A 115,343-nucleotide genomic window follows, 5' to 3' on the forward strand; every position below is an offset into this window, starting at 1 on the left:
TGGCTGGCTTCAAGGGCAAGCCGCTGGTGCTGGTGTTCAACCGCTATGTCGGTTGCCCGGTATGTCAGATGACCACGGTGGAACTGACCCGGGCCGCGCCGGAGTTCGAACGCGCGGGCGTGGCGCTGGCCATCGTATTCCAGTCCAGCCCGGAACGGCTGGCGGCCTTCGCCCAGCGTCAAGGCCAGGGCGCGGCCCTGCTGGGCGATCCCGAAGGCCGGTCCTATGCCGCTTACGGTGTGGAAGCCAGTCTGGCCGGGTATCTGGCACCCGGCAATCTGCCGGTCCTGTTCCGCGCCGTCCGCCAGGGTTATGGCCATGGCGCGTTCGAGGGCCGCGAAACCCAGCAGCCGGCTGCTTTCGTGATCGATGGCAATGGCCAGATCCGCCAAGCCCACTATGGCCGCAACATCACCGACCTACCCGACCCGAATGTGCTGCTATCCGAGGCTCGGGCGCTGGGCGCGTCGCAAGCCGCTTGAAATCCGCTCAAACCACCTCCGGCAGACAGGCTGGCAAGCCCTGCCGGAGGGTCGGATAGCGTAACCGCACCCCCAATTCCTTGAGCATGCGGCGATTGTCCAATCGCTTCGATTCATTGAGAAAAGACAGCAAGGCCGGACTGAGCATGGCCTGGGCTTCGTCCATGCTGATGATGGGCGGCGCCTCCAGACCGAGCAGATCGGCGATCTGCAACATGTAGTCGGTCATGCTGGTGGGATGGCCATCGCTGACGTTGTAGATGCGGTTGTCCGGCGCGCGCTCGGCCGCCGCGAGGCAGACCTCGACCAGATCATCCACGTGGATGCGGTTGCTGTAGGCGGACTCTCGTTCATCCACCAGCGGTCCACCGCTCCGCAGCCGCTTGACCGGCAATCGGCCTGGCCCATAGATGCCGGGAACGCGCAGGGTGACGAACGAAACATCCTGGTTTTCACACCACGACTGCAGCATCTGTTCGGCCGCCAGACGGCGCCGCCCGCGGTCGGTATCGGGTGCGGGGGGGGTTTCTTCGGTGACCCATTCGCCATTGCGATCACCATAAACGGCGCTGGTGCTGATGTAGATCATGCGCCGGGGGCGCCGGTCAGCCGGTATGGCGCCGAGAAACCGCTGCAGCCGGGGATCGGACTGACCTTCTCGTGGCGGCGGGATCAGATAGTACAGCAGCGAGTCACTCATCCACTCCGGCCATGAAAGGGCACCGCTCCGATCGAGATCGATCTGAACCGCTTCCATGGACAGCTCACGGAGATAGGCCAGACTCATCGAGGTCTGCACAAAGCCCCATAGCGGCATATGACGTTCTGCGAAGCGAACGGCAAGACGTCGCCCGACATCGCCGCAACCCGCGATGATCACTCCCGTCATTGACGGCCCCTCCCACATTTTGATGTTTCTGCCCTTATAGCGAGGCCAGGGGCGCGCTGACAAGCCCGTTGTCATGACGCCTTCATCGGCAGAAGCCTGGCGCACGACCTCCCGAACCCCAAGCGCGCACCTTGCTGGACCCCTGCTGCGGGGGCGAGTAACCTGCCTAGACGCGTTCTCAGAGAAAGCACCCTTGCCTGCCGGGTCGACCGGCTCTGCCGGCCAAGCGCCGTCTGCCTTGCGAATGATGAGCCCGTATGGCACGGACTTTGCGCGCTGCAAAGAGCGGCAAACCAAATCCGCGGCGATCACGGCTGCACCCGCAAGCACCCAGTCACTACAGCATCCCGAGGAATCCAGTCCATGCCCATGAAGATGGAAATCTGGCCCGGAAGACCGTACCCCCTTGGGGCGACCTGGGACGGACAAGGCGTCAATTTCAGTCTGTTTTCGGAAAATGCCACCCGAGTCGATCTATGCCTGTTCGATGGTCAGACCGGGCGCCAGAGCGCCTGCATCACATTGAGCGAACGGACCGACCAATGCTGGCACTGTTACCTCCCGTCGGTGCGGCCGGGACAGCGCTACGGCTATCGCGTCTATGGCCCCTACGATCCGGCACAGGGGCATCGTTTCAATCCCCACAAGCTGCTGCTCGATCCCTACGCCAAGCAGATTACCGGCCAGATGCTCTGGCACGATCACCACTTCGGCTACACCATCGGCCACCCGGACGAGGATCTGTCCTTCGACACCCGCGACAGCATGGCCGGCACCCCCTTGTGCCAAGTGGCCGATCCGGCCTTTGTCTGGGGGGACGATCGCCGGCCCAACATACCGTGGGACAAGACCGTTCTCTACGAACTCCATGTCAAAGGCTTCACCCGCAACCACCCCAAGGTACCGGAACACCTGCGCGGAACCTACGCCGGGCTGGCGACCCAGCCGGTGATCGAATATCTGCAGCGACTGGGCGTGACCAGCGTTGAGCTGATGCCGATCCACGAATTTCTGGACGATCGCCACCTGTTGGATCGCAATCTCACCAACTACTGGGGCTATAACACCATCGGCTTCTTCGCCCCCACAGTGCGCTACAGCGCGACCGGCGAGCTCTCCGAATTCAAGACCATGGTCAAAACCCTCCACAGCGCCGGGATCGAGGTGATCCTGGATGTGGTCTACAACCACACCGCCGAGGGAAACGAGCGCGGTCCGACCCTGTGCTTTCGCGGCATCGACAACGCGTCCTACTATCGCCAGAGCCCGATCGATCCGCGTTACTACATGGATTTCACCGGCTGCGGCAACACGCTCAACATGCTTCATCCGCGCGTGTTGCAGCTGATCATGGACAGCCTGCGCTATTGGGTGACCGAGATGCACGTGGACGGCTTCCGCTTCGATCTCGCCGCGGCGCTGGCACGGGAACTCTATGAAGTGGACCGGCTCTCGGCCTTTTTCGAAATCATCGGTCAGGACCCCATCCTTTCCCAGGTCAAGCTGATCGCCGAGCCCTGGGATGTCGGCGAAGGCGGTTATCAGGTCGGCAATTTCCCGGTCGGCTGGACGGAATGGAACGCCGAATACCGGGATGTCATGCGCGCCTACTGGAAGGGCGATGGCGGCCGCACCGGCCATCTGGCCTACCGGCTGACCGGATCGTCCGATCTGTACGAGAGCTCAGGGCGGCGCCCCTACGCCAGCATCAACTTCATCACCGCCCACGACGGCTTCACGCTCGAAGACCTCGTCAGCTACAACGAGAAATACAACGAGGCCAACGGCGAGGACAACCGCGACGGGCACAACCATAACCTGAGCTGGAACTGCGGCATCGAGGGCCCGACCGACGATCCCGAAGTCAACGCGCTGCGCCGGCGCCAGAAGCGGAACCTGCTGGCCAGCCTGCTGCTGGCGCAGGGTGTGCCCATGCTGCTGGCCGGCGATGAAATCGGGCGAACCCAACAGGGCAACAACAATGCCTATTGCCAGGACAACGAACTGAGCTGGCTCGACTGGCATCTGGATGAAGATCGGCAGCGGCTGTTTCATTACGTTCGCCGCCTCATCGCGCTGCGTCAGGAACACCCGGTGTTTCGCCGCAAGCATTTTTTCCAGGGGCGCAGCATCGCCGGCGCGGATGTCAAGGACATCATGTGGCTCAACCCCGATGGCCGCGAAATGACCACGCAGGATTGGGATCAGGAACACCGCCGCTCGCTGGCCGTGTTCCTCGGCGGCGAAGTCCTGGGAGAACTCGACGCCCATGGCAAGCAGATGACAGACGACAATTTTCTGCTGCTGCTCAACGCCGACCATGAACCGATGACCTTCACACTGCTCAAACTCAACGGTCGCACCCGCTGGCAAATCGTGCTGGATACCACGACCGAAGACGGCATCGGCCGTCCGCGGCACCTGCGCGGCGGGAGTCGGCTGACACTTGGACCACGTTCCCTGGTCCTGTTGCGCGAGCATTCGAATCATCAGGAGGTCGACGATGAGTGGTCCCTGCTTTCCCCTTGAGCACGAGATGCCGTTCGGCCCCTTGCGCTTGGATGATGGCCGCATCCGCTTCCGCCTGTGGGCACCGGCCCAGCGGGCACCCAAGCTGCAGATCTCCGACGACCGGGCCGAATACGTGCTGCCCATGGACCCATGCGGCGACGGCTGGTTCGAATGCGTGACCAATCGGGCCCGCACTGGTCAAACCTACTGTTTTCGGCTCGATAGCGGCCTGGCCGTCCCGGATCCGGCGTCGCGCTTTCAACCGCGCGATGCCCATGGGCCGAGCGAGCTGATCGACCCGCACGCCTACCGGTGGCGCCACGAGGACTGGCGCGGACGCCCCTGGCGCGAAGCGGTCATCTACGAACTGCATGTCGGCAGCTTCAGTCCCGAGGGAACCTATCAGGGCGTCATCAAGCGTCTCGATCATCTGGTGGAGTTAGGCATCACGGCAATCGAATTGATGCCGGTGGCGGACTTCCCGGGCCGGCGCAACTGGGGTTATGACGGGGTCTTGCCGTTCGCGCCCGACAGTGCTTATGGCCGGCCCGAAGATCTGAAGGCCCTGATCGATGCCGCACATGCGCACGGACTGATGCTGTTTCTGGACGTGGTCTATAACCACTTTGGGCCAGACGGCAACTATCTGAACGCCTATGCCCCGTCTTTCTTTACGCCCCGTCACCATACGCCTTGGGGCGAGGCCATCAATTTCGATGACGACGACAGCGCCACGGTGCGTGCTTATTTCATTCACAATGCACTGTATTGGCTGGAGGAGTATCGCTTCGACGGGCTGCGGCTCGATGCCGTGCACGCCATTCGCGACGACTCGGAGCCGCATGTGCTCACGGCGCTGGCCGAAGCCGTACGGGGACGCTTCGGCGAGGATCGCCACATTCACCTGGTTCTGGAAAACGATGCCAACCAGGCCCGTTTCCTGACGCGCGCCGCCGCTGGCCAGCCGGTGCACTACACGGCCCAATGGAACGATGACTTCCATCATGCGGCCCATGTCTTGGCGACCGGAGATGGAGCAGGCTATTACCGAGATTTCGTCGATCAGCCGTTACACCAGCTGACCCGCTGCCTGAGCGAAGGATTTGCCTATCAGGGAGATCCCTCCCCGTTCCGGAATGGCGAACGTCGCGGCGAACCCAGCGCTCACCTCCCTCCGCTGTGCTTCGTCAACTTTCTCCAGAATCACGATCAAATCGGCAACCGTGCCCTGGGCGAGCGACTGACGCAGCTCGCGCCGCCCCACCGCGTGCGCGCCCTGACCGAAATCCTGCTGCTGGCGCCTAGCCCGCCATTGCTGTTCATGGGACAGGAATGGGGCAGTGTCCGGCCATTCCTCTTCTTTTGCGGATTTGAAGGTGAGCTGGGCGACGCGGTGCGTGAAGGACGACGCAAGGAGTTCGCAGCCTTTCCGGAGTTCGCCGACCCCCAGGCCCGCGCCCGCATCCCGGACCCCACGCATCCCGATACCTTCGCCCAAAGCTGCCTGCATTGGGGCGAGATCGACGAGGCCATCCATCGGGACTGGCTGGCGCTGCACCAGCGGCTTCTGACGCTGCGCGCCACCCATGTCGTTCCCCTGCTCGGCGCGTCCACACCCAGGACCGACGTCGACATCAGCGGATCACGGCTCCAGCTCCGCTGGCACTGGCCCGATACCGGCAGCCTGAGCTTGATCGCCAACCTGGGCGACACAGCGGTAGCCGCGCCGGCTGCGGCTGGAGCCTCGGTCATCTATCGCAGCGATTCGGCGGCTGCCGCCGCGGATGACTTGCCGGGATGGAGTGTGATGTGGTCGATCATGGCGGGAGAGGAATAATCCATGCGTGCACGCTATCGGCCCACGGCCACCTACCGCCTGCAGCTGCATGCGGGCTTTACCTTTGCCGATGCCGCCGCAACGGTGCCCTATCTGGCTGCCCTGGGGATATCCCACGTCTATCTCTCCCCGGTTCTGCAGGCCAGACCGGGCAGCACGCACGGCTACGATGTGGTCAACCATTGCGCGCTCAACCCGGAACTGGGGGGAACGAAGGGATTCGAGTCCTTGAGCCAGACACTCGAAGCGCATGACATGGGACAGATCTGGGATATCGTGCCCAACCACATGGGGGTGATGGGGGACGACAATCCCTGGTGGCTGTCCGTTCTCGAAAATGGTCCGGCGTCGCCCTGGGCGGACTTTTTCGACATCGACTGGCATCCGCTCAAACGCGAGCTCCATGGCAAGGTACTCGTCCCCATCCTCGGGGCCCCCTATGGCGAGACCCTGGCGGGTGGCGAACTGGTATTGCGCTTTGACCCCGAGGTCGGCAGCTTTTCCCTGCACTACTACGAACACCGATTTCCGCTCGATCCGTCCACCTATCCACGAATCCTGAATCTCGAACTCGATGCATTGCGCCAGCGGCTGGGGGGGAGCCATCCGGATCTGCTGGAGTTCGAAAGCCTCATCACCGCATTCGGCCATCTGCCGTTGCGTTCCAAAAGCGATGGCGAGGCCCTGCGCGAACGCGAGCGGGACAAGGAAATCCACAAGCGCGCCCTCGCCGCCCTCAGCGCCCGCAATCCGGCAATCGATGCCCATATCGCGCATCAGGTGGCCACCATCAATGCTCATCATGGCGATTTTTCCCGAGACGACAGCCTGCATGGCCTGCTCGAGCAGCAGCCTTGGCGGCTCTCGTTCTGGCGGGTGGCCGTCGACGAGATCAACTATCGGCGCTTTTTTGATATCAACGATCTGGCCGGACTGCGCATGGAACGGCCGGAAGTGTTCGAGGCCACCCACGCGCTGATCCTGGAACAGGTCCGGCTCGGCCGTGTCCACGGTCTGCGCATCGACCATCCCGACGGACTCTATGATCCCCTGGCCTACTTCACTCAGCTGGCTGCCGCCACCCGGACCGCCCTGGGACAGCCGCCCGGAACGGAACCAGCGGTCTATACCGTGGTGGAAAAAATCCTGGCCGATCACGAATCGCTGCGGGGATCCTGGCCGGTCCATGGAACGACCGGCTATGAGTTCATCCGGCTCATGAACGGACTGCAGGTCGATGGCAACGGACTGACCGCCCTGCGGGACAGCTTCAGTGCATTCACTGGACGAACTGGATCCATGGCCGAGGTGGTGTATGCGGCCAAGCGAACATTGATGCGCAATACCCTGGCCAGTGAGCTCAACGTGCTCGCCAACCGGCTGGGGCGACTGGCGGAGGGGGACCCATTCACGCGTGATTTCACGGTCAACGCCTTGCGCGCAGCGCTGGGTGAGATCGTGGCAGCGTTTCCGGTTTACCGGACCTATGTCGACCGCCAAGGCGCTCAGGAAGAGGACCGCCGCGATCTCGATTGGGCGGTAGCCCAAGCCAAGAAGCGCCGTGCCCGCGAGGAAACCACCATCTATGATTTCATCCATCGCGTGCTGGCTTTGGACGTGGCTGACGACGTTCCCCGCTTGCAGCGGCTGGCGATGCAGGATTTCGCCATGCGTTTTGCCCAATATACGGGCCCTGTGATGGCGAAATCGGTGGAGGACACCGCGTTTTATCGCATGTTCCCCCTGGCTTCGCTGAACGAGGTGGGCAGCAATCCAGCGCGCGCGGAAATCAGCATCGCCGCCTTTCACCATCACAACCAACGGCGCGCTCAACTGTTTCCTCACCAGATGCTTGCCAGCACGACTCATGACACTAAGCGCAGTGAAGATGTCCGGGCGCGAATCAATGTGCTGTCCGAGTGCCCGCAGGCGTTTGCCGACGCACTGCAACGCTGGGCGCGGATCAATCGCCGCCACCTGACCGAGATGGATGGCGAACGGCTACCGAGTTCCCATCACGAATACCTGCTCTACCAGACGCTCATCGGCACCTGGCCCGAGCGCGTCGTCGCCGCAACCGAGCCCGACTACGCCGATCGCATCGTGGCCTACATGCAAAAGGCGGCTCGCGAAGGCAAGGAGCAGAGCTCCTGGTTCAGCCCCGACATGGCCTACGAGGGCGCACTGGAGCGTTTCATCCGCGGTATCCTCGAAGCGGGCGCCAACAATCCGTTTCCCGATGACCTGACCCGATTCGTCACCCAGTTGATCCCCTTCGGCCGTTGGAACAGTCTGGTTCAGAGCCTGCTGCAGACCACAGTGCCCGGCATGCCGGATATCTATCAGGGGATCGAACTCGAAGCCCTGAGCCTCGTCGACCCGGATAACCGCCGCCCCGTGGACTACGCGAAACGGCGCGAACTCCTCGATCGCCTGCTCAAGCACCCCGCGCCGGCCGACCGATGGGAAACCGCATGGGCCGCACGCGATGAGGGGACACTCAAGCTGCACCTGCTGGTCACGATCCTGACCTGGCGCCGGGAAGACCCGGCCCTGTTCCAGCGCGGCAGCTATCTGCCCCTGACCGTCAGCGGTCCACGGGCGGATCATCTGTGCGCCTTTGCTCGGATCTTCGAAGATCGCGCAATGATCGTTCTGGCGCCGCGCCTGCTGCATACCGCCTGCCAAGGGGATCCGGAGCAACTGAACGCAACGCTTTGGACAGGGACGCGCCTGCAACTCGATGCCGACCTTCCAGCAGGACCGTGGCAGAACTTGCTGACTGGCGCGCCCTGTCCGCCTGACGCGTGGGACGATCTGTCGGTTGCCCTGTCCGCCGCCCCCATGGCCGTGCTGCGCGCCGGATCGTAGAACACCGGTTCTGCCGCACCCATTTAGCGCAAAAGACGCACCAACTCAAAGAGGCTGCATCAAAGATGGTGCATGATGCCTCTGACGAGCGATATCGGGGGCCTCAGAGTGCCCCTCAACCGTGCACTCCGCCGGCGGGATGCGCCAGACCGGTGGTCGCGTGTCGCTCCCAACGCACTGAATAGCCGACGATGTCGTCGAATGACGCGGACGGTGCGCCGTTTGCATCGGGACGCTGCACCCGATGGCGCCAACTGGCGCGCATATTGCTTGTCTCCGGCCATCACTTCCTTTTCAGGCCGGGATCGCCATGTCGGAGAAACTCAACCTATTATCCTTCAAAGGAAACATGCGCATCCTGCACTTAAGTTGGATCGCCTTTTTCATCTCTTTCGCTGTCTGGTTCAACCACGCCCCGCTCATGGCTGCGCTGCGGCAGAACTTTGGCCTGAACGAACAGGAAGTTGGCATCCTGCTGATCCTGAACGTGGCGCTGACCATTCCCGCACGCATCGTGGTTGGCATGCTGGTGGACCGCTTCGGCCCGCGGCGGATGTTTACCATCATTCTCATCAGCTCTGGGCTGATGTGCTTTGCCTTCGCCTTGGCGCAGAATTTCGAGCAGCTGGCCGTGACCCGATTCCTACTTGGCTTTGTCGGTGCGGGATTCGTGGTCGGCATCCGCATGATCGGCGAGTGGTTTCCGGCGCGACAGACGGGGATCGCACAGGGAATTTATGGCGGCTGGGGCAATTTCGGTTCGGCCGCCTCCGCCATGTTGCTGCCCACCTTGGCCTTATGGTTCGGCGGCGCCAACGGCTGGCGCTATGCCATCGCGGCGACCGGCGTAGTCGCCATCGCCTACGGGGTGGTGTACTACCGGTCGGTCACCGATACCCCCAAGGGCTCGACCTATTTCAAGCCCAAGAAGATGGGCGCGATGGAAGTCACCAGCCGCGGCGATCTCGCGCTTTACCTGCTGATGAGCCTGCCCATCTACGGCGCACTGGCGTTGCTGGTCTGGAAGCTTTCTCCCGCCGGGCTCGCCTGGTTTTCTCCGGCCACCAGCAACATCCTCTATCTGGGCATCGCCACCGTCTGCGGCTATCAGGGCTGGAAGATCTACCAGGTAAATCGAGAGGTCCTGTCCAAACCCGTACCGGAGCTCTTCCGCTATCGATTCCGACAGGTCGCGATTCTGGATCTGGCCTATCTTGTCACCTTCGGCTCCGAATTGGCGCTGGTTTCCATGCTGCCGCTGTTCTATCTCGATGAGTTCAAGCTTTCTCCGGTCACAGCTGGGATTCTGGCGGGTACCTATCCTGTGATGAATCTCATCGCCCGTCCGGCTGGCGGCATCCTGAGCGACCGCATCGGTCGGCGGCTGAGCCTCCTGATGCTGTTCTCCGGCATCACCGGGAGCTTTCTGCTGCTGGGACAGGTCACGCAGGAATGGCCGGTCGCGCTGGTTGTCGCCAACACACTGCTGTGCGGCCTGTTCGCCAAAGGCGGATCGGGCGCAGTATTCGCCATGGTGCCCTTGATTCAGCGTCGCATGACTGGCCAGATTGCGGGCATGGCGGGGGCCTACGGCAACGTCGGCGGACTCGTTTTCCTGACCGTGCTGTCGCTGGTATCACCTCAGGTGTTTTTCATGGTCATCGGCGGTACTGGATTGGTGGTCCTGGTCCTGATCGCGTTGCTCCTGGCCGAACCGCGCGGCGAAACCGCTGAAGTTCTGCCCGATGGCACCGTCCAGATGATCAAGATCGGTTGATCGCCGCGCGGGATGCGCGTGGCCGTGCTCGGCCGGCGAGTTGGAGACTCAGGATGACGCTCGAGGCCCGCGCAATGGTGACGGTCGGACAGTATTCCGACCGGGGCGCCAAAACCGAGAACCAAGACAGTTACGGCGTCCTGATTCCGGAATCGCCACTGCTGGAGAGCAAGGGCATCGTCGCCGTGCTGGCCGATGGCGTGAGTGGCAGCGCCGCCGGACGCGTCGCCAGCGAAACCAGCGTCAAAAGTCTGCTCCACGATTATTTCTGCACCGCCGAATCCTGGACGGTGAAAACCTCCGTGGAAAAGGTGCTGCTTGCCACCAACCGCTGGCTATGCGGTCAGGGCGCCGACAGTACGCGGCGCAGTTGCGCGACGACACTAAGCGCGCTAGTGGTGAAGTCCACCACGGCGCATCTATTCCACGTCGGCGACACCCGTATTTACCGGCTGCGCCGCGGTGAGCTCACCCAGCTCACCCAGGACCACCGCATCTGGGTGTCGGAGGACCGGAACTTCCTCACGCGCGCGCTGGGTATCGACCTGCATCTGGACATCGACTACCACCATTTTCCGGTCGAAGTCGGTGACCTCTTCCTGTTCACCACCGACGGCGTGCATGAGTATGTCAGCGATCAAGCACTGATCGCCGCGATTCAGGCCCACCCCGATCACCTGGACCGAGCAGCGCGGGAAATCGCTACCCGTGCCTTACATGCCGGCAGTCCGGACAACGTGAGTTGTCAGATTATGCGTTTCGACGCGCTCCCCCAGACCGATGCGCAAGGCTGGTTCGACCAGCTCACCGAGAAGCCGTTTCCCCCGGAGCTCGATCCCGGGATGCGGATCGACGGCTACCGGATCATCCGCGCCCTGTACGCCAGCGCACGCAGCCAGGTCTATCTCGCCGTGGATGAGGACAGCGGCGTCCAGGTCGTGATCAAGACCCCCTCGGTCAACTATCAGGACGATCCGGTCTATCTCGACCTGTTTACGCACGAGGAGTGGGTCGGCAAGCGTTTGCACAGTCCGCATGTGCTGCGCGTGATCGAGCCCAGCCGCCCCCGGCAGTTTCTCTATACGGTTTCGGAGTACATCGCGGGTGAGACGCTGCGGCAGTGGATGCATGGGCATCCGCAGCCGGACCTGCATCGTGTCCGTGACCTGGTCGGCCAGATCGCCCGCGGCCTCATGGCCTTTCATCGCCTGGAGATGATTCATCAGGATCTGAAGCCCGAAAACATTCTCATCGATGCGGACGGAACGGCCCGGATCATCGACTTCGGTTCGACCAAGATCGCCGGGGTGGAAGAGATTACCTCCCCCATCCAGCGCCTGACGCTGCTCGGCACGCGACTCTATACGGCACCGGAATATCTGCTCGGCGAGCCCTGCAGTTCACGCTCGGATCTCTTTTCGCTCGCGGTCATCACCTATGAGCTGCTCACCGGCCATCTGCCTTACGGCGAGCACTACGATGAAACCACCATCCGCCGCCTTACCTACACCCCGGCGCGCCAGTGGGTGCCGGACCTGCCACTGTGGGTCGACTGGGCACTGGAGAAGGCCCTGAAGCGCAATCCCGAGTTGCGTCAGGCAGAGCTTTCCGAGTTTCTTCACGATCTCACCGAGCCCAACCCCGCTTTCGTCACGGCGCGCCGCCCGCCCATCCTCGCCCGCGATCCGGTCGCCACCTGGCGCGGCTTGTTCATCATCAGTGCCTTGGGAAATCTGGCCCTTCTGTTCCTGATCAGCCGACTGTGATAGCGTCAAGCCGGTCTTCCCGTGCATCCACGCGGCAGAGGACGGTTAGGCCAAGTTGACGCCAATTTTGCGGCTCTTATCCGGGCAAAGGCTGCCTCAGAGCCGCTACAACCGTTGACGGGCCGGCGAACGCCTTGGCGCCACGACACCAGCACGGCATGCAGAGCCTAAGTTGCCGGATGTCAGCCTTTATCGCCGATGTGCGAGGTGGGTTCGTCGATATGCGCCTTGGCCAAGTGGCTCTTGTCCAGGAATTTGTCAAAGTGGATGTGTTCACCAGGGATGCCAGCACCCTTCAACACCTCAATGGCGGCATCGAGCATCGGCGGGGGGCCGCACATATAGGCATGGCAGGTCGCAAGCTCAGGCACCTCACGAGTGAGGAACTCCGTCACCAGACCGCGCGGGCCGGTCCAGTCGCTGTCCTCAGGCTCCTCGGAAAGGATCGGAATGTAGCGGAACCGACCCTTCCATTGGGCGGCGATCCGATCCATGTCATCCTGACAATACAGATCTTTCTGCGACCGTGCGCCAAATAGGTAGGTACAGTCCCGTTGCACACCATCGACGAGCGCCTGCTCAAGCAGGGCCTTGATCGGTGCCATGCCGCTGCCGCCCGCCACACAGACCATCGGCGCTGCCGCAGAACGCAGGCGGAAGTCGCCAAACGGCCCGCGCAGCTCCACTCGGGCGCCGATGCGGTCGGCTTGGTGCAGCCATTCGGTAAATTTTCCACCCGGAACTTTGCGGATGTGGAAGATCACCCGATTGGCCTGTGCAGGATCAGGACGGGCCGCGAAGGAATAAGAGCGGAACTCATCCAGTACGCCCGGCACGCGCATATCGGCGTACTCGCCCGCCGTATACGCCATCGGGCCGTCCAGCTCGATGCGCACTTCCACGATGTCGTGGGTGAGGTGATTGAGCGCCTTGATCAGCCCCGTCCGGTTGACGACCTCATGGACGGACGCCTGGGCCTCGGCCGACAGATCCAGTCCATCGACCTGAATCCGGACATCGGAGCGGGGCTGGCACTGACAGGACAGGATATAGTTGGCACGCAGTTCCTCCTGACTCAACAGGTAGGTCTTGTCGGTGAATTCCTTCACCTTGCCTTCCAGAAGCCGAACCTTGCAGGTACCGCAGCCACCCACACGGCAGCTATAGGGAATCGCGATGCCATCACGCAGCGCAGCCGACAGGATGAAGGTCTTTTCGTCACACTCCACCGGCTTGTCGACACCTTCGATGTGGACGAGATGAGGACCGACCTTTTTCTTCCCGAATAGCTTGCCGAACATGTCTCTTCCTGTCAGCGGGGCCGGGTGCAATCCCCGGGATCATGATGAGCCGGTAGAAAATGGGCGGGCTCGCCACCAGCTGGGGGCGAGCCGGGCGGTCCACTATAGAAACCGCTGCGCGGGGGTGTCAAGAAATTGGGGCTGGTACCCCGCTCGCCAGCGTTTCGTACCCCAGCTCCGCTGGTGGTTTGGCACCGCAGGCAAGAAAGAACCCTAATGCGAGGCGGTGCACCGCATCAGCTGTCTGCTCGGCTGTATCAGAGCGCGCCTGAACAAGACACCCTTCTAATACGATGAACAGTGCCCGCGCGACTGGCAAGGCATCCCCAAGAAAACGGAAGTGCTTGAATTGTCGGCCGTTTTCGAGAATGCTTGCGAGAAACTGTTCCGCATCCCGGCGCGCACGCACCCGGAACTCCTTGATCAGATCCCGATCAACGCGCCCCACGCCGATCAGCAGGCCCGAAACACTTTCGAGATTCTCTGAATCCTTGAGGATGCTCTCGATTCCCTGAAAGAACTTCAACATCTGCTCGCAGGGATTATCAGCACCGGCCATCGGACCGTAGATATGGGCCACGAACAGCTTGCGCAGCCGCTTGACACACTCGACGAACAGAGCTTCCTTATTCCGGAAGTACCAGTACATCGCGCCCTTGCTCAGGCCGCAGGCTTTGGAGATCTGGTCGATGGAAACACCGTCGTAGCCATAACGACCAAACATCTCGAAAGCGGTTTGCAGAATTCGCTCACGCGTCTCGAGGTCGATCACGGCTGGCTTGGGAGGTTGAGTCATGGCTGTCAAGAGAGGTACCGTATTTTAATTGAACAATTTAATACATAAATCCGATAGATGGCAATATCTTGAATATAGAGCAGTCGCCAGTATCCATGCGACAATTGATCATTTGAATCACGCGTTGTTATCCCGTCATGCCATTATCCCATGCTGCATCCCCATCGGCGTTGATCCAGCGCCGCCTGCTGTTGATTTGCGTCCTAGCTGGCGTGGTCTTGCTGTTCATGGGCGTTCAGCGACTGGTCTTCCAGATCCGGCAAGTGGAGGGATTCCGCGCGATCCCGGCCGCCGTCGTGGATCGCGGAATCCGTTCCGTCGAGGACGATCGCTTCGTTCCCTACGTCGCCTACCGTTTCAGTGTGGGCCAAGAAGTCTTGCGCACCGATCAGTTGTTTTCCCGGCGCATTCCACTGTCACGCCAAGCGGCCGAAGCGGCCCTTGAACCGTACGCGATCGGCCAGACGGTAACGGCATACTTCAATCCAGCCATACCGGAACGGACTTTCCTCCGCCTCAATCTGGCCTTTGGGCCCTATGTACTCTGCCTCATGGGCGTGGCCTTGTTGGCAACCGGATTGGCGCTGTCGCGCTGGCAGGGTCGCTACGGCGTCCGGGCCGAACCACCCCCGCGAACACGGGCCATCGCCGCACTGGCGTGCGCCGTGATCTGGCAGCTTGGCGGCGCATTGGTCTGGAGCCATTACCTGCATCACCAGCCGCCCCCCTACCCCTGGACCGTCTGGGTGGTGCTCCCGCTCTACGGGTTGGGCGGTCTGGTACCGCTCGCCATCGCCCTGCGTTTTGCCCGCTTACATCGCGCGCAGCGCCGCACGGAGCCCACCTGATGGATCTGTTCGATATCGGCGCCAACCTGACCCACGATGCCTTCGATGCCGACCGCGAGTCGGTCCTGGATCGCGCGATAGCTGCCGGCGTCTCCGGGATGATGGTCACAGGCAGCTCGCTCACCTGCAGCCGGAAAGCGCTGGCGCTCGCCCAGTCGCACCCTGCACTTCTGCGCTGCACGGCCGGGGTTCATCCGCACCATGCAGCCGAGCATGATTCCGCGCAGCTCCATGACCTGGCGACGCTGTGGGACGCGCCCGAAGTGCTGGCCATCGGAGAAACGGGCCTGGATTTCTTCCGGGATTTCTCGCCTCGTCCGGCGCAGGAGCGCGTTTTCGAGTGGCACCTGGAACAGGCCGCACATCTCGGTTTGCCGCTTTTCCTTCACGAACGCGATGCCCACGAGCGCTTCTTGGCGATGATCCGGGCCGCGCGCGATGCCATCGGCGATGCCGTGGTGCATTGCTTCACAGGCGATCGGACCGCGCTGTATGCCTACCTCGACCTAGACCTGTACGTCGGCATTACCGGCTGGATCTGCGATGAACGCCGGGGACGGCATCTGCTGGAACTGGTACGCGACATTCCCGCCGATCGACTGATGATTGAGACCGACTGCCCCTACCTGCTGCCGCGGGATCTGCGTCCGCGTCCGCGCGATGGACGCAATGAGCCTGCCTTTCTGCCCCATGTGCACGCAGCAGTGGCACGCGCCCGGGGTGATGATCCCGTCGAGCTGGCCCGGCGCACGACCGCCAACGCCCGGCGCTTCTTCCGCTGGCCGGCCGCAGCAGAGGGACCAAGTGAGGAGGCTGCAGCCCGCATGCGGCTCCATTGATTGACCGCCTCTGCCGAGCCCGCACAAGGGGAGTGCCCCCCACTCAGACGCTCGAGCCTTCGCGAACCGATTTTCTGACTTCCCATGTGGAGGACTGTCGATGAACCAGTTGGAACAATTGCGTGCCTATACCACGGTGGTCGCCGATACCGGCGATATCGAGGCGATCGGGCGCTACCGGCCCACCGATGCGACCACCAATCCGTCCCTGATCCTCGCGGCAGCCGGCCAGCCGGCTTACCGGCATCTCATGGAAGAAGCGGTACGGTTCGGACAGGCCCAGAGTGGCACCGCTGAGCAGCGCCTGGACGCCGCCATGGACAAGCTGGCCGTCAACTTCGGCATGGAGATCCTGCGGATCGTACCGGGGCGCGTCTCGACCGAAGTCGATGCCCGCCTGTCCTTTGACGTTCCGGCCAGCCTCGCCAAGGCACGTCGGCTGATTGCACTCTATGAAGCGGCCGGGATCGACCGCCAGCGCGTGCTGATCAAACTGGCCAGCACCTGGGAGGGGATCGAAACGGCTCGTGTGCTGGAACGCGAAGGCATCCGCTGCAACATGACACTGCTGTTCTGCCTAGCCCAGGCAGTGGCCTGTGCTGAGGCCGGGGTTCGGCTGATTTCGCCCTTCGTGGGTCGGATCACCGACTGGTACCGCCAACGCGACGGGGTGGAAGCCTACCTGCCCGAGAATGACCCCGGTGTCGGATCGGTCAGCGCCATCTTCAACTACTTCAAGAAGTTCGGCCATGACACCGAGATCATGGGGGCCAGTTTCCGCAACGTCGGCCAGGTGACCGCGCTGGCAGGCTGCGACCTGCTCACCATTTCTCCTGTCCTGCTGTCAGAGCTTGAGTCTCGGCAGGATCCCCTGCCGCGCCGGCTCGATCCGGCCACGGCCCGCACCGCAGACCTGGCACGTCTCGACCTGTCCGAAAGCCGGTTTCGCTGGCTGTTGAACGAGGACGCCATGGCCACGGAAAAACTGGCCGAGGGGATCCGGCGCTTCGCCGTCGATGCCGTTCAGCTCGAAAAGCTCATCGCCGGCCTGTCCTGACCCAGGCGTGCGCGGCTTGGGCACGGACCGGGTTCCGATCACTGGAGGCCGGCAACGTGCACCCCGGTCACGCCGGCAGCCGGACGATGATGCGATTGCGTCCCTGATTCTTGGCTTGATAGAGGGCCTGATCGGCCATTCCCAAGAAAGCCGCCACCTCAAGATGCGGCGCCTCACCCAGGTGCGCGATCCCGATGCTCACGGTGACGATCGAAGCCACCGGGGAATCCTCGTGCGGAATGTTCAGCTCCTCGATGTTCGCCATGACGCGCAAGGCCACATTCTCGGTACCCTCCAGCGTGGTCTCGGGCAGCAGCACCGCAAACTCCTCGCCGCCATAGCGAGCGGCAAGATCGCCCAAGCGCAGCGTCGCACGGCGGATGGCCCCGGCCACCCGGCACAGACAATCGTCACCCGCCATATGGCCATACCGATCGTTGTAGGCCTTGAAGGCATCGATATCCACCAGCAGCAAACCGAGCCCGGGGCGCTCGGCTGAATCACTGACGCGCTGCTGCCCACTCCGCGCGGTTCCGCGTGTGTGACGAAACCACTCCCGGTGCAGGCTCTCATCAAAGCAGCGCCGGTTGGCGACGCCCGTCAATCCGTCGGAAAGCGAAACCTGCCGCAGGTTTTCATTGGCCTCAAGCAGCGCTCTCGACCGCAGGTCCAGCGCCTGGCGCTGCCGCCGGATCAGACGGGTCTGCTCGGCCTGTTGCTTGTAGAGATGAGCGAGGCCATCCCGGCGCCCCCGCTGAAAGCTGTTAGCCATGGCCATCACACTGCAAATGGCCAGCGCACTCCCGACACAGAGAAACTCTTCCTCAGGCTGAAACAGGCTGCTTTCAGTGCGGCCCACCAGATAGAGGCTGTGTAGGACAAGTGTGAGCGCAACGCCGACCAGAAAGCTGATGCGCCCACCATATTGAATTCCCAGATAGCACTGCAGCGTCACCAAACCCAGCAAGCTGCCGAAGGCACTCAGGTATCCGTACTCGTCGATCCGGATCAGCTGCATCAGCACGAGAAACTGCAGGCCGATCGCCACAGGTGTGATCAGCGGCAAAAGCACGGGTTGACGGCTCATCAGGCGGGGCTTGAAGAATGTCTGCATCGATAGCGCCAGGAGGACCCCCAAGCCAATCAGCGGCATGATGTCCCAGAGACCGAGGCGGGTCAGTCCCAGATCGATCGCCAACACCGCCAATAAACCCAGCAAGAGCCAGAACAGGGCGCTTGCCCGCGTCACCCGGCGGCCAAGGTGTAGTTTTCGTTCCAAACTGGCAGGTGACACAACCGGAGCCAGCGATCCGAAAGACAATGGACCGCCGGTAAGGCGGACAAATCGATCGGCGATTGGACAAAGCGGCATTGTCGCCTCCATCCCTGAAAAAGCGCTCAAGCCTGCGATTCTGGACTCGAATATCGGACGCCCCACGGAAAACTTGAGCGCCTCTTTTTCTCGAAAAAGCGCATAAAAAAACCCTGGCTGGAAAACCAGCCAGGGCATTTCGATCAAGCATGGCAGATGCGCGGCGCATCTGCCAGCCTGGGGATCAGCGCAGTTCCTTGGAGCTCTTGCCCAACACCTGACGGGCAACGATGAGCTGCTGAATCTGCTGGGTGCCTTCGAAGATATCCAGAATCTTCTGGTCGCGCGCCCATTTCTCCAGCAGATGCACTTCGCTGTAGCCCAGATTACGGGTCAGTTCGACGCAGCGCAGGACGATGTAGTTGCCCACGCGCCCGGCCTTGGCCTTGCACATGGAAGCTTCCTTGGAATTGGGCTGACCGTTGTCAGCCATCCAGGCCGCGCGCATGGTCAGGAGATAGGCCGATTCCCACTCGGACTCCATCCACTCGATCTCGGCGCGCAGCGCATCATTGGTCCAACGGGACTTCTGGTACTCCAGAACGACGCCTTCCTTCGCCAGGAGCTCCTTGGTCAGATCCAGAGAAGCGCGGGACACGCCCAACGACATCGCGGCCACTGGTGGACGCGTGTTGTCGAAGGTCTGCATGACCCCACCGAAGCCTTCCTTCTTGTCCTTGATTTCCTCGGAACCGAGCAGGTTGTCCTTGGGAACGCGGACGTTGGTGAAGGTGATGGCAGCAGTATCCGACGCGCGGATCCCCATCTTCTTCTCCAGGCGCACCAGCTCGACACCGGGCAGATCTTTCGGCACCACGAACGACTTGATGCCCGCTTTGCCCTTGGTGGGGTCGATGTTGGCCCACACCACCACGTGACTGGCACGGCCACCCGCGGTGATATAGATCTTTTCGCCGTTGATGATGTAGTCGTCACCATCTTTCTTGGCGGTGGTCTTGATGTTGCCGGCATCCGAACCAGTGCCCGGTTCGGTGATGGCCATGGCAGCCCAGCACTTACCGAACTTTTCCTTCTGCTCGGGTGTTCCGGCCGCCATGATGGCCGCGTTGCCCAGGCCCTGACCGGGGATGGCGAGGGCCAGACCCGCATCACCCCAGCACATTTCGGTCATGGCGGCGATGGCGATCATGTTGCCGCCATTCTTGACGCCGGGCTTGGCTTCCTTGTCCTTGCCGCCACCGCCCAGGCCACCCATGCCGCCGCCACCGCCGCCCAGCATCGACTTCAGCGCATCGAGCTCCTTCGGGGGCGTGTGCTCGGCCTTGTCGTACTTGCGGGAAATGGGGCGGAACATGGACTTGGCCAGACCGTTGGCCATCTTCTGCATGTTCGCGACATTCGGCGGAAGTTCCAGATAAATCATTGCGTCATCCTCAAAATCGGCATGTCGGGATCAGATGTTGAAGCAGCCTTCCAGCACGGCCAGACCGCGCAGGTTGCGATACCACATCTCCTCGGAGTACTCGCGCAGGAAACCGGCGCCGCCGAGGATCTGCACCCCGTCGGTCCCCACCTGCATCATGCGCTCGGCGCAGTTGATGTAGGCAAGATGGGCCTGACGATGAAAATCCAGGCCGTTCTCGGCCTGGGCCGCAGCGCGCCAGACCATCAGACGCATGCCGTCCAGTTCGATCGCGATGTTGGCCACCATGAACGCCACCGCCTGGCGATGGGAAATGGGCTCGCCGAACGCGATACGCTCGTTGGCGTATTCGGTCACATGCTCCAGTAATGCCTGAGCGGTACCCACCGCGGCAGCACATGCGCCCAGACGCGACAGGTCGATCAGCCGCTGGTAATCGAAGGTTTTTTCGCCTTCGCCCAATTTGGCCGCGGCTTCGACGCGGACATTCTCGAGCGTCACCACGCCCAGCCCCAGGCCATGCAGACCCAGATAGCCCTGCGCCTGCACACTCAGACCTTGCGCACCTTTCTCGACCAGGAAGACCTGCGGGCCTTCTCCGTCGACGTCGGCCACGATCGCGAAGTGTTCGGCTGTGGTGGCCAGCGGAACCATCCCCTTGGTGCCGTTCAGGACATAGGCGCCGCCTTCGGCCACAGCCTTGGTCTGCAAGGCGTGCACGTCCGAGGTGGCGCGCGGCTCGCTGATGGCAATCGTCGCGGGCACAAACGCTTCACCCGCAAATATGGGCAGATACTTGGCCTGTTGTGCGGCCGAACCCTGATCGATCAGCAGATTCACGAAGCCGAGCGGTGCCAGAATGTGCAAGGCCAATCCCATGTCGCCCTTGCCCAGGTCTTCGGCGATCAGCACGTTCGAAACGGGGGAGCGGGGCGAGCCGGCGCCGCCATGATCTTCCGGCACGGGCAGCAGGGTAATGCCCAGTTCATGGGCCTGTTGCAGCATCTCGGCCGGGATTTCGTTGGATTCATCGATTGAGCGCGCTTGGGGCTTGATGACGGTTTCGGCGAAACGCTGCATGGTTTCGCGCGTGATGCGCTGTTCGTCCGTGAGGGTCAGATCGAACGGAAGCGCTGGTTTGGCGCCGGGCTGGGTCATGGGTGAGTCCTCTTCATCAGACAAGGCTTAGGAACAAAGGGGGAAGATGTGCCTCTCTCTAGAGACCGGACAGATTAAACCCCTAATGGTCGCCAATACTGAATGAAAAGGCAATTGACACACCCACAGCCCATGCTAGATGACACTCAGACGGCGCCCGAATTCGGATTCGGTGTGGGTGGTGAGCACCAGTGTATAAATGGCACGGGTCATGGCCACGTACAGCAGCTTGGCCTCGCTGGCCATGTTATCGGCATCGAGCGTGATCGTGCCCACATCGGGGATGACGACCATCGGAAATTCGAGCCCCTTGATGCTGTGCATGGTCATGATCTTCACGGAATCCGCGGTCGGGTCGAAGGCTTTCTTTCCGCACCGATCTGCGAGAGTCTGGACCGGGATACCACGCCGGCCCAGACCGGCGGCCATCTTGTCGATCAGCCAGCGGGCCCGACAGGCAATCGCTACATCCCGCCATCCAAGACCATCCTTGCGCGCCTTGCTCAGCGTCTCGGCGGCAAACGCGATTTCCTCCTCCAGCGAGCCGCAATGCTTGAAGCACACCGGCGGTCCATGTCGCCCGGCCGCTTCCGGCGCCACCAGTGGGACATGATCCTCGTCGGTTTCTCCCGGAGTCAGGTAGTGCCGCGCGAATCGATACGAAAAATCGAGAATTTCCCGCGTATTGCGGTAGTTGATGCGCAGGATACTGGTTCGGCCACGGGCTTGAATCCCGACACTGGACAACGCGAAGTCGAGCGTTCCTTTCGGCCGATAGATCGACTGGGCGTCGTCATAGAGCAGGAGCAGCGAACCGTCGTCGGGATCGAGCATCTGGACAATCAATCGCAGCCAGTCTGCATCAAAGTCCTGGCCTTCATCGATCATCACGGCGCCATATTGTGCCCGCGGGATCTGCCCTTTATCGACGGCTGCGATGACGGCACGCACCAGCGCATCGATGTAGTCACCCGGACCGATCGGCGAAGTCACGTGATAACGGCGCAGTTGCTCGCCGCACCAGTCATGGAAGTGATAGACGTGAACCTGATCCTCCACACCCTCGCTCTGCATGATCCGGCGCAGATGCGTCGCCAATACGATGTTGAAGCAGGTCACCAGAATCGGTTTGCGCAACTGGCGGGCCAGATGCAGACAGCGGTAACCGAGGATCATGGTCTTGCCCGAACCAGCCACCCCATGGATGACCCGATGGCCCGCCCCGAGGCTCCGGGCAAGCTGCTCCTGCTGCAGATCCATCAGACGGATCACGTCCGGAATCTCGGGCGGCGATGCGGCCTCTGAAGACGACGCATCGAACAACCCGTCCTGCAGGCCGGCGACGCGGACTTCGGGGAACAGGTGCCATCGCACCCGATCGATCTGCGGCAGCGTCATCTGCACTGGAAACGGGGCATTGAACATATCCCAGAGGCGCTTTTGGAACGCCTCGGCCTCTACCGATTCGGTCATCTCATCGGCGCACAGAACCTGATGCGCCGGCATCACCTGATCCAGGCCATGCGCTTCGAACTGGCGGCGGGTCATGCGGCTGAGCACTACGCCATACCCATAGGGAAACGCCAGCTTGCCGCGCCGCGCCCCATCGGGCTGGATCAGTTGCGGATCGCGATCGAGGACCTTGAGCAGGCGATAGGCACATTGCCGCACCTGCTCGATCGGATTGGGCACGATCTTGAGCCCGCTACCGGTGAGCAGCGTGACCGTCGCACGGTCCAGTGCTCTGATCGTGTCGAGCTTCCAGTCCTTCACTTCCAGCAACAGCAAGCCGCGCCCGGGATGAAGAACGATGAAATCGGTGTATCGCGCGCGCTTGCCGACGGGAATCTCATACCAGCAGAGGTAATCGTCTTCCAGATGACTTTGCAGGCGCTCGGCCACTCGCCGCTCGCCCGCCTGCATACGCCCGACGCAACTGTTGAGCGAAGGAATCAGACTCGCCATCGAACGCCTCGAGAGACAATCGGCCCACTTCTCCGGATCGGCCGAATGTTGTCGGAATTGAGGTATACGGGTGCGCGAACGACGCGCTGCGGCAAGCGGGCCCCGCAAGACCGCCCGTCGAATCTTTCACAGCCTCCTGAAAGCCCGATAAAATCAGCCTCCCATCGCGCCCGAGGCCAGATCCCCATGAGCACACAGGTTCGCAAAGTCGGCTTCGTCAGCCTCGGCTGCCCCAAGGCGCTGGTCGATTCCGAACGCATCCTCACCGAGCTGCGCCGTGAGGGCTATGCGGTTTCGCCCAGCTACGACGATGCCGATCTGGTGGTGGTGAACACCTGCGGCTTCATCGATGCCGCCAAGACCGAATCACTGGAAGCGATCGGCGAAGCGCTGGCCGAGAACGGCCGGGTCATCGTCACCGGTTGCATGGGCGCGAAGCCCGAAGACATCCGTGCGGTGCACCCCGCTGTCCTCGCGGTGACCGGCCCACACGCCTATGAGCAGGTCATGGAAGCGGTGCATGCTCACCTTCCGCCCATGCCCCACGATCCGCACATCGATCTGGTCCCACCCCAGGGCATCAAGCTCACCCCACGCCACTACGCCTATCTGAAGATTTCCGAGGGCTGCAACCACCGCTGCAGCTTCTGCATCATCCCCGCCATGCGCGGCGACCTGGTCAGCCGTCCCGCCGGCAGCGTACTGGGCGAAGCCGAACGGCTGGTGGCAGCCGGCGTGCGCGAGCTCCTGGTGATCTCACAGGACACCAGCGCCTATGGCGTGGATCTCCGGTACCGTACCGATTTCTGGAACGGCCAGCCCGTACGCACCCGCCTGACCGAGCTGGCCCGCGCCTTGGGCAGCCTGGGCGCCTGGGTGCGCCTGCACTACGTCTATCCCTATCCGCACGTCGATGAGCTGATCCCGCTCATGGCTGAGGGGGCGATCCTGCCCTATCTCGACGTGCCGCTGCAGCACGGCAGCCCGCGTATCCTGAAGCGCATGAAACGCCCGGCCGCCGCCGAGAATACCCTTGAACGCCTGCAGGCGTGGCGTCGCATCTGCCCCGAGCTGACCCTGCGCAGCACCTTCATCGTCGGCTTTCCGGGCGAAACCGACGCGGATTTCGAGGCGCTGCTCGATTTCCTGACCGCCGCGCAGCTCGATCGCGTCGGCGCCTTCACCTATTCTCCGGTGGACGGCGCGGCTGCCAACGCCCTGCCCGACGCGGTGCCTGAGCCGCTCAAGCAGGAGCGCCTCGAGCGACTCATGGCGCATCAGGCGGCCATCAGCGCCGCGCGTCTGCAGCAGAAGATCGGGCGCACGCTGGAGGTGCTCGTCGATGCGGTGGACATGGACGGCCCCATCGCCCGCAGCGCCGGGGAGGCGCCGGAAATCGATGGAGTGATCTATCTCGACGCGGCACCGGACGTCAAACCTGGGGACAAGCTGCGCGTTGTAGTGACCGATGCCGACGAACACGATCTCTATGCCGAGCCGTGCGACTGACCGGGCAGCCACGCGAATCCGGAGACGCATCATCGCTCAGTACGCCGGTGCGCCCAGGACAATCCGCGCCAGATGTGCCATGTCGCCATCGAAATGGTGCCCGCCCGGCAGCGCCATGACCGGCAACGTCCCCGCCAGACGCGGACAGATCGATTCCTCGGCTTCATCCTGACCATAAACGCACAGCGTGCGCTCACCCGGCAACCGGCGCGCCGCGGGCAGGACGTCGTAATTGCCCGTATCTTTGCGCCACCACTGACTCACCTGAAACGCGAAGGCCGCCCGCTCGCCGGGCCCGAGCAAGACGAGTCGGGCCACACGTGCCTGCAACTCGGCCGGCAAGCGCTGGTAGGCAAACGGCAGGACGTTGGCGCCTTGCGAGTAGCCGATCAGGATCACCGCTCTGTCAGGCCAGCGCGTCTGGTAGCGTGTCAGGATGCGCCTGAGATCCTGGGCCAGACCCTCCGGCGTGCGTGGCTGCCAGAAATAGCGTAGGGAATCGAAGCCCACCACGGCGACCCCCTGGGCCGCCAGCAACCTGGAAAGATCTCGGTCCAGACCTGCCCAGCCACCGTCCCCGCTCATCAACAGTGCCCAGACCGGCGCATTCGCGCCCATGGCGGGAACCTCGATGAGCGGGAGCTGCCCGGCGTCGAGTCTGGTGATCGGCGGCTGTTGGGGAAGCCGGCTGCGCAGCGCCCGATCGGCGCGCTGCAGTGTTTCGCGCAAGTGAGGCAAGGGATCGGACACAGGCGGGAGTTCAGCGACCACGGCCACCGCGTCGGGCGCGTGATTCACAAACCGTCGAACGAATGCCGGGTCACGTGACATTGGCGAGACCACCCAGGGTGCCACGGGCTGCGCGTCCGGCTGCAGACTGCTTCGGCCTTGCCGGGCGTCGAAATTCGCCCGCAGGCCCCGGCCCGGACAGAAGGGGACTGCGGAGGCCAGGGTCGCATCGAAGTCCAACGACAACCCCCCGGCGAAACCGCCGGTCGGCGCCTGGGCCAGCGCCGCGTATGCCAGGGCAGCGCCGCCCCCCCGCCCCGCCAGCACCGGCGGCACATAGCGATCCAATCCCACCTGGGCCTGGGTTTCCCGCGCCAGATTGTCCAGATCGCCGGCCGGCAGCAGACATTCATCGCCATCCTCGGCCATGCGTGCGAGCAGGCCCGGGGCGCTCACGCTGATCACCAATGCGCCCTTGTTCACCAGCAGCTCACCCAGGCGCCGGTCGATGGCGGTGCGGCTGCGTCCGGGCATCAGCCAGATCACCACGCTGTGCACCGGTCCGCTGGGGACACCCAACCACACGCGCTCGAACCGGCCATGGGGGGTCGGCGATTCGTGCCGCTGACAGGCGGTCAGCAACACGCCCAGCACCAACAGCCATACCAGGCGACTCACTTGGTGATGACACCGCGCAAGCCGCCACCGATCAGGGTAGCCACGTCGGCCAGCGCCAACAGCGGCGCCATCCCGCCCGGCGCCGCCAGATAGCGCGGCTCCCAGACCGGGTTGAACTTTTCCTTGAACCGGCGAACGCCCTGGAAGTTGTAATATCGTTCACCGTGCTCGTACACCAACCGACCCGCCTGCTGCCACGCCGGTGCGCGCTCATGCTGGGCCATTCCGGCAAGCGGCGCCATCCCGAGCCCGAATCGCGCCATCCCCTCCGCTTGGTAGTGACGCATCAGCTCGATGAGCAGAAAATCCATCGTACTCGGCGGTGCGTCGGGGAGCGCACGCATCAGGTCGATCCGCACTTCCCGCTGCATTCCGGTTCGCAGCACGTTGGCAAACGCGATGATCTGGCCATCGCGGCGCACGATGGCCACCGGCAAGCGCTCGAGATAAGCGGGATCGAACGTCCCTAGCGAGTAGCCCTTCTCACGGACGCGCTGGTTGGCGAGCCAGGTGTCGGAGATCACGCGAAGCGTCTCGATCACCGCCCCAACCGATCCCGGTGGCAGGATTTCCAGGCTCAACCCTTCGCGCCGGGCGCGGTTGTATGCATGCCGAAGCGGTGCACGCTGAGGCCCCTCCAGCCCGAAGTCGGTGAGCGGAATATGTGCCGCTTCGCCGAGCTTGAACGCCCGCAGTCCGGCGTCCAGATACCATGGCAGTGCCGCCGGTGTGACTTGATAGAACACCGCGCGGCCGCCATGGGCGCTGGCAGTCTCAACGAATCGCCACACCAGATTCGGGGCTCTGGACGGATCGCCGACCGGATCACCCAGGGCGATCCATGAACGACCACTTTGTCCGTACATGATGAACGCCGTCTCGTCGATGGAAAACAGGAGGGATTTGTCGCCCATCAAGACCAGACAGGCTTCCGCCGAATCCTGGCGGTGCGTGATGTCAGCGGCCAACGCCAGCTTCTCGGTCGTGGGCGGCAAGGCCGCACTCCCCGCGGGTCGAAACAGCTGCCACAAGCCGATACCACCGGCCACGACCGCGACCACACTCGTTGCGCGCAGCGACCTCGACACGTGCGCATCGAACGCGAATTGCCACCACAGGTCATGGCGATAGGTGATGTCGCGGTAGCTCAGAAACAACAGCCAGATCATGGCGGCCACCACCAGGCCAATCGCGACCAGCCACTCCGGCTCCAAAGTCTGCGACCGCAAGGTCGAATGGCGGCCGAACTCGGCCCGGAATACCCATAACAGCGTGCCGAGAATCACGAGCCCGGTTGCTTCGGTCCAGGCGATCCCTTTCGGCAAGGCCAGCACTGCGGCAAGGAACGTCAGAATCAGCGCCGCCCACCAAGCCGCATCCAGACGATGCAACAAGCCGCGCGCGACAAACAGCAGCGTCAAACCGGTCAATCCACCGAGCATATGGGCGATTTCGACCAGCGACAAGGGAACATGCAAGGCCAGAATATCGGTCGTTTCAATCGTCGTGGGCGTCACGCCCGAGGCGAGCAGCCAGATGCCGGCGATGAAGACGAGAATGGCGAGGAGCACCGGCGAAAGCCGCGCCGCCGCGCGCCCGACCGGCGTATCGGTCGCGCGATGCAGTTCATGGCCCACCAGCAGCAATGTCGCCAGTGTCAATGGCAGCAGGAAATACACGCCGCGGAACAGGATCAAGGCACCGAGAATCGCCTCGGTCGGTGCATGCGGACCGTAGGCCAGCAGCATGACGGCTTCGAAAACGCCGAGACCACCCGGAACATGGCTCAATACCCCCAGGCTGATCGCGATCGCGAAGTAGACCAGGAAGCCCGCGAAAGAAACCGCCGTTTCGGGCATCAGGCACCACAATGCCGCTGCGCAGGCCGCCAGATCGATGACCGAAATGACCACCTGTTGCACGAGCAACCTCGCGGGCGGCAGGTTGAACGTCGTCCAATGACCGATGCGCAGTCGCGCCCGCATCCCGCACAATGCGATGAATCCGCCGATAGCCAGCAAGGTCGCCCCAGCAGCGCCCTGGAGAACCAGCGGCGGCAACGGCAGCAGAGTGCCGACGTTTTCGGCGCCCGCGACCATGCCGGCCGCGCCGAACACCGTTACGCCCAGCCCGAACGCGCCGGCATTGAAACCGATGACGCGGAAAATCTGACTGGTTTCAAGTCCGGCCGCGGTGTAAAGCCGCATGCGCACCGCGCCACCGGTCATCACGCCCAATCCAACGGAATTTCCCACCGCGTAAGCAATAAAGGCCGTCAGCATGACCGTAGCCGGCCGCATCCTGGCGCCCAGGTACCGAAGCGCGGAGAAATCGTAGCCGGTCAGTGCCAGGTAGCTGAACAGGGTGGCCAGAACCGCCATGACGAGACGATCCCCCGGCGTCGCCTTCATGGCGCGCGTGAGCGCCTCGTAGTCCAGGCTCTGGACCAGATGCCGCAGTCCCCCCAGCACCGCCACGCCGAGCACGATGGCCGCGAGCATGAGCAGCGGGAAGCGCCAGCGCGCAATGAAGTCCTTCAAGCCTTGCAAACGCTGCGACATGGGGTGCTTGGCTGGTGAGTCACGGGAGGCCGGAGGATAGCGCATCGACCATCCTCATGACCGGGTTGAGACCGGATCGTGCGTGGTCCACGCCAGATTGGCCGATGCGCTCAGCCATATGACGACCACAACCCGCGGATGGCCGCAATGCCCTGTCCCCCAAAGCGGCGGACCGTATTGAGATCCGCCACTTGCATGCCGCCCAAGGCATACACCGGCAGACGCGCATCGCGAACCCAACGTGCCCAGGTTCGCCAGCCAAGCGGCGGAACGTTCGCATGACCAGGTGTCGACCGCACGGGGGAAAGCACCGCAAAATCCACTTCCAGCGCCGTCGCGCGCGCCAGATCGCCCGGATTGTGGCAGGACGCTGCGACCCAGCTCAGTCCTGCTGGCTTGCCCGGGAATGAAGCCAGACGCTGGCCGGTCAGATGCACGCCGTCGTACCCCCAGGCCAAGGCCTGCTCGGGCGAACCGTTCAGCAGCGCGATGAGCCCATGGCTTTCACGCATGGGGCGCAGGAGGTCCGCCAGTGCCGCCAGCTCGTCGGGGACTGCGCCCGGCCGGCGAATCTGAATCAACCGGATCCCCCGGTGGACGGCTTGCTGCAGGCCTGCCGCCAATGCGGACAGTGGCATCGGGTCGGGCGGCGTGATGAGGTAGCGGTCGGGAAGGTGACAGGCACGGCGAATCACCCGGTTGGCCGGCGGCATCGCCAGCGCATCCAGCTCTTTCGCCGCCACCCAGCTCAGCGCCTGACCCTCCCGGCCGACCGGCTTGCCTTCATAGGACGCCACCTGCCAGACATCGAGCAGCACCGCCGACGCAGGACCCGGCTCGGCCATCAGGCGAATCAGCGGCACCCCTTGGCGTGCTTCGATGCCCAGTTCCTCGTGCAACTCACGCACCAGGGCCTGCCAACGGGTTTCGCCGGGCTCGCGCTTGCCGCCCGGGAATTCCCAATAACCCCCCCAGGGCTTGCCAAGCGCCCGGCGGGCCACCAGGAACCGGCCTTGCGCATCGGTCAGCACGCCCACGGCCACCGGCACAGCGGAGAATTTCATATCGGGTCAGGTACGGTATTCCGCATTGATCCGCACATAGTCGTGCCCCAGGTCGCAGGTCCAGATACGGACTGCAGCGTCGCCACGCGCCAAACGCACCGTGATGGTGATGTCCGTACGATCCATGACCCGCTGCCCATCGGTCTCACGATAGGCCGAGGCAAGGCCACCGGCGCGCACCACGCCGATCTCATCCAGATCGACCTCCACCCCGTCCAAGGCAAGATCGTCGACACCGGCGCGCCCGATCGCGGCGAGGATACGCCCCCAGTTCGGATCGCTGGCGAAAAACGCGGTCTTGACCAGCGGTGAATGGGCGATGGCATCGGCCACCCGGCGCGCTTCCGCGACGTCACGAGCCTGTTCGATCCGTATCGTGATGAACTTCGAGGCGCCTTCACCGTCGCGCACGATGGCTTGGGCCAGGGACAGACAGGTTTCATTCAGCGCTGCCTGGAAAGCCGGCCAGCCCGGATCAGCCGGTGCAAGCCGTGGCCCTTCGCCGGTTGCAACCAGACAACAGGCGTCATTGGTGGAGGTATCCCCGTCGACCGTGATGCAGTTGAAGCTGTCCGCGACCGCTTGCGCGAGCGTGCGCTGCAGATCATCCGGCTCGATGGCCGCATCGACCGCCACGAACGCCAGCATGGTCGCCATGTCGGGCCGAATCATGCCCGCACCCTTGGCGATGCCGTTCACGGTCACCTTCTGCCCCGCCACCTCGAAGGTGCGGGTGACGGCCTTGGGTTGCGTGTCGGTGGTCATGATGCCCCACGCGGCATCCGGCCAGCCATCCGGCGTGAGCGAAGCCACTGCCGCAGGCAGCGCGGCGATGATGCGGTCCACCGGCAGTCGCTCGCCGATCACGCCGGTCGAAAACGGCAGGACCGTCTCGGACGCGCAGTTCAGCAGTGCAGCCAGCGACGCGCAGCACCGCCGTGCGTCACTCTCGCCGGTCGAACCGGTTCCGGCATTGGCGTTCCCAGTATTGATCAGCAACGCGCGAGGGCGCGCCGCCTGCAAGTGGCGACGGGCCAGAATGACCGGCGCAGCACAGAACGCATTGCGGGTGAATACGGCGGCCGTGGTGGCCTGCTCGCCGAACTCGAACAGCACCAGATCCCGCCGACCTGCCTTGCGAATTCCGGCCATGACGGTGCCCACACGAAGGCCGCGCACAGGCGGCAACGTGTCGAAGGGAATCGATCCAGCCGCCATGAATTCAGCTCAGTCGCCCGTGGCAGTGCTTGAACTTCTTGCCGGAGCCACACGGACAGGGTTCGTTACGGCCAACCTTGCGATCGACTCGAACCGGCGTTTGTGACCGGGGTTCCTGCACCGCTTCGGCCTCTGCTTCACCCGCCATGGCGCCGGCCTGTGCATGTTCGAACTGCATGCGCACCGGTGCAGGCTCTGGGCGGATCGTCGGTTCATCCGGCTGAAACTGCAGCTTATGGAGCGTAAACAGTGTTTCCTGCTTGATGGTTTCCAGCATCTGCGAAAACATCTCGAAGGCTTCGCGCTTGTATTCCTGGCGCGGATTCTTCTGGGCGTATCCGCGCAGATGAATGCCTTGACGCAGATAATCCATGTTGGCCAGGTGGTCACGCCAATGCTGATCGATCACCCGCAGCATGACGGATCGCTCGACCTGACGCATGGCCTGGGGACCGATCTGGCCTTCCATGGCACGATAGGCCTGCAGCAGGCGATCAATGATGCGCTGGACCACGCCTTCCGGCTCGAGCCGTCGATCGCTCTCCAGCCACCGCGCCACACCGAAATCGATGCCCAGCTCCTGACGCAGCACCTCATCGAGTCCCGCAGCATCCCAAAGATCCTCCACCGTATCGGGTGGTAGGTAGCGGAACGTGACCTGACGCACCACATCTTCGCGAATGCGAGTGATGGTTTCGGCGACATCACCCTGGTGCAGCAAGTCGTTACGCTGCTGATAGATCACCCGGCGCTGCTCGTTGGCCACATCATCGTATTCCAGCAACTGCTTGCGGATATCGAAATTGTGGCTTTCCACCTTGCGCTGAGCGTTTTCGATCGCGCGCGTCACCCAGGGATGCTCCATGGCTTCCCCTTCGGTCATCCCCAAGCGCTGCATCAGACTGGACAGCCGCTCGGAGCCGAAGATGCGCAGCAAGTCGTCTTCAAATGAGAGATAGAACCGGCTGGAACCTGGATCGCCCTGGCGCCCGGCACGGCCGCGCAACTGATTGTCGATGCGGCGGGATTCATGGCGCTCGCTACCAATGATGTGCAGACCACCGGCCTCCAATACCGTATCGTGCGCCGCCTTCCAAGCAGTCTCGACAGCGGCGATCTGCTCGGGAGTGGCATCTTCTCCAAGCGTGCGGCGTTCCAGTTCCGGATTGCCACCAAGGATGATGTCCGTTCCGCGGCCGGCCATGTTGGTGGCAATGGTGACCGCGCCGGGGCGACCGGCCTGGGCCACGATGTCGGCTTCGCGTTCGTGCTGTTTGGCATTGAGCACTTCATGCGCGATGCCTTCGCGCTTGAGCAGGGCCGACAAGACTTCCGAGGCCTCGATGGAGGCCGTTCCGACCAGAACCGGCTGAACACGTTCCCGACAGCTCTTGACATCGGCGACGATGGCCTCGTACTTCTCGTTGCGGGTCAGAAAGACCTGATCGGGAAGATCCTTGCGCACCATGGGTCGATTGGTGGGAATCACGACCACATCAAGGCCGTAGATCTGATGGAATTCGAAGGCTTCGGTGTCGGCCGTTCCGGTCATGCCCCCCAGTTTGTCGTACAACCGGAAGTAGTTCTGGAAGGTGATCGACGCCAGGGTATGGTTTTCGGGCTGGATATCCACGCCTTCCTTGGCTTCGACGGCCTGGTGCAGGCCATCGGACCAGCGACGCCCGGGCATGGTACGTCCGGTAAACTCGTCGACAATGACGACCTTGCCACCTTGGATGATGTAGTGAACGTTCCGCTGAAACAGGTGGTGCGCACGCAAGGCCGCATTGACGTGGTGCATCAAAGCGATATTGGCGGCATCGTAGAGGCTTTCACCGGGCTCCAACAGCCCGGTTTCCATCAGCAGCTCCTCGATATGCTGATGTCCTTCCTCAGTCAGATGAACCTGACGCGCCTTCTCGTCCATTGAGAAATCGCCCGGGCCCTCTTCCTCTTGCTGGCGAATCAAACGCGGTACGATCTGGTTGACCCGCTCATAGAGCTCCGTGCTGTCGTCGGTGGCACCGGAAATGATGAGCGGGGTGCGCGCCTCATCGATGAGGATGGAGTCGACCTCGTCGATGATGGCGAAATGCAGTGGCCGCTGAACACGCTCTTCCAGACGGAAGGCCATGTTGTCGCGGAGATAGTCGAATCCGAACTCGTTGTTGGTTCCGTAGGTAATGTCCGCAGCATAGGCTGCGCGCTTCTCATCGGGTACCTGGCCGGCACCGATCACGCCGACTGTCAGGCCCAGATACTCATAAAGCGGCTTCATCCAGGCTGCGTCGCGGCTGGCGAGATAGTCGTTGACCGTCACGACGTGCACGCCCTTGCCGGTCAGGGCATTCAGATAGACGGCGAGGGTTCCCACCAGGGTCTTGCCTTCGCCTGTGCGCATTTCGGCGATCTTGCCGTGGTGCAGCACCATGCCGCCCATCAGCTGGACGTCGTAATGCCGCATGTTCATCACGCGCTTGCCGGCCTCGCGCACGACGGCGAAGGCCTCGGGCAACAGTGCATCGAGCGCTTCGCCTTTCGCCAGGCGGCCGCGGAACTCGACCGTCTTTGCACGGAGTCGCGCATCCGGCAAGGCCGCCAGCTCGGACTCCAGCGCATTGATTTTCTGGACGACCTTGGCCAGTCGCTTGACCGTGCGCTGGTGGCTGTTGCCGAAGATCCGTTTGAGTGGGTTTGCAATCATCACAAATGACTTTGGTGGGTGGACACGTCAATCCGGCATCGCCGCGACTGGCAAAGGGACTACACCATATGCGCGCGACGGGCACGGGTCAATCGGGCGGGAAGACGGGGGATGGATTCGTCATGGCGACGCGTTCGAGCCCCCGTAGTTGCATCCACAGGCGAGCTTGAAGGAGCATGTCGGTTCGACAACGACAGGATGCGTTCATGTCTTACGGCCCCAGACTCCTGTTACGGCATTTTGGCCACAAAGGCGAGGCCGCCGACCTGATGACGCGGGCCGCGGCACTCGCGCTCCTCAATCAGCGCCTGCGCCCTTACCTGCCCGAACCCTTGGATCAGCATTGCACACTGGCCAACGTTCGGGGCCAGACCGCCATACTCGCGGCGGACAGTCCCGGCTGGGCCAGCCGACTTCGCTATCTCGGACCCGCCCTGCTGCCGCGACTCGTCGAATTCGGATTCGGGGTCACGCGCATTGAGGTGATCGTCATGCCGACCGACCGGCAGCCGACCGCCCCCCCAGCGCGACGAATCCCTGCGCCATCCGCCGAGGCGGCCCGTTCGCTTGAACAACTGGCCGCGCACAGCTCAGACGCCAGCTTCGCCGACGTTCTGCGGCGTCTGGCTGCCCGCGCGAAAGCGCCGATGCGCTAGGACAATGCCGCAGCCAGCGTTGGTGCGTAGCGCAGCGGCGCCTCGTCCTGACGCGCGAAACTGACCCGTTCCCAAGCATCAGGCTGGGCCAGCAACGCCCTCAGCAGCTTGTTGTTGAGCCCATGGCCGGATTTGTACCCGCGAAATGCGCCAATGAGTCCCTCGCCGAGCAGGTACAGATCCCCGATGGCATCGAGGATCTTGTGCTTCACGAATTCGTTCTCATACCGTAAACCGTCTTCGTTGAGCACGCGGTAATCGTCGAGCACCACCGCATTGTCCAGGCTTCCGCCGAGCGCAAGATTGTTCTGTCGAAGGGCTTCGATGTCGCGCATGAATCCGAATGTTCGTGCCCGGCTGATCTCCTTCACAAACGAGGTCGTGGAAAAATCGACTTCCGCATGCTTGGCGTGTTGTTTGAAGACAGGGTGGTTGAAGTCAATGGTGAAGCCCACCTTGAAACCTTCATAAGGATCAAACCGCGCCCACTTGCCGTCTTCTTCGACCCGAACCGTTTTCTTGATCCGGATAAACCGCTTGGCCGCGTTCTGCTCCTCGATGCCGGCGGACTGAATCAAAAAGACGAAAGGTCCCGCGCTTCCATCCATGATCGGCACTTCAGCAGCACTGAGATCCACGAACGCGTTGTCGATGCCCAATCCGGCCAACGCCGACAGCAGATGTTCGACGGTCGCGACACGCACCCCGCCTTGAATCAGCGTGGTGGACAGCCGGGTATCCCCGACGCATTCCGGACAAGCCCGAATGCTGGGACAGCCTGGTAGATCCACACGGCAAAATGTGATTCCGGCATTCACCGGTGCCGGCCGCAGGGTCATGAACACCTTTTGTCCGGAATGCAGACCGACCCCGGTTGCCCGGATCGTGTTTTTCAATGTGCGCTGCTTCAGCATGCTTTCACCTGTACTATGAGCCCCGTTTTCCGGTCGGAAAACGGCCGCAGCCCGCCAGGATACTCCCTGTCGAGCAGTCGAGCCTGCCGATTATACCTAATCGGTGTAACAGGCATCACCGCGATACGCTGACCGACGACCTCAATCGGCCTGTCGGCGCAGAAATGCCGGGACATCCAGATAGTCGAGATCGCTCTCGCCGGCACGGATACCGCGTTCCTGGACGCTGCGCTTGCGATTGATGGCGGGCCGCTCCAGATCGCTGTAATTGACCTCCCCAGAGGCGTTGCGCTGCACCAGACGGACCGGCGGCTCTTCGACGCGCGCCTGCGCCCGATCCAATCCGGTCGCCACTACAGTGACCCGGATGTCCTCATCCATCTCCGGATCGATCACCATCCCGACCACCACCGTGGCTTCGTCGGATGCGAACTCGCGCACCGTCTCGCCCACTTCCTGGAACTCACCGATCGAGAGCTTCGGGCCGCCCGTGACATTGACCAGGATGCCACGCGCACCGGCCAAATCCACATCATCCAGCAGCGGACTGCGGACGGCTTTCTCGGCCGCCAAACGGGCACGGTCATCGCCGTTGGCCAGACCCGTCCCCATCATCGCGACACCCATCTCGGCCATGACCGTCCGCACATCGGCAAAGTCCACGTTGATCAGCCCCGGACGCGTAATGAGATCAGCGATGCCCGAGACGGCGTTGTGCAGCACTTCATCAGCAGCCCGGAAGGCATCGAGCAGGCTGATTTTCTTGCCCAGAACCGCAAGCAACCGCTCATTGGGGACCGTGATCAAGGAATCGACGTGCTTGGCCAGCTCGGCGATTCCATCCCGTGCGACCTGCATGCGCTTGGTGCCCTCGAAAGAGAACGGGCGGGTGACCACCGCGACGGTGAGAATTCCCATTTCCCGTGCGACCTGGGCGACGACCGGAGCCGCACCAGTTCCCGTCCCGCCACCCATGCCGGCGGTGACGAAGAGCATGTCGGTGCCGCGAATCACTTCCTGAATGCGCTCCCGATCTTCCATGGCCGCCTGACGCCCCACCTCCGGATTGGCACCAGCACCCAGCCCTTTGGTAATCCCGGAGCCCAACTGTAGCAGCGTACGGGCGCCCGTCGCAGACAACACCTGAGCGTCGGTGTTTGCAGCGATGAAATCCACGCCTTCGATGCCTGCACGCACCATGTTGGCCACGGCATTGCCGCCTCCACCGCCGACCCCGATCACCTTGATGATCGCGTTTTCCGAAACACCATCAACGATTTCAAACATAACCTTTCTCCTCACTGCGCCAAGCGGCGCTTCGTTTCGTTAAGACACGCTGCCCCAACGCTTCATCAGAAATTGCGCTGAAACCAGGACTTCATCCGATCCCAAATACTGCGCACCGCCGTATGTTGCGCGGGAGCCTCCATTCCGACGTGATCGGCGCCGTACATCAGCAAGCCGACGCCTGTGGCATACATGGGGTTCCGCACCACATCCGCCAGCCCGGTGAGGTGATCGGGAGCGCCAATCCTCACCTGGGCGTGAAACACTTCCTCGGCCAGTTCCGCAACCCCTTCCATACGGGAACTCCCCCCGGTCAGGACCACGCCAGCGGCCATCAGGTCTTCGAGCCCCGCCCGACGGATCTCGGCCTGAATCAGATTGAACAGCTCCTCGAAGCGCGGCTCGACGACCTCGGCCAAGACCTGGCGGGCCAATCGGCGCGGTGGCCGATCACCGACACTGGGCACCTCCACGCTCTCCTCGCTGGACACCAGCTGCGGCAAAGCGCAGCCGAAACGCAGCTTGATTTCCTCGGCATGGTGCGTAGGGGTACGCAGTGCCACGGCGATGTCATTGGTGACCTGATCGCCGGCAATCGGAATCACTGCGGTGTGACGGATGGCGCCATCGGTAAACACCGCGATATCGGTGGTTCCCCCGCCGATGTCCACCAGGCACGCACCGAGATCCTTTTCATCCGGCGTCAACACGGCGTAGCTGGATGCGAGTTGTTCGAGAATGATGTCCTGCACATGCAAACCGCAGCGCTCGACACACTTGACGATGTTCTGGGCAGCACTGGACGAACCGGTGACGATATGCACCTTGGCCTCGAGCCGGACACCGGACATGCCGACCGGCTCGCGGATGCCGTCCTGCTCGTCGATGATGAATTCCTGCGGGAGGGTATGCAGGATGCGCTGATCGGCCGGAATGGCCACCGCCCGCGCGGCATCGATGACGCGCTCGACATCCTCATCGCGCACTTCGCGATCGCGGATGGCGACGATGCCGTGTGAATTCAGGCTGCGCACGTGGCTACCGGCGATGCCGACATAGACCGAACGGATCTCGCAATCCGCCATCAACTCGGCCTCATCGACTGCCCGTCTAATCGACTGCACCGTCGATTCAATGTTGACCACCACCCCCTTCTTGAGTCCGCGCGAGGGATGGCTGCCCAGGCCGATGATTTCGATTCGCCCGCCCGGGCTGACCTCGCCCACGATGCACACCACCTTCGATGTGCCGATATCCAGGCCGACGATGAGATTGCTTTCCTGCCGCTTGGCCATGCCAGTTATCCTTCTGCGCGCCCGTTATCCGGGCGCTCCTTGGGTTTGATCGAAAAGCCGTTCGGGTAGCGCATATCGACATAAGCCACGGCAGCCAGCTCGGAGCGCAACAACGGCAATACCTTGTTGATGAAGCGATTGAATGCCAACTGTGGATTCCCGGGACCCAGACGCAGTTCCACGCCGTCTTCGAGGGTGGCGCGCCAGCTACCGCGGTGATCCACGACCAACTGCCGAAGACCGGTACCCTGCGCAGACAGCTGCGACTGGAACAGCCGATAGGTATCCAGTACCCGACGCTCGGACCCCTCCGGCCCATTGAGCAACGGCAGGTCCACCTCGCCGGATTCGATCTGGAAACGCACGCCGCGCGCATCCAGCAAGCCGACCTCGCCCCAACGCGCGACCGGCCGGTACTCCCAGATGCGCACCAGCAACGCGTCGGGCCAACGGCGCCCCACCTGCACCCGAGCGACCCAGTCGAGTGACCGCAGATCTTCCAGCAGGACATCGAGGTCCACCTGCCAGAGATGCGGTGCGCCGTGCCGACGTATGGTCTGCTCGAGGACTTCCTGCGGAACCTGCCGGAACGGCGCTTCCACCAGCACGCGACGCAAGGCGAACCAACCTTGCGCCTGCGCTTGCCATGCCAGAAAGCCGAGCATTCCGACACCCAGCGCCACGCCCACGCTGCGACCGAACCAGCGACGAAGCGTCGGCCCACCTGGCGCAACCGCGGGGATTCGACTCGCGCGCAGACGACGCGCAGTTGGCGCCGGCGAGCGCATGCGATCGGGCGACGGAATGGCCCTCATCACCGTTGCTCCATGCTGGTTTCGAGGATCCGCCAGACCAGCTCCTCGAACGACAAGCCTGCTGCCCGAGCAGCCATGGGCACGAGACTGTGGTCCGTCATACCCGGCACGCTGTTCAGCTCCAGCAGCCAGGGCGCCCCAGCCCGGTCGATCATGAAATCGACGCGTCCCCAACCCCGGGCATCAAGCCCCTGGAAAGCGGCCAGTGCCAGATCACTGAGTGCTGCCTCCCGATCGGGCATCAAGCCGCTGGGACAGTGGTAGCGCGTGCTGTCCGCGCGGTATTTCGCTTCGAAGTCATAAAACGCATGCGGCGTTTCCAGGCGAATCGATGGCAGCGCAACATCGCCCAGAATCGCAACCGTGTACTCTCCGCCCGTGATCCATCGTTCCGCCAAGACCCGATCGTCCCATTCCCGCGCACGGCGGAAGGCCGCGGCCATCTCTTCGGGCGCACTCACCTTACTCATGCCGAGACTGGACCCTTCACGCGCAGGCTTGACGATCAGCGGCAACCCGAGGCTCTCCAGTGCCTGCTGCGCATCTGGCTCGTCCACCAGGACCATGTACGGCGGAGTGGGCAGTCCTTGCGCCTGCCACAACTGTTTGGTGCGCAATTTATCCATGCTGATCGCACAGGCCGCCACGCCGCTGCCGGTATAGGGGATCCCGGCCAGCTCCAATGCGCCCTGAATGACGCCGTCCTCGCCGCCGCGGCCATGCAGCGCGATAAACGCGCGGTCACATCGCAGCGTTGGCAGCCGCGCGAGAAAATCCGACTGCACGTCGACAGCGATCGCCGCCACCCCCGTACTGCGCAACGCCTCGAAGATGGCGGCACCGCTGCGGAGCGAAATCTCCCGCTCCCCTGAGTGCCCACCCATCAGCACGGCGACCCGCCCGAATGCTGCGGGGTCCTGGATCCGGCGACCCTCGGCATGTGCGCTCATGCGGGCCTCCCGACAATGCGTACTTCCGGCATCAGGTCCACCCCACATTCGGTGCGAACCTGCTCCTGGATCTGGACGATCAGCCGTTCGATGTCGGCTGCACGGGCATGGCCCAGATTGATAATGAAATTGGCGTGCTTGGGTGAGACCTGGGCATCGCCGATCCGCGCACCCTTCAAGCCGACAAACTCGATCAAGCGCGCAGCGTGATCACCCGGCGGATTGCGGAATACCGAACCACAGCTCGGGAGCCCCAGCGGCTGGGTAGCCGCACGACGCGCGAGCAGTTCACGGATATGCGTATGCCCGTTCGGCCCCACTGCGGGGTCGAACGCCCACTCGCCGGTGATGAACCATTCCTCAGCGGCCGGCATGACCACATGGCGATACCCGGCCTGGAATTCACTGGCGGGGCGCCAGCGCCGCTCACCCTGGCGGTCGATCGTCTCGACCCGGCTCACCTGCGTCCAAGTCTCTCCCCCGAAAGCGCCGGCATTCATCGCCAGCGCACCTCCCAGCGTCCCGGGAATGCCGGCAAAGAATGCCCCGTCGGCGAGCCGCTCGCGCTCACAAAGACGCGCCAGCTTGGCGCAGGGAACACCCGCCTGTGCCTGCACCCGGCCAGGCCCCGATCGGTGCAATCCGCCCAATCCGGGATGGGTTGCAATCACCACCCCGTCGATGCCGCCGTCGCGCACCAGCACATTGCTGCCCAGACCAAGCCAGAACAACGGCGTTTGCGCCGGCAAAGCACTCAGGAAATCGGCCAGATCTGCGACGTCGGCCGGCTCGAAGAACAGCGCTGCCCGCCCCCCCACGCGCCAACTGGTGTGGGCCATCATGGGCTCGTTGTGACGCAGGCGCCCGCGCACCGTGTCGCGCTGTGCGTTCATGATCGACCCTCCCAGCGGCGGCACAGCCTGCCCGGCAACGCACCGATGTCGCCAGCGCCCAGAGTCAGCACCACATCTCCGGGCTGCAGCAGGCCTTCCAATGCCTCGGGCAGGGCCTCGACCGTCGGCACGAACACCGGCTCCAGTCGACCGTGCGCCCGGGTGGCCCGTGCCAGGGTGCGTCCGTCGGCCTGGGCAATGGGCGCTTCGCCCGCTGCGTAGACGTCGGTCAGCAGCAATACATCGGCTTTCGACAGCACCCGCGCGAAATCTTCCAATAGATCCCGGGTGCGGCTGTAGCGATGCGGCTGAAACGCCACCACAAGCCGTCGCTGTGGCCAGGTTTCGCGCGCCGCCGCCAGTGTCGCCTCGACCTCGGTGGGGTGATGCCCGTAGTCGTCGACCAGATCGATCGAGCCGGCCGGACTCTCAATCACCCCATAGCGCTGGAAACGCCGCCCGATCCCCTGGAAGTGTTCCAGGGCCTGCGCCATGGCCGCAGGCGCCACTCCCAGTTCGTGACCCACGGCCAGCGCGGCCAATGCGTTCTGGATATTGTGTCGGCCGGGCAGATTCAGGGTCAGGGCATGCTCGGTCCCGTCGCCAAAAGCAATCTCCAGATGATTGCGGCCGGCTTGCGGATGCGCGACGCGTACCCGGACATCGGCATCCTCCGCAAAGCCATAGGTCAGAATCGGTCGGCCGATATCGGTGCGCATTGCGGTGAGCACGGGATCGTCCGCGCAAATCACGGCCAGCCCGTAGAACGGAAGATTGTGCAGAAACTCCAGGAACGTCTGGCGCAACCGGTCAAAATCGCCGCCATAGGTATCGAGATGGTCGGCATCGATATTGGTGACGACCGCGATCATGGGCTGCAGATGCATGAACGATGCGTCGCTTTCGTCCGCCTCGGCCACCAGGTAAGGCCCCGTCCCCAATCGCGCGTGTGTTCCCGCCTGGTTCAGCCGTCCGCCGATCACGAACGTGGGATCCAGGCCACCATCGGCCAACACGCTGGCGATCAGGCTGGTGGTGGTGGTCTTGCCATGTGTCCCGGCCACGGCAATGCCATAGCGAAAGCGCATCAGTTCGGCGAGCATCTGCGCGCGCGGGATCACGGGAATGCCCTGGGTCCGGGCCGCAACAACCTCGGGGTTCTCGGTGCCGATCGCGCTCGAAATCACCACCACATCCGCGCCGGCAATTCGATCAGCGCCATGTCCCAATGTCACCGCCGCACCCAAGGTCGCCAAGCGCTGAAGTGCGGCGCTGTCCCGCATATCCGAGCCGGAAACCTGATAGCCCAAATTCAGCAGCACTTCCGCGATGCCGGCCATGCCGACACCCCCCATGCCCACGAAGTGAATGCGCCGTACCCGCCGCATCCAGGCCTGTTGCAACAAGGCGGCCGGCAATACGCTGCTCATGCCATGCCCCCTTCGGCGCGCAACACGGCCGCCACCGTGGCGGTTGCATCCCCGCGGGCCAGCTCACGCGCCCGCACGGCCATCTCGCCCAGGCGCTGCCGGTCGGCCAGAAGGGCGCCCAGTGTTTCGGCAAGCGTCGTGTCGGTCAGCGTGTCCTGGGGCTGCAGGACGGCGGCGCCAGCGCTGACCAGGTATTCGGCATTGCGGGTCTGGTGATCGTCCACGGCGTGGGGATAGGGCACGAGGATGGAACCCACTCCGGCGGCGGCCACTTCCGCCAGTGTCAACGCCCCCGCGCGGCAGACCAGCAGATCGGCCCAGGCATAGCTCGCTGCCATGTCGTCGATGAAGGCGTGAACGTCCGCCGGTACACCCAGACGCGCATAGGTCTCGCGCGTGGACGCCTCATCCCGGTTGCCGGTCTGGTGAATCACCTGGACGGGGATTTTCCGGGACACTTGTGCAAGCGCCTCGGGAACCCGTTGATTCAGCGCGCGGGCGCCCTGACTCCCACCCAGCACCAAGACCCGCATCGCGCCTTCGCGACCGGCAAAACGGACCTCGGGCGTCGGTAGCGCCGCGATGGCCGGGCGCACCGGATTGCCCACCAACTCTGCACCGGGCAACGCATTGGGATACGCTGCCAAGGTCCGTCGCGCAAACCGCGACAGCAGCCGATTGGTCCATCCTGCCACGGCGTTTTGTTCATGGACCACCAATGGTCGCCGCAGCAGCCATGCCGCGAGACCACCGGGACCGGCGGCGAATCCACCCATACCGAGCACCACGCGGGGACGCAGCCGCATCATCACCCCGAGCGCTTCGGCCACCGCCAGCAACAGGCGCACCGGCATCAGCAACCAGGTCAGTGCACCCTTGCCGCGCAATCCGCGAATATGCAGACCATGGAACGGAATGCCATCAGCTGCCACGACCCGTTCTTCCATGCCGCCGTGGCTGCCCAGCCACGCGACGGCAATACCCGCGCGACGCAGATCACGTGCCACGGCCAATGCCGGGAAGACATGCCCCCCCGTACCACCCGCCATGATGAGGACGACTTCGCTGCTCATGATTTTCGCCCCGGCTTCCGGGTCTGCACGGGTGGATCGGCATTTTCGATCCCGATCCGCAAGATGAGCCCGATGATCGTGCACACCACCAGCAAGCTGCTGCCGCCGTAACTCATGAGCGGCAGCGTCAAGCCTTTGGTGGGCAGCAAGCCCATGTTCACGCCGATATTGATAAACGCCTGACTGGTCAGCCACACGCTCAAGCCAACGGCAAGATAGGCACCGAACCAGCGACCGGACCGAGCCGCCGCATCGGCGATGCGCAGGCTGCGCCAGAACACCAGGGCATAGAGCATCACCACACTGAGCGATCCCACCAGTCCCAGTTCTTCGGCCAGAATGGCGAACAGAAAGTCGGTATGCGCCTCGGGCAGGTAGAACATCTTCTGGACGCTGCCACCAAGCCCCAGGCCGAACCAATGCCCGGATCCGATCGCCATCAATGACTGCGTGAGCTGAAAGCCGGTATTGAAAGGATCTGCCCAGGGATCCATGAAGCCGGTCAGCCGTGCTAGCCGATAGGGCGACAAGGCTATCAGCAAGTACAACGACCCCATGCCCATGAACAACAAAAGAACGAACGGCAGCATCGGCGCACCGGCCACCCAGAGCATGGCCATGACCGCCAGTGCCAGGACCACGGCTGCGCCCAGATCCGGTTCGGCCAGCAGCAAGAGCCCCGCGGCGGCCAGCAGCGCCATCACCTTCCCCACGCCGAAGAACGTGTCACGCACCTCCACCTGCCGACGCACCAAGAACCCGGCCAGAAATATCAGCAGGCCCAGACGCGCCGGCTCGGAGACCTGAATGCGGATCACAAACAGATCCAGCCAGCGGGCGCTGCCATTGACCACCTTGCCGACGCCGGGGATCAGCACGACGATCAGCAACACAAAGCTGACCGCCATCAGCGTAAAGCCCAGCTGCTGCAGCCTCGCCAACGGCATCTTCAGTGCTGCGGCGGCGATCGCCACGCCGAACACCGCATAGACCAGTTGGCGCCGCAGGAAGCGGAAGGGGTCATCGAAGCGATGATCCGCCAGCGGCATGGAAGCCGATGCCACCATGATCAGCCCCAGCATCAACAGCCCGATCGCAGCGAGCGCAAGCGGTGCGTCGACACGTGCCACCAGCGTCCGCCAATCATGGCGAGTCTTGGCGCGAGGCAGGGTGACGGCACTCATGCGCCCAACTCCCGGACAGCCGCGGCGAAGGCCTCGCCCCGGTGGTGGTAGTTTCGAAACATGTCGAGGCTGGCGCATGCGGGCGACAGCAGCACGGCATCCCCGGGACGCGCTTGATTTGCCGCCAGTCGCACGGCTTCATCCATATCGCCGGCACGCAGCAGTGTCGTGGCGCCATCCAGGGCAGATGCCAGCTGGTCAGCATCCTCGCCCATCAGAACGGCCGCGCGCACCTTGCCTGCCACCCACGGCCGCAGCGCGGAGAAATCCTGCCCCTTGCCCTGCCCACCGGCAATCAGCACCAGCGGCCCCGGAACCCCCCGCAGGGCGGCCACTGTCGCGCCCACGTTGGTTCCCTTGGAGTCATCGATGAACCGCACCCCCCCGATTTCCATCAGCAGCTGTGTGCGATGCGGCAATCCCTGAAACCGCCGCAAGGCGTCCAGACAGGCCGCTCTCGGCAATGCGAGTGCATCGGCCATCGCCAGCGCGGCCAAAGCATTGGCCTGGTGGTGCTCACCAACCAGCGCCAGTTCCGATACCGGCAGCAGCCGGTCATCCCCTGCGGCCAGCCAGCGACGATCACTGTGCCTGACGACGCGATAGTGGCTTTGTTCCTCGCTGGCCAGACCAAACCAACGCACGGGAACGCCTGGCGACGCCATGGCCACGACCGCGGGATCCTCGACGTTCAGCACGCGGACCGGCACCTCGCGGTCCGGCGCCGCATTGAAAATGCGCGCCTTGCATGCGGCGTATCCGGCCAGCGAACCATGGCGGTCGATGTGATCTTCCGAAAGGTTAAGGACTGCTGCGACCCGGGCGTTCAGCACGTCGGTGGTTTCGAGCTGGAAGCTGGACAGCTCCAGCACGTACAGATCGCGGTCATCGGCGAGCAGATCCAGCGCCGGCTCGCCCAAATTCCCACCCACGCCGACCCGCAAGCCGGCCAAGCGCGCCATTTCCCCGAGCAACGTGGTGACCGTGCTCTTGCCGTTGGAGCCGGTGATGGCGGCGATCGGCGCACCGGCAGCGCGGGCAAACAACGCGATATCGCCTTCCACCCGGGCGCCGCGGGCCCGCGCCTCGCGCAGTGCGGGTTCCTGTGGCGCCACCCCCGGCGACACCACGATATGCCGGGCGCCCGCGAAAACGTCCGGTGAAAAGGGCCCGAAATGCACTGGCGCATCTGGACAGATCTCGTGCAACGCCGCTTGATGTGGCGGCGCTGGGCGACTGTCCACGACCCGGAACGGCTGACCCAGCCGCTTGAGGTATCGCGCAACGGACAGGCCGGTCACCCCCAGGCCCACCACGACGGTGGGGGGAACAGCAGCGGAGACAGCGCAAGCAGTCATACCTCCTCCCTCACCGCAGCTTCAACGACGACAAGCCGATCAGCACCAGAATCACGGTGATGATCCAGAAGCGGACGATAACCCGTGGTTCCGGCCAGCCCATTAACTCGAAGTGGTGGTGAATCGGCGCCATGCGGAAAATGCGCCGGCCGGTGAGCTTGAACGAAGCCACCTGCAACATCACCGAGATGGTTTCGGCGACGAACACTGCACCCATGATGCCGAGCACGATCTCCTGCCGGACCACAACCGCCATAGTCCCCAACGCCGCGCCCAGCGCCAACGCACCGACATCCCCCATGAACACCATGGCGGGGTAGGTGTTGAACCAGAGAAACGCCAGTCCGGCGCCCCCGATGGCCGCGCAGAAGATGAGCATTTCCCCCGCGCCCGGAACGTGCGGGATGCCGAGGTAGCTGGCGAACTGGGCATGGCCGCCAACATAGGCGAATACCCCAAGTCCCGCGGCGACCAGTACCGTGGGCATGATGGCCAGCCCATCGAGACCGTCGGTGAGATTCACCGCGTTGCTGGCACCGACGATGACGAAATAGGCAAAGGGGACGAATGCCCAGCCCATCGCCCAGGCGACATCCTTGAAGAACGGAACGATCAGCGTGGTCTCGGCGGGGACATTGGCCGTCAGGTAGAGAGTCATTGCAGCGCCCAGACCGATCAGCGACTGGCCGAGGTACTTCTGCCGCGCGCTCAATCCGTTGCTCGAACGGCGGTAGATCTTCAGATAGTCATCCAGCCAGCCGACCATGCCGAACAGCAGCGTGGTCAACAGCGCGATCCAGATGTAACGGTTGCCCAGATCGGCCCACAGCAGGGTGCTCGATGCGATGCTCAGCAAGATCAGTGCCCCGCCCATGGTCGGCGTGCCGGCTTTGGACAGGTGCGACTGGGGTCCATCACTGCGAATCTGTTGGCCGAGCTGCCGCTGTGCCAGATGCGCAATGAGCACGGGCCCGAGCAACAACCCCAGCCCCAGCGCGGTTAGCATGCCCATGATGGCGCGCAGCGTAATGTAGCTGAAGGCATGAAAGCCGCTGTGATAGGCCACCAGTTGCTGAGTCAGCCAGTACAACACGTCAGTCTTCCTGTCTCAGGGCGGCAACCACCCGTTCCATGGCCATGTAGCGCGATCCTTTGACAAGCAGCGTCAGCGTTGCGGCGGAACGCTTCAGTTCCTGGGAAAGACATGCGATCAGCTCGTCTTGGTCGGCAAAATGCCGACCCCCGCCCCCAAACGCATCGACGGCCGCGGCGCTGAGCGATCCCAAGGCATAGAGCCGGTCAATCCCCTGCGCGCGAGCACGGGCACCCATCTCGCCATGCAGGGCGGCCGCCTCGGCACCGAGTTCTCCCATATCGCCCATCACGAGCCAGCGTTCACCAGTCATTTCAGCCAATACATCGATCGCTGCGGCCATCGAGGTGGGATTGGCGTTATAGGTATCGTCAATTACCCGAACACCGTCCGAACCGATGAGCCAGTTCAGCCGACCGGGGGCCGGACGCGCCGCCCTCAGGCCGGTTGCGATAGTCTCGATGGGCAATCCCAGCGCTTCCCCCACGGCTGCCGCAGCCAAAGCATTGCGCACGTTGTGCCGCCCCGGAAAACCCAGGCGCACCGGCGCCTCGCCCGTGGGGGTTACGAGCGTGAACGCCTGCGACAGACTGGCCGCATCGATGACCACCCGACATGCTGCGGGATCGGTTCGCACCGCAGCCTCGGGCGCGAGACCGAAGTACACCACGCGTCCCTTAGCCAGCCCGGCCCAATACGCTGCAAAACGGTCATCGCCGTTGATCACCGCAACGCCCTGCGCGGACAGCCCCGCAATCAGTTCACCCTTGGCACGGGCAACACCCTCCAATGAACCAAAGCCTTCCAGGTGCGCCCGCCCGGCCTGCGTGATGAGCCCGACATCGGGGCGGACCCATTCGGTCAACTGGGCGATTTCGCCCGCATGATTGGCGCCGAGCTCGAACACCGCCGCGACATGCCGCTGCGGATCCAAGCCCAGCAGACTCAAGGGCACACCCAATGCGTTGTTGTAGTTCCCCGGGGTGGCCCAAACCTCGCCTTGGACGCCGAGAATGCTGGCGACCATTTCCTTCACGGTGGTTTTGCCATTGCTACCCGTCAGCGCCACCACCGGCCCCTTGAATGCGGCGCGCCAGTCAAGGGCCAGCGTCACCAACGCTGAGTGACCGTCAGGCACCACCAACTGCGGCAAATCGACCGTAGGATCCAGACGCATCACCACCGCGCCGGCCGCACCAGCCGCGCGGGCGTCGGCCAGAAAGGCATGGCCATCGACTCGGCTGCCGGGCAATGCCACGAACAGGGCGCCCGGCACGAGGCGGCGCGTATCGATGGCCACACCAGCGAACGATCCGCCGGTGCCGTGCTGTTCTGCACCCAAGCGCTCGGCAATTGCACCCAGTTCACCCCGAATCACGCCGCCTCCCGGAACCAGTCTTCGATCACGGCCAGATCCGAGAAGGGTTCCTCGCGATCCGCAAAGATCTGACCCGTTTCATGTCCTTTCCCGGCCACCAGAACCCAGTCTCCGGCGCTGGCGGCCTGCAGAGCACCCACGATGGCGGCGCGCCGATCGCGCTCGATGCGAACCGGCACGCCTGCGGGTATTCCTGCGCGAATGGCGGCGATGATGGCATCCGGTGGTTCGCTCCGTGGATTGTCGTCAGTCAGCACCACCGAATCGGCCAGACGACCGGCCACCTCGCCCATGAGCGGACGCTTGCCACGATCACGATCGCCGCCACACCCGAACACGCAGACCACATACCGCGCGCCGTGCTCGCGACACGCCGCGATCGCCTGAGCCAAGGCATCGGGGGTATGGGCATAGTCGATGATGGCCTGGGGCAGGCGCCCGCCGCCCACCCGCTGCATGCGCCCGGGAACCGGTTGCACTGCGGCCAGACGCGCCAATGCCGCCGACCACGGCAGGCCGCCACCCACCAGCGCAGCCAGGACGAGCAAGGCGTTGGCCACGTTGAACCGCCCCAGCAGCGGAAGATGCACGGCGCCCTCGCCCCAATCTCCGTCCAGAACCAAATCGACGCCGTTCGCCCGGGGCTTCGTGGCGCGGACCCATAGCCGGGCAGCGCCGGCAGGTAACGTGGCGCGTGCTCGAGGCGTCAAGCCGGCCCAGACTTGCCGGCAGTCGGCCGATAGCGCTGAAGCCATGGTGTAAGCCGCCGGATCCTCGGCCCACATCACTGCCATACGCAGCTCCGGCATTTCGAATAGGCGCCGCTTGGCAGCCGCATAGGCCGCCTCGGTTCCGTGATAATCCAGATGATCGCGGGTGAGATTGGTGAAGATAGCGGTATCGAAATGCACCGCAGCCACGCGCGCCTGATCGAGGGCATGAGAGGAAACCTCCATGGCCACCGCTCGCACGGCTTCCTCCCGAAACCGGGCCAGCCAGGCCTGCACGCTCACGGCATCGAGCGTGGTGTGGCTCGAGGGAACCAGATGGCCGGGCCGGCCATTGCCCAGCGTCCCAAGGATCGCGGCCGCACCCGGGGGATCGTCCAGTGTCTGCGCCAGTAGGTGCGCGCAACTGGTCTTGCCGTTGGTGCCGGTGATGCCGATGACCCGCATCGACGTCGAGGGGGTACCATAAAATTGGTCCGCCAAGGCGCTGGCCTGCCCGGCCAGATCCGGAATCGGGACCAATGGAACGGACAGATCCGGCAATTGCGATCGCCCCTGTGCGGGATCGAAGGCCACGGCAGCAGCGCCTCGCCGGACGGCCTCCTCAGCGTAGTCGAGGCCGTGTCGGGACAGTCCGGCGCAGGCGAGGAACAGGTCGTTCGGCTTGACGGCGCGCGAATCGAGCGTCAAACCACCGATGCGGATATCATCCCCTACCGTTGCCGTCGACACACCCCATGGTGTCAACAAGCGATTCAGCGTCCAGTTCACCGTCCGCGCGCTCACCCCAGCTCCTCCGGGCTCGCCGCCGAATGCACCAGGCCGGTGCCATCGGGGAGGTCATCGGGCGGAATCTCCATCAGCCGCAGGGCGCCGGCCATGATGCGTGCGAATACCGGAGCGGCCACGGCACCTCCGTAGTAGGCGCCGGCACTGGGTTCGTCGATCACCACCACGGCGACGAGTCGCGGGCGGCTGGCCGGGACATACCCCGCGAAGACGGCCTGATACCGACGTTCGGAATATCCGCCGACCCCAGCCTTTCGAGCAGTGCCGGTCTTGCCAGCCACTCGGTAACCGGGGATTGCGGCGGCAGTCGCCGTGCCTTCCCGCACGACCCGTTCCAGCATCTGGCTGACCTGCGCTGCACTGCCGGCGCTGATGACGCGATGGGCCGGGGGAAGCTGCTTGGTCGTGAAGAAACTGACCGGACGCCGCTCACCGCCATTAGCCAATACCGCATAGGCACTGGCCAACTGCAGAGTTGTGGTCGACAAGCCGTATCCGTAGGCCACGGTCGCATGGTCGATCGGACGCCAATCCTGGAAATGGCGGAGGGTGCCGCCACGCTCGCCCGGAAAGCCGCTGGCGGTCATCTCACCGAATCCGAAGCCACGCAACGCCTCCCAGATGCGATCGGAAGACATCGCCAGGGCGATACGGCTCGCACCCACATTGCTGGACTTGGCCAGGATACCGCCCAAGTCCAGAACACCGTAGTTGTGGATGTCCCGGATGGTATTGCCCTGAACGGTAAACCAACCGGGTCGCGTATCAATCACGCTGGCGGGCTGAAACAGCCCCTGATCCAAGGCTGTGGCCACGATGAACGGCTTGAGCGTGGAACCGGGCTCGAACAGATCGACGACAGCCCGATTGCGTGCGAGCCGCGGCACAATCGCCTCACGGTTGTTGGGATTGAACGAGGGCTGGCTCACCATGGCCAGGATTTCACCATTGCGGGGATCCAAGACCACCACAGAGCCGACCTTGGCACGATGGGCGACCATTGCCGCCTTGAGTTCCCGGTAAGCCAGGTACTGAATCCGCCGATCCAGGCTGAGCTGTAGATCGCGGCCGGGGCGGGCCTCACGAATCTCGCCCAGATCATCAATCACTTTCTTGCCGGCGTCGATCAATACGCGGCGTTTTCCAGGCTGGCCCGCCAGCCAGCTATCGAATGACAATTCCAGCCCTTCGAGCCCGCGATCGTCGATATTGGTGAAGCCCAGCAGCTGCCCGGTGATCTCGCCGGTGGGATAGTAGCGGCGATATTCCCGCTGCGCGTACAGACCATCGAGTTTCATCGCCAATATTCGCTTGGACTGATAGGGGGGAAGTTGCCGCTTCACATAGACGAATTCCCGCTCTTGACGATCCTCAAGTTTCTTGCGCAACGAGCCGGCGGGAATATCCAGCGCGGAGGCCAGCTTCTCTACAGCACCTTCGTCGTCCAGAAAGGGTCGGGGATTGACCCAGATTGAATCCACCGGAGTGCTCGCCGCCAAAGGCTCGCCATGCCGATCCACGATCATGCCCCGATGCGCGGAGATCTCGAGAACGCGCATGTGACGCTCGCGCGCCTGCCCGTGAAGAAAACCTTTGTCGAACACATGCAGCTGCACGGCGCGCCCAACAAGCACAACTCCAAGCAGTGCCAGGAGCAACGCCATCATGCGGGTGCGCCATGACCAGACCGGATTGCCGAGACGCTTATTCATGGGGCACCAACCGGATGTCTTTGGCGACCGGTGTGCTCATGCCAAGCCGGTCACGGGCCAGTCGCTCGATGCGCGGCGCCGTCGCCCAAGCGCCGAGCTCGAGCTGCAAACGGCTCCATTCACCTTCCAGTTCGTCGCGCGCCTCCTGCAACTGTTGCAACTCCGACCACTGCTCCCGATTCTTGAACTTCACGTACACGAGGGCCAAGCTGCTGACGAACACCGCCAGCGCCATCAGCAGGTTGAATAGCGTGCCGATCCTGTTCAACCCAATTTCTCCACCACCCGCAGCGTGGCGCTGCGCGCACGCGGATTGGCCGCACATTCGACAACACCCGCACGGACCTGCTTGGCCACCCACCTCAACGTCGGTTCAGGTCGGTTGAATCCCAGGGGATCCGATGGCGGCTGCACACCTTGACGCATGAATCGTTTGACCACGCGATCTTCCAACGAATGAAAACTGATGACCGCGAGCCGTCCGCCCGGGGCCAGCAACTGCACCGCAGCCGTCAACGCTTGCTCCAGTGACTCCAGTTCACGATTGATGTAAATCCGAATGGCCTGAAATGTCCGCGTCGCCGGGTGCTTATGGCGCCCCCCAGGCGGCAAGGTTTGCCCCACGATCTCGGCCAGTTCGCGGGTTCGCGTCAGGGGCTTGTTCGCCCTTGCCGCGACAATTCGGCGCGCGATACGCCGCGATTGACGCTCCTCTCCATACCGCCATAACACCTCGGCCAGTTCGCTTTCATCGACGCTGCCCAGCCACTGCGCCGCACTCTGGCCTTTTGAAACGTCCATCCGCATGTCCAGCGGTCCGTCATTCATGAAGCTGAATCCCCGCGCGGGATCATCCAGCTGGGGCGACGACACCCCCAGATCGAACAGAATGCCTTGCACGCCCTCGCGCCAGCGGACCACTTGCGCGCACTGAGCGAGATCGGCGATATTGGCATGCACGATGGTGACGCGCGCATCCTCGGCCCAGCGCGAGCGGGCATGGGCAATCGCCTCAGGATCCTGATCCACGACCATGAGTCGTCCGTCTGGCCCCAATGCCGACAAAATGCATTCGGCATGTCCTCCTCGCCCATAGGTGCCGTCGATGTAGCGATCGCCGGCACGAGGTGCCAATGCCTCTAAAGTCTCCGCCAGCAAAACCGGCTGATGCAGCGCATCCATGACCTCAGCCCTCAATCGCTTCAGATCGACAGCTTCTGCAGCGCGGTAGACATTTCACCGTCCTCCATGCCCAGGTCAGCCAGCCATTCGGCCTGATTCTTCTCCCAGCGCTCCTCGGACCACAGCTCGAATTTGTTGCCTTGACCGATGAGCATGCCGCGGCTTTCCAAATACGCGAATTTCCGAAGCGGGGGCGTGAGCTGCAAACGTCCCTGACCATCCATGGACACCTCCGTGGCGTAGCCCATCAAGAGCCGCTGCAACTGGCGCGCGTGTCGATCCAGATTGGCCAGCTGCATCAGCTCGACCTCGACCGCCTCCCAGGCCGGAAGTGGATACACCAGCAAACACTGGTCGCGATCCACGGTCACGATCATCTGGCCCGCACAAAGCGTGGTCAGATGGTCGCGATAACGCGTCGGAATGGCCACTCGGCCCTTCCCGTCGATCGCTACCTGGCTGGCACCCCGAAACATCTGTCCTCAAAACCCCCCAATACGCCACTTCCCACCATAATTCGCCACTCAAGACACACTATGGAAGCCTTGACCCACCCTGTCAAGCAGAAGCGAGGGGGCTTGAACAAAAGACTTTTGTCTTTTATTACAGACGCTTAGGCAAGCAGAAAACCCCCGGGCGTGAACAACGCCGAGGGCTTTGAGAATCAAGTCATTAGCGCGGATAGATAAAGAAAAATCTTACGCAGCGCCCCGCGCATGCCCTGCACGGGGGGAGATGGAGCCGGCCGATAAGCCGGGTTCTGTCATGGGCAGCCATTCATCTGGGATGCGCGTCACCGCGCACCTCAAGCGATCCACCCGGGAACTGCGCACGGGCCGCGCGCCGGGAGACGAAGCCCCATGTTCCCCTATTCGATCTTGCTCCGGATGGGGTTTACCCTGCCGCCGCGTGTTACCACCGGCGCGGTGCGCTCTTACCGCACCTTTTCACCCTTACCCGACCCGAAGGCCGTCGGCGGTATATTTTCTGTGGCACTTTCCGTCGGCTCTCGCCGCCCAGGCATTACCTGGCATCCCGCCCTGCGGAGCCCGGACTTTCCTCCCCTTCGGCACAAAGCCCAAGGAGCGACTGCCTGGCCGACTCCATCCGATATTATAGATCAACCGCGGCCCGCAGGGCGATGGCACGCTGATACCAGTGCGCGCGTCCACCACCAAACCAGCGGTCCATCAGCCGGGCCACCTGCGAGGCAGGCAACTGCGCCACCAGATCAGCCAGGATGCGCTCCGCGTCCGCATTCCCAGCGGCGTCTTCGGTCGCGGATGCCACTGCCCCCGCCACCAGGAGCACACATTCTCCGCGCAAGGCATCGGAATGGGTCGTCAGGACCGACTGAACGTCAGCAAGCGTGCCGCGATAGACCGTCTCGAACCGTTTGGTCAGTTCGCGCCCCAGACACGCTTTCCGCTCCCCGCCCAGCACCTCGACACAGTCAGCGAGAACCTCGACCAGGCGACGCGGAGACTCATAGAAAATCAATGTGCGGCGCTCGCGCGCCAGTTGTTGCAAGCGGGTGCGCCGCGCCGGCCGGCGCGGTGGCAAAAACCCTTCGAAGACAAAGCGATCGGTCGGCAATCCACTCACCGACAGGGCGGCAATAGCGGCACAGGGCCCCGGAATTGGACTGATTACAACGCCGGCTGCCGCTGCCGCCGCAACCAAGCCGTAGCCGGGGTCGCTGATCAACGGCGTACCCGCATCGCTCACCAGCGCGATCGCCGCGCCGGCCTGCAAGCGCGCTATCAGCATCTGCATCTGTCGCGCCTCGTTGTGCTCATGCAGGGGGATCAACGGCTTCTGTATCCCGAAATGGGTCAAGAGCCCCCGGGTGTGGCGCGTGTCCTCCGCCGCGATGAGATCGACCGCGCCGAGAACTTCCAAGGCACGGGAAGAGAGATCACCCAGATGTCCAATCGGTGTCGCCACGACATACAGCGTGCCCGGCGTCACCCCCGCGTTCTGCGTTACCATGTCATCCTCTTTCACCAAATACTCCTGCCGGCATGCACCATTTCGATCGTTCCTTCATCCTGCCCCGCCGCAAGGGCTCGCGGTATGCGTGCGCCCCCACCGTCGCGCTCATCCTGGCGCTCTCCGCCTGCACCCCGGCGCTCCCCCCTTCTTCGGGTCATTCTGCTGCAACCGAGGCAAAAGCCACACCGAGCGCGCTTCAGGCGACCTTCGATACCGCAGAAGGCATCGAGCGCATTGAACCGGGACTGGCTGCGGCGCAGGCCTGGCTGGATGCAGGTGAAGTGCAACGTGCTGGGAATGTGCTCGAAAAATTGGCGGATATTCCGGGAACAATCGACCAGCAAGCTCGCTACGCCGTCCTGATGGCCGAAACCCGCTTGGCGCAGAATCGCCCTCTGGACGCGCGCCGATGGCTTGAGCGTGGCGCCGAAGGTCTCCCTGCATCCTGGCAGGCGCGACGTTTGCGTGCGCTGGATCGCATGGCCGAAGCGAACACCCCCGCTCCATCCGCCGAGTCGGTGGCCCTCCCCGATCCGAATACCCATCTCGTCGCCACATTGCTACCAGTGTCCGGGCGCTGGAGCGCCGCCGGCCAAGCCATTCAGGATGGGATCCTGCGGGCCTATCTCGAGGAATCCCCGTCGCGACGTCCCACCCTGCGTTTTTTTCCGGTCACCGAACAATCCGTCAGCGTCGAAGCGGCCGCCCGCGACGCGCTTGCGCTGGGTGCACGCAGTGTGATTGGACCACTCGACAAGGCCATGGTTGAAAAGGCCGCGGCCGTCATACCCCCTTCCGTGCCAATGATCGCATTGAACCGAATCGACCAAGCCCGACCCGGTTTGTTCCAGTTCGGTCTCCCGCCGGAGGATGAGGCTCGAATCGTCGCGCAGCAGGCAATGACCCTCGGCCATCGTCGGGCATGGGTGATCGCTCCGGCCAGCGAATGGGGAACCCGTTTGCATTCGGCCTTTGGGGACACCTTCGCCGCGCAGGGCGGGGAAGTTCTCCACATCACCCGCTACGACGCGGCACAATCCGATTTCCAAGCCGCATTGCGCGAGGGCCTCGCACAGGCTTCGGATGCCGACATGATCTTTCTGGCGGCCTTCATGTTTCAGGCGCAACTCCTTCAACCTCAGATCCGTTTCGTGGGCGGGGGAAACCTACCGATCTACGCCACCTCGGCAGTCTACGGCCAACCAGCCAAGCGAGATGGCAGCACCGATCTCAACGGTGTGCGCTTCCCTGACATGCCATGGCTGCTCAGCGCCGATCCGGCCGTAGCGCCAGCAGTTGCCCGCCTGCAGGCGTTGGGCATCGATGCCTATCGTGTATGGCATCAGCTGGCAAGCGTTCCTCAGCCCGACGCGGTCAGTATGGTCGGCGCAACCGGCACACTGGCCTTGGATTCAGATGGCCGAATCATCCGCCGCGATTTACCCTGGGCGCACTTCAGCGACGGAACGGTGCAGCCGGGTTTGCCTGTCGAAGACGCCCCGGTCACCGTGCCGTGAGCGGATCAGGCGCCCAAGCCGAAGATATCGCCTTGGAGCACCTGCTTGGACGGGGACTGCAGCTCATCACGCGCAACTACCGGTGCAGAGGCGGAGAAATTGACCTGATCATGAGCGATAAGCAGATTCTGGTCTTTATCGAGGTGCGCCATCGAACACGTACCGATTTTGGAACTCCAGAAGCCACTGTCAGCCATTCCAAGCGCCGCCGTCTGGTTCTGGCAGCACGCACCTACCTATATACCCACCTGATGTACGCCGCGCGGCCGATGCGCTTCGATGTGCTGGCCATTCAGGGCCCTCTGCTCGAACGTCGGATCCGTTGGGTACAAAATGCGTTTGCCAGCGATGAATAAGGGCGCGAGCATGCACCGTACCGTGATCACTTGACGACACTGAGCTTGGGGCGCCCGCCGGATCCGGAAGATGGGTCGACGGGCGGATTGTCCGGCGGGGGCTCGTCACCGTCATCCGCCTCACTGAACATCAGACCCTGACCGTTCTCGCGCGCATAAATCGCCAATACGGCACGCGGTGGAAATCGGATGTGACGCTCATGGCCATTGAAGCGCGCGGAGAAGTCGATCCCTTGGTTGGTCATGCTCAACCGGTGGGCCGCCATGGGCGAGATATTCAGGACGACACGTCCATCGCGGATCACTTCTGCAGGAACCTCGACACCCGGCTGCTCGCAGTCGACCAGCACATGCGGCGTCATGCCGTTGTCGCAAATCCATTCATGGATGGCCCGCAGCAGATAAGGCTTTCGGGAAAGCATGCGCCGGAAACCCGATCTAAAAAGACAAGGCACGCATGGTGCCTTCCTGTCCGGACAGACTGCGACCGAACGCGGGACGCTGAAAAATGCGCTCCGCATACTCCCGCAGGATTTTCGTTTCGGGCGTCCAATCGATACCGAACTGTTCCAGCCGCCACAGCAGCGGGGCCATCGTGATGTCCACGAGGGAGAAATCATGACCCAGAAAATAAGGCGGCGATGCGAACAGACGTTGGGTTTCTTTCAGTGAGTCCTGAAGCTTCTGGATCAAGGCGGTGCGTTCGGCAGATCCGCTGAGCGCCATCAGATTTTCGGCAACCGAGTACCAGTCCCGCTCCATGCGAAGCATGGCGAGCCGAAAGCGCGCGCGCGATGCGGGATCGACGGGCATCAACGGGGGATGCGGGAAGCGCTCGTCAAGATACTCCAGGATGATCCGCCCGTCATAAAGGACCAGATCGCGATCCACCAGGGTCGGCACGCTCCCGTAAGGACTCAGATCCAACAGGTCCTCATGGATCCGCTCTGGATCGGGATAGACGATCTCGCACGACACCCCTTTTTCAGCCAACACCAAGCGAACCCGATGGCAATCGAGGCAATTGGCCTTGGAAAACAAGGTCATGCTGGAGCGGCGGGAAACCGTCGAACCCATTACGTGCTCCCTGGACGATATTCCTGGAGAAAAAGACTGCGATCAGCGCAACAAGCTCCCACGCAACTTTCGCGCATAGGAGCGTATGCTCAATGAACGTCCTTCCAGTACTCTTTCTTCAATAAATATGCAAATACCCCAAAGACCGCCAGGAAAAGCAGAACCCACACGCCGACCTGGGTGCGCTTGAGCTGCGCCGGCTCGGCGATGTAGCTCATATAGGTCACCAGATCACGCACCGCGCGATCATACTCTTCCGGCGTCAACTGGCCTTCACTGACCTGTACGAACGGTGATCCGGCCGTTGCGCCGTGGCCAGCCTCACCGTGGGCATCGGCGTCGTGGTCTCCATCATCCGACTTGAGTGCCTGCCAACCCTGCAGTTCCCACAGGACATGCGGCATCCCCACATCCTTGAATACAAGATTGTTCACACCCAAGGGTTTACTCGGGTCGACATAGAAGGACTTGAGGTAGGTGTAGAGCCAATCGACCCCGCGCTGACGCGCCGTCAGCGTCAGATCCGGCGGCGCCTTGCCGAACCAGTTCGCCGCATCCGCGGCCGGCATGGCAACGGTCATGGTTTCGCCGACCTTTTCGCCAGCAAACATCAGGTTATCCACAACCAGATCGGGCGGAAGATTCAGATCCTCGGCCATGCGCGAATACCGCATGTACTGGGCCGAATGACAGCTCAGACAGTAATTGTGGAAGAGCTGTGCGCCTCGCTGCAGGGACTGCACGTTGCCCACATCGATATTGGCATGCTCAAGATGGACATCTGCGCTGGCCGCAGAAGCCAACGAAGGTAACAGGGAAAACCCCAAGACCGCAATGCGTTTCCAAACGTTCATCAGTTTCCCCTTCCGTCAGGTCAGCCGATCAGGTACAGGCTTGGTCGAATCCAGCCGGCTGTAGATCGGCATGGCCAAGAAGAACAGGAAATAGATCACGGACAACACCCGGGCAATCAGCGTGTAGGTGGGGCTTGGCGGATTCATCCCCAGATACCCCAGGCCGAGGAAGCTAACCACGAAGAGTGTCAGGGCAGTCTTGTAGATTGGGCCCTTGTAGCGGATCGATCGTACCTTCGACCGGTCGAGCCACGGCAGCAGCGCCAGAATCATCACCGCGCCACCCATCGCAATCACGCCGCCCAGCTTATCGGGGACGGCACGCAAGATCGCGTAGAACGGTGTGAAGTACCACACCGGCGCAATGTGCTCCGGCGTTTGCAGCGGATCGGCGGCCTGGAAGTTGGCGTGCTCCAGGAAATATCCGCCAAACTCGGGCGCGAAAAAGATGATCACCGAAGCCAGGGCCAGGAAGATCACCACGCCAAAGATATCCTTCACCGAGTAATAGGGATGGAAGGGAATACCATCGACCGGGATCCCGTTTTCATCCTCATTATCGTGAATCTCGATGCCGTCGGGATTGTTGGATCCGACTTCATGCAAGGCCATCAGATGCGCCACGACGAGACCCAGCAGCACCAGCGGCATCGCGATCACATGCAAGGCGAAGAATCGATTCAAGGTGGCATCGGAGACGACAAAATCACCTCGAATGAACTGTGCCAGTGCTTCACCAACGAAGGGTACGGCACCAAACAGCGAGATGATCACCTGTGCGCCCCAGTAGGACATCTGGCCCCAGGGCAGCAGATAGCCCATGAACGCCTCGCCCATCAGCACCAGATAGATCAATACGCCGAAAATCCACACCAGTTCCCGCGGCTTGCGATAGGATCCGTAAAGGAGTCCACGGAACATGTGCAGATAGACCACCACGAAAAACAGCGACGCTCCGGTGGAGTGCATGTAGCGGATCAGCCAGCCCCAGCTAACATCGCGCATGATGTACTCGACTGACGCAAACGCGTCTTGAGCGCTGGGCTTGTAGTTCATGGTCAGCCAGATTCCGGTAAGCAGCTGATTGACCAGAACCACCAGCGCCAGACTTCCGAAGAAGTACCAGAAGTTGAAGTTCTTCGGCGCGTAGTACTCGGATACCTGTTCCTTCCACATCTTGGTGACGGGAAGGCGCTCATCGACCCAGTCGAGACCCCAAAGCATCAGCTCACGGGCATTGTTCATCACACCGCGCATCAGGCCGCTCCTTTGTCATCGCCGATCATGATCTGGGAATTGCCCACGAAGCGATGGGGCGGAACCGCCATGTTGAGCGGCGCAGGTACCCCGGCAAACACCCGTCCGGCCATATCGAACCGTGAGCCATGGCAAGGACAGAAGAATCCACCCGGCCAATCGCCTCCTAAGTCCGCCGCACCCGGTTCGGGGCGATAGGTCGGCGAGCACCCCAGATGCGTGCACAGCCCAATCAGAACGAGAAACTCAGGCTTGATGGAACGATAGGTATTCTGAGCGTAGGGCGGCTGTTGATCTTGCGCCGAATCAGGGTCACGCAACTCGCTTCCCAACCCGTCCAGCTTCGACAGCATGTCCGGCGTGCGCCGAACCACCCATACCGGCTTGCCGCGCCACTCGACGGTCAAACGAGCACCCGGCTCCAATTTGCTGATATCGACTTCCACCGGCGCGCCAGCCGCTTCAGCGCGAGCGCTGGGCTGCATGGCCGCGAGGAAGGGATAAACTCCGAACACCGCACCGGCGCCGCCAACCGCCGCAGTGGCGACGGTCAGAAAGCGTCGCCGACTGGTATCGACACCCCCGTCATTGCTCATTCGTGGGATTCTCCATAGCAACTATCTTGACTGGGATGCCGGATCGACGACCGCCGATGGCCGGTCATCCCAACGTAATCCTGCCCGGGCAGGAAAAATTCGAGCGCGATTCTACACCTGCCAATCGGCATTGCCTACTTGCCGCCGTCAACATTCAGCGATTCCAGACGCGTCCGCAAGGCATCCAGAAATCGTCTGTTTTCATCCGGTCGACCGACCGTCACACGCAAGCAATCGCTCAGAGCTGGGTGCGTACCGTCCATCAATTTGATGAGAATGCCGTCCTGACGCAGCCCGTCATGAAGCGCATGCGCACACCCGTGTGGAACCCGGAACAACAGGAAATTCGCTGCTGAAGGATAAACCATCAGACCAGGGAGTGCCGCCAGGCCCGATGTCAGCCGTGTCCGCTGATTGCAAATTTCCGTCGCCTGCTGCTGCCACACCGCAGGGTACTGCATCGCCACCGTGGCCGTGATCTGGGTCAATACATTGATGTTGTAGGGAAGCCGCACCTTGTCAATTTGCGCGATCCACGCTGCTGGACCGGCCAAGACCCCGAGACGCAAGCCCGCAAGACCCGCCTTGGACAAAGTCCGCATCACCAGCACATTGCCGAAGCGGCCCGCCTGGGGCAAAAAACTGTCCGAAGCAAAGGGAGCGTAGGCCTCGTCCACCACCACGATCCCCGACGCTGCTTCGATGATTGCGCACATGTCCTCACGCGCGAACGGATTGCCCGTTGGATTATTGGGGTAGGCGAGAAACACCACGGCGGGACGATACTGCTGGATGGCGGCGATCATTGCCGCGCGATCGAGGCTGAAATCGTCGTCCCGTAACGGCACCCCGACGAAACGCACCCCGAGCCACCGCGCAATGAGCCGGTACATGGCGAAGGTGGGTTCCGGCGCAAGCACCACCGCGCCGGGGCGCGCGAGTGCCAGGATGATCATCTGGATCAGCTCGTCGGAACCGTTTCCGAGCAATACCTCGGCGGCGTCCGGAATCGCCAGCGCCGAGCGCAGGACAGGCATGAGTTCGCCCGAACGGGGATCCGGATAGCGATTCAAGGCTGCTTGCGCGATTGCCGATAGCCACGGCTGCATGAGATCGGCTGGCCAGTCATAGGGATTTTCCATGGCATCAAGCTTGATCAAGCCGTCTGCGGGATGGACGCGATACGGCGAGAGGGCCTGGATGTCTTCACGCACCCAATCCCGCATACGCCCGTCGGCACCCTGATCAGCGCTCATCACAGGCCCGTCCGGGCGACCGCAGAACCCGCATGCGCCGCAAAACCCTCGCCAGTCGCCAGGGTAGCGGCCAGCCGCCCGAGAACCGCTCCGCCTTGTGGGCCACACTGGATGATGCTGCTGCGCTTTTGAAAGTCATAGACCCCGAGCGGTGAGAAAAAGCGCGCGGTTCCCGCGGTCGGCAGGACGTGATTGGGACCCGCGCAATAATCTCCGACAGCCTCGGGCGTATATCGACCCATGAAAATCGCACCGGCATGCCGAATCGACGGTAACAGCGACTCGGGGTCCTCAACCGAGAGCTCGAGATGCTCGGGAGCCAACCGATTGGCAATTTCGGCCGCTTCATCGAGATCACGCGTTTCGATGAAGGCACCGCGACGGGACAGCGCGCGCGCGATGATGGTCTGGCGCGGCTGATCCGGCAGCAACACGGCGATCCGATCCGCGACCCGATCGAGAAATGCTCGATCGGGGCTGATCAGGACCGACTGGGCGTCCTCATCGTGCTCGGCCTGCGAGAACAGGTCGAGCGCAATCCAGTCCGGATCGGTCTGGCCATCGCAGATGATCAGGATTTCCGACGGGCCGGCGATCATATCGATCCCAACCTGCCCGAATACCAGCCGTTTGGCTGTTGCGACGAAGCGGTTTCCCGGCCCCACGATCTTGTCCACCCGGGGGATGGTGTCCGTGCCGTAGGCCAGCGCGGCGACCGCTTGGGCGCCGCCCACGGCGAAAACCTGCTCCACGCCGACAATCGCGGCCGCAGCAAGCACCAGATCGCTGCGTCGACCCTCCGGGGTCGGCACACACAGGATGATCTCGGGCACGCCGGCCACCTGCGCCGGAATCACGTTCATCAATACCGAGGAGGGATAGGCGGCTTTGCCGCCGGGCGCATAGATGCCAACCCGATCGAGCGGACGCACCTCCTGGCCCAGCACGTTGCCCAAGCCGTCCGTGTAACGCCACGATTCGAGGCGCTGGCGTGCGGCATATTCGCGCAACCGATCGGCAGCGCTCTCCAGCGCCTCACACAGCTCCGGTGCGATCCGATCCCGGGCGGCGGCCAGTTCGGCAGGTGGAATTTGCAGATCCGCCGCAGTCGCGCCAGTCGCCCATCCATCGAAACGGCGGGTATAGGCCAGCAGCGCCTCGTCTCCCTCGCGCCGGACCGCATCCAAGATTTCCTGCACCGCATGCTGCACTTCAGCCTGCTGGAGCTCGGCCTGAACCCGGAGCGCACCAAGCGCCTGCTCGAAATCCGGCTGAGCCGTCGTCAATCGGAGCAAACGCAGCGGATCGCCTGTGCTCATTGCACTCCCCTTTCGGCTTCAACCACCTCGGCCAAGGCAGCCACCAGTGCCCGCACCGACGCGTGCTTGGTCTTCCAAGATGCCGGATTGACCACCAGACGCGCGCTGATCTCCATGAGAGTCTCCAATGGGACCAAGCCATTGGCACGCAGCGTATTGCCGGTATCCACCAGATCGACGATCCAGTCCGCCAGACCGACCAGGGGTGCCAGCTCCATGGATCCATAGAGCTTGATGACATCGACCTGCTGTCCCCGCGCGGCAAAAAAGGCGCGGGTGGCCGCAACATACTTGGTCGCCACCCGCGGTTGCGCGCCGGCCTGACCGCGCCCCTCGCGACCCGCCAAGACCAGACGGCACCGCCCGATCCGGAGGTCCAGGGGCTCGTAAAGAATCGACCCGCTCTGTTCCATGAGAATGTCCTTTCCGGTCACGCCAAGGTCTGCGCCGCCATGGAGGACATAGGTTGGCACGTCCGTCGGCCGCACGATGATCAGCCGGACCGACGGTCGGGACGTTCCCAGAATCAGACGCCGGCTGGATGCGGGGTCCTCTTCCGGAACGATCCCGACGCGCGCCAGCAGCGGCAGCGTTTCCTCAAGGATGCGCCCTTTCGACAGGGCCAGCGTCAACTGAGATTCGCTCACGATCTTCTACTCACCATCGCCTGCATCGGCCGCCGCCGGCGCTCATTCAGGAATTCGCCGGATCCGGGCGCCGAGCTGCCCCAGCTTTTCCTCAATGCATTCATAGCCGCGATCGATGTGATAAATCCGATCGACCTCGGTTTCGCCTTCCGCAACCAAGGCCCCGAGCACTAACCCTGCCGAAGCACGCAGGTCCGTCGCCATGACCGGTGCACCAGTGAGACGCTCTACGCCACGAACCACCGCGACATTGCCCTGTACGCGAATGTCCGCGCCCATGCGCTCCAACTCCTGGACATGCATGTAACGGTTCTCAAAAACGGTTTCGATCATCGTCGACGCGCCTTCCGCCACCGTGTTCAAGGCCATGAATTGCGCCTGCATGTCGGTCGGAAACGCCGGATAGGGCGCCGTCCGGATGTCCACCGCGCGCGGGCGTCGGCCGCGCATGTCCAGCGTAATCGAGTGCTCACCGTACGCCAGCCCCGCGCCTGCCTCCTCGAGTTTGGCCAACACGGCGTCCAGCGTACCGTGACGGACATTCTTCAACGTCACCCGTCCGCCCGTGATCGCCCCGGCGACGAGATAGGTCCCCGTCTCGATCCGATCGGGCATGACCTCGTAGTCCGTGCCATGCAGACGCTTGGCGCCCTCGATCACCAAGGTGTCGCTTCCTGCGCCCTGAACGCGCGCGCCCATCCTGTTGAGAAAATGAGCCAGATCGACCACTTCCGGTTCACGCGCCGCGTTCTCGATCACGGTGGTTCCTTCAGCCAAAGTGGCCGCCATCATCAGATTCTCCGTGCCGGTCACTGTCACCGTCTCAAGGACAATACGTGCACCCTTGAGGCGTCCGGCCCGCGCGCGGATATACCCGTTCTCCACCCGGATGTCGGCGCCCATCGCCGTCAGTCCGTCGATATGCAGGTTGACCGGCCGTGATCCGATGGCGCACCCGCCCGGCAAGGAGACTTCCGCCTCACCAAATCGCGCGACCAGCGGGCCCAGCACCAGAATGGAGGCGCGCATGGTCTTGACCAGATCATAGGGGGCATGGACGTTATCCACGGCGCTGGCGTCGACCTCGACACCCATGCCATCAGACAGCGTTACCCGGACCCCCATGCCGGAAAGGAGCGCAATGCTCGTCGTGACATCATGCAAATGCGGGACGTTGCGCACCAGGCAAGATTCGTCTGTCAGCAGGCAAGCCGCCAGAATGGGCAAGGTGGCATTCTTGGCACCGGAAACGCGGGCTTCGCCCTCCAAGGGCTTGCAGCCCGTAATCACCAACCTGTCCATGCCGCCCGAATCTCCGCGTCAACCGGCTGGGCAGCGGGCCGCCCATTCCTCGGGGGTGAGCGTCTCCAGGGCCAGCGCATGGATCTCGCCACCCATCCGTTCACCCAGCGCCGCGTACACACGCTGATGGCGCTGCACAGGACGCAAACCGCTGAAGGCGCCAGAGACCACGAGCGCCGAGAAATGAACGCCATCGTCCCCTTCGACCCGCACGGGATCGGCTTCGGGCATGTGCTCCTTGATCAGGGCGGCAATTTGTTCAGCAGTCATATCAAACCAAATCCTGCGACGGAACTTCAAAGAAATCGGGAGCCAACGGCCCAATCGGTAGGGATCGTGCCGCATCGATGATTGCGCATCATATCGGAAAACCCCAGCAGCGACATGGCCGCCGTCATCCCTCGCCGATTCTGGCTGACACGTCATTATTGCCCTTGCCGATTCGTCCCGCTAGAATTAGCCGTTTTCGAGCAGTGGGCCGACCGGCCCGGACAGAGGTCATCGTCGCCATGCGCACCGACATCCATCCTACCTACCAGCAGGTCACCATCACCTGCAGTTGCGGCAACCGATTCGAAACCCGCTCCACCCTTGGATCGGACCTGCATATCGAAGTCTGCTCGCAATGCCATCCGTTTTACACCGGCAAGCAGAAAATCATCGATACCGGGGGTCGGGTCGACAAGTTCCGCCGGCGTTACGGCACGAAGTAAGCGCTTGGCCACGCCTGGCGGAATCCGCGCTCGACCATGCGGGGGACTCACGCTGGTGATGCCCCGCCTTGTGGCACCCTTGTAGCCCCCCTCCTCGATCGGCAGCCCGCCCCATGATGACGGAAGACGAACTGACGCAAGCGGCTTTGGATTACCACGCGAAGCCCAAGCCGGGCAAGCTGGCGATCGCCGTAACCAAGCCTTTCACGACCTATAGTGAACTGTCATTGGCATACAGCCCCGGCGTGGCCGCGCCGGTACGGGCCATTGCCGCCAATCCGGACGATGCCTTTCGCTACACTTCCAAAGGCAATCTGGTCGCCGTCATCACCGATGGCACAGCGGTGCTCGGACTCGGGAATACCGGCGCCCTGGCCGGCAAACCGGTCATGGAAGGCAAGGCCGTCCTGTTCAAGAAGTTCGCCGATGTCGATGTCTTCGATATCGAAGTCGACGCCGAGAATCCGCAGGATTTCATCGACACCGTTACCCGCATTGCCCCGACGTTCGGCGGCATCAACCTCGAGGACATCGCAGCGCCGCACTGCTTCGAGATCGAACGGGCGCTTGTGGAACGGCTGGACATCCCGGTTTTTCACGATGATCAACACGGGACCGCCATCATCGTGGCCGCCGGCCTGCTCAATGCCTTGGAGCTTCAGGATAAGCGGATCGAATCGGCGCGCATCGTCTGCCTGGGGGCCGGCGCCGCCGGAATCGCCTCGATGAATCTGCTGCTCGCCCTGGGGGCACGCCGCGAAAACCTGCTCCTCGTCGACCGGCGCGGCGTGATTCACCGGGAACGCGAAAACCTTGATCCCACCAAGGCGGCGTTTGCCATTGAGACCCCGTGCCGCACCCTGGCCGACGCATTGGCCGAATCCGATGTTTTCATCGGTGTCTCCGGACCCAACCTGGTCACTGCGGAGATGCTCAAAACCATGGCGCCTCGCCCTGTGGTCTTCGCGCTGTCCAATCCGGACCCGGAAATTCGCCCCGAGGTCGCACTGCGCGTGCGCAGCGATCTGATCATGGCGACCGGTCGCAGCGATTACCCGAATCAGGTGAACAACGTGCTCGGTTTTCCCTACCTGTTCCGAGGGGCTCTGGATGTGCGCGCCAAACGCATCAACCGCGAGATGCATATTGCAGCCGTCCAGGCTTTACGTGCATTGGCTCATGAACCCGTGCCCAGCGAAGTCCTGAACGCCTATGGAAAATCCGACCTGGCGTTCGGCCCCGGCTACATCATTCCCACTCCCCTGGATCCCCGATTGATCGATTATGTTCCCCCAGCCGTCGCGAAAGCAGCGGTGGATTCGGGTGTCGCCCGCGCCGCCTATCCGGCCCATTACCCTCAACCACCGGTGGACATTCATACGCCCGCCTGAGCCAAATCCCCTGCAGGAGTCCTGTCGATGAGCGAACAGAAGCTGGTCCTGTCCGATCCCGCCACCGGCAAGCAATGCGAATTGCCGGTCCGTAAAGGCACTCATGGCCCCGCAGTGGCCGATATCGGCAGCTTGTACCGTGAACATGCCATGTTCACCTACGACCCGGGTTTCGTATCCACCGCAAGTTGTCGCAGCGATATCACATATATTGATGGCAACCAGGGTATTTTGCTCTATCGCGGTTACCCCATCGAACAACTGGCCGAGAAGAGCAATTTCATCGAAGTCGCCTACCTCCTGCTGTATGGCGAGTTGCCCACCCAGACCCAGCTCGACACGTTCAATCATTCGATCCGCTACCACACGATGATCCATGAGTCACTTCGGGATTTTTTCCGTGGCTTCCACTACGACGCGCATCCCATGGCGATGCTGACCGGTGTGGTCGGTTCCTTGTCGGCTTTTTATAACGCCGCTCAGGACACCCGCAACAAGGACGATCAGGAAATCTTTGCGCACCGCATGATCGCCAAGATTCCGACCATTGCAGCCTGCGCCTACAAGCACTCGATCGGACAGCCGTTCGTCTATCCGCGCAACGATCTGGATTACGCGAGTAACCTGCTGCACATGCTGTTTGCGGTGCCGGCGGAAACCTATGAAGTCGATCCGGTTGCCGCGCAGGCACTCGACATGCTGTTCATCCTGCATGCCGATCATGAGCAGAATGCCAGCACCTCGACGGTGCGGCTGGCCGGCAGCTCCGGAACCAATCCTTACGCTGCGATTTCCGCCGGCGTTGCCTGCCTGTGGGGGCCCGCACATGGCGGCGCCAATGAGGCGGTATTGAACATGCTCGAACAAATCGGTGATGTAAAACAGATTCCCCAATACATCGCCAAAGCCAAGGACAAGAACGACGCATTCCGCCTGATGGGCTTTGGCCATCGCGTCTACAAGAACTACGATCCCCGTGCGACGGTCATCCGCGGCATGTGCCACAAGATCCTGCAGCGCCTCGGCAAGGAAAACGATCCCTTGTTCGAACTTGCCCTGGAACTGGAGCAAATCGCTCTGAATGACGAGTATTTCAAGGAAAAGAAGCTCTATCCCAACGTAGACTTCTATTCCGGCATCATCTATAAGGCGCTCGGCCTCCCAACCAACATGTTCACCGTGATGTTTGCGATCGCCCGCACGGTGGGCTGGGTTGCCCACTGGATCGAGATGACCAACGATCCGGAACAGCGCATCGGCCGTCCTCGGCAGATCTATACGGGCGCGGCGCAGCGCGACTACCTCGATCCCGCTCAGCGCGACTGAGCTGCGCGACCCGGCGTCTCAGCGGGCAGGCGGCCAGAAGCCGCCTGCGTGCAGCACCTCCGCACGGTCTTCTGCGGGTTCTGCCAGCAAGGCGCGCACTCTCGCCAGATTGGCGCGCTCCATGGGGCGCTTGGTCACCGGGCTCAAAGGCGGCTGCCGAATTCCATGTCGATCAAAAACGGTTGCGGCAACCGGAATCCCGTCGACCTGAAACCGGAACACCGGGCAGCACACGTACTCGGCAGCACCGGTTCGCACACGCCGCTCCTCGACATGATGGGGAATCCCTTGGTCAAATAGCCGCATCGCGACCTGCTCTGCCGAATCGGCAAACAGGTGCAGCGTGATCTCCGAATGGCGGTCGGCGCGACCACTGAGCACCGAGCCCACCAGCCGCGGCTGGAACGGCTGAAAAAAGACCATGGCTTCACAAGCAACCTCCCGCAGTCGGCGCAGTTGTGCGGGTTGCGAATCTCTGTGAAACAAACGCTGATAGGCCGCAAGCGCAGCCTCGATTTCGTCATTGCGTGGAAAGTTCGGACTGTTCCGGGCGATTCCCAGGCGCCCCGCCGCCTTTTGCTTGGCTAGCGCGTAGTCGCACACGCCTTCCTCGACCATGATCCGAGCAGCCGTCTGGATGATCCGTTCGCGCTGCTGCCAGGATTTCCCGCCCATGCCACGTGCCATCAAGTGTCCTCCTGATCGGTGAAAAAACGGCCGATGGCCGCACTCTCCCATCGAAAGAGAATCAAAACAGATCGCGCAACTCCTCCTGTCGAACCGTCGGCATCTCGGGACCAAGCATACCTTCAGGCGATTCGGTCTGTGCTTCCGCCGGCAGCCGATCCGCGAGGAAGTATTCGTAACGTCCGGCCGGATCGCTGCGCGTGGTCTGCAGGCCCGTCACTTTGGACACCCACAACGCCGTCACGCCGGGCGGGGGATCAACCGGATGGATCGGCACATTCTTGAGCGCCTGTTGCATGTAGTCTGCCCAGATCGGCGCTGCAGTCACGCCACCGGACTCCCCTCGCCCCAATGAGCGCATCTGATCAAATCCGACCCAGGTCACCGCGACGAGGTCCGGCGTGTAGCCGGCGAACCATGCATCGCGCAGGCCATTGGTCGTTCCCGTCTTACCCGCCACGTCAGGGCGACCCACCTTGGCCGCGCGGCGACCTGTTCCCCGCGTAATAACCTCCTGCATGAGACTGGTCATCAGAAAGGCCGTGCGTGGATCCATCACCTGCGGTGCCGCATGGCTGGGCTCCGGGACGAAATCCGGACCGCCGAGGGTGACGGCCGGATAGTCAGAAAGCCACCGCTTCTCCCCTCGACCTTGCCCGATTTTCGGCTGTGCATCGCATGGGTCACAGGCCATCTCCGGAGTTCGGGCATACACCAGGCGCCCTGCATGATCTTCCACCTTGGCGACCAGATAAGGCGTCACCAGATAACCACCACTGGAAAAAACCGCGTATCCCCGCGCAACTTCGAGCGGTGTGAGTTCTGCGGTGCCCAAGGAGAGCGAAAGATCCGCCGGAATATGCTGAATGGGAAAACCGAATCGCTCGACATAGCGAACGCCGGTGCGCACACCCATTTCCTGCAAAAGCCGCACCGACACCAGATTGCGGGAATGCACCAGCCCGTCGCGGAGCGGCGTTGGTCCGTAGAATCGGCCGGTGTAGTTCTCCGGCCGCCACACCTCGCCCTTGGCGCCTTGCGCGTATTCCACCGGTGCGTCGTTGATGATCGAAGCGGGGGTATATCCGTTATCGAAAGCCGCCGCATAGAGAAACGGCTTGAAGCTCGAGCCCGGTTGACGACGCGCCTGAAGGGCACGGTTGAACGGACTTTTCACAAAATCGAATCCGCCGACCAATGCCAGGATACGGCCGTCACGCGGACTGATGCTGACCATGGCGCCCTGAACCTCCGGCACTTGCGCCAACACCCATTGGTCCCCGACCTGACGAACCCGGATGACATCCCCAGCCTTCAGAACATCCGACGCTCGAACTGGATACGCCCCCTGTCGATCATCACTCATCCAGGGACGCGCCCAGCGCATGTTAGACCAGGCCAATGCTGCTTCGCCCTTGCCCGCGATCTGCACCCGCGCCGCACTTGGCTCGACCTTCAGCACCACAGCGGGACGCATACCGCCCACAACCGGAACGGCGCTCAGACGCCGCGCCAAGGCTTCGGGCCCCTCGCTGACTGACCACTGATCTTCCGGTCCCCGGTACCCGTGGCGGCGGTCATAGTCCAGCAATCCATCGCGCAGGGAATGCTCGGCAGCCCGCTGAAGATGGCTATCCAAGGTCGTATAGACCGTTAATCCCGAACGGTAGATGTCGCCCCCCATTCGTGCATGCAGTTCCTGCCGCACCATCTCGGCCACATAGGGTGCATTGAGACCAAGGCTTGTATTGTGAAGCGACGCGGTATTGGGCGTCGCCAACGCCGCGTCGCGTTGCTCGGGGGTGATCCAGCCCAGATGGGCCATGCGCTGCAGCACGTAATCACGACGCGTCAACGCCGCGGTGGGGTTGGCGATCGGGTTGATTCTGGAGGGCGCCTTGGGAAGACCCGCCAGGGTCGCCCATTCGGGCAAGGACAGCTCCCAGACGCTCTTGCCGTAATACACTCGGGATGCAGCCTCTACACCATAGGCCCGCTGCCCCAGATAAATCTTGTTGAGATAAAGCGCCAGGATTTCTTCTTTACTCAGCTCACGCTCGATCCGAAAGGCAAGCATGATCTCGCGCAGTTTGCGCTGATAGGTCTTTTCAGGGCTCAGAAAGAAATTGCGCGCCACCTGCATGGTGATGGTGCTGCCGCCCTGTTCCTTTTCCCCCGTCAGCGCCAAGCGCGACAACGCTCGCAACAGTCCCTGGTAATCCACACCAGGATGCTCAAAAAACCGGTCGTCCTCCGCCGCGAGCACGGCCTTGATCAGCAATGGCGGGAACTGATCAAACGCTATGGGCTCCCGCCGCTGATCGCCGAACTCACCGATGAGCAGCCCATCCTGAGTGTAGATCCGCAAGGGGACTTCGAATTGGAAATCGTGCAGGGCCTGGACGGCGGGGAGTTGCGGCATGAGGTAGAGGTACAACCCCAGTACGGCCGCTGCGGTCAGCGTCACCGCCGTCAGCATCGTTCCCGCCAACCAGCCGAAAAGCCTGATCCGTAAAGGCATGATTCACACAGCCGATAAAACCAGCGGGCAGGTCGCCGACGTGCATTATACGCGGCCCCCCGCTGAATCTGACAAGCCGAATCGGATCAAGTTGACAGATCAGCGGCCGATTTGAATCACCGACATCGAGATGCTCGGGGGATAACTTTTTCGCCAGCGAGAAAGCACGCACCCCGCGCACCGATCGCCGCCAGGGCCGGGGAATACACAACGTGTTGTTCAAGCATCGCATCAAACCTCTGCTGGGCGTGGACATCAGCTCCACCGCCGTCAAGCTGCTCGAGTTGGGCGGAAGTCGCCAGCAACCGCAGGTCGTGAGCTATGCGGCGGTCGGCCTTCCACCCGATTCGGTCATCGATAAGCAAGTCACTGACCCCGAAGCCGTGGGACAAGCCATTCGCAAAGCGGTGAAACAGTCGGGCACGCGAACGCGGGAGGCGGTCGTCGCCGTCGGCGGCGCTACGGTCATCTCGAAAGTCATCACCATGCCGGCGGACCTTTCCGAGCATGACCTGGAACAGCAGATCCGCTTGGAAGCCGATCAATACGTCCCCTATCCGCTCGAAGAAGTCGGCCTCGACTTTGAAGTGCTCGGCGCGTCGACCGAGGAAGATCATGCCGTCGATGTATTGCTGGCAGCCTGCCGCAACGACATTATCGACAGCCGGGTGGCGGCCCTTCATCTCAGCGGCCTGATTTGCAAGGTCGTCGACATCGAATCGAACGCACTTGAAAACGCCTGTCTGCTGATTGCCGAACAGATGCAACTCCAGAATCCCGACCAGGGGGTGGCCGTCATCGATATTGGCGCCACGACGACCACGCTCAACATCATGCACGGCGGCAGCATCATCTACAGCCGGGATCAGGCGTTTGGGGGCAAGCTGCTGACTGAAGAGATCATGGCGCACTACGGCCTCTCCTACGAAGAAGCCGGAAAAGCCAAGCGTCGCGGCGGACTGCCGGAAACCTACGGCGAAGAAGTCCTCAAGCCATTCATGCAGGATGTGAGCAATCAGATCGACCGTGCCTTGCAGTTCTTTTTTTCCTCCAACAACCGCATCGACAAGATTGGCCAGATCGTTCTGGCCGGAGGATGTGCCAGCATCCCGGGACTCGATCAAACCGTCGAAGAGCAAATGGAGGTGGCCACCCGCATCGCCAACCCCTTTGCCAACATGAAGATATTGCCGCGCGCGCGCCCCAAGCAGCTCAAACTGGATGCGCCCGCCTTAATGACGGCATGCGGACTGGCCATGCGGAGTTTTGACTGATGGCTCACCACATCAACCTTCTCCCTTGGCGGGAACAACGACGTAAAGACCAGCAGCGCCAATTTCTGATCAGTGCCGTTGGCGCAGTCATCGTGGCGTTCGGCGGCATATTCCTCGCCAATTCCTACATCCAGACCCATATTGATCGACAGAACGCACGGAATAGCCGCATTGAGCAGGAAAACAAGATGCTCGATGCCCAGATCGTGGAAATCCGGGACCTACAAAGGTTGCGGCAGAACCTGATCGATCGGATGCGCGTCATCGAACAGCTGCAGGATCAACGCACTATCAGCGTTCATCTGTTTGACGAACTCATCAATACGCTGCCTGACGGTGTCACGCTCGTGGCCATGCGCCAGGAGGGCGAGCAGATCCTGCTTGATGGGCAGGCCCAGTCCAACGCCCGCGTTTCCAGCTACATGAAAAATCTCGATGGCTCGAGCTGGTTTCACGCGCCACAGCTGGTCGTGATCGAAACCAAGGAAGGCAAAAACGGCCGATTTGCTCAGTTTTCGCTGCGGGCCCAGCTCACCCGCCCGGGCGCCGAACCGGAGGGCCAACCATGAAACTCGACTTTTCCGATTTGCTCGCCGATCTGCGCGGGGTCGACGCCAACAATCCCGGAAGCTGGCCGGCATCAGTCCGCAATCTGGCACTTGTCGTCATCATGGTGCTTCTCGGGGGGCTGGGCTACTGGTTCCAGATCCAACCTCAAATTTCTGCACTCCGCGCGGCCCAGAATCGTGAGCCGGAGCTACGCCAGATCTTCGAGACCAAGCAACGCCAAGTCGCCAATCTCGATGCATACCAAGCCCAACTGCGTGAGATCCAAGAACGCTTCGCCGTGATGCTGCGGCAACTACCGAGCCAAACAGAGATGGCCAACCTTCTTCAGGACATCTCGCAAACCCGGGTCAGCACTGGTCTCGAAGAGCAGGTGTTCAAACCCGAAGCCGAACGCTCGAAGGAATTCTATGCCGAGGCGCCCATTCGCATCCGGCTCACCGGGACCTACCACCAGATGGGGGAATTCGCCAGTGGGCTCGCGGCGCTCCCGCGGATCGTCACGCTGAGCAACATCAGCCTGAGCGGCACCAAAGCGGGCGCTGGTGAACTGGTCATGGACGCAGTGGCCATGACCTATCGCTACCTGGAAGAGCCGATCGCCGTCGGCACGGCCACCAGCGCCAAACCGGGAGCCAAGCCATGAAGCACCCCGTTCATCGGATCCCGCTTGAGCGCGCTAACCGGCGCCACAATCAGCGCCGCGGCTGGCTTGGTTGCGCCCTCCTGATCGTGATGATCGCGGGATGCAGCGCAGACAACTCGGACCTGGACAGCTACTTTGCCGAAGTCAAAGCCCGCAGATCGACCGACATCGACCTGATCCCGCAGATGCGTCCCTACGAGCGATTCAGCTATTTCGCTGCCGCGCGCCGCAGCCCCTTCGACAACCCCGAGACCGAGCTCGCCCGCCGACCCGCCGGCAACGGACTGGCACCCGACCTGAAGCGTACCCGCCAACCACTCGAGGAATTCCCGCTGGACGCGTTACGGATGCTGGGCCTGCTTGGATACGGCGAGAAACGCTGGGCTCTCGTGCGCACCGCAGATGGCGTCATTCATCGAGTCTCGGTCGGCCACTATCTGGGCCGCAACAGCGGCCGGGTGATTGCGATCTCGGAGCGGGAGATTCGGCTGAAGGAAATCGTTCCGGACGGCATGGGCGGATGGATGCCCCGCGATGCAGTCATTGCCCTGAGCGAGTAAGGATCGAGTTCTGCCTGAGGGCAGTCAACAGGCCCGCCATCAAGGGCCGTGGAGAACAAGACGATGCATGTCCATAAACCATCATTCCGCTGGCAAAGCCTGCTCTCATTCGGGTTTCTGTGGGCTTTCCTGGTGGCTGCCGCCCATGCCGAGCTGGCGTTGGAACGCGTCGAGACCAGTCGCCGCGGAGCGACTCAGCTCGACATCAGCTTGATTCTCTCCGGACCCGCCCCGGAACCCCGTGTTTTCACGACCCGGATGCCGAGCCGCATTGCGCTGGATCTCCCCCAGGTCACCAATCGCGCGCGCCAACGCAGCTTTCCGGTCGGCATCGGCCTGACCCAGGCGGTCCAGGTGGCTGAGGCTCGCGGCCGAACCCGGGTGGTGATCGAACTCACCGAACTTCCCCAGTACCAGACCCGGATCGACGGCAACCGCATCATCGTGACCCTGGACAACCAGCGGGTCCCGCCGCCTATGCCCACCCCGGCATATACCCGGCAATCCGAAGCCCGCATGCCGTCGGTGCGATCCGATGGCATCAAGAGCCTGGATTTTCGTCGCGGCGAGCAGGGTGAGGGAGAGATCGTGATCACGCTGCCCGATCCCAAGGTCACCATGGACATGACCCAGCGTGGCGAAGACACCTTGGTCACCCTCAACAAAGCCGTGCTTCCCGAGATGCTCCGTCAGCGGCTGGATGTACGGGATTTTGCAACCCCGGTTTACAGCATCGAGGCACGCCAGAACGGCCCGGATGCCGTGCTCACCATTCGCGCTGCACCCAATGCGGAAGCCATGGCCTACCAGACCGACGGCACCCTCACCATCGCCTTCCGCACACCGGCCCGTCGCGAAGAGCCGGGCAGCGCAATCGGCCGCTTCGGCGGCGGCGCGCCGGTCAGCCTCAATTTCCAGAACGTCGAAACCCGCACCCTGCTCCAAATCCTGGCCGACGTTTCGGGGCGCAATATTGTGCTTTCCGACAGCATCAGCGGGACCATGGCACTGCGGCTGCAGAACGTGCCCTGGGATCAGGCTCTGGAGATCATCATGCAGAGCCGCGGCCTCGCCCTGCGCGAGGTCGGCGACACACTGATGATTGCACCGTCCACGGAGATTGCCGCCTTCCGCGACCAGCAGCGCAAGGCCGAACAAGCCGCGCCGATGCGTTCGGAGTTCATCCAGGTCAACTACGCCAAGGCCAAGGATCTGGCCGCGTTGCTCAAGAGCGAGGGACGCAACCTGCTCTCGGCTCAGGGACAGGTGTCGGTCGATGAACGCACGAACACGCTCCTGGTAATGGATACGGCCAATCGGCTGGGTGAAATCCGAGATCTGGTGACCAAGCTGGACATCCCGGTCACCCAGGTGCTGATTGAGGCTCGCATCGTGGTTGCCAGCGACGACTTCAGCCGTGATCTCGGCGCCCGTTTCGGTTTCACCGGCATCGATTCGTTCGAAAAGCAGCGCGGATTGAACGTCCTCAGCGGCACGCTCGCCGGCACTGACACCAGCGTTGCCGGATCCCTCGACAGCCGAATCGACAACGGAACGGTCTTTCCGACCGAGATACCCACCGGAGAGGGCGGGTTTCCACAACGGCTCAACATCAACTTGCCCGCCACGCCGGCAGGGGGCACGCCAGCGTCCATCGCTCTGGCCATCCTCGGTCAGGATTTCCTGGTCGACCTGGAGCTTTCAGCGCTGCAGGCCGAGGGCAAGGGCGAGATCCTGTCCAATCCACGTGTGCTGACGGCCAACCAAAAAACGGCCTCCATCCGCCAAGGTGTCGAGATCCCTTATCAACAATCCGCCGGCGGCTCTTCGGGAGGTACCTCCATCGCGTTCAAGGAAGCGGTGCTGTCCCTGGAAGTCACTCCACAGATCACGCCAGACAATCGGGTCATCATGGATTTGAAGGTGACGCGGGACAACGTGGGGCAGTTGGTCCCGACCGGAACGGGTGGCTTTGTCCCCAGCATCGACAAGCGCGAACTCAATACCCAGGTGCTAGTCAGCAATGGCGAAACCATCGTGCTCGGCGGCGTCTACGAGCAGGAAACCAACGATACCGTCAACAAGGTGCCGTTGCTGGGCGACATTCCGCTGCTCGGCGCGCTGTTCCGCCAGACGAGCAAGGCCAATACCAAGCGCGAGCTGCTCATCTTCATCACGCCCAAGATCGTGCAGGAAGGCTTGGCCATGGCGCCCTGACCCCACCGGTCTCGCAGACGGGCCGATGCTGCGCCCGTCTCTCCCCGGTATACTGGCCCGCATGGACAATTTGCCTGAGCGCATCTTTATCATCGGGCCCATGGGAGCGGGCAAGACCACCGTGGGCCAGCGCCTGGCAAACTTGTTGAGCTACCGTTTCATCGATGCCGATCATGAAATCGAAACCCGCACCGGTGTCGATATCCCCTATATCTTCGAACGCGAAGGCGAGGTGGGCTTCCGGCGTCGGGAAGCGGCCATCATCGCGGAACTCTCCCAGGCACATCACATCGTGCTGGCCACGGGCGGAGGCGCCATATTGAACAAGGACACTCGCCAAGCACTCCAGGCGCGCGGCTTGGTCATCTACCTCGCGGCGTCAGTGCCCGAGCAGCTGCATCGCACGCGTCACAGCACCCATCGTCCTTTGCTGAGAACACCCGACCGGCAAGCGCGCCTGGAAGCGTTGCTGGCGACGCGCGAACCGCTGTATCGGGAAATCGCCGATTGGGTGATAGACACCGATGGGGAACAGCCGCGTCATGTGGCGAGGCGCTTGGCCGAGCGACTTCAGCCGCAGAACGTCACACGCACCCCGCCCCACGCATCCTCTTGAAACGAAGCATCCGACCGCCATGAAAACCGTCACTGTCGATCTCGGCGCACGCAGCTACCCCATCCACATCGGTTCAGGATTGCTTGGTGCATCGGTTCTGTACGACCCCTGCCTCGGCTCCGGCCAGGTGATGATCGTCACCAATACCGTACTCGCCCAGCACCACCTACCCGTGCTGCAGGGCGCACTGGCCAGCCGCAGCCCCCAAACGCTGATCCTGCCTGATGGAGAAGCCACCAAGACACTCGCCACCACCGAACGGATTTGGGACGCTCTGCTCGCGGCCCGCTTCGGTCGGGACGCGACCCTCATTGCGCTGGGCGGTGGTGTGATCGGCGATCTCACCGGTTTTGCAGCCGCCTGCTATCAGCGGGGCATCGATTTCATCCAAATCCCGACCACCCTGCTGGCTCAGGTGGACTCGTCCGTGGGCGGCAAGACCGGCGTCAACCATGCACGTGGTAAGAACATGATTGGCGCCTTCCACCAGCCGCGCTGCGTCATCGCCGACCTGGACACCCTGCATACGCTGCCGGATCGGGAGCTGCGCGCGGGTATCGCGGAAGTGATCAAGTACGGCCTCATTGCCGACGCGGCATTCTTCGATTGGCTGGAGGAGCATCTCGACGCACTGCTCGATCGGGATGCGGACACATTGACCCACGCCATCGCTGTCTCCTGCCGGACCAAGGCCGCCATCGTCGAGGCTGACGAGCGTGAAGGGGGCGTGCGCGCCCTGCTGAACCTGGGCCACACCTTCGGCCATGCCATCGAAACCGGCGTGGGCTATGGCGCCTGGCTGCACGGTGAGGCGGTGGCGGCCGGCATGGTCATGGCGGCCGAGCTCTCGGCCCGACTGGGACAATTGCCTGCCGCCGCCGTCGAACGCACCCGCAGCCTGATCCAGCGCGCGGGTCTGCCGGTCCATGCGCCGTCCAGCCTGGACGCCGATCAGTTTCTTGCGCTGATGGCCGTGGACAAGAAGGTTCAGGCGGGTCGCCTGCGTCTCGTGCTGTTGCGCGCGATCGGGCAGGCCGAGCTGCGTGGCGACACCGACCCGGGCGCGCTGCGCGCGCTCTTGGAACACTTTCCACGTGGCCCCTGAATCGTTTCCGTTCGACCCTGAAGCCGCCTTGGCGCGCTATGCATCACGCAGTCGCGACAGCCGTGGACGCCTCCATGGAGAACCCCCGCCGGCCTATCGCACCGAATTTCAGCGCGATCGCGACCGAATCGTCCATTGTGGTGCATTCCGGCGACTGGAATACAAGACGCAGGTCTTCGTCAACCACGTTGGCGACATGTACCGAACCCGGCTGACCCATACCATTGAAGTCGCGCAGATCGCGCGCAGCATCGCCCGCGCGCTGCGTCTGAATGAAGACCTCGCCGAAGCCATCGCATTGGCCCACGATCTCGGCCACACGCCCTTCGGTCACGCCGGCCAGGAAGCCCTCAACGACTGCATGCGCCCTTACGGCGGCTTCGAACACAACCGTCAATCGCTGCGCGTCGTCGACCTGCTGGAAACCCGCTACGCCGACTTCGACGGGCTCAACCTCTGCTTCGAAACGCGCGAAGGGATTCTGAAGCACTGTGCCCGCAAGAACGCTGCCGAACTGGGGGCGGTTGCCGCGCGGTTTCTGCAGGGCGGACAGCCCAGCCTGGAAGCACAGCTCACCAATCTGGCCGATGAGATCGCTTACAACAACCACGATGTGGATGATGGACTGCGATCCGGCCTGATCTGCATTGATCAACTGCGGCAAATCGACCTGTTCGCCGCGCCCTATGAGGCTGTCGCTCGGCGCTATGGCAGCCTGCCACCCCGGCGCCATATTGCGGAAACGGTTCGCCGCATGATCAACAGCGAGGTCAGCGATCTGATCGCCACCAGCGCGGAACGACTCGCGCAGGCCGCTCCCCAGGATCCGGAAGAAGTCCGGATCCAACCGGCTCCGCTGATCGCCTACAGCGAAGCCATGGCAGCCCATCAACGCCAACTCAAGCGCTTCCTTTACCGCGCGCTGTATCGCCATCCCCAGGTTACTGCCATGAATCAGGACGCCGACGCACTGATTCGCGCATTGTTCGATCACTTCATGAGCCACCCGGACGATCTGCCTGCCGATACCGCCCTGAAGGCTCAAAACTTGCTTTCCACCAACGGGACGGCAGGTCAGGCACGGACGGTCGCCGATCATATTGCCGGGATGACCGATCGCTTTGCCCTTGAGCAGGCGCGCCGTTTGGGGCTGGCGGGCGGCTTGAATGCCGCCGCTCCGGCAGAACCGTCATTCCCTGCACATTGAACCGATTGAAAGTTGCGGGATATACTGGCAGGCCGCCCCACGGCCCCCGGCGCATACCCCCTCACGTCCGGGTTCGGACGCCGGGAGGGGAGGCATTCCCGAGTTGACCGCACCTGTCATTGCGAAGCCGATGCTTCGCTTCAGCCAGCAGAGCACGCCATGCACGAGACATACGACGGCCTGTATCGCCCGGAATTTGAAAAAGGAAGCTGCGGCTTCGGCCTGATCGCCCATATGGATGACCAGCCCAGCCATTGGTTGGTGCGCACCGCGATCACCGCTCTGGAACGACTGACTCACCGGGGCGCCGTCGCGGCCGATGGAAAAACCGGGGATGGCTGCGGATTACTGCTCAAGAAGCCGGATGCGTTTCTACGCGCCATTGCGCGCGAATCGGAACTAGTTCTCGCCGACGATTACGCCAGCGGTCTGGTCTTCTTCGCACCGGAATCCGCGCAGCGCGAGCATGCGCGCGGGATCGTGGCTGACGCCCTTGCGAATCAAGGCATCGATCTGGCGGGTTGGCGCCTGGTCCCCACCGACCCATCCGCTTGCGGTGATGAGGCGCTCAAGACTCTGCCGCATATCGAACAGATATTCGTCAACGCGCCGGCCGGCATGGAACGCAGCGAGTTTCAGCGCCGCCTGTTCCTGGCGCGACGGCAAGCCGAAAAGGCCCTGCAGTCCCAGGACGACCATTTCTACATTCCCAGCCTGGCCGTGGATGTCATCGCCTACAAGGGTCTGATCATGCCGGCCAACCTGCCGGTGTTCTTCCGTGACCTGGACGACGAACGCATGGAGTCATCCCTGGCAGTGTTCCATCAGCGTTTCTCCACGAATACCTGGCCGCAATGGCGACTGGCTCAGCCGTTCCGGTATCTCGCCCACAATGGTGAGATCAACACCGTTCAAGGCAACCGCAACTGGGCACTGGCGAGAGCCAAGCTGTTCCGTACGCCGTTGCTGCCGGACATCGAAGCCTTGCAGCCCATCGTCTCGCTAAAGGGGTCAGACTCCGAAAGCCTGGACAACATGCTGGAAATCCTGCTGGCCGGCGGCATGGACCTGTTCCGTGCGATGCGCCTGCTCATCCCACCGGCTTGGCAGAACCTGGACACGCTGGATCCGGATCTGCGGGCATTCTATGAATTCAACTCCATGCACATGGAACCTTGGGATGGGCCGGCCGGCATCGTCTTGACCGACGGCCGCTATGCCGCCTGTGCGCTGGACCGGAATGGTCTGCGTCCGGCACGTTATGTCATCACCCGTGACCGGCACATTACGCTGGCCTCCGAAGTGGGTGTCTACGACTATGCGGCCGAGGACGTCCTCATCAAGGGCCGGCTGAAGCCCGGCCAGATGATCGCCGCCGACACCGCGACCGGACAGATCCTCTACCCCTCCGACATCGACAACATGCTCAAGTCACGCCACCCCTACAAGCAGTGGCTGAAGGAACATGTCCGACATATCGAATCCAAGTTGCACTATCGACGGCTGACCTCTTCACCGATGAACGACGGTGAACTGTCGGTCTTCCAGAAGCTGTTCGGCATGTCTTTCGAGGAACGAGATCAGATCCTGCGGGTACTGGGAGAAGCCGGCCAGGAAGCTGTCGGTTCCATGGGCGACGATACGCCCTTTGCCGTGCTCTCCGGACGCAGCCGCTCGCTCTACGACTACTTCCGCCAGCAGTTTGCCCAGGTGACCAATCCGCCCATCGATCCCTTGCGGGAGCAGGTCGTGATGTCGCTCAAGACCTGTCTCGGCCCCGAGCGCAACGTCTTCGAGGAAACCCCCGACCACGCCCATCGGCTCATGCTCGATTCGCCGGTCCTGACCGAGGGCAAGTACCAGAACCTGCTGGAACCGGAACGCGCCGGCTTTGAGACCGAGCAGCTCGACCTGAACTATCCGATCGAAACACCGCTGCAGGATGCGCTAGACGACCTGTGCAGGCGCGCTGCCGCGGCGGTCGAGTCGGGCAAGGTTTTCCTGGTTCTGGATGACCGGCAGGTCGTGCGCGACCGCTATCCCGTGCATGCCCTGTTGGCAACAGGCGCGGTGCATCATCACCTGACCCGATGCGGCCTGCGCTGTAGCGCGAATCTGATCGTCGCGACCGCGACTGCGCGCGATCCCCACCATTTCGCCGTGCTGCTGGGTTACGGAGCAACCGCAATCTACCCCTATCTGGCCTATGAAGTTCTCCATCAGATGGCACAAAGCGGGGAGATCCCGCCAGCGATCCAGCCCGATCTGGTGCAGAACTATCGCAAAGGGATCAACAAGGGTCTCTACAAGATCATTTCCAAGATGGGGATCTCCACCATCGCCAGTTATCGAGGCGCACAACTCTTCGAGATCGTGGGGCTGCACGACGAGGTAGTCAGCCGCTGCTTCACCGGCACCGTGTCCCGCATCCAGGGAACGCGTTTCGCCCATCTCGAAGCGGCCATCCGGCAACTGGCCTGGCGAGCCTGGAATCCGCGCAAGCTGATGGACCATGGCGGTCTGCTCAAATACGTCCATGGGGGCGAGTATCACGCCTTCAATCCCGATGTGATCCGTGCCCTGCAGCAAGCCGTCAATACGGGCGACTACGCCCAATACAAGGCTTACGCCGCATTGGTCGACGAGCGCCCTACGACCGCCTTGCGTGATCTCCTAGCACCCCGCGAGGATCTCAAACCGATTCAAATCGAACAGGTGGAACCCGTCGACGCCATCCTGCCGCGATTCGATTCCGCAGGCATGTCACTCGGCGCCCTCTCGCCTGAAGCGCACGAAGGACTGGCAATCGCCATGAATCGCCTCGGCGGGCGGTCCAACTCCGGCGAAGGGGGGGAAGATCCCGCGCGATACGGCACCGAAAAGATGTCCAAGATCAAGCAGGTGGCTTCCGGACGCTTCGGCGTGACGCCCCACTACCTGGTCAATGCGGAAGTCTTGCAGATCAAGGTCGCCCAAGGCGCAAAACCCGGAGAGGGCGGGCAACTGCCCGGGGACAAGGTCAACCCGATGATCGCCCGGCTGCGCTATTCCAAGCCGGGCGTGGCGCTGATCTCGCCCCCCCCGCATCATGATATTTACTCGATCGAGGATCTGGCCCAGCTGATTTTCGACCTGAAACAGGTCAATCCGCGTGCCCTTGTCTCGGTCAAACTCGTTGCCGAGCCCGGTGTCGGAACGATTGCCGCCGGTGTCGCCAAAGCCTATGCCGACCTCATCACCATCTCCGGCTACGATGGCGGCACGGGTGCCAGCCCACTGACCTCGGTGAAATACGCCGGGTCGCCATGGGAGCTGGGACTGTCCGAAACTCATCAGACCCTGCGCGCCAACAACCTGCGGGATAAGGTGCGGCTGCAAACCGACGGTGGCCTCAAGACCGGTCTCGACGTCGTCAAGGCGGCGATCCTGGGCGCCGAAAGTTTCGGCTTCGGAACCGCACCCATGGTTGCACTGGGCTGCATCTATCTGCGCGTCTGCCACCTGAACAACTGCGCCACGGGTGTGGCGACCCAGAATAATGTCCTGCGCCACAAGCACTTCCATGGCACGCCGGAAAAAGTGATGAACTTCTTCCGTTTCATTGCGCAGGACACCCGGGAATGGATGGCGCGTCTGGGCGTGAGCTCTCTGACGGAACTGATCGGACGCACTGATCTGTTACAGATTCTGCCGGGCTCGACCGAAGCGACAGCGAGCCTGGATCTGACGCCCTTGTTGTCCGATTTCGGTCTGCGCTCGGACAAACCGCAATACTGCCTGGAACCGCACAATGAGCCCTTCGACAAGGGCGAACTCGCGGAAACCATGGTGGCCGACATGCTGCCGGCCATCGAGGCCGGTGGTGGGGGCGACTTCCACTACCAGACCCGCAACAATCACCGCTCCATCGGTGCCCGAATCTCCGGGGAGATCGCGCGCCGATACGGCAACCCGGGGGTCGAGGATAACCCGATCCGCGTCCATCTGAAGGGCACGGTGGGTCAGAGCTTCGGCGTCTGGAACGCGGGCGGCCTGCATCTGTTCCTGGAAGGCGATGCCAATGACTACGTCGGCAAGGGCATGGCCGGCGGGAAGCTGGTGTTGCGCCCGCCCGCGCAAAGCGCCTACGTCGGCCGTGAGGCAGTGATCATGGGCAATACCTGCCTGTACGGCGCCACGGGCGGCAAGCTGTTTGCGGCTGGCCAGGCCGGTGAGCGATTTGCGGTCCGCAATTCGGGCGCCGTCGCGGTTGTGGAAGGTGTCGGTGACCATGGGTGTGAATACATGACCGGCGGTGTGGTGGCGGTACTGGGGCCGACCGGCATCAACTTCGGTGCCGGCATGACGGGCGGATTCGCCTACGTGCTCGACCTCGAACGTAACTTCGTCGATCGCCACAACCATGAGCTGATCGACATCCACCGCGTCAGTCCTGAACACATGGAAGCCCAGCGCACCTACCTGAAGGACCTCATCCGTGAACATGCCCTGGAAACCGGCAGCCCATGGGCGCAGGAAATCCTGGACAACTTCGCGGACTACGTGGGTCATTTCTGGTTAGTCAAGCCCAAGGCCATGGACCTTGCGGATTTGATCGGTTCGTTGCGCACGGCCGCCTGACCTCATCCCTATCCGAGGATATCCATCCCCATGAGCGATCCCTTGCACTTTCTGGAGGTTCCCCGTCAGGACCCACCCAAGCTCGAGGCTGAAATCCGCATTCGGCGCTGGGATGAGATCTATGGCCAGTTCGATATCGAATCGGCGGAATCCCAGTCCGGCCGGTGCATTTCCTGCGGCAACCCTTATTGCGAGTGGAAGTGTCCGGTACACAACTACATTCCGAATTGGCTCAAGCTGGTCCGGGAAGGACGGCTATTCGAAGCCGCCGAGCTGTCGCATCAGACCAACTCCCTGCCGGAGATCTGCGGCAGGGTCTGTCCCCAGGACCGCCTGTGCGAAGGCGCCTGCACGATGAACACCGGTTTCGGGGCGGTGACGATTGGCTCCATCGAGAAATACATCACCGATGAGGCCGTCAAGCGCGGCTGGCGCCCGGATTTGTCCGACGTGGTCGCGACGGGCAAGCGGGTGGCCATCATTGGCGCTGGCCCCGCAGGGCTCGGCTGTGCCGATGTACTGGCGCGCAATGGCGTCACCGCGGTGGTCTATGATCGCTATCCGGAGATCGGGGGGCTGCTGACATTCGGCATCCCACCCTTCAAGCTCGACAAGTCGGTGATCGACACCCGCCGCCAGCTGATGGAAGGCATGGGCGTCCAGTTCGTGCTCAATACCGAGATCGGCCGCGATCTTCCGTTCGAACAGCTGCTGGAAGAATACGATGCCGTCTTTCTGGGCATGGGAACCTATAGCGCAATGCGCGGGGGCTTCCCGGGCGAAGAGCTCGACGGCGTGCATGAAGCGCTACCTTACCTGATCGCCAATGTCCGCCGCGTCATGAATCTCCCCGTACAGGGTGCCCCACTCGACATGCGCGACCAGCGCGTGATCGTGCTAGGCGGCGGGGACACGGCCATGGATTGCAATCGCACGGCAATCCGCCAGGGCGCAGCACGGGTGACCTGTGCCTATCGCCGCGACGAATCCAACATGCCCGGTTCGCGGCGTGAATACCGCAATGCCGCCGAGGAAGGGGTGCGCTTCCTGTTCAATCGCCAGCCGGTCGAGATCATCGGCAATGGCCATGTCGAAGGCGTGAAGTTCGTAACCACCCAGCTGGGCGCGCCGGACGCACGGGGTCGCCGCCAGCCCGAGGTCATTCCCGGATCGGAAGAAGTCGTTCCGGCTGATCAGGTGATCATGGCCTTCGGTTTCCGTCCCAGCCCAGCTGCCTGGATGAGTGACTTCGACATCGAACTGGAGAGCGATGGCCGCATCCGTGCCAGCGGCCATGCGCACACCGGCCAAACCAGCAATCCCAAGGTCTTTGCAGGGGGCGACATGGTGCGCGGTTCCGATCTGGTGGTCACCGCGGTGTTCGAAGGGCGCGAAGCCGCCCAGGGCATACTGGATCATCTGGGAGTGTAACGAGTGTCGGCGACGCAACCGATTCATCAGGAGATCCCGGTTGATGAGCGATTGATCTTCGCCGTCGATCTACCCACCGTCACCGAGGCCCGGCACTTCATTGACCGACTGGAGGGACAGGTACGGTTCTTCAAGCTCGGGCTTGAGCTGTTCATGGCCGGGGGAATCTTTGAACTGGTGGATGAACTCCGTCACCGCGATGCCCGCGTGTTCGTGGATCTCAAGTTCTTCGATGTGCCGGCGACCGTGGCGCGAGCTGTGGCCCGTCTGGCCGAGCGGGGCGCTACCTTCGCCACGGTCCACGGAAACCAGTCCATGATGGAGGCTGCAGCAGCGGCCAAGGGTGAGCAGCTCAAGATCCTGGCTGTTACCGCGCTGACCAGTCTGGATCGGGGCGATCTCGACGACTTGGGGTTTGCCTGCGACCTGGATGCACTCGTACTGTCTCGTGCACGCCGCGCACTCGAAGCGGGATGCGACGGCGTCGTTTCCTCCGGACTGGAAGTGAAACGGCTGCGCCAGGAAGTGGATGGTCGCCTGGTGGTGGTCACACCGGGCATCCGACCACTCGACAATCGGGAAACGGACGATCAGAAGCGCATCGTCACGCCCACCGAGGCGCTTCAGGAAGGCGCGGATTACCTGGTCGTCGGCAGACCCATCCGGGATGCGGCGGATCCGGCAAAGGCTGCCGCTGCCATTCAGACCGAGATTCGACAAGCCCTGCTGCGCGACGCAGCATCATGACCGCGCCCGCCCTGCCCAGCCACCGGTTCCTGCGCGCCCTTTCCCGACAGGGGGTAGATCGTACACCGGTATGGATGATGCGACAGGCGGGACGTTATCTACCGGAATATCGCGCTTTGCGCGAGCAGGCCGGAGATTTCATGAGCCTTTGCCGTACGCCAGAGCTGGCGTGCGAAGTCACGTTACAGCCGCTGCGGCGCTTTGCCCTTGATGCGGCCATTCTGTTCTCGGACATCCTGACTATTCCCGATGCCATGGGGCTGGGGCTGCATTTTGTGGAGGGTGAAGGACCGCGATTCGAGCGCCCATTGCGGACGGCCGAGGCCATCCGCAATCTCCCTGCCTTGGATGTAGATGCCGAACTGGGCTATGTCCTGGATGCGGTCCGGCTCATCCGACAGGAACTGGACGGCCATACCCCGCTCATTGGTTTTTCCGGCAGCCCTTGGACCCTTGCCTGCTACATGGTTGAAGGCGGCAGTCCCGGCAGTTTCAGCCACATCAAGACGTTGATCTACGATGAGCCCGCACGCGCTCACGACCTGCTGGGACGTCTGGCCAACGCGGTAACGAGCTATCTGAATGCGCAGATTCTCGCCGGCGCCCAAGCCGTTCAGATTTTCGACACCTGGGGCGGCGCTCTGAGCGGGCCAGCGTTCGAGGCATTCTCGCGTCGTTATCTGCAGCAGATCGTGAACGGGCTGATCCGGGAACACGACGGCCAGGCCATTCCGGTCATCGTGTTTACCAAGGGTGGCGGCCTCTGGCTGGAAGCCTTGGCCGATACCGGCGCGGATGCCGTGGGGCTGGACTGGACCATCGAGCTCGACGAGGCGCGGCGCCGAATCGGTCACCGCGTCGCATTGCAGGGCAATCTGGATCCTGCCGTGCTGCGGGCGAAGCCGGCGGCGATTCGGACAGAAGTGCAGCGGATCCTGTCATCCTTTGGTGTTGGCACAGGGCATGTCATGAACCTCGGGCACGGCATCACACCCGATATCCCGGTCGGCCATGTTCAGGCCTTTATCGATGCCATAGCGGAATTCAGCCCGGCCTACCACCGCTAGGGCGGGCTGCCATCGGGCGAATCGGTGTGCGTGTCGGATTCTTCGGCATCCGATGATCCGATGCCCGTCTCATCGGGCTGGCATTTCTGGTGGCGCACATCTTCGCCGGACACCAGATACACCACATACTCGCCCACGTGACGCGCATGATCCCCAATGCGCTCCAGCGACTTGATGATCTGTGTCAACGCGATGACCTGACCAACGTTGCGGGCATCCTCCATGACATAGGTGGTCAGCCGGCGCAGTCCAGCCTGGAATTCGGCCTCCAGAACGGCGCGGCTGGCCGCGACATCCTGTGCGCGATACAGATCCAGCCGATCGAGCGCATCCATTGCGCGCTCCAGCAAATCGAGCACCCGCCGCCCCATGGTCTGCACATCCCACATCAGCGCGTCAGCGGGTTCGATTCGGAAGCCATCGAATACCTGTAGCGCCAGACGGGCGACCTTGGTGGCCTCATCGCCCACCCGCTCCAACTCGTTGACCGTCTTGGCAAACCCCATGACGATGCGCAGGTCACGGGCGACCGGCGCACGCCGGGCGATCACCAGGATCAACTCATCGTCGATATTGACGTCGAGCTGATTGACTTCCCATTCACGACCGATAACAGACTTGGCGACGCGCCGATCACGATCCCGCAAGGCGATGAGGGCATTGCGGGTCTGGTGCAGAGCCAAGCCGCCCAGCTCCAGAACGCGCAGATGGAGATGATTCAGTTCGCCGTCATACCGGCGGACCGTATGGCCTTCCAAATGGTTCTGGCTCATGACCCCCACACTGCCCGCGGCGCGGGTCCCGTTCGAAAACGCTCAGCCAATCAGCCAAAGCGACCGGTAATGTAGTCCTCGGTCAACTTATGCTGGGGATTGGTGAAGATCTGCTCGGTCACGCCGAGCTCGATCAGATCGCCCAGATGAAAATAGGCCGTGCGCTGCGAGACGCGCGCCGCCTGTTGCATCGAGTGCGTGACGATGCAAATCGAGAATTGCTGGCGTAGCTCGTCAATCAGCTCCTCGATCTTGGCGGTCGAGATGGGATCCAGCGCAGAGCACGGTTCGTCCATCAGGATGACTTCGGGTTGCACCGCAATGGTCCGCGCGATGCACAGGCGCTGCTGCTGACCACCGGACAAACCGGTGCCCGGCTTGTCGAGGCGATCCTTCACTTCATCCCATAGACCCGCACGGCGCAGACTCGATTCAACGACCTCGTCGAGCTGTGCCCGGCTTCGGGCCAGACCATGGATTCGGGGCCCGAATGCTACATTCTCCCAGATCGACTTGGGAAACGGATTGGGCTTCTGGAACACCATGCCGACCTGCGCACGAAGCGGGACGACATCGATCTCGCGGCTATTGATGTTATTTTCATCCAGCAGAATATCGCCGGTCACGCGACAGCCGTCGATCGTATCGTTCATTCGATTCAGGCAGCGCAGAAAGGTACTCTTGCCGCAACCGGACGGACCGATCATGGCCAGCACTTCATTCCGACCCACATCGAGATTGACGCCCTTGATGGCGTGCACGCTCCCGTAATACACGTTGATGTCGTTACAACGGATGCGGGGGTTCTCGACCCGCACTTCACCCACCGTACGCCTCACCTCTCGATCGACCGTTGCCCGGGGTGCCGCGCTTCGATCCATCATGGAACTTGACGGGACCGCAACAGGTTGCTGGGCCTCATTCATGGAAACTTCTGTCATATCGACCTCCAGGAAGGCGCGTAGTCTATCACCAGCGGCGCTCGAACCGTCGCCTCAGGATCACTGCCAAGGCATTCATACTCAACAGAAACGCCAGCAGCACGATAATGGCGGCCGAGGTGCGTTCGGTGAATCCCATTTCAGGGCTGTCAGCCCAAAGAAAAATCTGAACGGGCAAAGCGGTTGCAGGATCGAACACGCCTTTGGGAACGTCGACGATGAAGGCCACCATGCCGATCATCAGCAAGGGAGCTGTTTCACCCAGTGCCCGGGCCATCCCGATGATCATGCCCGTCAGCATGCCGGGCATGGCCAGCGGCAAGACATGGTTGGTGACCGTTTGCAGCGGCGAGGCGCCAACGCCCAGCGCCGCTTCGCGAATCGAGGGCGGCACCGATTTCAGCGCGGCGCGACTGGCGATGATCACGGTCGGAAGCGTCATCAGCGTGAGGACCAGACCCCCGACCAGCGGTGCTGAGCGCGGCAGGCCAAAGAAGTTGATGAAGACGGCCAGACCCAGCAGACCGAACACGATGGACGGCACCGCTGCGAGATTGTTGATATTGACCTCGATGATCCCCGTCAGACGGTTCTTGGGCGCGAATTCCTCAAGATAGATCGCCGCTGCCACGCCCAGCGGGAAGGACAGCAGCATCGTCACCGCGAGCGTCATGAACGATCCGACCACGGCGCCCCAGATGCCAGCCCGCTCGGGAGAGCGCGAATCGCCGGTGGTGAGGAAGTTCCAGTTGAAATGCTGTTGGAGCCGCTGCTGCTGGAGCAAGGTGTCCATCCAGGCCAGCTGCTGGTCGGTGATTTGCCGCTCGCTTTCGGGCAATGTGCGATCGATATGCCCTTTCATGACCATATCGATGTCGCTTCCTGCAGGCACCCACAAGCGAACCGTCTGTCCCAACAGACCCGGATCAGCCAGCAGGCGCTTGCGCAACACGTCGTCGGCCCCATCGCTGATCAGGCTGTACAGCTGACGACGTTCTCCCCGGCCTTGAACATCGGGAAACAGGTCGCGAATCGCCGATTTGAGAACGGCCCCGTAGTTAGCGGCCATGACCTGCTGGGGATCGCCGCTGTCGGCGACATCCAACTGAGCCGGATCGAAGGTGACTTCCAGGCTCAGCTCGGTCTGCCAGAATGCGGTGTAGCCCTTGCTGACGATACTGACGAACAGCAGCGCCAGAAAGATCAATGCCAGAAGGATGGCCAGCATGCCGTAGACACGGAATCGGCGCTCCGCGGCGCGACGTCTGCCGAGCCCCTGGTTGATCAGGTCAACGGGCCGCAACAGTGTTTGGGATTCGTTACTCATATTGCTCCCGATACTTGTTGACCACGCGCAGTGCGATCACATTGAGCAGCAGCGTCGCCAGGAACAGCACCAGACCCAAGGCAAACGCCGCCAGGGTCTTGGGACTATCGAATTCCTGATCGCCGGTCAGCAACGTCACGATCTGCACGGTGACGGTCGTAACCGACTCCAATGGATTGAACGTTAGATTGGCAGCCAGTCCTGCGGCCATGACCACGATCATGGTCTCGCCGATGGCGCGCGAGATCGCCAGCATGATGCTGCCGACGATCCCCGGAAGCGCCGCCGGCAATACGACCTTGCGGATCGTCTCGGAAGGCGTCGCGCCCAAGGCATAAGCCCCATCACGCAAGGACTGCGGGACGGCATTGATCACATCATCGGAAAGAGACGATACGAACGGAATGATCATGACACCCATGACCATCCCAGCGGCCAGCGCGCTTTCGGAAGCGACATCAAGCCCAATGGCGAGCCCCCAGGAACGGATGGCCGGCGCCACCACCAGAACCGCAAACACCCCATAGACAACGGTGGGCACCCCTGCAAGCACTTCAAGCAGCGGCTTGGCGACCGAGCGCACCGAAGGGCGTGCATATTCAGATAGATAGATCGCTGAAAACAAGCCAATGGGGACCGCCACCAGCATCGCAATCAGCGAAATCAGCATGGTCCCCACGAAAACCGGGATCGCCCCGAAAGCCCCTGACGAACCGACTTGATCGGGACGCATCGCCATCTGAGGGCTCCAGCGGATACCGAACAAAAACTCGGTGATGGGCACGAGACGGAAAAATCGGATGGATTCGAACAGCACCGACAATACGATGCCGAGCGTGGTCAAGATGGCCACGCTCGCGGCCACCAGCATCATCACCTGAACCAATCGCTCGACCGCGTTGCGTGCACGTTGCTGCGGATGGATCCGTGTCAGGGTAAACACGGCGCCCAGCATCGCGAGTACCAAGACCACAACCGCCAATGCTGCATGCGCCAGAAACTGAAGTCGATCCCAGTACTGCGCCGCAGCGACCACAGCCGGATCCGCCGTTTCTGTGGAAATCAGTCCCATCCGGACGTTGCGGATGTCATTGAGCAGCAGATTGATTCGCCCGGGCTCGCCTTGGTGCAAGGCCTCGGGAAGCTGAGCGACGACCATATTGGAGATAATCGAGCCGTCAAATGCCGTCCAGGCGATCAGGAGCAGCATGGCCGGAACCGCACTCCAGAGCGACGCATAGAGCCCGTAGTAAACCGGAAGGGAATGCAGGCTGCGCAACTGGCCATCCACCAGCTTGAATGCGCGCCGTCGCCCCATTTGAAAAGCCATCAGGCTCAGGAGGATCAGCAGGATCAACAGTATCAGCGGATTCATGGCACCATTCCGCAAAAAGTAGGGAGGCCGAGAAACCCCGACCTCCCCAGAGACATCATTACTTCATCGGGGCCATTTTCTTGGCCGACTGGGCTGCCTTGCTGCGCTCGTCATCCGGCAGCGCGATCAGGCCACGGTCGGCAAGATAGCCTTCGGGACCCCAGGCTTTCTCGCTGGTGAACTCGGCAACGAATTCGGCCAAGCCTGGAATCACGCCCACATGCGCCTTCTTCACGTAGAAGAACAGCGGACGCGACAGCGGATAATCGCCACTGGAAATGGAGTCGTAGGTGGGTCGCGATCCTTCGATCACCGTCGGCTTCACGCTCGCCAGATTTTCCTCCAGGAAGCTGTAGCCGAAGATGCCATAGGCATCCTTGTTGGCAGTCAGCTTCTGGACGATCAGGTTGTCGTTCTCACCGGCCTCGATGAACGCGCCATCTTCACGCATGGTATGGCAGGCCGCCTTGAAGGCGTCACCATCTTTCTCTTTCAACGCCTTGAGGCTGGGAAACTTTTTGCATCCCGCTTCCATGCCCAGTTCGACGAGGGCATCACGTGTGCCGGAAGTGGGCGGAGGGCCCAACACTTCGATCTTCTGCTTGGGCAGGCTGCGGTCGATGTCGCTCCACATCGTGTACGGGTTAGGAACCAGCTTGTCGCCGCCCTTGGGATCGGGCACGTCCTTGGCCAAAGCCAGGAAGAGCTGCTTGAGCTCCAGCTCCATCGGCTTGGCGTCTTTGCTGTGCGCCAGCACGATACCGTCATAGCCGACCTTGACTTCGACGATCTCCTTCACACCATTGCTGGCGCAGGTCTCTTTCTCGGAGGACTTGATGGCTCGGGAAGCGTTGGAAATGTCGGGAGTTTCCACGCCCACGCCCGAACAAAACAGTTTGAAACCGCCGCCGGTGCCCGTGGACTCGACTTTCGGCGTCTTGAACTGCCCGCTCTTGCCGAATTGTTCCGCCACGACGGTGGTGAACGGATAGACCGTCGAGGAGCCGACGATACTGATGTAATCCCGCGCCTGAGCCGCCAGAGGCGCAGCCAGCATGGCTGCCGCGGTTAAAGTGAGGTAGCCGATCTTCTTTTGCATGAAATTTCCTCTTGCATCAAATTTCGCTGATTGGACCCATGGCGAGCCTTGCGAAGAGTCTCCGCGGCTGTCCGCGCCAACACAGGCGCAAACGGTCTGCCGGGACACGCGCGATGCACTATAAGCAGGGAGAGAGAGAGCAACCACCAAACTTTATGTCACTTATGTGACGTTTTGATGTCACCGCCGTCGATTTCCTTGACCTGTTGCACGTAGGCCGCGATGTCGACCTTGCGCTCCAATCCGGCCGCGTTCATATAACGGACCGTCCCGAAAATCGGACGCTCGGGCCAGGGCCGATCGTGCAGACCGAAGATCCACCCGACGTTGGCATGGCTGTTCGGCGACAGTCCGTCGAGGAAATAGCGGTTGTTGAGCTCAAGGCACCGGGCGAACGCGGTTTCAGGGTCCGGCGACCATTCCAGGATCTTCTTTCCCCAGTACATGCGCAGATGATTGTGCATGTAGCCGGTCAGGCGGGCCTCGGTCATGGCTGCGTTCCAGTACGGGTCATGCGTGGCGGCCGCTTCCAGCGTCGCCAGGTCATAGCAATAGGGACGCGGATCCCCCGCATGCGCTTCGAGTGTTGCCCGCGCCCAGGCGGGAAGCCCCGCATAGCGATCCCAGGCCGGATGATGCAGCGTGTAGTTGTGGGCCAACTCCCGGCGCACGATCAATTCATCGAGAAACGCGTCGCGGTCCGCCGGATCCACCCCGGCTGTCTCAGTAACCTGCCGGGCCACTCGCTGAACGGCGATCTGGCCATATTGCAGATAAGGCGAAAGCCGCGAGACCGCCTCATCCTCCGGATGTCGGCGGCGGGCGGCGTACCCCATCAATCCGCAGCAGACGAACCGATCGAGCGCCTGCTCAGCGGCCTGCGATCCACCCGGGAAAAAACGCGTGACCGGACCCGGCGTTCGATCCACGGTGAGTCCGTCGCCCAGCCGGTCGAGATCATGCAGCGACTCCCCGGCCAGCGCCGGCGGGCTTGCGGTCTGATACGGCTTGGCGTCGTCCATCTGCAGGTGCTCGTTGATCTGGCGCAGGATGCGCGGACGCATGGTTCGTGCCGCAACCTCGAGCCGCTGGCTGACCAGATCCGCCGGCACCACGACGTCGGTCTCCACCTGCCACACGACGCAGGGAGACTGCTCGGCCACCATCTGGCGCCACGTCGCCAGCGGCGGCAGATAGGCGCGATCGCAAACGATGCCTGCCACATCAGGCGACAATTCCAGAATCACCGATGTCGGTTCACCCCAGCGCAGCAGCAGCGGAATGCCGAACCGCGCCAACTCCCGCTCGGTCTCGGCCAAGCCTTCAAGCATGAACCGAAAATGCCGCAGCGCAGCGCCGGGGTAGTCCCGCATCAGTCCAAAGGCCACCACCACCGGCACCCCCAGACGATGTGCCTGGCCACAGGCGAACAGGAGGGCCGGATTGTCCCGCGCGCGCTGCGCCTGCTGCATCCAGTAGAGCACGGGACCGTTCGGCTGCCACGGCCGATCGTTCAGCCGCCGCACCCGATCGGGGTGAATGAACGGCGCCGCGGCGCAGTCCGGACTCATGGGACCGGTTCAATGGTGGGATAGAAGTGCGCGTTCATGCGCTCGACGAACGCAACCAGATTGGCGTGACTCGCCACGGTTTCCTTGATGAGCGAATCCACCGGAAAGGCCAGTGTCCCCGCCAGAAAGGCATGAGCCACCGCGTCGACCGAGTGCGCCTGATCGCCAAGCAGGAACGGCCGGGACCCGAGCAGGACCGCCAGGGCATCCATATCCTCCGCGCCCATGGCCTCGATCTCGGGTGACTCATGCCGGCCGATCCCCTGGCCACGCAGATCGCGTCCCAGCTGGCGCCGAACCAGACGCGGAACCACCTCGCGCAGCGGCCGCGGCAATGCGCCGAAGAACACCTCGCGGGTGACGGCCCAGCCCTGCGGGTCGATCCATCGACCATGGAGCATGACCCAGTAGAAATGTTCTTCGAGCATGCGCGTGATGGTCATCGAAAGGGCTCGTTGCGGCGCCCCCAATCCGGCATCCGGATCAACGTTGTATTGCGCGCGCAGATAATCCAGGATCAGCTGCGAATCCCCAAGCTTCAGATCGCCATCTTCGATATAGGGCAACTTGCCCTTCGGCGCCTTGCGCGGATCGCCCAGCAGTGGGTGATAAGCCAGCCCGGTCATGCGCAGCCACGTTTCCACCTTCATGCAGAAAGGACTGGCGCTGGATAGCCCGTAGGCCGGGGGGAACTGATAGAGCCGGATCATGCATTCCTCCGGTTGCAACTGAGCCTTCCCGCCTTATAGCCGAAACTGCCGGCAGCGGCCACATCGGCACAAAAAAATCCCGGCCGAAGCCGGGACAGGAGCCCACAAACGTCATGAGCGCCACGAGAGGCGCTCCGGATGAGGAAATCGCAATCTACACCGAGCTCCGCAATTGCGGTTGGGCTGCCAACGACAGGTCGGATGCCGGAACAGCGACCCGGGCATAACCGTAGAGACCCGCGGCCATCGTCAGATAAGCCAGGGCGGTGGCGGGATTGTGACCCAAACCGATCGATTCACTATGCATGAAACCCATGAAGGTCATGACCGCGCCGGCCAGCGCGAAGCCGGCAGCACGTTGATAGGCCCGATCGATGATGCAGGCCGCCACCGCAGCCAGGATGAGACTGGTCAGGATGGCGCCGCTGCCGAGCAGTTCGAGGCCGTGATAGAGCACACCGCTGCCGGCCAGCTTGTCGAGACCGACCGCTGCGGCATTCGTGCCGGCGGCGCCCAGCGCATTGTCGATCATCAGCTTGCCCCAACCGGCGACCTGGGGAATCAGGGCCAGCACGACCGCCGGGGCATGGCTCTTCGGCACCTCCTGAAAGGCTTGGGCGCCGATCAGCATGCCGATGTAGAGCAGGATGGGCGAGATGGCCACCACCGGGATCAGCGCCATCAGCACCGCGACGATGCCGAACCAGGACAGGATCAGCACCATCACGCCCGTTGCGGCCGAGTAGCCGATCCGGCCGCCGATCGCCTTCCAGCCCGGATGGCCGATGTAGACGGCGTTGATGAAAGGATTGCCGAGCAGGCAGCCGATCAGGCTCACCACGCCATCGACGGTGATCACGCGCGTGGTCGGAAAATGATCACCGCCGGCCTCGGCGCTCTCCACATTGTCCATGGCCTCGACGAGGTCGTAGATGCCGAACGGAATGGCCGTGACCAGGATCACGCCCAGGTACTCGAAACCGCCGAACACGTGGCCCACCGCCGGCAGCGGCACCGAGAAGCCGAAGCCTGCGAAGGACGCACCGAGCTTGTCGAGGCTCATGCCGCCGAAGCTGAAGCCCAAAGCGAGCCCACCCCAGGCGAGCAGCGAACCGACACCGATGGCGACCAGCCCCGCCGGAACGCCGCGCCAGTAGCGTACGCCCCCGAACCAGCTCGCCAGCAGAATCACGAAGCAGACCAGCCCGATAACCGGGTCCATGTACATCTCGAGCGCCGGCCGCATGGCGATGAAAGCGATGGAGACACCCGCCAGCGCCCCGAGCAATGCGGCGCGCGGGGTGATCTTCTTGATGTACGGCGCGACGAAGCCGCCCAGCATGAGCACGAAGCTCTGGATGAACACCCAGGTCAGCCCCGCCTCCCAGCCCTTGATGGGATCGCCGGCCATGGCGGCAATGGGCAGCATGATCACGAACACCACCACGAACATGTGCGGCACGCTGATGCCCGATGGCAGCGCGCACACCGTGTCCCGGCCTTCTTTCTTGGCAAGCTGAAAAGCCAGCCAGGCGTAGTAGCCCGTGGACAGGAATAGCATCAGCCCGGTGGCGGGCAGGATGCGCCCGAACACGATGTCGTCCGGCAGCTTCAGGACGTAGCGCAGCAGCGCAGTCAGCGTGAGCAGGTTGACCAGGATATTGGTGCCGAAGCCAAAAAACGCATTCCAGTCGCCGGGCGACCAGATTTTTGCAGCCGTGCCGTTCATGCGGGAAACCTCTGAGAAGGGTTGAAGGAGCGAGTTCAGGCGGCCACGCGGGTGAGTGCGCTGCACACCCGTGCCGAGTCGGACACCCAGCCGAAGATGCCGCCCTGGGCAGTGATCATGGCCAGCGCGACCCGGTGAAATTCAGGGAAGTAGGACCCCACGGCATCGCTCACCACCAGGCACTCGAAACCCCGGTCGTTCGCCTCGCGCACCGTGGTGTGTACGCACACCTCGGTCGTCACACCGGCAACCAGGAGAGTACGGATGCCCGCGTTGGCAAGAATCAGGGCCAGATCGGTCTGGTAGAAGGCGCCCTTACCCGGCTTGTCGAGGACCGGTTCGCGCGGCGCAGGGGCCAGTTCGGGAACGATGCCGTGGCCCGGCTCGCCGCGGATCAGGATGCGACCCATGGGTCCGGGATCGCCGATGCGCTTGGGCCCACCGCCACGGGCCAGCTTGGAGGGCGGCGCGTCCGAGAGGTCCGGGCGGTGACCCTCGCGGGTGTGGATGATCAACAGGCCGGCCGCGCGTGCAGCCGCCAGCAGCGCTTGTCAGGGCCCGATTGCGCTTCGCAGCAGCGAGACATCGTTGCCCAACATCGCGCCGAACCCCCCGGGTTCAAGGAAATCGCGCTGCATGTCGATGATGATCAGCGCAGTCGAAGAGACCTCCAGACGAAGCGGTTCGGTATCCAGCAAGGACATGGGGTTCGCCCTCCGGTTTATTCATACATCATTGCATACAATGCAATCCGCATACCGATTCCGTCGCTTACGGACCGGCGGGGACGTCAACAGCCAACAAACTGAAAGGATTGGAAAAAATATGCCGTGACTTACTGGATGGCCGGAGTGGTTCAGTGCTGGCCGCGCACCGTCCTGGACCGTCGTTCGCAGGCTGCGCCATCGTGGCGCATCTGCCTTAAACAAAGCGCACGGGCCGTTCCCAGATGGCCAGCACGACGCAGCCCCCGGCACTGCGCACGGCATGGCGTGAACCCGGCGGGTTGACCAGCAGAGTGCCGGCCGGATAGCAGCCGCGCTCATCTTCCTGTGCGCCCTCGAGAACCAGGATGTACTCGTAGCCGACGTGCTCATGGGCCGGGACGCGGGCACCGGCCGCATAGCGCAGCAAGGCCGCGCGCAAGCCGCTCGGAGTGGCTTCATGCAACGGCACCTGCTCGATGCCCTCGCGAAACGGCTGCCACGACCACGCCCCGGCATCGAAACCCGCGGCCAGCGACAGCAGCGGGAGCGCACGTCGTTGGAAATCCCCTCCGTCGCTCAAGCGATTGCCTCCATCAGCGCGCCGGACGTCGCCACGGCGCCGAACACGCCGCCCTGCATGGTCACCATCTTGAGCGCTGCCAGATGGTTGCCGTGGTCGGTGGCGCCGCAGCAGTCGGCCAGAATGAGGCATTCGAAGCCGCGGTCATTGGCTTCGCGCATCGTCGTGTGCACACACACGTCGGTCGTGATGCCGGTCAGCACGAGATTGCGGATGCCGCGCGTGTGCAGCAGGAGGTCGAGGTCCGTGGCGCAGAAGCTGCCCTTGCCGGGCTTGTCGATGACGGGTTCGCCGGGCAGGGGTCTGAGTTCCGGAATAATCTCCCAGCCCGGCTCGCCGCGCACCAGAATCCGCCCGCAAGGGCCAGCATCGCCGATCCCCGCCCCAATGCGTTGCGAACGCCAGCGCTTGTTGGCCGGCAGGTCGGCCAGATCCGGCCGATGACCCTCGCGGGTGTGAATGACGTGGTAGCCGCCGGTGCGAAAGGCGTTGAGCACCGAGCGGATGGGCTCGATCGGCGCGCGCGTCAGCGAGAGGTCGTAGCCCATGGTGTCGACATAGCCGCCCGGGCCGCAGAAGTCGGTCTGCATGTCGATGATGATCAGGGCCGTGTTGGCGGGCTTGAGATCGCCGTCGTAAGGCCAGGGGTAGGGATTGGCATCGAGGTGGATGGAATTCACGTTGACCTCCGGGAAAACGACAGGGATGGCGGCCCGAAACGCATGCAGCAAGGACCGTGCACGTGCTCAGCGCCCGGCGAGCCACGCCCGCCAGCCGCCGTGGATCGTGATGTCGGTAGCGCCGGCGATCGAAGCGGGTTCGCACAGGAATCCCTTCACAGCGCGGCCGCCCTCGAGTGCGATGGTGCCGATGGCGAGCGGCGCCGGCACGCCGGCGAGAAAGGCACCGACCTCGGCAAGCGGCAGGCACCAGACTTCGAGCTCGATGGCGGCGCCGGTCGCATCGCGCACCATGCCCGGGCGTGGCGGATCGAAGCCGGCCAGCGCGTACAGGCGATAGCCGGGCACGGTGCGGGTGCGTTCGAGGAAACGCGCACCGCGCTCGGTGAGTTCATGGTTCAGCGCCAGGCCCTGCATGTGGCCCCCGCAGACGGCGAGCTCGAGTGTCGCGGACTGGTTGTCCGCGGCATACGCGGGCATGTCGGCCAGCGCCAGGCCGGTGGCGCCGGTGGTGCTGTTGAGCGCCCGGTGCAGACGGTCCGCCAGTGCAAGCAATACCCCGTCGTGCCCGGCCGGTGCCTGAACGGTCACGCCGAACGGCAGGCCGGACGGCAGGAAACCCGCCGGCACCGCCACGGCGCACAGATCCAGCAGATTCATGTGGTTGGTGTAGTGGCCGAGGCGGGTATTGAGCGCCACCGGGTCGGCCAGCACCGCCGCGCGCGCGTAGACGGCGGGAATGGTCGGCGTTAGTAAGCAGTCGATGTCGCCCCACAGCGGTTCGACCATGCGGCGCAGCGCGCGCAGCTGATAGTCGGCGGCGAAGGCGTCGGCGGCCATGAAGCGATCGGCACCCAGGATGATGTCGCGCACCACCGGCAGCACCGCGTCCGGCCGACGGTCCAGAAAATCGCCGATGGCGAGCCGGCGCTCCGTCAACCACGGCCCCTCGTAGAGCAGGCGCGCGGCTTTGCGAAATGGGGTGTAGTCGACCGGCACGGCCGTGCCGCCGAGCGCTTCGAACGCCGCGACGGTACGCGCGAAGGCCTCGGCACCGGCTGCATCACCGTCGAAGTCGAGCTGATCGGATTGCGGCACGCCGAAGCGGAACACGGCACGGCTCGCCAGCACCCCCGGCCAGTCCGCGCGCGCGAACGGGTCCTCGGCATCGAAGCCGGCAATGACATCCAGCACCGCCGCCGCGTCGGCGCAGGTCAGCGCGAATACCGACACGCAATCGAGCGAGCGACAGGCCGGCAGCACGCCACGGCTGCTGACGCGGCCGCGGCTCGGTTTGAGGCCGACGAGATTGCCGAGCGCGGCGGGCACTCGGCCCGAGCCCGCGGTGTCGGTGCCCAAAGAAAAGCTCACCAGGCCGTGCGCGAGAGCCAACGCTGAGCCGGAGCTCGACCCGCCGCAGATGTAGCGGGCATCGAAGGCATTGACCGGCGCACCGAAAGGGGTGCGCGTGCCGGACAGGCCGGTCGCAAACTGGTCCATATTGGTCTTGCCGACCAGCATCGCACCGGCCTCCAGCAGGCGCTGCACGGCGGGCGCTGTATGCGCCGGTACATAGGCGAAATCGGGACAGGCGGCGGTGGTCGGCAGGCCGGCGACGTCGAGGTTGTCCTTGACCGCGAAGGGCACGCCGTGCAATGCACCACGCGCCGCTGGCGGCAGGGCGTCGAGCGCGGCGGCGCGGTCGCGCAGGACTGCGTCCGGAACTTCGGTGATCCAGATGCCGTCCGCGGTGACCGCCCGGCGCCGCGCGATGAGCTGCCCGGCCACCGCCTGCGCTGTCGTGCCGTTCGCGAGCGACCGCTGCAGAGCCGAAAGATCCGGGAGCGGTTCATCGTCGTGATCCTCGGAAGGGGGCGTCCTCCTTACCAGATCCATTTCACCATCACCTGAGGCACATCTTCATCCATGCCGTCGATGCCGAACTTGTTGCGCCAGATCTGATACTCGACACCGACCTGCAATTTGTTCTCGCCCAGTTCCGTCAACGCACCGACATCGACCAACAGGCGCGGGGCGCTGATGATGTTGTCCTCCAGCGGGTCTTCGCCCCAGGCGTAGTCGAAGAAACCCTCGAAGACCATGGGGACCGGCCCGAGCTTGAACGGCGCACCCCATACGAGCGTGATCTGCTGGCCGGAATCAATGGCCGAGTCCTGGCTATCGCGGATGTACCAGTTGAACTGGAAGAACTGCAGGCCGGGAAGCTTGAGATCCACTGCCAGCCCATACAGCAGCGTCTGTTCCACCGGGGACTCGGGAATTTCGAGCGTGGCCGTGAAGAGGATGTCCTTCACGATGCCCGCCGACAGTTCATGCCCGGCGAAGATGTTGCCGAGCGACAGTCGCGGCGACAGTTCGGCGTAGTAGGCCGCGCTCGTCTCTGCGGTGGTCCCGAAACCGTCGCCTTTACCGAAGGGGTTGGTGATATCGACGAAAAAGAAGTTGTCGCCGTACTTCCAGGTATTGAAGTGCTCGACCGTGATGATCCCGGCCTCATCGTCTTCGGAGAAGCCCCCCTCCGGGTCGAAGTCTGCGTACCGTGTGCCGTGGAGATACTGGATGTTGGTCGTGGCGAAAGTCGCCGAGCCGGCGTAGGCAGCACCGGTGAAGATCGTCAGAACACCGACGCCGCTGAGCGCGGTGATGGCGGGATAGCGACAGGCTGCATGCATGATCCAGTCCCCTGAGTAGAGTGGGCCACCCCCTTTGGTATCCCACGTTGCATGCAATAACGAGCACAAAGTATGCCGCACACCGAAATGCGCCATGATTCGCCGCATTCCGCTCGAATTGCCGGCGACCGGTCGGGCAGGCCCGTCATCCTGCCCCAACTTCGCGCAAATGGTGATCCGCGATAGTGCGGGCAGGTCTGCACAAACGCGCGTGATATGCCATGATGAATGCCAAGTCGTATACCGGGATTTCAGCCCCCCATGCCGAATCGTCCGTCAGCCCATGCCGTCTACAGCGAGCTCAAGGATCGCATCCTCGGATTTACGCTGTATCCGGGGACACGCGTCACCGAAACGGAGCTGGCGGAGGATTTCGGGGTGAGCCGAACGCCGATCCGGGAAGCGCTGCAGCGTCTGGCAGCAGAAGGATTCGTCACGATCAGGCCGAAGCAGGGCTGTTTCGTGCGGGAACTCGACATCGAGGAAATCGATCAGCTTTATCAGGTCCGCATTGCGCTCGAGTCGCTGGCCCTCGAGTTGGCCCAGGCGCACATGCCTCGATCAGCGCTGGAGTCTCTCGCCCGTGACTGGGACCCGGGCCAGTCGGACAAGGCACCGGTCTCGGTCGATGCGATGGCTCAGCGCGACGAAAGCTTTCACATTACGCTGGCCCAAGGCTCTGGAAACCGTGTGCTGGCCGGCTTGCTCCAGGATGTGAATGCCCGCATCCACATCATCCGCCGACTGGATTTCACGGACCGGGAGCGGATCGATGTGACCTACACGGAACATCACCGCATCGCCGAGCTGCTTCTGGCTCGCAATCTGAGTGCCGCGCGCGAGCTGATGAGCGAACACATCCGTTACAGCCAGGAATTCGCACGGACGCTGACGCTGCGCCGGCTCGCCGATCTGCGCCGGGCCGCTCCCGGTTCGTCGGGAAACGGCTAGCGCCCGCCACGTCTGACCGATCATCCGGGCTTGCCGTGCAAAGCAACCCGGTTGAGCCGCAATGCGTTGGTGATGACGGAGACGGAAGAGAGGCTCATCGCCGCGGCTGCGAGCATGGGCGAGAGCAACAAGCCGAAAAACGGGTACAACAGGCCAGCCGCGATGGGAACCCCCAGGCTGTTGTAAACGAAGGCGAAAAATAAGTTCTGGCGAATGTTGCGCAGCGTCGCCTGAGATAGCCGCCGGGCCCGGACGATCCCGGTCAGATCGCCCTTCACCAGCGTGACCCCGGCGCTTTCCATGGCCACATCCGTGCCGGTACCCATGGCAATGCCCACATGGGCCTGCGCCAGAGCGGGAGCGTCGTTGATGCCATCGCCGGCCATGGCCACCTTGCGGCCTTGAGACTGCAGCTCGCGCACCTTGGCGGCTTTCTCATCGGGCATGACGCCGGCAATCACCTCGTCGATGCCGAGCGGTTCGGCCACGGCGCGGGCCGTGGCTTCGTTGTCCCCCGTCATCATGACGATTCGCAGTCCTTCGCGGTGCAAGGCCGACAGGGCTTCAGCGGTGGTTTCCTTCACCGGATCGGCCACCCCCACCAAACCGGCGCAGCGTCCGTCCACCGCCACCCACATGACGGTCTGTCCGGCACTCCGCAAGGATTCGGCGCGGACGCGATGGGCCGAGAAATCCACCGCCAGCGTTTCCATCAACGCGGCGTTGCCGAGCGCCACCTCACGCCCGTCAATCCGGCCGCGGACTCCCTGGCCGGTCACCGACTCGAAGTGTTCCGCCTTCCCGGGCCGAACCCCGCGCGCCTCGGCGCCCCGCACAATGGCCGCCGCCAGGGGATGCTCGCTGCCCTGTTCCAGGCCGGCGGCAAGGCGAAGCAGTTCCGGTTCGTCCACATCGCCGGTCGCCTCGACCGTCACCAGTTCGGGATGGCCCTCGGTCAAGGTGCCGGTCTTGTCCACCACCAGCGTATCGATCTCGCGCAGCACCTCGATGGCCTCGGCGTTCTTGAACAGCACCCCGGTTCCGGCACCACGGCCGGTGGCCACCATGATGGAAATCGGCGTCGCCAGACCCAACGCGCACGGACAGGCGATGATCAGCACCGCCACGGCGTTGATCAAGGCGTGGGCCAGTCGGGGTTCCGGGCCCCAGAGGCCCCAGATCACGAATGTGGCGACCGCAACGGCCACCACGGTCGGCACGAAGTACGCCGCCACGGTGTCGGCCAGTTTCTGGATCGGTGCACGGCTGCGCTGGGCATCGGCCACCATCTGCACGATCTGGGAAAGCAGGGTATCCGCGCCCACCCGCTCGGCCGCCATCACCAGCGCGCCGGTCCCGTTCACGGTGGCGCCAATCACGGCATCGCCCGCCGCTTTTTCCACCGGGATGGGCTCGCCGGTGATCATCGATTCATCCACCGCGCTTTGCCCTTCCAGCACCTGACCGTCCACCGGAATCTTCTCGCCCGGCCGGACCCGCAGGCGATCCCCGGGTTGAATCTGATCCAGCGGCACGTCCTGCTCAGTGCCATCGGATCCGATGCGCCGCGCAGTCTTGGGGGCCAGCCCCAGCAGGGCCCGGATGGCCGCCCCGGTTCGGCTGCGCGCCCGCAGTTCCAACACCTGACCGATGATCACCAATGTGGTAATCACCGCAGCGGCTTCGAAGTAGACTGCCACACGCCCGCCGTGGTCCCGAAACGCGGCCGGGAAGAGATCCGGAAACAGCGTCGCCACCACACTGTAGCCATAGGCCACGCCGACCCCCAGCGCAATCAGGGTGAACATGTTCAGGCTGCGATTGACCAGGGAGCGATAGGCCCGGGTGAAGAAAAACGAGCCGGCCCAGGCCACCACCGGCGTGGTCAGCGCCAGCTCGAACCCGTCCCAGAAGCCGGGTGAACCCAGCCGTGCGAGCAGCGCAGCGAACCCGGGGACCATCTCGCCCATGGCGACGATGAACACCGGCACCGAAAGCACCACGCTCACCCAGAACCGGCGCATCATGTCGCGCAGTTCGGGATTATCGTCATCCGCTAACGTCACGGTACGGGGCTCCAGCGCCATTCCGCAGATGGGACAATCACCCGGTTCGTCCCGAACGATCTCCGGGTGCATGGGACAGGTCCACTGTGTCGCCGTAGCGGGCGCGGCCGGCGTTTCTCGCTCCAGGGCCATCCCGCATTTGGGGCATGATCCCGGTTGGTCCGTCTTCACATCCGGGCACATGGGGCAGACGTAGGAACCCGGCGCGGCTTGCCTGGCCGATTCGGCCGTGCGGTCGAGATAGCGCGCCGGCTCGGCCGCGAATTTGTCCGCACAGCGCGTTGAGCAGAAAACATAGCGTCGACCTTCATGATGACGCTCCGGGGCGTGCTCCGGGTCGCGGACGGTCATACCGCAAACCGGATCACGCGCCATACCACTGGCGTCATTGGCGTGATGATGCTCATGGGCCATGTTGCAACCTCCCCGCGCATGGTGGCGCGATCGGTGACTGTCCAGTCCCACTCTACCGAACCCGCCCCCTGCAATGCCAAACCTCACCGGCAGCCCAATGACCCCATTTCGCCGAGCTCTAGTGGCAAACTGCCGATGACCCGGGACACCCTTTGAGCTGTGCCTTGCGCGCTGCTTTAGGCTATCGTCCGATTGGCATCGTGAACGGAGTAGGCACGTGAAAAACCGGACCGGGCGGCTGTCGCGGCGAGAGCTTCTGCAATGGGGGGGTGCCCTGGGCTTGGCCATGGGGCTCGCACCGTGGCAGGCGTTGCGCGCCGCTTCGATGTCTTCGCTCGGAAACGGAACCCCGGACGATCCGCTCGAACTGACCATTGCGCAATGGCCGCTCCGGATCGCCGAGCGCCGCAGCACCGCCGTGGCCCTCAATGGGCAGGTGCCGGGGCCCTTGATCCGGCTGCGCGAAGGTCAGGATTTCGTGGCGCGGGTCCACAATCGTCTGGATCAGGAGACCTCCATCCACTGGCACGGCCTGCTGCTGCCAGCCGGCATGGATGGCGTGCCGGGGGTGAGCTTCGCGGGAATCCGTCCCGGCGCGACTTTCACCTACCGGTTTCCCATTCGCCAGCACGGCACCTACTGGTATCACAGCCACAGCGGCATGCAGGAGCAGCGCGGACACTATGGCGCGCTCATCATCGACCCTGCCGGGCCCGACCCGGTCGCCTTTGAACGCGAACATGTCGTGATCCTGTCGGACTGGCTGCACACCGATCCGCATCACATGATGGCGCAGCTCAAACAGCAGAGCGATGCCGACAATTTCCAGAAACCGACGCTGATGAGTCTGGTCGACGAAGCCCGGCAAAGCACTTGGCGCGCTGCCGTGCGCAACAGGCTCGACTGGGCGGCGATGCGCATGAACCCGAGCGACATCGCCGACATCACCAGCCACAGCTACACCTACCTGCTGAACGGGCAGGCATACGATGCGCCGTGGGAAGGCCGGTTCACGCCGGGCGAGCGCGTGCGGCTGCGCATCATCAACGCCGCCAGCATGAGCTACTTCAACATGCGCATCCCCGGTCTGCGCATGACCGTGGTCCAGGCGGACGGCCAGAACGTGGCGCCGGTGACGGTGGACGAACTGCAGATCGCCGTGGCCGAAACCTATGATGTCGTCGTGACACCGACCGAGGATCGAGCCTACGCGCTGTTCGCCGAGTCCATGGACCGCAGCGGCTACGCCTGCGGCTTTCTGAGCCCGCGCCCGGGATTGCGCGCCGAGCTGCCGGCCCTGCGCGCACCGCCACGCCGCACCATGATCGACATGGGCATGGCCCCGCACGCGGGGCATGGGATGGACCACGGTGTCGCCGCTGAGGAAACGCAGCGACCGGCCGGCCACCATGGGGTGCCCCCCCATTCACCCGAGGCGCACGGCGAGCCGGTCTCCGGCGCAGCGCCCCACGTCCATCACGAAGCGGCTGCCAGCGGAGCGCCACTGCCCCGAAGCGAGCCGGGGCCGATCGTGGCCCACCATGGCCCCGACACCCACGGTCCGGGTAATGCCAGCATTGCCGAGGTGCAGCGCAACCGGCTGGCCGAACCGGGCACCGGCCTAGCCGACGTGAACCATCGCGTGCTGGTTTACACCGACCTCAGGCGGCTTGCTCATGATTTCGACGCGCGTCCGCCGGCCCGCGAGCTCGAACTGCATTTGACCGGCCACATGTCGCGCTATCTGTGGTCCTTCGATGGCCGCAAGTATTCCGACGCCCCGGAACCGATCCACTTCCGCCACGGCGAGCGGCTGCGTCTAATCCTGGTCAACGACACCATGATGGAGCACCCGATCCATCTGCACGGCATGTGGATGGAACTCGAAAACGGCCATGGACCTCACATCCCACGCAAGCACACCATCAGCGTCAAGCCGGCCGAACGGCTTTCGGCGCTGATCTCCGCCGACGCATCGGGGGACTGGGCTTTTCACTGTCATCTGCTCTATCACATGGATCTGGGCATGTTCCGTGTCGTGCGGGTCGGCTGAGGGAGGCGGCATGGGTGTGCAATCAGGGCGCCGGATTCTGCTCGGACTGGCCGCGACGCTCGGCTTCACGGCTCAAGCCGTCGCGGCCGCCGATGCCGACCCGACGACGCAGGCAGGAGCTTGGCCAGCGCCCATCGAGGACGATGCGATTTACCACCGCCTGCTCCTCGATCAATTCGAGTACCGTGCCGGCGATGCCGATGAGGCGGCCTTGGCCTGGGATGTGCTGGGTTGGGTCGGCGGTGACCATCGGCGTCTGTGGCTGGAAAGCGAAGGGCACCATCGCACGCGGGACCACCAAACCGAGATCGGTCGACTCGACGTCTATTACGGCCGACTGATTGCACCGTACTGGGATCTTCTAGGCGGGGTCGGCTATCAGCGTCACGCAGGCATGGACGACGACCCGGAGCGGCTTGCCGCCGTCATTGCGCTGCACGGCCTCTTGCCTTACCGCCTCGAGATCGATGCCACGGCGCGGTTGGATGAACAAGGCCTCCTGACCGGACGCCTGGAAGCCGAATCGGAGCTCCTGATCACTCAGCGCCTGATCCTACAGCCGCGCATCGAACTCAGCGCCGCGGCTCGGGAGGATCACGCGTTCGATCTCGGTGCCGGACTCACCAGCGCCACGGCGGGCCTGCGCCTGCGCTATGAAATCGATCGGCAGTTCGCCCCCTACGTCGGCTGGTCCTGGACCCGCAAGCTCGCTGGCACCGCAGATCTGGCGCGCGAGGGCGGTGAGGCCGTCCGCGAGTCGACGCTGGTCACGGGTGTGCGGATCTGGTTCTGATCGGGCGCGCCGATGATGCGACCGGGATCGCTCATGACGATTCAAAGTCCAGCTCCCGATCCATCGCCGCCGGGTCGCTCGCCGGCCCCGTGCTGGATATCATCGGACCACCCGACCATGCTGCAACCGCCCGACAATGCGGGGCACAGTGCCGCCGACACTGGGTAACGCGGGCCTGTGGCTGCGCGCCTGGATATTGACGGCTTGGCAAATCTGTTGCCCGCCGATCATACCCGCTGCCTGCCATGGGGCCGCATCGAAACGACCACGGCCGATTCGCCCAGGCCGATCCAGGCGACCGGATCCATGCGCCAACAGCCGCGCCGGGACGTCGGGATTACTGCGCCGTATCGCTTCATGCGTGGTCCGGATCTGCAAACTGAGCGCCATCGCTGCTACCGACGAGCGCCGAACCGCCGCACTTGGAAGTCTGCCATGGGCCTCGGGCTTGGGCACGCCAATCAGACGATACCCTGCCATCGACGCATGATCGGCGCCACGCCACGCGACCTCTCCCGGTCTATTTGATGACGGCGCGTTGCGTTTGTCAGGGCGTCTTTCTTGCGACCCTCCCGGATCGATCCGGGAGCTTCCATCCGCTCAGGAGAAATCTTCATGAAAGTCCCCGACCGGACTCGCCTGATCCAGACGACCGATGATGTCGTGCGCTACGCCACGCGCATCGGCCTGCTCAAGGCGGCACGCAATCCGGACAATCGGGATCGACGTTTCTCCGAAGCCGGCCGGCCTCGACCGTTTGCTTCATTCGCCGTGCGCGCGCCCTGGGGGGTGCGCTCGAGGACATCGCGTTGCTGCTGCAGCGGCTGGAAGGCGGCGAAGCCTCCGGGGAATGGCTGCATGATTGGCTCGTGGCCCGTCGTCGCCATACCCGGCAAACGCGGGCACAACGCCACAGTCAGGTCAGTCAGCTCGACCCGCTGGTGGCGAAAGCCGCCCGACCCAGACCGGTCGAATGCGCGCTGCCCGAGGTGACCCGATGACTGACCGCACAAGGGCAGGCGTTTCAGCCGGCCGGTTGGCGGGCCTGCCGAACGGACGCTATGGTGTGACTTCGGTGAGCGCATCCAGGCAGGAGCATGGCCATGCTCGATGAATTCCTCCATGAACCCCGCGTGGCCTATTTCTCCATGGAAATCGCGCTGCGCAACGAAATCCCCACCTATGCCGGTGGCCTGGGCGTGCTTGCGGGGGACACGGTCCGCGCAGCAGCGGATCTGACACTGCCTTTGGTGGCCGTAAGCCTGATCAGCCGAGAAGGCTATTTCCGGCAGGAACTCGATGCGCAGGGCCGGCAGGTCGAGCAGCCGGCGTCCTGGAACCCGGCGGCATTCGCCCGACCGCTCGACGCCAAGATTGCCGTGTCGATCGACAGTCAACCGGTCTGGATCGGCGCCTGGCTGTATGTCCTCGAAGGCCACATGGGTGGGCGCCAACCGGTGTTGCTGCTCGACACCGATCTTGCGGAAAACAGTCCGGAAAATCGCGCCATCACCCATTTTCTCTACGGCGGGGACGAACGTTACCGGCTCAAGCAGGAAATCGTCCTGGGTATCGGCGGGGTTCGGATGCTGCAGGCGCTTGGATTTAGAGATATTCGCCAGTATCACATGAACGAAGGTCACTCGGCTCTGCTGGGGTTGGAACTGCTGCGCCGCTACAGTTATCCGCCAGAAGGCCTGCGTCCGGGCGAATCGCCCTACGATCTGCCGCGGGTGCGCGAGCAGTGCAACTTCACCACCCATACCCCGGTGGAAGCGGGTCACGACCGCTTCACCTATGACCTGGTTCGGCAGGTGCTCAACCATCCCATCGACGAGGCCACGCTCAAGCATCTGGCGGGTGAGGACAATCTCAACATGACCCGTCTGGCGCTCAATCTCAGCGAGTATGTGAACGGCGTGGCCGAGCGGCACGCCGAGGTTTCGCAGCGCATGTTCCCCAGCTATCACATTCATGCCATCACCAACGGTGTACATCCCTTCACGTGGACAGCCGAATCCTTCCGGAAGCTTTATGACCGCTATCTGCCGGGCTGGTGTCACGAGCCGGAGCGGCTGGTGCGCGCCGATTGCTCCCTGCCCGATGACGGCATCTGGAACGCCCATAGCGACGCCAAGCGAGCGCTGATCGAACACGTGCAACAGCGAACCGGCGTGGCCTTGGATGCCCAACAGCCGGTGATCGGATTCGCCCGGCGCATGACCGCATACAAGCGGCCCGACCTGCTCTTCACCGACATCGAACGCCTGAAAGCCATTGCACACCGCTATCCCTTCCAGATCGTCCTGGCGGGCAAGGCACACCCGCATGATGAAGGGGGCAAACGACTCATCGAGCAATTGCATCGCCATGCCCGGACCCTGGCCGATACGCTGCCAATCGCCTATCTCCCGGAATACGATCTGGATACGGCCCGGTTGCTGACCGCGGGTGCCGACATCTGGCTCAACACACCGCTGCGCCCGCTGGAGGCTTCTGGAACGAGCGGCATGAAGGCCGCCTTCAACGGCGTGCCGTCACTCAGCATCCTCGACGGCTGGTGGATCGAAGGGTGTATCGAAGGCGTCACCGGATGGGCCATCGGCGATCATGCGGACACCAGCGACGGCGATGCCCGTGCGCTCTACGACAAGCTCGAACGAACCGTGTTGCCGCTGTTCCATGACGGCGGCGATGCTGGCTGGATCGCTCTGATGCGCGGCGCGATCAGCAAGAACGCCAGCTACTTCAACAGCCATCGCATGATGCGTCGCTATGCCACCGAGGCCTATATTCGCTGATCCCAGGGCTCGACATCCATCGATTGAGATCCGGCCAATCAAACCCTATGGTTCGGGAAACAACCGGCGGACATGCACCGTCATCAGCCTGCTCGAAGAAACGCTGCATCAACGACGCATGTGATTCCGACGAGAAACCCGCGCACCCATTGGCTTGAGGAGGACGCCCACCGGGCGGGCCACCGGCTAGCGGTCAGCGTCGGTGCGGATCAAGAGCGCATCCATCCCGTTGGACTTCAGCTGCGCCTTGGTGGCTTCGACCCGCTGCAGATCGGTCAGCGGCCCGATACGAACCCGATGCCAGGTCTCGCCGCTGCCCAGCGTGGCCACTTCGATGCGGGCTTCCAGCCCCAATAGAGCGAGGCTGGCCTTGACCCGGTCGGCGTCCTCGAATTTGCGATAAGACCCGACCTGGAGGATGTATCGTGCCGATGGAGACGCGGCAGGAGGCGGTGCAGGTGCCGGCGAGGTCGTCGCCACGCTTGGCGGCTTGGGCTCCTCGGGCATGGGGATGACGACTTCGCCTTCCTTGAGCAGCTCGTAGAAATCGTAGCGCTCCTGGTCCGGTGCGGCGAACGGGGGATCGGACGCTTCGGGTTCGGCCCCCTTGTCCGGCGTCGCCTGGACCGCCGGCCGTTCCTGCCCCACCGGCCCCGGTGCGGGCACCAGTCGCGATGGCTTGTTCTGACTGATATAGAACACGGCCGCACCCGCCACGCCCAAGGCCAAGCCGAGCAATAGCCAAGCCCAGCCGGGAAGGCCTCCCCCGATGTTCCGTTGAACGGGGCGCCGCCGGTTATGGACGACGCGCCGCGCAGTCCGATCGGAGCGGGAGCGGCCAGCCATCTTTACATCCGCTCCGGAGCCGACACACCGAGCAACGCAAGGCCATTGCGCAAGACCTGACGCACGCTGGCAATCAGGCACAAACGCGCATTGCGCACCGCCGAATCGGCGACCAGAAAGGTCTCGGCGTTATAGTACGCGTGAAAATCCTGCGCCAGATCGCGCAGATAGTGTGCGATGTGATGGGGGGCGTGCTGCCGGGCGGCAACCTCGATTGTTTCGGGATAGCGCGCCAGCATGACCATCAACGCCCTTTCATGTGTGCTATCCAGCTTGGGCAACTCTGCGGCCGCGGGCTCGAAATGCTCGCCTCGCTCGGCCAACTGGTTGAACACGCTACAGACCCGGGCGTGTGCATACTGGACATAGTAGACCGGATTATCGGCGCTTTGCGACTTGGCAAGCTCCAAATCGAAATCCAGATGCTGTTCATGCGAGCGCAGTACATAAAAGAAACGCGCCGCGTCGTTGCCGACTTCCTCCCGCAGTTCGCGTAGCGTCACGAACTCGCCAGCCCGCGTGGACATGGATACCTTTTGCTTGCCGCGGTAGAGGATGGCGAACTGAATCAGCAACACGGTGAGCCGGTCGGTGTCCTCGCCCAAGGCAGCCAGCGCCGCTTTCACACGCGGCACATAGCCGTGATGATCCGCACCCCACAGGTCGATAATGCGGTCGTAGCCACGCCGATATTTGTCCAGATGATAGGCGATGTCCGCCGCGAAATAGGTCGGCACGCCGTTTTCACGCACCACGACCCGATCCTTCTCATCCCCGAATTCGGTGGCGCAAAACCAGAGCGCACCCTCCCGGATTTCGGTATGGCGGCTTTCACGCAGGGTTTGCAGCGCTGACTCGAGCGCGCCACTGGACCCCAGGCTGCGTTCGGAATACCACCGGTCATAGGTCACACCGAACTCGGCCAGATCGTCCCGGATATCCCCCAAAATGGCCTCGAGACCCATGTTGAAGACCCGTGCATACCCGGATTCGCCGAGCAGCGCCCGAGCCCGGGCGACCATCGCATCGATATAGACCTCGCGATCACCGCCATCGGGTTCATCCGGTGGCAATCCGTCCAATACCTTCGCCGACGGCTGTCGCAGCGCCTCGCCCTCGCGCGCCAGCAGATCATGCGCGATCGGTAGCAGATAGTCCCCACGGTAAGCGTTGGCCGGAAACGGCAGGGTTTCGCCACACGCCTCGAGATATCGCAGCCAGACGCTCGCGGCGAGAATGTCCATCTGGCGCCCGGCGTCATTGATGTAATACTCGCGCTCGACCTGATAGCCGGCGGTACGCAGTACATTGGCGAGACTGGCCCCGTAGGCCGCCCCGCGGCCATGGCCCACGTGCAGCGGCCCCGTCGGATTGGCGGACACGAACTCCAGCAAGAGACGCTGCCCGCACCCCAGATCGATTTCCCCATACCGATCACCGAGCATGAGAATGTCTTTGACCGCTTGATGATAGGCCGACGGATGGAGATGTATGTTGACGAACCCAGGCCCGGCCACGGTGACCTTGGCAACCTGCGGATTGTCCGGCAGCGCACCGACCAGCGCGTCGGCAAGCTCGCGGGGCTTGCGGCTGCACTTGGGCGCCGCGATCAGCGCCCAATTGGTGGCGAAATCCCCATGGGCGGGATCACGCGTGCGGTCGAGTTGCAGCGGCAGAGCGCGGGCGGCATCGGGACAATCGGGAAGCTGAGCAATGGCCTCGGACAGCCACTGCGCGATCGCGTGTTTCAAAGTTCAACCTCAAAGCCGAAGTAGGGCCAAAAGCGCAATGGTATCAGCGGTCCGGCGACTTGTTGAGCGGCCCCTCCCCGTCCCGTTCCAGATCCAATGCAGCGGAATTGATGCAGTAACGGAATCCGGTTGGCGCGGGTCCGTCCGGAAACACATGACCAAGATGCGCCTCACACCGGGCGCAACGCACTTCGATACGCCGCATCCCGTGGCTGGTATCCTCATGCCGCGTGACGGCGTCCTCAGACACCGGCTGCCAGAAGCTGGGCCAACCCGACCCCGAATCGTACTTGCTTGTCGAGGTAAACAAGGGCGCATTGCAGCAAACACAACGGTACAAGCCCGCGTCCTTGCAGTCGTGATAGATACCCGTGAAGGCCGGCTCGGTACCACCCTGTCGGGTGATGCGATACTGTTCGGGACTGAGTCGCGCCCGCCAGTCCTCGTCGTTCTGGGGAAGAGATTCCATGGCCGTACTCCCGACGGTAAACCGGCCCTCAGAATAGCAGGGCCGAATCAGTCAGGGGATGCCGTCACATAAAAAAAGCGGCCCGTGACGGGCCGCTCTCGGATCGGCGAGATCCCGATCTCGATCAGAAGTAGTAAACAGCACCCACGGTCCCGGTCACGCCTTCGCTCTGGGCATCCAGATCATCGGAATCTTCATAACGGTAGCCGACTTCGAAGTTCAGGCCCAGTTCGGGCAGGCCGCTCAGCATGAACTCGGCACCCACGGCCGGAAAGACGAACCAGCCGTCGGTTTCCGCATCACCTGCAGGGGTTTCCAGCTCGGCGCTGGCAAAGCCGGCTTCCAGGGATACCAGGAACTTGCTGTTCTCACGAACGACGGGGGCGAAAATGCCCTTCACGCCAACCGCGTAGCTGGTCAGTTCGTCGTTACCCTGCTCATCATTCTGATAGTAGAGGGTGCCTTGCATACCGGCTTCTTCGGTGAGCCAATAGCGACCGGCGAAGGCCACGGCATCTTCTTCGATAATCTTGCTCAGACCGAGGCCAAACTTGCCGGCGGTTTCCGTTGCCATTGCGGCGGGAGTCGCGACAACAGCGGCCAGGGCGACGGCCGGGAACACGAGCTTGCGTTGCATGGTGCTCATCTCAAAACCCTCTCTCGTTGGTGAATTTGTAGGCCCGGCAGCGTTACTTGGAGGCCAATCCTGCATGCTCGACAGGTCGGCGTACACTACCGTCTTTTTGATGGAGCGAAGCAAGGCATGTTGAGCATTGTCTGCCCAGCCAAGCGATGTCATGGTAAGGTCTTATGCGTGGATACGCAATAAACCTCATAAACTTCTTTATATACCGGTCGGTGCCTTTGAGCTCCGGGAGAATGTGCTCTCAGCGCGTGATTTTCGCCAAGCTGGCACTGGTCTGCTCGATCCAGGCCTGCGCTTGTGCATTGATCGTCTCGACATCCTGACCCTGGACATCGAGTGGCGGCCCGATGGCCAGCCGCGCCGTGCCCGGGCGGATACGCCAAGTCGCGCCGGGCCAGAACAGACCGGTATTCACTGCAATCGGTACCACAGGGACGCCGGCACGCTGGGCCAGCCAGACACCGCCCTTGTTGTAGGGGCGCGATTCGCCGGGAGCGACGCGGGTCCCTTCCGGATAGACCACCACCCAGAGCCCCATGCCCAGGCGCTCCTGCCCCTGTCGCAACAACTCCTTGAGGGCCGCGCGCGGTTGCTCGCGATCAATGGCGATAGGATGAAACGAGGCCAGCGACGGTCCGAACAGCGGGATACGCAGCAGTTCGCGCTTGAGAACCCAAGTCTGCCGCGGCAGGATCAGGGGGAGCAGAAAGGTCTCCAGCGTGGATTGATGCTTGCACAACACCACTGCCGGACCGGCCGGAAGATGCTCCAGTCCTGACACGGCATGGCGCAGCCCCACCACCCAACGCAACAGGGCCGCATGAAACTGCAGCCACATCAGGGCCAGGCGGTAGCGCAGCCGATGAGCCAGGGGGCGGCTGGCCAGGATGACCGGAGCCCAGAGAATCACACTCGTGGCCAGCAAGGCAATGAAAAGCACGCAGCGCAACGTCTGGATCATGCCCAGTTTGCGTTCCCCAGCATTCATGGCTGCTGCTCGCCCGCTGGGTCGGCGGTGGTGGCAACCCAGCGGGCCGCGAATGCGTCGAGATCCATGAACACGGGAAAGTCGATTGACAGCCCATATTCCTGCAAGGTGCGCTCGCCATGCCCGGTTCGCACCAAAACCGCGCGTGCACCGATGCTGCGGGCAGCTTCGAGATCGCGCGCCGCATCACCCACGACGGTAAGCGTCGCCGGATCGATGCTGGCCCACGCCGCAATGCGTTGCAGGAGACCCGGGCGCGGCTTGCGGCATCGGCAGTCGGCATCCGGCGCATGCGGGCAGACGAAAATGCCCGCCAGCCGGCCGCCCGCCCGCTGAATCTCGGACTCCAGATGCGCGTGGATGACCGCCAACCCTTCCCGGGTCAGCAGTCCGCGCCCCACCGCAGATTGATTGGTGGCCACCGCCATACCGAATCCGGCCGCCGTCAACCGGGCG

General features: G+C 63.0%; 98 protein-coding genes and 1 other RNA gene (1 of these 99 running past the window's edge). 33 read left to right on the forward strand and 66 right to left on the reverse strand.

Annotated features, from left to right (window positions below; translation table 11 throughout):
* Positions 1-482: peroxiredoxin-like family protein (locus E4680_RS04900; protein ID WP_135281286.1), on the forward strand; the 482-nt coding region annotated here is incomplete at its 5' end.
* Positions 483-489: 7 nt separating this feature from the next.
* Here the strand turns inward: E4680_RS04900 and E4680_RS04905 are convergent.
* Positions 490-1,371: an SDR family oxidoreductase gene (locus E4680_RS04905; protein ID WP_205688755.1), complete on the reverse strand. Its 882-nt coding sequence runs from the start codon at positions 1,369-1,371 to the stop codon at positions 490-492.
* A 363-nt stretch (positions 1,372-1,734) separates the two neighbouring features.
* On the opposite strand from E4680_RS04905, the gene glgX reads away from it, so the two are divergent.
* The 3 genes from glgX to treY are packed head-to-tail and all read left to right on the forward strand — an operon-like array spanning position 1,735 to position 8,590.
* Positions 1,735-3,900 (forward strand): glycogen debranching protein GlgX, encoded by a 2,166-nt coding sequence (gene glgX / locus E4680_RS04910; protein WP_135281287.1) that lies wholly within the window; start codon positions 1,735-1,737, stop codon positions 3,898-3,900.
* Positions 3,875-5,719 carry a malto-oligosyltrehalose trehalohydrolase gene (gene treZ, locus E4680_RS04915; RefSeq protein WP_240696124.1) on the forward strand — a complete coding sequence of 615 codons (1,845 nt, stop codon included), beginning with the start codon at positions 3,875-3,877 and terminating at the stop codon, positions 5,717-5,719. The genes glgX and treZ overlap by 26 nt, the downstream gene beginning before the upstream one ends.
* Before the next feature lie 3 nt (positions 5,720-5,722).
* The gene (gene treY, locus E4680_RS04920; RefSeq protein WP_135281288.1) at positions 5,723-8,590 is read left to right on the forward strand and encodes a malto-oligosyltrehalose synthase; all 2,868 of its coding nucleotides are present in this window, start codon (positions 5,723-5,725) and stop codon (positions 8,588-8,590) included.
* 115 nt (positions 8,591-8,705) lie between these two features.
* Here the strand turns inward: treY and E4680_RS14025 are convergent, their stop codons facing one another.
* Positions 8,706-8,855 (reverse strand): hypothetical protein, encoded by a 150-nt coding sequence (locus tag E4680_RS14025; protein ID WP_167792390.1) that lies wholly within the window; start codon positions 8,853-8,855, stop codon positions 8,706-8,708.
* 84 nt (positions 8,856-8,939) lie between these two features.
* Between E4680_RS14025 and E4680_RS04925 the strand changes: the two genes are divergently transcribed.
* Positions 8,940-10,367 carry a NarK family nitrate/nitrite MFS transporter gene (locus tag E4680_RS04925; RefSeq protein WP_240696125.1) on the forward strand — a complete coding sequence of 476 codons (1,428 nt, stop codon included), beginning with the start codon at positions 8,940-8,942 and terminating at the stop codon, positions 10,365-10,367.
* A gap of 53 nt (positions 10,368-10,420) precedes the next feature.
* Positions 10,421-12,133, forward strand: a complete 1,713-nt coding sequence (locus tag E4680_RS04930; protein ID WP_135281290.1) for a bifunctional protein-serine/threonine kinase/phosphatase — start codon at positions 10,421-10,423, stop codon at positions 12,131-12,133.
* Positions 12,134-12,315: 182 nt separating this feature from the next.
* Here the strand turns inward: E4680_RS04930 and E4680_RS04935 are convergent, their stop codons facing one another.
* A complete protein-coding gene (locus tag E4680_RS04935; RefSeq protein ID WP_135281291.1) occupies positions 12,316-13,434 on the reverse strand; it encodes a 2Fe-2S iron-sulfur cluster-binding protein in 1,119 nt (372 codons plus the stop codon).
* A gap of 127 nt (positions 13,435-13,561) precedes the next feature.
* Positions 13,562-14,206, reverse strand: coding sequence for a TetR/AcrR family transcriptional regulator (locus tag E4680_RS04940; RefSeq protein ID WP_167792391.1), 645 nt, complete (start codon positions 14,204-14,206; stop codon positions 13,562-13,564).
* 161 nt (positions 14,207-14,367) lie between these two features.
* On the opposite strand from E4680_RS04940, the gene E4680_RS04945 reads away from it, so the two are divergent.
* The 3 genes from E4680_RS04945 to tal all read left to right on the forward strand — a co-directional run bounded on the left by E4680_RS04945 (position 14,368) and on the right by tal (position 16,974).
* Entirely contained in the window at positions 14,368-15,078 is a 711-nt protein-coding gene (locus E4680_RS04945) for a DUF3592 domain-containing protein (protein ID WP_135281293.1), read from the forward strand.
* The gene (locus E4680_RS04950; RefSeq protein ID WP_135281294.1) at positions 15,078-15,917 is read left to right on the forward strand and encodes a TatD family hydrolase; all 840 of its coding nucleotides are present in this window, start codon (positions 15,078-15,080) and stop codon (positions 15,915-15,917) included. The genes E4680_RS04945 and E4680_RS04950 overlap by 1 nt, the downstream gene beginning before the upstream one ends.
* 100 nt (positions 15,918-16,017) lie before the next feature.
* Positions 16,018-16,974 (forward strand): transaldolase, encoded by a 957-nt coding sequence (gene tal / locus E4680_RS04955; RefSeq protein ID WP_135281295.1) that lies wholly within the window; start codon positions 16,018-16,020, stop codon positions 16,972-16,974.
* Positions 16,975-17,041: 67 nt separating this feature from the next.
* Here tal and E4680_RS04960 read toward each other — a convergent pair whose 3' ends face one another.
* The 4 genes from E4680_RS04960 to E4680_RS04975 form a co-directional block, all read right to left on the reverse strand.
* Complete coding sequence (locus E4680_RS04960; RefSeq protein ID WP_167792392.1) at positions 17,042-18,223, reverse strand: GGDEF domain-containing protein; 1,182 nt, start codon at positions 18,221-18,223, stop codon at positions 17,042-17,044.
* A 307-nt stretch (positions 18,224-18,530) separates the two neighbouring features.
* Positions 18,531-19,730 (reverse strand): acyl-CoA dehydrogenase family protein, encoded by a 1,200-nt coding sequence (locus E4680_RS04965; protein ID WP_135281297.1) that lies wholly within the window; start codon positions 19,728-19,730, stop codon positions 18,531-18,533.
* Positions 19,731-19,760: 30 nt separating this feature from the next.
* Positions 19,761-20,888: an acyl-CoA dehydrogenase family protein gene (locus E4680_RS04970; RefSeq protein WP_135281298.1), complete on the reverse strand. Its 1,128-nt coding sequence runs from the start codon at positions 20,886-20,888 to the stop codon at positions 19,761-19,763.
* Positions 20,889-21,023: 135 nt separating this feature from the next.
* Entirely contained in the window at positions 21,024-22,853 is a 1,830-nt protein-coding gene (locus tag E4680_RS04975) for a 3'-5' exonuclease (protein ID WP_135281299.1), read from the reverse strand.
* A gap of 186 nt (positions 22,854-23,039) precedes the next feature.
* Between E4680_RS04975 and rimO the strand changes: the two genes are divergently transcribed.
* On the forward strand, positions 23,040-24,362 hold the full coding sequence (gene rimO / locus E4680_RS04980) for a 30S ribosomal protein S12 methylthiotransferase RimO (RefSeq protein ID WP_135281300.1): 1,323 nt from the start codon (positions 23,040-23,042) through the stop codon (positions 24,360-24,362).
* Between the two features lie 36 nt (positions 24,363-24,398).
* On the opposite strand, the gene E4680_RS04985 is transcribed toward rimO, so the two are convergent.
* From E4680_RS04985 to secA, 5 genes are all read right to left on the reverse strand, one after another.
* Entirely contained in the window at positions 24,399-25,769 is a 1,371-nt protein-coding gene (locus tag E4680_RS04985) for an AcvB/VirJ family lysyl-phosphatidylglycerol hydrolase (protein ID WP_135281301.1), read from the reverse strand.
* Complete coding sequence (gene mprF, locus E4680_RS04990) at positions 25,766-28,375, reverse strand: bifunctional lysylphosphatidylglycerol flippase/synthetase MprF (protein WP_135281302.1); 2,610 nt, start codon at positions 28,373-28,375, stop codon at positions 25,766-25,768. Before mprF ends, E4680_RS04985 begins: the two co-directional genes overlap by 4 nt.
* Positions 28,376-28,440: 65 nt before the next feature.
* Complete coding sequence (locus tag E4680_RS04995) at positions 28,441-29,394, reverse strand: Nudix family hydrolase (RefSeq protein ID WP_135281303.1); 954 nt, start codon at positions 29,392-29,394, stop codon at positions 28,441-28,443.
* Positions 29,395-29,400: 6 nt separating this feature from the next.
* A complete protein-coding gene (argJ, locus tag E4680_RS05000) occupies positions 29,401-30,612 on the reverse strand; it encodes a bifunctional glutamate N-acetyltransferase/amino-acid acetyltransferase ArgJ (protein ID WP_135281304.1) in 1,212 nt (403 codons plus the stop codon).
* A gap of 4 nt (positions 30,613-30,616) precedes the next feature.
* The gene (secA, locus tag E4680_RS05005; protein WP_135281305.1) at positions 30,617-33,316 is read right to left on the reverse strand and encodes a preprotein translocase subunit SecA; all 2,700 of its coding nucleotides are present in this window, start codon (positions 33,314-33,316) and stop codon (positions 30,617-30,619) included.
* Positions 33,317-33,522: 206 nt separating this feature from the next.
* Between secA and E4680_RS05010 the strand changes: the two genes are divergently transcribed.
* On the forward strand, positions 33,523-33,972 hold the full coding sequence (locus tag E4680_RS05010) for a DUF721 domain-containing protein (protein WP_167792393.1): 450 nt from the start codon (positions 33,523-33,525) through the stop codon (positions 33,970-33,972).
* Here the strand turns inward: E4680_RS05010 and lpxC are convergent.
* From lpxC to rsmI, 19 genes are all read right to left on the reverse strand, one after another.
* On the reverse strand, positions 33,969-34,886 hold the full coding sequence (gene lpxC, locus E4680_RS05015; RefSeq protein WP_135281307.1) for a UDP-3-O-acyl-N-acetylglucosamine deacetylase: 918 nt from the start codon (positions 34,884-34,886) through the stop codon (positions 33,969-33,971). The genes E4680_RS05010 and lpxC overlap by 4 nt on opposite strands.
* A gap of 141 nt (positions 34,887-35,027) precedes the next feature.
* Positions 35,028-36,173 (reverse strand): cell division protein FtsZ, encoded by a 1,146-nt coding sequence (gene ftsZ, locus E4680_RS05020; RefSeq protein ID WP_135281308.1) that lies wholly within the window; start codon positions 36,171-36,173, stop codon positions 35,028-35,030.
* A gap of 65 nt (positions 36,174-36,238) precedes the next feature.
* A complete protein-coding gene (gene ftsA, locus E4680_RS05025) occupies positions 36,239-37,468 on the reverse strand; it encodes a cell division protein FtsA (RefSeq protein WP_135281309.1) in 1,230 nt (409 codons plus the stop codon).
* A 5-nt stretch (positions 37,469-37,473) separates the two neighbouring features.
* The gene (locus E4680_RS05030; protein ID WP_135281310.1) at positions 37,474-38,283 is read right to left on the reverse strand and encodes a cell division protein FtsQ/DivIB; all 810 of its coding nucleotides are present in this window, start codon (positions 38,281-38,283) and stop codon (positions 37,474-37,476) included.
* Complete coding sequence (locus tag E4680_RS05035) at positions 38,283-39,233, reverse strand: D-alanine--D-alanine ligase (RefSeq protein ID WP_135281311.1); 951 nt, start codon at positions 39,231-39,233, stop codon at positions 38,283-38,285. Before E4680_RS05035 ends, E4680_RS05030 begins: the two co-directional genes overlap by 1 nt.
* Positions 39,230-40,126, reverse strand: coding sequence for a UDP-N-acetylmuramate dehydrogenase (murB, locus tag E4680_RS05040; RefSeq protein ID WP_135281312.1), 897 nt, complete (start codon positions 40,124-40,126; stop codon positions 39,230-39,232). Before murB ends, E4680_RS05035 begins: the two co-directional genes overlap by 4 nt.
* Positions 40,123-41,556 (reverse strand): UDP-N-acetylmuramate--L-alanine ligase, encoded by a 1,434-nt coding sequence (gene murC, locus E4680_RS05045; protein WP_240696126.1) that lies wholly within the window; start codon positions 41,554-41,556, stop codon positions 40,123-40,125. The genes murB and murC overlap by 4 nt, the downstream gene beginning before the upstream one ends.
* Positions 41,553-42,629 carry an undecaprenyldiphospho-muramoylpentapeptide beta-N-acetylglucosaminyltransferase gene (murG, locus tag E4680_RS05050; RefSeq protein ID WP_135281313.1) on the reverse strand — a complete coding sequence of 359 codons (1,077 nt, stop codon included), beginning with the start codon at positions 42,627-42,629 and terminating at the stop codon, positions 41,553-41,555. Before murG ends, murC begins: the two co-directional genes overlap by 4 nt.
* Complete coding sequence (ftsW, locus tag E4680_RS05055) at positions 42,626-43,813, reverse strand: putative lipid II flippase FtsW (RefSeq protein ID WP_135281314.1); 1,188 nt, start codon at positions 43,811-43,813, stop codon at positions 42,626-42,628. The genes murG and ftsW overlap by 4 nt, the downstream gene beginning before the upstream one ends.
* Positions 43,810-45,171 carry a UDP-N-acetylmuramoyl-L-alanine--D-glutamate ligase gene (gene murD / locus E4680_RS05060; protein ID WP_135281315.1) on the reverse strand — a complete coding sequence of 454 codons (1,362 nt, stop codon included), beginning with the start codon at positions 45,169-45,171 and terminating at the stop codon, positions 43,810-43,812. The genes ftsW and murD overlap by 4 nt, the downstream gene beginning before the upstream one ends.
* A gap of 10 nt (positions 45,172-45,181) precedes the next feature.
* Positions 45,182-46,264 carry a phospho-N-acetylmuramoyl-pentapeptide-transferase gene (gene mraY, locus E4680_RS05065; RefSeq protein WP_135281316.1) on the reverse strand — a complete coding sequence of 361 codons (1,083 nt, stop codon included), beginning with the start codon at positions 46,262-46,264 and terminating at the stop codon, positions 45,182-45,184.
* Between the two features lies 1 nt (position 46,265).
* Entirely contained in the window at positions 46,266-47,642 is a 1,377-nt protein-coding gene (locus E4680_RS05070; RefSeq protein WP_240696127.1) for a UDP-N-acetylmuramoyl-tripeptide--D-alanyl-D-alanine ligase, read from the reverse strand.
* Positions 47,639-49,156, reverse strand: a complete 1,518-nt coding sequence (locus E4680_RS05075) for a UDP-N-acetylmuramoyl-L-alanyl-D-glutamate--2,6-diaminopimelate ligase (RefSeq protein ID WP_205688756.1) — start codon at positions 49,154-49,156, stop codon at positions 47,639-47,641. The genes E4680_RS05070 and E4680_RS05075 overlap by 4 nt, the downstream gene beginning before the upstream one ends.
* Entirely contained in the window at positions 49,153-50,871 is a 1,719-nt protein-coding gene (locus E4680_RS05080) for a peptidoglycan D,D-transpeptidase FtsI family protein (protein ID WP_135281317.1), read from the reverse strand. Before E4680_RS05080 ends, E4680_RS05075 begins: the two co-directional genes overlap by 4 nt.
* A complete protein-coding gene (gene ftsL, locus E4680_RS05085) occupies positions 50,864-51,139 on the reverse strand; it encodes a cell division protein FtsL (RefSeq protein WP_240696128.1) in 276 nt (91 codons plus the stop codon). The genes E4680_RS05080 and ftsL overlap by 8 nt, the downstream gene beginning before the upstream one ends.
* Positions 51,136-52,053, reverse strand: a complete 918-nt coding sequence (rsmH, locus tag E4680_RS05090; RefSeq protein WP_135281318.1) for a 16S rRNA (cytosine(1402)-N(4))-methyltransferase RsmH — start codon at positions 52,051-52,053, stop codon at positions 51,136-51,138. The genes ftsL and rsmH overlap by 4 nt, the downstream gene beginning before the upstream one ends.
* A 20-nt stretch (positions 52,054-52,073) precedes the next feature.
* The gene (gene mraZ / locus E4680_RS05095; protein ID WP_135281319.1) at positions 52,074-52,529 is read right to left on the reverse strand and encodes a division/cell wall cluster transcriptional repressor MraZ; all 456 of its coding nucleotides are present in this window, start codon (positions 52,527-52,529) and stop codon (positions 52,074-52,076) included.
* Between the two features lie 257 nt (positions 52,530-52,786).
* Positions 52,787-53,158: RNase P RNA component class A (gene rnpB, locus E4680_RS05100), an RNA gene on the reverse strand.
* Positions 53,159-53,166: 8 nt separating this feature from the next.
* Complete coding sequence (gene rsmI / locus E4680_RS05105) at positions 53,167-54,045, reverse strand: 16S rRNA (cytidine(1402)-2'-O)-methyltransferase (protein WP_135281320.1); 879 nt, start codon at positions 54,043-54,045, stop codon at positions 53,167-53,169.
* A gap of 32 nt (positions 54,046-54,077) precedes the next feature.
* On the opposite strand from rsmI, the gene E4680_RS05110 reads away from it, so the two are divergent.
* On the forward strand, positions 54,078-55,565 hold the full coding sequence (locus E4680_RS05110) for a penicillin-binding protein activator (RefSeq protein ID WP_135281321.1): 1,488 nt from the start codon (positions 54,078-54,080) through the stop codon (positions 55,563-55,565).
* Positions 55,562-55,921 (forward strand): YraN family protein, encoded by a 360-nt coding sequence (locus E4680_RS05115; protein ID WP_135281322.1) that lies wholly within the window; start codon positions 55,562-55,564, stop codon positions 55,919-55,921. The genes E4680_RS05110 and E4680_RS05115 overlap by 4 nt, the downstream gene beginning before the upstream one ends.
* A gap of 26 nt (positions 55,922-55,947) precedes the next feature.
* Here E4680_RS05115 and E4680_RS05120 read toward each other — a convergent pair whose 3' ends face one another.
* The 10 genes from E4680_RS05120 to E4680_RS05165 form a co-directional block, all read right to left on the reverse strand.
* A complete protein-coding gene (locus E4680_RS05120; RefSeq protein WP_135281323.1) occupies positions 55,948-56,343 on the reverse strand; it encodes a ClpXP protease specificity-enhancing factor in 396 nt (131 codons plus the stop codon).
* Positions 56,344-56,359: 16 nt separating this feature from the next.
* The gene (locus E4680_RS05125) at positions 56,360-56,998 is read right to left on the reverse strand and encodes a glutathione S-transferase N-terminal domain-containing protein (RefSeq protein ID WP_135281324.1); all 639 of its coding nucleotides are present in this window, start codon (positions 56,996-56,998) and stop codon (positions 56,360-56,362) included.
* Between the two features lie 89 nt (positions 56,999-57,087).
* Entirely contained in the window at positions 57,088-57,852 is a 765-nt protein-coding gene (locus E4680_RS05130; protein ID WP_135281325.1) for a cytochrome c1, read from the reverse strand.
* A gap of 15 nt (positions 57,853-57,867) precedes the next feature.
* Positions 57,868-59,076 (reverse strand): cytochrome b, encoded by a 1,209-nt coding sequence (locus E4680_RS05135; RefSeq protein ID WP_205688774.1) that lies wholly within the window; start codon positions 59,074-59,076, stop codon positions 57,868-57,870.
* Positions 59,077-59,108: 32 nt separating this feature from the next.
* Positions 59,109-59,705: a ubiquinol-cytochrome c reductase iron-sulfur subunit gene (gene petA, locus E4680_RS05140; protein ID WP_135281326.1), complete on the reverse strand. Its 597-nt coding sequence runs from the start codon at positions 59,703-59,705 to the stop codon at positions 59,109-59,111.
* A 134-nt stretch (positions 59,706-59,839) separates the two neighbouring features.
* Positions 59,840-60,961: a histidinol-phosphate transaminase gene (hisC, locus tag E4680_RS05145; protein ID WP_205688757.1), complete on the reverse strand. Its 1,122-nt coding sequence runs from the start codon at positions 60,959-60,961 to the stop codon at positions 59,840-59,842.
* Complete coding sequence (hisD, locus tag E4680_RS05150) at positions 60,961-62,280, reverse strand: histidinol dehydrogenase (protein ID WP_135281327.1); 1,320 nt, start codon at positions 62,278-62,280, stop codon at positions 60,961-60,963. The genes hisC and hisD overlap by 1 nt, the downstream gene beginning before the upstream one ends.
* Complete coding sequence (gene hisG, locus E4680_RS05155; protein WP_422666666.1) at positions 62,277-62,927, reverse strand: ATP phosphoribosyltransferase; 651 nt, start codon at positions 62,925-62,927, stop codon at positions 62,277-62,279. The genes hisD and hisG overlap by 4 nt, the downstream gene beginning before the upstream one ends.
* Positions 62,928-62,969: 42 nt before the next feature.
* Positions 62,970-64,229 carry a UDP-N-acetylglucosamine 1-carboxyvinyltransferase gene (gene murA / locus E4680_RS05160; protein WP_135281329.1) on the reverse strand — a complete coding sequence of 420 codons (1,260 nt, stop codon included), beginning with the start codon at positions 64,227-64,229 and terminating at the stop codon, positions 62,970-62,972.
* 18 nt (positions 64,230-64,247) lie between these two features.
* Positions 64,248-64,499 carry a BolA family protein gene (locus tag E4680_RS05165; protein ID WP_135281330.1) on the reverse strand — a complete coding sequence of 84 codons (252 nt, stop codon included), beginning with the start codon at positions 64,497-64,499 and terminating at the stop codon, positions 64,248-64,250.
* A 239-nt stretch (positions 64,500-64,738) separates the two neighbouring features.
* On the opposite strand from E4680_RS05165, the gene rpmE reads away from it, so the two are divergent.
* The 3 genes from rpmE (at position 64,739) to E4680_RS05180 (ending at position 67,659) form a co-directional block, all read left to right on the forward strand.
* Positions 64,739-64,942 (forward strand): 50S ribosomal protein L31, encoded by a 204-nt coding sequence (gene rpmE, locus E4680_RS05170; RefSeq protein ID WP_135281331.1) that lies wholly within the window; start codon positions 64,739-64,741, stop codon positions 64,940-64,942.
* 116 nt (positions 64,943-65,058) lie between these two features.
* Entirely contained in the window at positions 65,059-66,333 is a 1,275-nt protein-coding gene (locus tag E4680_RS05175) for a malic enzyme-like NAD(P)-binding protein (protein ID WP_135281461.1), read from the forward strand.
* A gap of 27 nt (positions 66,334-66,360) precedes the next feature.
* Entirely contained in the window at positions 66,361-67,659 is a 1,299-nt protein-coding gene (locus E4680_RS05180) for a citrate synthase (protein ID WP_135281332.1), read from the forward strand.
* 18 nt (positions 67,660-67,677) lie between these two features.
* Here E4680_RS05180 and E4680_RS05185 read toward each other — a convergent pair whose 3' ends face one another.
* Both E4680_RS05185 and E4680_RS05190 read right to left on the reverse strand, forming a co-directional pair.
* Complete coding sequence (locus E4680_RS05185) at positions 67,678-68,346, reverse strand: hypothetical protein (RefSeq protein WP_205688758.1); 669 nt, start codon at positions 68,344-68,346, stop codon at positions 67,678-67,680.
* A 61-nt stretch (positions 68,347-68,407) separates the two neighbouring features.
* Entirely contained in the window at positions 68,408-70,825 is a 2,418-nt protein-coding gene (locus E4680_RS05190; protein WP_167792394.1) for a penicillin-binding protein 1A, read from the reverse strand.
* Positions 70,826-71,079: 254 nt separating this feature from the next.
* On the opposite strand from E4680_RS05190, the gene E4680_RS05195 reads away from it, so the two are divergent.
* The 12 genes from E4680_RS05195 to hemE all read left to right on the forward strand — a co-directional run bounded on the left by E4680_RS05195 (position 71,080) and on the right by hemE (position 86,924).
* Positions 71,080-72,141, forward strand: a complete 1,062-nt coding sequence (locus E4680_RS05195) for a pilus assembly protein PilM (protein ID WP_135281334.1) — start codon at positions 71,080-71,082, stop codon at positions 72,139-72,141.
* Positions 72,141-72,710 carry a PilN domain-containing protein gene (locus E4680_RS05200; protein WP_135281335.1) on the forward strand — a complete coding sequence of 190 codons (570 nt, stop codon included), beginning with the start codon at positions 72,141-72,143 and terminating at the stop codon, positions 72,708-72,710. Before E4680_RS05195 ends, E4680_RS05200 begins: the two co-directional genes overlap by 1 nt.
* A complete protein-coding gene (locus E4680_RS05205; protein WP_135281336.1) occupies positions 72,707-73,354 on the forward strand; it encodes a type IV pilus inner membrane component PilO in 648 nt (215 codons plus the stop codon). Before E4680_RS05200 ends, E4680_RS05205 begins: the two co-directional genes overlap by 4 nt.
* The gene (locus tag E4680_RS05210) at positions 73,351-73,914 is read left to right on the forward strand and encodes a pilus assembly protein PilP (RefSeq protein WP_135281337.1); all 564 of its coding nucleotides are present in this window, start codon (positions 73,351-73,353) and stop codon (positions 73,912-73,914) included. Before E4680_RS05205 ends, E4680_RS05210 begins: the two co-directional genes overlap by 4 nt.
* A 63-nt stretch (positions 73,915-73,977) precedes the next feature.
* Positions 73,978-76,131, forward strand: a complete 2,154-nt coding sequence (locus tag E4680_RS05215; protein WP_135281338.1) for a type IV pilus secretin PilQ — start codon at positions 73,978-73,980, stop codon at positions 76,129-76,131.
* A 25-nt stretch (positions 76,132-76,156) separates the two neighbouring features.
* On the forward strand, positions 76,157-76,747 hold the full coding sequence (gene aroK, locus E4680_RS05220) for a shikimate kinase AroK (RefSeq protein WP_240696129.1): 591 nt from the start codon (positions 76,157-76,159) through the stop codon (positions 76,745-76,747).
* Positions 76,748-76,766: 19 nt separating this feature from the next.
* On the forward strand, positions 76,767-77,852 hold the full coding sequence (aroB, locus tag E4680_RS05225) for a 3-dehydroquinate synthase (RefSeq protein ID WP_135281339.1): 1,086 nt from the start codon (positions 76,767-76,769) through the stop codon (positions 77,850-77,852).
* Complete coding sequence (locus E4680_RS05230; RefSeq protein WP_205688759.1) at positions 77,842-79,059, forward strand: deoxyguanosinetriphosphate triphosphohydrolase; 1,218 nt, start codon at positions 77,842-77,844, stop codon at positions 79,057-79,059. The genes aroB and E4680_RS05230 overlap by 11 nt, the downstream gene beginning before the upstream one ends.
* A 159-nt stretch (positions 79,060-79,218) precedes the next feature.
* Entirely contained in the window at positions 79,219-83,679 is a 4,461-nt protein-coding gene (gltB, locus tag E4680_RS05235; RefSeq protein WP_135281341.1) for a glutamate synthase large subunit, read from the forward strand.
* A gap of 30 nt (positions 83,680-83,709) precedes the next feature.
* Positions 83,710-85,110, forward strand: coding sequence for an FAD-dependent oxidoreductase (locus E4680_RS05240; protein WP_135281342.1), 1,401 nt, complete (start codon positions 83,710-83,712; stop codon positions 85,108-85,110).
* A 3-nt stretch (positions 85,111-85,113) separates the two neighbouring features.
* A complete protein-coding gene (pyrF, locus tag E4680_RS05245) occupies positions 85,114-85,857 on the forward strand; it encodes an orotidine-5'-phosphate decarboxylase (RefSeq protein WP_205688760.1) in 744 nt (247 codons plus the stop codon).
* Entirely contained in the window at positions 85,854-86,924 is a 1,071-nt protein-coding gene (hemE, locus tag E4680_RS05250) for a uroporphyrinogen decarboxylase (RefSeq protein WP_135281343.1), read from the forward strand. Before pyrF ends, hemE begins: the two co-directional genes overlap by 4 nt.
* Here hemE and phoU read toward each other — a convergent pair.
* The 14 genes from phoU to E4680_RS05315 all read right to left on the reverse strand — a co-directional run bounded on the left by phoU (position 86,921) and on the right by E4680_RS05315 (position 101,109).
* Positions 86,921-87,697, reverse strand: a complete 777-nt coding sequence (phoU, locus tag E4680_RS05255) for a phosphate signaling complex protein PhoU (protein WP_135281344.1) — start codon at positions 87,695-87,697, stop codon at positions 86,921-86,923. The genes hemE and phoU overlap by 4 nt on opposite strands.
* Before the next feature lie 50 nt (positions 87,698-87,747).
* The gene (gene pstB / locus E4680_RS05260) at positions 87,748-88,581 is read right to left on the reverse strand and encodes a phosphate ABC transporter ATP-binding protein PstB (RefSeq protein WP_135281465.1); all 834 of its coding nucleotides are present in this window, start codon (positions 88,579-88,581) and stop codon (positions 87,748-87,750) included.
* Between the two features lie 85 nt (positions 88,582-88,666).
* Positions 88,667-89,965: a phosphate ABC transporter permease PstA gene (pstA, locus tag E4680_RS05265; protein ID WP_135281345.1), complete on the reverse strand. Its 1,299-nt coding sequence runs from the start codon at positions 89,963-89,965 to the stop codon at positions 88,667-88,669.
* Complete coding sequence (gene pstC, locus E4680_RS05270) at positions 89,958-91,340, reverse strand: phosphate ABC transporter permease subunit PstC (RefSeq protein WP_135281346.1); 1,383 nt, start codon at positions 91,338-91,340, stop codon at positions 89,958-89,960. The genes pstA and pstC overlap by 8 nt, the downstream gene beginning before the upstream one ends.
* A 58-nt stretch (positions 91,341-91,398) precedes the next feature.
* Positions 91,399-92,439, reverse strand: a complete 1,041-nt coding sequence (locus E4680_RS05275) for a PstS family phosphate ABC transporter substrate-binding protein (RefSeq protein ID WP_135281347.1) — start codon at positions 92,437-92,439, stop codon at positions 91,399-91,401.
* Positions 92,440-92,597: 158 nt separating this feature from the next.
* Positions 92,598-94,010, reverse strand: coding sequence for a deoxyribodipyrimidine photo-lyase (locus E4680_RS05280; RefSeq protein ID WP_135281348.1), 1,413 nt, complete (start codon positions 94,008-94,010; stop codon positions 92,598-92,600).
* Positions 94,007-94,720, reverse strand: a complete 714-nt coding sequence (locus E4680_RS05285) for a glutathione S-transferase family protein (protein WP_135281349.1) — start codon at positions 94,718-94,720, stop codon at positions 94,007-94,009. Before E4680_RS05285 ends, E4680_RS05280 begins: the two co-directional genes overlap by 4 nt.
* Positions 94,721-94,874: 154 nt before the next feature.
* On the reverse strand, positions 94,875-96,449 hold the full coding sequence (locus tag E4680_RS05290) for a regulator (protein ID WP_135281350.1): 1,575 nt from the start codon (positions 96,447-96,449) through the stop codon (positions 94,875-94,877).
* Between the two features lie 35 nt (positions 96,450-96,484).
* Positions 96,485-96,994 (reverse strand): cysteine hydrolase family protein, encoded by a 510-nt coding sequence (locus E4680_RS05295; protein ID WP_320410113.1) that lies wholly within the window; start codon positions 96,992-96,994, stop codon positions 96,485-96,487.
* A 6-nt stretch (positions 96,995-97,000) separates the two neighbouring features.
* Positions 97,001-97,153 carry a hypothetical protein gene (locus tag E4680_RS14275; protein WP_205688763.1) on the reverse strand — a complete coding sequence of 51 codons (153 nt, stop codon included), beginning with the start codon at positions 97,151-97,153 and terminating at the stop codon, positions 97,001-97,003.
* A 217-nt stretch (positions 97,154-97,370) separates the two neighbouring features.
* Positions 97,371-97,736 (reverse strand): cupin domain-containing protein, encoded by a 366-nt coding sequence (locus tag E4680_RS05300; protein WP_205688764.1) that lies wholly within the window; start codon positions 97,734-97,736, stop codon positions 97,371-97,373.
* Entirely contained in the window at positions 97,733-98,416 is a 684-nt protein-coding gene (gene biuH / locus E4680_RS05305) for a biuret amidohydrolase (protein ID WP_135281351.1), read from the reverse strand. Before biuH ends, E4680_RS05300 begins: the two co-directional genes overlap by 4 nt.
* Positions 98,417-98,482: 66 nt before the next feature.
* Complete coding sequence (gene atzF, locus E4680_RS05310) at positions 98,483-100,312, reverse strand: allophanate hydrolase (RefSeq protein ID WP_135281352.1); 1,830 nt, start codon at positions 100,310-100,312, stop codon at positions 98,483-98,485.
* Positions 100,300-101,109, reverse strand: coding sequence for an outer membrane protein OmpK (locus tag E4680_RS05315; protein ID WP_167792395.1), 810 nt, complete (start codon positions 101,107-101,109; stop codon positions 100,300-100,302). Before E4680_RS05315 ends, atzF begins: the two co-directional genes overlap by 13 nt.
* 261 nt (positions 101,110-101,370) lie before the next feature.
* On the opposite strand from E4680_RS05315, the gene E4680_RS05320 reads away from it, so the two are divergent.
* Positions 101,371-102,060 (forward strand): GntR family transcriptional regulator, encoded by a 690-nt coding sequence (locus E4680_RS05320; protein WP_135281354.1) that lies wholly within the window; start codon positions 101,371-101,373, stop codon positions 102,058-102,060.
* 20 nt (positions 102,061-102,080) lie between these two features.
* Here the strand turns inward: E4680_RS05320 and E4680_RS05325 are convergent, their stop codons facing one another.
* Positions 102,081-104,540 carry a heavy metal translocating P-type ATPase gene (locus tag E4680_RS05325; RefSeq protein ID WP_240696130.1) on the reverse strand — a complete coding sequence of 820 codons (2,460 nt, stop codon included), beginning with the start codon at positions 104,538-104,540 and terminating at the stop codon, positions 102,081-102,083.
* Positions 104,541-104,757: 217 nt separating this feature from the next.
* Here E4680_RS05325 and E4680_RS05330 point away from each other — a divergent pair, with 217 nt between their 5' ends.
* Both E4680_RS05330 and E4680_RS05335 read left to right on the forward strand, forming a co-directional pair.
* The gene (locus tag E4680_RS05330) at positions 104,758-106,593 is read left to right on the forward strand and encodes a copper resistance system multicopper oxidase (protein ID WP_135281355.1); all 1,836 of its coding nucleotides are present in this window, start codon (positions 104,758-104,760) and stop codon (positions 106,591-106,593) included.
* A 10-nt stretch (positions 106,594-106,603) separates the two neighbouring features.
* Positions 106,604-107,386: a copper resistance protein B gene (locus E4680_RS05335; RefSeq protein WP_135281356.1), complete on the forward strand. Its 783-nt coding sequence runs from the start codon at positions 106,604-106,606 to the stop codon at positions 107,384-107,386.
* 99 nt (positions 107,387-107,485) lie between these two features.
* On the opposite strand, the gene E4680_RS05340 is transcribed toward E4680_RS05335, so the two are convergent.
* A complete protein-coding gene (locus E4680_RS05340; RefSeq protein ID WP_135281357.1) occupies positions 107,486-107,866 on the reverse strand; it encodes a hypothetical protein in 381 nt (126 codons plus the stop codon).
* 329 nt (positions 107,867-108,195) lie between these two features.
* On the opposite strand from E4680_RS05340, the gene E4680_RS05345 reads away from it, so the two are divergent.
* Together E4680_RS05345 and glgP are read left to right on the forward strand one after the other, a co-directional pair.
* Positions 108,196-108,387: a hypothetical protein gene (locus tag E4680_RS05345; RefSeq protein WP_135281358.1), complete on the forward strand. Its 192-nt coding sequence runs from the start codon at positions 108,196-108,198 to the stop codon at positions 108,385-108,387.
* A gap of 102 nt (positions 108,388-108,489) precedes the next feature.
* Positions 108,490-110,187, forward strand: a complete 1,698-nt coding sequence (gene glgP / locus E4680_RS05350) for an alpha-glucan family phosphorylase (protein ID WP_135281359.1) — start codon at positions 108,490-108,492, stop codon at positions 110,185-110,187.
* A 186-nt stretch (positions 110,188-110,373) separates the two neighbouring features.
* Here the strand turns inward: glgP and E4680_RS05355 are convergent, their stop codons facing one another.
* The 6 genes from E4680_RS05355 to gmhB form a co-directional block, all read right to left on the reverse strand.
* Positions 110,374-111,033: an SPOR domain-containing protein gene (locus tag E4680_RS05355; protein ID WP_135281360.1), complete on the reverse strand. Its 660-nt coding sequence runs from the start codon at positions 111,031-111,033 to the stop codon at positions 110,374-110,376.
* A 2-nt stretch (positions 111,034-111,035) separates the two neighbouring features.
* On the reverse strand, positions 111,036-112,772 hold the full coding sequence (argS, locus tag E4680_RS05360) for an arginine--tRNA ligase (RefSeq protein ID WP_422666667.1): 1,737 nt from the start codon (positions 112,770-112,772) through the stop codon (positions 111,036-111,038).
* 55 nt (positions 112,773-112,827) lie between these two features.
* Positions 112,828-113,253 carry a peptide-methionine (R)-S-oxide reductase MsrB gene (msrB, locus tag E4680_RS05365; protein WP_135281362.1) on the reverse strand — a complete coding sequence of 142 codons (426 nt, stop codon included), beginning with the start codon at positions 113,251-113,253 and terminating at the stop codon, positions 112,828-112,830.
* 124 nt (positions 113,254-113,377) lie between these two features.
* A complete protein-coding gene (locus E4680_RS05370) occupies positions 113,378-114,052 on the reverse strand; it encodes a hypothetical protein (RefSeq protein ID WP_135281363.1) in 675 nt (224 codons plus the stop codon).
* Positions 114,053-114,140: 88 nt separating this feature from the next.
* Positions 114,141-114,887, reverse strand: coding sequence for a lysophospholipid acyltransferase family protein (locus E4680_RS05375; RefSeq protein ID WP_135281364.1), 747 nt, complete (start codon positions 114,885-114,887; stop codon positions 114,141-114,143).
* On the reverse strand, positions 114,884-115,343 hold the 3' portion of the coding sequence (gene gmhB, locus E4680_RS05380) for a D-glycero-beta-D-manno-heptose 1,7-bisphosphate 7-phosphatase (RefSeq protein WP_135281365.1). It continues 152 nt past the right edge of the window; 460 of the gene's 612 nt are visible here — the last part of the coding sequence; the start codon falls outside the window, past its right edge; it ends in the stop codon at positions 114,884-114,886. Before gmhB ends, E4680_RS05375 begins: the two co-directional genes overlap by 4 nt.

This window comes from Candidatus Macondimonas diazotrophica (assembly GCF_004684205.1).
GTDB classification, from domain to species: Bacteria; Pseudomonadota; Gammaproteobacteria; order UBA5335; family UBA5335; genus Macondimonas; species Macondimonas diazotrophica.

Coding starts and splice junctions, on each gene's coding strand:
- E4680_RS05215 (WP_135281338.1), top strand. CDS start 73,978: ATGCATGTCCATAAACCATCATTCCGCTGGCAAAGCCTGCTCTCATTC.
- hemE (WP_135281343.1), top strand. CDS start 85,854: ATGACCGCGCCCGCCCTGCCCAGCCACCGGTTCCTGCGCGCCCTTTCC.
- E4680_RS05290 (WP_135281350.1), bottom strand. CDS start 96,449: ATGAACGGCACGGCTGCAAAAATCTGGTCGCCCGGCGACTGGAATGCG.
- pstC (WP_135281346.1), bottom strand. CDS start 91,340: ATGAATCCGCTGATACTGTTGATCCTGCTGATCCTCCTGAGCCTGATG.
- E4680_RS04995 (WP_135281303.1), bottom strand. CDS start 29,394: ATGAAATTCTCCGCTGTGCCGGTGGCCGTGGGCGTGCTGACCGATGCG.
- E4680_RS05335 (WP_135281356.1), top strand. CDS start 106,604: ATGGGTGTGCAATCAGGGCGCCGGATTCTGCTCGGACTGGCCGCGACG.
- E4680_RS05175 (WP_135281461.1), top strand. CDS start 65,059: ATGACGGAAGACGAACTGACGCAAGCGGCTTTGGATTACCACGCGAAG.
- murG (WP_135281313.1), bottom strand. CDS start 42,629: ATGAGCAGCGAAGTCGTCCTCATCATGGCGGGTGGTACGGGGGGGCAT.
- E4680_RS05240 (WP_135281342.1), top strand. CDS start 83,710: ATGAGCGATCCCTTGCACTTTCTGGAGGTTCCCCGTCAGGACCCACCC.
- E4680_RS05280 (WP_135281348.1), bottom strand. CDS start 94,010: ATGAGTCCGGACTGCGCCGCGGCGCCGTTCATTCACCCCGATCGGGTG.
- glgP (WP_135281359.1), top strand. CDS start 108,490: ATGCTCGATGAATTCCTCCATGAACCCCGCGTGGCCTATTTCTCCATG.
- murB (WP_135281312.1), bottom strand. CDS start 40,126: ATGAACGCACAGCGCGACACGGTGCGCGGGCGCCTGCGTCACAACGAG.
- E4680_RS14275 (WP_205688763.1), bottom strand. CDS start 97,153: ATGTCCTTGCTGGATACCGAACCGCTTCGTCTGGAGGTCTCTTCGACT.
- glgX (WP_135281287.1), top strand. CDS start 1,735: ATGCCCATGAAGATGGAAATCTGGCCCGGAAGACCGTACCCCCTTGGG.
- rsmI (WP_135281320.1), bottom strand. CDS start 54,045: ATGGTAACGCAGAACGCGGGGGTGACGCCGGGCACGCTGTATGTCGTG.
- E4680_RS04945 (WP_135281293.1), top strand. CDS start 14,368: ATGCCATTATCCCATGCTGCATCCCCATCGGCGTTGATCCAGCGCCGC.
- E4680_RS05205 (WP_135281336.1), top strand. CDS start 72,707: ATGAAACTCGACTTTTCCGATTTGCTCGCCGATCTGCGCGGGGTCGAC.
- E4680_RS05185 (WP_205688758.1), bottom strand. CDS start 68,346: ATGGCACGTGGCATGGGCGGGAAATCCTGGCAGCAGCGCGAACGGATC.
- E4680_RS05325 (WP_240696130.1), bottom strand. CDS start 104,540: ATGGCCCATGAGCATCATCACGCCAATGACGCCAGTGGTATGGCGCGT.
- treY (WP_135281288.1), top strand. CDS start 5,723: ATGCGTGCACGCTATCGGCCCACGGCCACCTACCGCCTGCAGCTGCAT.
- E4680_RS04925 (WP_240696125.1), top strand. CDS start 8,940: ATGCGCATCCTGCACTTAAGTTGGATCGCCTTTTTCATCTCTTTCGCT.
- phoU (WP_135281344.1), bottom strand. CDS start 87,697: ATGAGCCAGAACCATTTGGAAGGCCATACGGTCCGCCGGTATGACGGC.
- E4680_RS05080 (WP_135281317.1), bottom strand. CDS start 50,871: ATGAATAAGCGTCTCGGCAATCCGGTCTGGTCATGGCGCACCCGCATG.
- treZ (WP_240696124.1), top strand. CDS start 3,875: ATGAGTGGTCCCTGCTTTCCCCTTGAGCACGAGATGCCGTTCGGCCCC.
- E4680_RS05375 (WP_135281364.1), bottom strand. CDS start 114,887: ATGAATGCTGGGGAACGCAAACTGGGCATGATCCAGACGTTGCGCTGC.
- E4680_RS14025 (WP_167792390.1), bottom strand. CDS start 8,855: ATGCGCGCCAGTTGGCGCCATCGGGTGCAGCGTCCCGATGCAAACGGC.
- E4680_RS04930 (WP_135281290.1), top strand. CDS start 10,421: ATGACGCTCGAGGCCCGCGCAATGGTGACGGTCGGACAGTATTCCGAC.
- pstA (WP_135281345.1), bottom strand. CDS start 89,965: ATGAGTAACGAATCCCAAACACTGTTGCGGCCCGTTGACCTGATCAAC.
- E4680_RS04970 (WP_135281298.1), bottom strand. CDS start 20,888: ATGACCCAGCCCGGCGCCAAACCAGCGCTTCCGTTCGATCTGACCCTC.
- E4680_RS05370 (WP_135281363.1), bottom strand. CDS start 114,052: ATGACATCGCTTGGCTGGGCAGACAATGCTCAACATGCCTTGCTTCGC.
- rimO (WP_135281300.1), top strand. CDS start 23,040: ATGAGCACACAGGTTCGCAAAGTCGGCTTCGTCAGCCTCGGCTGCCCC.
- pstB (WP_135281465.1), bottom strand. CDS start 88,581: ATGATGGATCGAAGCGCGGCACCCCGGGCAACGGTCGATCGAGAGGTG.
- E4680_RS04965 (WP_135281297.1), bottom strand. CDS start 19,730: ATGATTTATCTGGAACTTCCGCCGAATGTCGCGAACATGCAGAAGATG.
- lpxC (WP_135281307.1), bottom strand. CDS start 34,886: ATGCTGAAGCAGCGCACATTGAAAAACACGATCCGGGCAACCGGGGTC.
- E4680_RS05275 (WP_135281347.1), bottom strand. CDS start 92,439: ATGCAAAAGAAGATCGGCTACCTCACTTTAACCGCGGCAGCCATGCTG.
- murD (WP_135281315.1), bottom strand. CDS start 45,171: ATGACTGCTTGCGCTGTCTCCGCTGCTGTTCCCCCCACCGTCGTGGTG.
- E4680_RS05110 (WP_135281321.1), top strand. CDS start 54,078: ATGCACCATTTCGATCGTTCCTTCATCCTGCCCCGCCGCAAGGGCTCG.
- tal (WP_135281295.1), top strand. CDS start 16,018: ATGAACCAGTTGGAACAATTGCGTGCCTATACCACGGTGGTCGCCGAT.
- hisD (WP_135281327.1), bottom strand. CDS start 62,280: ATGAGCACAGGCGATCCGCTGCGTTTGCTCCGATTGACGACGGCTCAG.
- atzF (WP_135281352.1), bottom strand. CDS start 100,312: ATGGATCTGGTAAGGAGGACGCCCCCTTCCGAGGATCACGACGATGAA.
- rsmH (WP_135281318.1), bottom strand. CDS start 52,053: ATGGATGCGCTGCATCAGCCGGTTTTGCTGGCGGAGACTTTAGAGGCA.
- E4680_RS05210 (WP_135281337.1), top strand. CDS start 73,351: ATGAAGCACCCCGTTCATCGGATCCCGCTTGAGCGCGCTAACCGGCGC.
- E4680_RS05035 (WP_135281311.1), bottom strand. CDS start 39,233: ATGAGCGCACATGCCGAGGGTCGCCGGATCCAGGACCCCGCAGCATTC.
- E4680_RS05315 (WP_167792395.1), bottom strand. CDS start 101,109: ATGCATGCAGCCTGTCGCTATCCCGCCATCACCGCGCTCAGCGGCGTC.
- hisC (WP_205688757.1), bottom strand. CDS start 60,961: ATGAGCGCTGATCAGGGTGCCGACGGGCGTATGCGGGATTGGGTGCGT.
- gltB (WP_135281341.1), top strand. CDS start 79,219: ATGCACGAGACATACGACGGCCTGTATCGCCCGGAATTTGAAAAAGGA.
- E4680_RS05125 (WP_135281324.1), bottom strand. CDS start 56,998: ATGGGTTCGACGGTTTCCCGCCGCTCCAGCATGACCTTGTTTTCCAAG.
- E4680_RS05340 (WP_135281357.1), bottom strand. CDS start 107,866: ATGGCAGGGTATCGTCTGATTGGCGTGCCCAAGCCCGAGGCCCATGGC.
- mraZ (WP_135281319.1), bottom strand. CDS start 52,529: ATGTTTCGGGGTGCCAGCCAGGTAGCGATCGACGGGAAGGGCCGAGTG.
- secA (WP_135281305.1), bottom strand. CDS start 33,316: ATGATTGCAAACCCACTCAAACGGATCTTCGGCAACAGCCACCAGCGC.
- E4680_RS05285 (WP_135281349.1), bottom strand. CDS start 94,720: ATGATCCGGCTCTATCAGTTCCCCCCGGCCTACGGGCTATCCAGCGCC.
- murC (WP_240696126.1), bottom strand. CDS start 41,556: ATGAGCAGCGTATTGCCGGCCGCCTTGTTGCAACAGGCCTGGATGCGG.
- E4680_RS05030 (WP_135281310.1), bottom strand. CDS start 38,283: ATGAGGGCCATTCCGTCGCCCGATCGCATGCGCTCGCCGGCGCCAACT.
- E4680_RS05355 (WP_135281360.1), bottom strand. CDS start 111,033: ATGGCTGGCCGCTCCCGCTCCGATCGGACTGCGCGGCGCGTCGTCCAT.
- argJ (WP_135281304.1), bottom strand. CDS start 30,612: ATGGCGGCTGGATCGATTCCCTTCGACACGTTGCCGCCTGTGCGCGGC.
- E4680_RS05010 (WP_167792393.1), top strand. CDS start 33,523: ATGTCTTACGGCCCCAGACTCCTGTTACGGCATTTTGGCCACAAAGGC.
- aroK (WP_240696129.1), top strand. CDS start 76,157: ATGCTGCGCCCGTCTCTCCCCGGTATACTGGCCCGCATGGACAATTTG.
- ftsZ (WP_135281308.1), bottom strand. CDS start 36,173: ATGTTTGAAATCGTTGATGGTGTTTCGGAAAACGCGATCATCAAGGTG.
- petA (WP_135281326.1), bottom strand. CDS start 59,705: ATGAGCAATGACGGGGGTGTCGATACCAGTCGGCGACGCTTTCTGACC.
- mprF (WP_135281302.1), bottom strand. CDS start 28,375: ATGCGCTATCCTCCGGCCTCCCGTGACTCACCAGCCAAGCACCCCATG.
- E4680_RS04950 (WP_135281294.1), top strand. CDS start 15,078: ATGGATCTGTTCGATATCGGCGCCAACCTGACCCACGATGCCTTCGAT.
- E4680_RS05200 (WP_135281335.1), top strand. CDS start 72,141: ATGGCTCACCACATCAACCTTCTCCCTTGGCGGGAACAACGACGTAAA.
- ftsW (WP_135281314.1), bottom strand. CDS start 43,813: ATGAGTGCCGTCACCCTGCCTCGCGCCAAGACTCGCCATGATTGGCGG.
- E4680_RS05180 (WP_135281332.1), top strand. CDS start 66,361: ATGAGCGAACAGAAGCTGGTCCTGTCCGATCCCGCCACCGGCAAGCAA.
- E4680_RS05320 (WP_135281354.1), top strand. CDS start 101,371: ATGCCGAATCGTCCGTCAGCCCATGCCGTCTACAGCGAGCTCAAGGAT.
- E4680_RS05135 (WP_205688774.1), bottom strand. CDS start 59,076: ATGCTTTGGGGTCTCGACTGGGTCGATGAGCGCCTTCCCGTCACCAAG.
- ftsA (WP_135281309.1), bottom strand. CDS start 37,468: ATGGCCAAGCGGCAGGAAAGCAATCTCATCGTCGGCCTGGATATCGGC.
- msrB (WP_135281362.1), bottom strand. CDS start 113,253: ATGGAATCTCTTCCCCAGAACGACGAGGACTGGCGGGCGCGACTCAGT.
- E4680_RS04975 (WP_135281299.1), bottom strand. CDS start 22,853: ATGGCGAGTCTGATTCCTTCGCTCAACAGTTGCGTCGGGCGTATGCAG.
- murA (WP_135281329.1), bottom strand. CDS start 64,229: ATGGACAGGTTGGTGATTACGGGCTGCAAGCCCTTGGAGGGCGAAGCC.
- E4680_RS05165 (WP_135281330.1), bottom strand. CDS start 64,499: ATGACTGCTGAACAAATTGCCGCCCTGATCAAGGAGCACATGCCCGAA.
- rpmE (WP_135281331.1), top strand. CDS start 64,739: ATGCGCACCGACATCCATCCTACCTACCAGCAGGTCACCATCACCTGC.
- E4680_RS05120 (WP_135281323.1), bottom strand. CDS start 56,343: ATGCTTTCCCGAAAGCCTTATCTGCTGCGGGCCATCCATGAATGGATT.
- E4680_RS04935 (WP_135281291.1), bottom strand. CDS start 13,434: ATGTTCGGCAAGCTATTCGGGAAGAAAAAGGTCGGTCCTCATCTCGTC.
- aroB (WP_135281339.1), top strand. CDS start 76,767: ATGAAAACCGTCACTGTCGATCTCGGCGCACGCAGCTACCCCATCCAC.
- E4680_RS05190 (WP_167792394.1), bottom strand. CDS start 70,825: ATGCTGACGGCGGTGACGCTGACCGCAGCGGCCGTACTGGGGTTGTAC.
- E4680_RS05130 (WP_135281325.1), bottom strand. CDS start 57,852: ATGAACGTTTGGAAACGCATTGCGGTCTTGGGGTTTTCCCTGTTACCT.
- E4680_RS04905 (WP_205688755.1), bottom strand. CDS start 1,371: ATGACGGGAGTGATCATCGCGGGTTGCGGCGATGTCGGGCGACGTCTT.